Origin of the sequence: Janthinobacterium sp. SUN026 (assembly GCF_030397625.1) — a bacterium.
In the GTDB taxonomy this organism is placed as follows: Bacteria; Pseudomonadota; Gammaproteobacteria; order Burkholderiales; family Burkholderiaceae_D; genus Janthinobacterium; species Janthinobacterium kumbetense.
Genome location: NZ_JAPQNU010000001.1, coordinates 54,252 through 167,789 on the forward strand (window position 1 = coordinate 54,252; position 113,538 = coordinate 167,789).

At 63.5% G+C, this 113,538-nt stretch carries 107 protein-coding genes (2 of these 107 running past the window's edge); 65 read left to right on the forward strand and 42 right to left on the reverse strand.

From position 1 onward, the window contains the following. The 5 genes from OX459_RS00310 to OX459_RS00330 all read left to right on the forward strand — a co-directional run. Positions 1-914, forward strand: the 3' portion of a protein-coding gene (locus OX459_RS00310; RefSeq protein ID WP_289903275.1) for an ABC transporter permease. It extends 1,507 nt beyond the left edge of the window; the window shows 914 of its 2,421 coding nt (coding positions 1,508-2,421); its start codon lies beyond the left edge, outside the window; it ends in the stop codon at positions 912-914. A gap of 248 nt (positions 915-1,162) precedes the next feature. Next, entirely contained in the window at positions 1,163-1,813 is a 651-nt protein-coding gene (locus tag OX459_RS00315) for a TetR/AcrR family transcriptional regulator (RefSeq protein ID WP_077408726.1), read from the forward strand. A gap of 169 nt (positions 1,814-1,982) precedes the next feature. Beyond that, complete coding sequence (locus tag OX459_RS00320; RefSeq protein ID WP_034788761.1) at positions 1,983-2,633, forward strand: protein-L-isoaspartate O-methyltransferase; 651 nt, start codon at positions 1,983-1,985, stop codon at positions 2,631-2,633. 13 nt (positions 2,634-2,646) lie between these two features. Beyond that, positions 2,647-2,970 carry a rhodanese-like domain-containing protein gene (locus OX459_RS00325; protein WP_034745954.1) on the forward strand — a complete coding sequence of 108 codons (324 nt, stop codon included), beginning with the start codon at positions 2,647-2,649 and terminating at the stop codon, positions 2,968-2,970. A 141-nt stretch (positions 2,971-3,111) separates the two neighbouring features. Further along, positions 3,112-4,452, forward strand: coding sequence for a TolC family outer membrane protein (locus tag OX459_RS00330; protein ID WP_099666320.1), 1,341 nt, complete (start codon positions 3,112-3,114; stop codon positions 4,450-4,452). Positions 4,453-4,521: 69 nt separating this feature from the next. Here the strand turns inward: OX459_RS00330 and OX459_RS00335 are convergent, their stop codons facing one another. After that, positions 4,522-4,989: a DMT family transporter gene (locus tag OX459_RS00335; protein WP_289903279.1), complete on the reverse strand. Its 468-nt coding sequence runs from the start codon at positions 4,987-4,989 to the stop codon at positions 4,522-4,524. A gap of 93 nt (positions 4,990-5,082) precedes the next feature. Here OX459_RS00335 and OX459_RS00340 point away from each other — a divergent pair, with 93 nt between their 5' ends. Beyond that, positions 5,083-5,988, forward strand: coding sequence for a LysR substrate-binding domain-containing protein (locus OX459_RS00340; protein ID WP_289903280.1), 906 nt, complete (start codon positions 5,083-5,085; stop codon positions 5,986-5,988). A gap of 4 nt (positions 5,989-5,992) precedes the next feature. Here OX459_RS00340 and gloA read toward each other — a convergent pair whose 3' ends face one another. The 3 genes from gloA to OX459_RS00355 all read right to left on the reverse strand — a co-directional run bounded on the left by gloA (position 5,993) and on the right by OX459_RS00355 (position 7,310). Next, positions 5,993-6,400 (reverse strand): lactoylglutathione lyase, encoded by a 408-nt coding sequence (gene gloA, locus OX459_RS00345; RefSeq protein ID WP_010401713.1) that lies wholly within the window; start codon positions 6,398-6,400, stop codon positions 5,993-5,995. Positions 6,401-6,514: 114 nt separating this feature from the next. Beyond that, a complete protein-coding gene (locus OX459_RS00350; RefSeq protein ID WP_035828320.1) occupies positions 6,515-6,937 on the reverse strand; it encodes an OsmC family protein in 423 nt (140 codons plus the stop codon). 106 nt (positions 6,938-7,043) lie between these two features. Beyond that, a complete protein-coding gene (locus OX459_RS00355; RefSeq protein WP_289903281.1) occupies positions 7,044-7,310 on the reverse strand; it encodes a hypothetical protein in 267 nt (88 codons plus the stop codon). A gap of 262 nt (positions 7,311-7,572) precedes the next feature. On the opposite strand from OX459_RS00355, the gene OX459_RS00360 reads away from it, so the two are divergent. From OX459_RS00360 to can, 7 genes are all read left to right on the forward strand, one after another. Next, positions 7,573-8,532, forward strand: a complete 960-nt coding sequence (locus OX459_RS00360) for an NAD kinase (protein ID WP_289903282.1) — start codon at positions 7,573-7,575, stop codon at positions 8,530-8,532. Between the two features lie 47 nt (positions 8,533-8,579). Beyond that, entirely contained in the window at positions 8,580-10,247 is a 1,668-nt protein-coding gene (gene recN, locus OX459_RS00365) for a DNA repair protein RecN (protein ID WP_289903283.1), read from the forward strand. Positions 10,248-10,519: 272 nt separating this feature from the next. Next, the gene (gene hemH, locus OX459_RS00370; RefSeq protein WP_251350096.1) at positions 10,520-11,629 is read left to right on the forward strand and encodes a ferrochelatase; all 1,110 of its coding nucleotides are present in this window, start codon (positions 10,520-10,522) and stop codon (positions 11,627-11,629) included. Between the two features lie 344 nt (positions 11,630-11,973). Further along, positions 11,974-12,510: a nucleotide exchange factor GrpE gene (gene grpE, locus OX459_RS00375; protein ID WP_251350097.1), complete on the forward strand. Its 537-nt coding sequence runs from the start codon at positions 11,974-11,976 to the stop codon at positions 12,508-12,510. A 91-nt stretch (positions 12,511-12,601) separates the two neighbouring features. Next, on the forward strand, positions 12,602-14,545 hold the full coding sequence (gene dnaK / locus OX459_RS00380) for a molecular chaperone DnaK (protein ID WP_070290878.1): 1,944 nt from the start codon (positions 12,602-12,604) through the stop codon (positions 14,543-14,545). Positions 14,546-14,708: 163 nt separating this feature from the next. Beyond that, on the forward strand, positions 14,709-15,842 hold the full coding sequence (dnaJ, locus tag OX459_RS00385) for a molecular chaperone DnaJ (protein ID WP_086147258.1): 1,134 nt from the start codon (positions 14,709-14,711) through the stop codon (positions 15,840-15,842). A gap of 136 nt (positions 15,843-15,978) precedes the next feature. Next, positions 15,979-16,650: a carbonate dehydratase gene (gene can, locus OX459_RS00390; RefSeq protein WP_099666328.1), complete on the forward strand. Its 672-nt coding sequence runs from the start codon at positions 15,979-15,981 to the stop codon at positions 16,648-16,650. A 21-nt stretch (positions 16,651-16,671) separates the two neighbouring features. On the opposite strand, the gene OX459_RS00395 is transcribed toward can, so the two are convergent. Beyond that, positions 16,672-17,157, reverse strand: a complete 486-nt coding sequence (locus OX459_RS00395) for a sel1 repeat family protein (RefSeq protein WP_289903285.1) — start codon at positions 17,155-17,157, stop codon at positions 16,672-16,674. A 212-nt stretch (positions 17,158-17,369) separates the two neighbouring features. Between OX459_RS00395 and OX459_RS00400 the strand changes: the two genes are divergently transcribed. The 4 genes from OX459_RS00400 to OX459_RS00415 are packed head-to-tail and all read left to right on the forward strand — an operon-like array spanning position 17,370 to position 21,019. Then, entirely contained in the window at positions 17,370-18,254 is an 885-nt protein-coding gene (locus OX459_RS00400) for a TauD/TfdA family dioxygenase (protein ID WP_289903286.1), read from the forward strand. A 35-nt stretch (positions 18,255-18,289) separates the two neighbouring features. Beyond that, positions 18,290-19,303: an ABC transporter substrate-binding protein gene (locus OX459_RS00405; RefSeq protein ID WP_289903287.1), complete on the forward strand. Its 1,014-nt coding sequence runs from the start codon at positions 18,290-18,292 to the stop codon at positions 19,301-19,303. Position 19,304: 1 nt separating this feature from the next. Continuing rightward, positions 19,305-20,150: an ABC transporter ATP-binding protein gene (locus tag OX459_RS00410; protein WP_289903288.1), complete on the forward strand. Its 846-nt coding sequence runs from the start codon at positions 19,305-19,307 to the stop codon at positions 20,148-20,150. Further along, the gene (locus OX459_RS00415) at positions 20,147-21,019 is read left to right on the forward strand and encodes an ABC transporter permease (RefSeq protein WP_289903289.1); all 873 of its coding nucleotides are present in this window, start codon (positions 20,147-20,149) and stop codon (positions 21,017-21,019) included. Before OX459_RS00410 ends, OX459_RS00415 begins: the two co-directional genes overlap by 4 nt. Here the strand turns inward: OX459_RS00415 and OX459_RS00420 are convergent, their stop codons facing one another. Beyond that, positions 21,020-21,907, reverse strand: coding sequence for an HTH-type transcriptional regulator ArgP (locus tag OX459_RS00420; protein ID WP_289903290.1), 888 nt, complete (start codon positions 21,905-21,907; stop codon positions 21,020-21,022). A 144-nt stretch (positions 21,908-22,051) separates the two neighbouring features. Here OX459_RS00420 and OX459_RS00425 point away from each other — a divergent pair, with 144 nt between their 5' ends. The 5 genes from OX459_RS00425 (at position 22,052) to OX459_RS00445 (ending at position 28,493) form a co-directional block, all read left to right on the forward strand. Next, positions 22,052-24,514 carry a PBP1A family penicillin-binding protein gene (locus tag OX459_RS00425; protein WP_289903291.1) on the forward strand — a complete coding sequence of 821 codons (2,463 nt, stop codon included), beginning with the start codon at positions 22,052-22,054 and terminating at the stop codon, positions 24,512-24,514. 4 nt (positions 24,515-24,518) lie between these two features. After that, entirely contained in the window at positions 24,519-25,142 is a 624-nt protein-coding gene (locus OX459_RS00430) for a trimeric intracellular cation channel family protein (protein WP_099376350.1), read from the forward strand. 96 nt (positions 25,143-25,238) lie between these two features. Further along, positions 25,239-27,128 carry a beta-propeller domain-containing protein gene (locus OX459_RS00435; protein ID WP_289903292.1) on the forward strand — a complete coding sequence of 630 codons (1,890 nt, stop codon included), beginning with the start codon at positions 25,239-25,241 and terminating at the stop codon, positions 27,126-27,128. A 49-nt stretch (positions 27,129-27,177) separates the two neighbouring features. Beyond that, positions 27,178-27,738, forward strand: coding sequence for a sigma-70 family RNA polymerase sigma factor (locus tag OX459_RS00440; RefSeq protein WP_289903293.1), 561 nt, complete (start codon positions 27,178-27,180; stop codon positions 27,736-27,738). Between the two features lie 2 nt (positions 27,739-27,740). Further along, positions 27,741-28,493 carry a hypothetical protein gene (locus tag OX459_RS00445; protein WP_289903294.1) on the forward strand — a complete coding sequence of 251 codons (753 nt, stop codon included), beginning with the start codon at positions 27,741-27,743 and terminating at the stop codon, positions 28,491-28,493. Between the two features lie 6 nt (positions 28,494-28,499). Here OX459_RS00445 and OX459_RS00450 read toward each other — a convergent pair whose 3' ends face one another. Continuing rightward, positions 28,500-29,645: an MFS transporter gene (locus tag OX459_RS00450; RefSeq protein WP_099666339.1), complete on the reverse strand. Its 1,146-nt coding sequence runs from the start codon at positions 29,643-29,645 to the stop codon at positions 28,500-28,502. Between the two features lie 284 nt (positions 29,646-29,929). On the opposite strand from OX459_RS00450, the gene OX459_RS00455 reads away from it, so the two are divergent. The 7 genes from OX459_RS00455 to OX459_RS00485 all read left to right on the forward strand — a co-directional run bounded on the left by OX459_RS00455 (position 29,930) and on the right by OX459_RS00485 (position 38,209). Next, positions 29,930-30,697, forward strand: coding sequence for a gamma-glutamyl-gamma-aminobutyrate hydrolase family protein (locus OX459_RS00455; RefSeq protein WP_289903295.1), 768 nt, complete (start codon positions 29,930-29,932; stop codon positions 30,695-30,697). Positions 30,698-30,764: 67 nt separating this feature from the next. Next, on the forward strand, positions 30,765-32,135 hold the full coding sequence (locus OX459_RS00460) for a glutamine synthetase family protein (protein ID WP_152284186.1): 1,371 nt from the start codon (positions 30,765-30,767) through the stop codon (positions 32,133-32,135). A gap of 12 nt (positions 32,136-32,147) precedes the next feature. After that, positions 32,148-33,608 (forward strand): aspartate aminotransferase family protein, encoded by a 1,461-nt coding sequence (locus tag OX459_RS00465; RefSeq protein ID WP_289903296.1) that lies wholly within the window; start codon positions 32,148-32,150, stop codon positions 33,606-33,608. Positions 33,609-33,745: 137 nt separating this feature from the next. Then, on the forward strand, positions 33,746-34,894 hold the full coding sequence (potA, locus tag OX459_RS00470) for a polyamine ABC transporter ATP-binding protein (protein WP_289903297.1): 1,149 nt from the start codon (positions 33,746-33,748) through the stop codon (positions 34,892-34,894). Positions 34,895-34,901: 7 nt separating this feature from the next. Further along, positions 34,902-35,843 (forward strand): ABC transporter permease subunit, encoded by a 942-nt coding sequence (locus OX459_RS00475; protein ID WP_289903298.1) that lies wholly within the window; start codon positions 34,902-34,904, stop codon positions 35,841-35,843. Beyond that, positions 35,840-36,685 (forward strand): ABC transporter permease subunit, encoded by an 846-nt coding sequence (locus OX459_RS00480; RefSeq protein WP_289903299.1) that lies wholly within the window; start codon positions 35,840-35,842, stop codon positions 36,683-36,685. The genes OX459_RS00475 and OX459_RS00480 overlap by 4 nt, the downstream gene beginning before the upstream one ends. Before the next feature lie 36 nt (positions 36,686-36,721). Further along, entirely contained in the window at positions 36,722-38,209 is a 1,488-nt protein-coding gene (locus OX459_RS00485) for an aldehyde dehydrogenase (protein ID WP_289903300.1), read from the forward strand. Positions 38,210-38,263: 54 nt separating this feature from the next. Here the strand turns inward: OX459_RS00485 and panB are convergent, their stop codons facing one another. The 6 genes from panB to OX459_RS00515 form a co-directional block, all read right to left on the reverse strand. Continuing rightward, on the reverse strand, positions 38,264-39,139 hold the full coding sequence (panB, locus tag OX459_RS00490; RefSeq protein WP_289903301.1) for a 3-methyl-2-oxobutanoate hydroxymethyltransferase: 876 nt from the start codon (positions 39,137-39,139) through the stop codon (positions 38,264-38,266). Between the two features lie 120 nt (positions 39,140-39,259). Beyond that, positions 39,260-39,748, reverse strand: coding sequence for a 2-amino-4-hydroxy-6-hydroxymethyldihydropteridine diphosphokinase (gene folK / locus OX459_RS00495; protein WP_289903302.1), 489 nt, complete (start codon positions 39,746-39,748; stop codon positions 39,260-39,262). 8 nt (positions 39,749-39,756) lie between these two features. Beyond that, positions 39,757-41,130, reverse strand: a complete 1,374-nt coding sequence (gene pcnB / locus OX459_RS00500; protein ID WP_099666347.1) for a polynucleotide adenylyltransferase PcnB — start codon at positions 41,128-41,130, stop codon at positions 39,757-39,759. After that, the gene (locus OX459_RS00505; RefSeq protein ID WP_099668341.1) at positions 41,123-41,794 is read right to left on the reverse strand and encodes an HAD family hydrolase; all 672 of its coding nucleotides are present in this window, start codon (positions 41,792-41,794) and stop codon (positions 41,123-41,125) included. Before OX459_RS00505 ends, pcnB begins: the two co-directional genes overlap by 8 nt. Beyond that, positions 41,794-42,462, reverse strand: a complete 669-nt coding sequence (hda, locus tag OX459_RS00510) for a DnaA regulatory inactivator Hda (RefSeq protein ID WP_058048421.1) — start codon at positions 42,460-42,462, stop codon at positions 41,794-41,796. Before hda ends, OX459_RS00505 begins: the two co-directional genes overlap by 1 nt. Before the next feature lie 77 nt (positions 42,463-42,539). After that, positions 42,540-43,622, reverse strand: coding sequence for an AI-2E family transporter (locus OX459_RS00515; RefSeq protein WP_099666348.1), 1,083 nt, complete (start codon positions 43,620-43,622; stop codon positions 42,540-42,542). A 188-nt stretch (positions 43,623-43,810) separates the two neighbouring features. Between OX459_RS00515 and purM the strand changes: the two genes are divergently transcribed. Then, positions 43,811-44,854 carry a phosphoribosylformylglycinamidine cyclo-ligase gene (purM, locus tag OX459_RS00520; RefSeq protein WP_077408694.1) on the forward strand — a complete coding sequence of 348 codons (1,044 nt, stop codon included), beginning with the start codon at positions 43,811-43,813 and terminating at the stop codon, positions 44,852-44,854. Positions 44,855-44,921: 67 nt separating this feature from the next. Here the strand turns inward: purM and OX459_RS00525 are convergent, their stop codons facing one another. After that, positions 44,922-46,253, reverse strand: coding sequence for an MFS transporter (locus OX459_RS00525; RefSeq protein WP_289903303.1), 1,332 nt, complete (start codon positions 46,251-46,253; stop codon positions 44,922-44,924). Between the two features lie 121 nt (positions 46,254-46,374). Beyond that, entirely contained in the window at positions 46,375-47,991 is a 1,617-nt protein-coding gene (locus OX459_RS00530) for a choline dehydrogenase (protein WP_289903304.1), read from the reverse strand. A 162-nt stretch (positions 47,992-48,153) separates the two neighbouring features. Between OX459_RS00530 and OX459_RS00535 the strand changes: the two genes are divergently transcribed. Then, the gene (locus OX459_RS00535) at positions 48,154-48,990 is read left to right on the forward strand and encodes an IclR family transcriptional regulator (protein ID WP_289903305.1); all 837 of its coding nucleotides are present in this window, start codon (positions 48,154-48,156) and stop codon (positions 48,988-48,990) included. On the opposite strand, the gene OX459_RS00540 is transcribed toward OX459_RS00535, so the two are convergent. From OX459_RS00540 to OX459_RS00565, 6 genes are all read right to left on the reverse strand, one after another. Next, positions 48,987-50,213: a 6-phosphofructokinase gene (locus OX459_RS00540; protein ID WP_289903306.1), complete on the reverse strand. Its 1,227-nt coding sequence runs from the start codon at positions 50,211-50,213 to the stop codon at positions 48,987-48,989. The two genes, OX459_RS00535 and OX459_RS00540, sit on opposite strands and share 4 nt — an antisense overlap. Positions 50,214-50,246: 33 nt before the next feature. Next, a complete protein-coding gene (locus OX459_RS00545; RefSeq protein WP_289903307.1) occupies positions 50,247-52,334 on the reverse strand; it encodes a prolyl oligopeptidase family serine peptidase in 2,088 nt (695 codons plus the stop codon). Positions 52,335-52,422: 88 nt separating this feature from the next. After that, a complete protein-coding gene (locus OX459_RS00550) occupies positions 52,423-54,471 on the reverse strand; it encodes a sodium:solute symporter family protein (protein ID WP_289903308.1) in 2,049 nt (682 codons plus the stop codon). Beyond that, positions 54,468-54,782 carry a DUF4212 domain-containing protein gene (locus OX459_RS00555; RefSeq protein ID WP_289903309.1) on the reverse strand — a complete coding sequence of 105 codons (315 nt, stop codon included), beginning with the start codon at positions 54,780-54,782 and terminating at the stop codon, positions 54,468-54,470. The genes OX459_RS00550 and OX459_RS00555 overlap by 4 nt, the downstream gene beginning before the upstream one ends. After that, positions 54,775-56,307 carry a sensor histidine kinase gene (locus OX459_RS00560; protein ID WP_289903310.1) on the reverse strand — a complete coding sequence of 511 codons (1,533 nt, stop codon included), beginning with the start codon at positions 56,305-56,307 and terminating at the stop codon, positions 54,775-54,777. Before OX459_RS00560 ends, OX459_RS00555 begins: the two co-directional genes overlap by 8 nt. Then, on the reverse strand, positions 56,304-57,038 hold the full coding sequence (locus OX459_RS00565; RefSeq protein ID WP_034746066.1) for a response regulator transcription factor: 735 nt from the start codon (positions 57,036-57,038) through the stop codon (positions 56,304-56,306). Before OX459_RS00565 ends, OX459_RS00560 begins: the two co-directional genes overlap by 4 nt. A 240-nt stretch (positions 57,039-57,278) precedes the next feature. Here OX459_RS00565 and recA point away from each other — a divergent pair, with 240 nt between their 5' ends. The 6 genes from recA (at position 57,279) to OX459_RS00595 (ending at position 62,878) form a co-directional block, all read left to right on the forward strand. Next, a complete protein-coding gene (recA, locus tag OX459_RS00570) occupies positions 57,279-58,385 on the forward strand; it encodes a recombinase RecA (protein WP_071321836.1) in 1,107 nt (368 codons plus the stop codon). A 138-nt stretch (positions 58,386-58,523) separates the two neighbouring features. Beyond that, positions 58,524-58,979, forward strand: coding sequence for a recombination regulator RecX (recX, locus tag OX459_RS00575; RefSeq protein ID WP_251350122.1), 456 nt, complete (start codon positions 58,524-58,526; stop codon positions 58,977-58,979). Positions 58,980-59,495: 516 nt separating this feature from the next. Continuing rightward, on the forward strand, positions 59,496-60,056 hold the full coding sequence (locus OX459_RS00580; RefSeq protein ID WP_077408684.1) for a DUF2889 domain-containing protein: 561 nt from the start codon (positions 59,496-59,498) through the stop codon (positions 60,054-60,056). A 78-nt stretch (positions 60,057-60,134) separates the two neighbouring features. After that, complete coding sequence (sucC, locus tag OX459_RS00585; RefSeq protein ID WP_034788653.1) at positions 60,135-61,304, forward strand: ADP-forming succinate--CoA ligase subunit beta; 1,170 nt, start codon at positions 60,135-60,137, stop codon at positions 61,302-61,304. Between the two features lie 13 nt (positions 61,305-61,317). Beyond that, positions 61,318-62,199: a succinate--CoA ligase subunit alpha gene (gene sucD, locus OX459_RS00590; protein ID WP_034746085.1), complete on the forward strand. Its 882-nt coding sequence runs from the start codon at positions 61,318-61,320 to the stop codon at positions 62,197-62,199. Between the two features lie 214 nt (positions 62,200-62,413). Next, positions 62,414-62,878, forward strand: coding sequence for a pilin (locus tag OX459_RS00595; RefSeq protein WP_289903312.1), 465 nt, complete (start codon positions 62,414-62,416; stop codon positions 62,876-62,878). A gap of 21 nt (positions 62,879-62,899) precedes the next feature. Here OX459_RS00595 and OX459_RS00600 read toward each other — a convergent pair whose 3' ends face one another. After that, entirely contained in the window at positions 62,900-63,622 is a 723-nt protein-coding gene (locus tag OX459_RS00600; RefSeq protein WP_251350124.1) for a flagellar brake protein, read from the reverse strand. A gap of 163 nt (positions 63,623-63,785) precedes the next feature. Here OX459_RS00600 and OX459_RS00605 point away from each other — a divergent pair, with 163 nt between their 5' ends. Further along, complete coding sequence (locus OX459_RS00605; protein ID WP_354004616.1) at positions 63,786-64,163, forward strand: DUF6713 family protein; 378 nt, start codon at positions 63,786-63,788, stop codon at positions 64,161-64,163. Between the two features lie 12 nt (positions 64,164-64,175). Here the strand turns inward: OX459_RS00605 and moaC are convergent, their stop codons facing one another. Further along, on the reverse strand, positions 64,176-64,682 hold the full coding sequence (moaC, locus tag OX459_RS00610) for a cyclic pyranopterin monophosphate synthase MoaC (protein ID WP_289903313.1): 507 nt from the start codon (positions 64,680-64,682) through the stop codon (positions 64,176-64,178). Positions 64,683-64,959: 277 nt separating this feature from the next. Between moaC and OX459_RS00615 the strand changes: the two genes are divergently transcribed. Beyond that, positions 64,960-66,468 carry a M48 family metalloprotease gene (locus OX459_RS00615; protein ID WP_289904800.1) on the forward strand — a complete coding sequence of 503 codons (1,509 nt, stop codon included), beginning with the start codon at positions 64,960-64,962 and terminating at the stop codon, positions 66,466-66,468. Positions 66,469-66,471: 3 nt separating this feature from the next. Here OX459_RS00615 and OX459_RS00620 read toward each other — a convergent pair whose 3' ends face one another. The 4 genes from OX459_RS00620 to OX459_RS00635 all read right to left on the reverse strand — a co-directional run bounded on the left by OX459_RS00620 (position 66,472) and on the right by OX459_RS00635 (position 68,774). Continuing rightward, the gene (locus OX459_RS00620; protein ID WP_289903315.1) at positions 66,472-67,062 is read right to left on the reverse strand and encodes a DUF2946 family protein; all 591 of its coding nucleotides are present in this window, start codon (positions 67,060-67,062) and stop codon (positions 66,472-66,474) included. Continuing rightward, entirely contained in the window at positions 67,055-68,080 is a 1,026-nt protein-coding gene (locus tag OX459_RS00625) for an alpha/beta fold hydrolase (protein WP_289903316.1), read from the reverse strand. Before OX459_RS00625 ends, OX459_RS00620 begins: the two co-directional genes overlap by 8 nt. Next, positions 68,080-68,505, reverse strand: a complete 426-nt coding sequence (locus OX459_RS00630; protein ID WP_034780622.1) for a nuclear transport factor 2 family protein — start codon at positions 68,503-68,505, stop codon at positions 68,080-68,082. Before OX459_RS00630 ends, OX459_RS00625 begins: the two co-directional genes overlap by 1 nt. Before the next feature lie 74 nt (positions 68,506-68,579). Beyond that, the gene (locus OX459_RS00635; protein ID WP_034780619.1) at positions 68,580-68,774 is read right to left on the reverse strand and encodes a zinc-finger domain-containing protein; all 195 of its coding nucleotides are present in this window, start codon (positions 68,772-68,774) and stop codon (positions 68,580-68,582) included. Positions 68,775-69,032: 258 nt separating this feature from the next. Between OX459_RS00635 and OX459_RS00640 the strand changes: the two genes are divergently transcribed. The 11 genes from OX459_RS00640 to OX459_RS00690 all read left to right on the forward strand — a co-directional run bounded on the left by OX459_RS00640 (position 69,033) and on the right by OX459_RS00690 (position 80,341). Further along, entirely contained in the window at positions 69,033-69,767 is a 735-nt protein-coding gene (locus OX459_RS00640; protein ID WP_289900146.1) for an AzlC family ABC transporter permease, read from the forward strand. Next, positions 69,760-70,110: an AzlD domain-containing protein gene (locus OX459_RS00645; RefSeq protein WP_099666364.1), complete on the forward strand. Its 351-nt coding sequence runs from the start codon at positions 69,760-69,762 to the stop codon at positions 70,108-70,110. The genes OX459_RS00640 and OX459_RS00645 overlap by 8 nt, the downstream gene beginning before the upstream one ends. Positions 70,111-70,187: 77 nt before the next feature. Next, positions 70,188-71,399: a phosphoglycerate kinase gene (locus OX459_RS00650; RefSeq protein ID WP_099666365.1), complete on the forward strand. Its 1,212-nt coding sequence runs from the start codon at positions 70,188-70,190 to the stop codon at positions 71,397-71,399. Positions 71,400-71,512: 113 nt separating this feature from the next. Next, on the forward strand, positions 71,513-72,961 hold the full coding sequence (gene pyk / locus OX459_RS00655; RefSeq protein WP_099666366.1) for a pyruvate kinase: 1,449 nt from the start codon (positions 71,513-71,515) through the stop codon (positions 72,959-72,961). Between the two features lie 180 nt (positions 72,962-73,141). After that, positions 73,142-74,206: a class II fructose-bisphosphate aldolase gene (fba, locus tag OX459_RS00660; RefSeq protein WP_289903317.1), complete on the forward strand. Its 1,065-nt coding sequence runs from the start codon at positions 73,142-73,144 to the stop codon at positions 74,204-74,206. Between the two features lie 104 nt (positions 74,207-74,310). After that, positions 74,311-75,204: a phosphoribosylaminoimidazolesuccinocarboxamide synthase gene (locus OX459_RS00665; protein WP_099666367.1), complete on the forward strand. Its 894-nt coding sequence runs from the start codon at positions 74,311-74,313 to the stop codon at positions 75,202-75,204. Between the two features lies 1 nt (position 75,205). Further along, complete coding sequence (gene purE, locus OX459_RS00670; protein ID WP_289903318.1) at positions 75,206-75,703, forward strand: 5-(carboxyamino)imidazole ribonucleotide mutase; 498 nt, start codon at positions 75,206-75,208, stop codon at positions 75,701-75,703. A 15-nt stretch (positions 75,704-75,718) separates the two neighbouring features. Then, positions 75,719-76,915, forward strand: a complete 1,197-nt coding sequence (locus tag OX459_RS00675; RefSeq protein ID WP_289903319.1) for a 5-(carboxyamino)imidazole ribonucleotide synthase — start codon at positions 75,719-75,721, stop codon at positions 76,913-76,915. Next, positions 76,912-77,931, forward strand: coding sequence for an L-threonylcarbamoyladenylate synthase (locus OX459_RS00680; protein ID WP_289903320.1), 1,020 nt, complete (start codon positions 76,912-76,914; stop codon positions 77,929-77,931). The genes OX459_RS00675 and OX459_RS00680 overlap by 4 nt, the downstream gene beginning before the upstream one ends. 241 nt (positions 77,932-78,172) lie before the next feature. After that, positions 78,173-79,555 (forward strand): SGNH/GDSL hydrolase family protein, encoded by a 1,383-nt coding sequence (locus OX459_RS00685; protein ID WP_289903321.1) that lies wholly within the window; start codon positions 78,173-78,175, stop codon positions 79,553-79,555. 99 nt (positions 79,556-79,654) lie between these two features. Continuing rightward, entirely contained in the window at positions 79,655-80,341 is a 687-nt protein-coding gene (locus OX459_RS00690; protein WP_289903322.1) for an OmpW family outer membrane protein, read from the forward strand. A gap of 39 nt (positions 80,342-80,380) precedes the next feature. Here OX459_RS00690 and OX459_RS00695 read toward each other — a convergent pair whose 3' ends face one another. After that, complete coding sequence (locus tag OX459_RS00695) at positions 80,381-80,887, reverse strand: flavin reductase family protein (RefSeq protein ID WP_077408668.1); 507 nt, start codon at positions 80,885-80,887, stop codon at positions 80,381-80,383. Between the two features lie 176 nt (positions 80,888-81,063). On the opposite strand from OX459_RS00695, the gene msrA reads away from it, so the two are divergent. Further along, positions 81,064-81,597, forward strand: coding sequence for a peptide-methionine (S)-S-oxide reductase MsrA (msrA, locus tag OX459_RS00700; RefSeq protein ID WP_289903323.1), 534 nt, complete (start codon positions 81,064-81,066; stop codon positions 81,595-81,597). Between the two features lie 18 nt (positions 81,598-81,615). On the opposite strand, the gene OX459_RS00705 is transcribed toward msrA, so the two are convergent. Both OX459_RS00705 and pdxH read right to left on the reverse strand, forming a co-directional pair. Next, positions 81,616-82,863: a cyclopropane-fatty-acyl-phospholipid synthase family protein gene (locus OX459_RS00705; protein ID WP_099668346.1), complete on the reverse strand. Its 1,248-nt coding sequence runs from the start codon at positions 82,861-82,863 to the stop codon at positions 81,616-81,618. 127 nt (positions 82,864-82,990) lie between these two features. Next, positions 82,991-84,199: a pyridoxamine 5'-phosphate oxidase gene (pdxH, locus tag OX459_RS00710; protein ID WP_289903324.1), complete on the reverse strand. Its 1,209-nt coding sequence runs from the start codon at positions 84,197-84,199 to the stop codon at positions 82,991-82,993. Between the two features lie 112 nt (positions 84,200-84,311). On the opposite strand from pdxH, the gene tcdA reads away from it, so the two are divergent. Continuing rightward, the gene (gene tcdA, locus OX459_RS00715) at positions 84,312-85,172 is read left to right on the forward strand and encodes a tRNA cyclic N6-threonylcarbamoyladenosine(37) synthase TcdA (protein ID WP_289903325.1); all 861 of its coding nucleotides are present in this window, start codon (positions 84,312-84,314) and stop codon (positions 85,170-85,172) included. 10 nt (positions 85,173-85,182) lie between these two features. Here the strand turns inward: tcdA and thpR are convergent, their stop codons facing one another. After that, positions 85,183-85,701 carry an RNA 2',3'-cyclic phosphodiesterase gene (thpR, locus tag OX459_RS00720; protein WP_289903326.1) on the reverse strand — a complete coding sequence of 173 codons (519 nt, stop codon included), beginning with the start codon at positions 85,699-85,701 and terminating at the stop codon, positions 85,183-85,185. A 95-nt stretch (positions 85,702-85,796) separates the two neighbouring features. Here thpR and OX459_RS00725 point away from each other — a divergent pair, with 95 nt between their 5' ends. Further along, the gene (locus OX459_RS00725) at positions 85,797-86,261 is read left to right on the forward strand and encodes an FKBP-type peptidyl-prolyl cis-trans isomerase (protein WP_077408663.1); all 465 of its coding nucleotides are present in this window, start codon (positions 85,797-85,799) and stop codon (positions 86,259-86,261) included. A gap of 189 nt (positions 86,262-86,450) precedes the next feature. After that, entirely contained in the window at positions 86,451-87,383 is a 933-nt protein-coding gene (cysK, locus tag OX459_RS00730) for a cysteine synthase A (RefSeq protein WP_251350139.1), read from the forward strand. Here cysK and OX459_RS00735 read toward each other — a convergent pair. Further along, a complete protein-coding gene (locus OX459_RS00735; RefSeq protein WP_289903327.1) occupies positions 87,344-88,633 on the reverse strand; it encodes an SGNH/GDSL hydrolase family protein in 1,290 nt (429 codons plus the stop codon). The two genes, cysK and OX459_RS00735, sit on opposite strands and share 40 nt — an antisense overlap. Before the next feature lie 99 nt (positions 88,634-88,732). On the opposite strand from OX459_RS00735, the gene OX459_RS00740 reads away from it, so the two are divergent. Together OX459_RS00740 and OX459_RS00745 are read left to right on the forward strand one after the other, a co-directional pair. Then, complete coding sequence (locus OX459_RS00740; RefSeq protein WP_289903328.1) at positions 88,733-89,638, forward strand: LysR family transcriptional regulator; 906 nt, start codon at positions 88,733-88,735, stop codon at positions 89,636-89,638. Positions 89,639-89,738: 100 nt separating this feature from the next. Further along, complete coding sequence (locus tag OX459_RS00745) at positions 89,739-90,140, forward strand: DUF2809 domain-containing protein (protein ID WP_289903329.1); 402 nt, start codon at positions 89,739-89,741, stop codon at positions 90,138-90,140. Between the two features lie 2 nt (positions 90,141-90,142). Here OX459_RS00745 and OX459_RS00750 read toward each other — a convergent pair whose 3' ends face one another. The 3 genes from OX459_RS00750 to OX459_RS00760 form a co-directional block, all read right to left on the reverse strand. Then, complete coding sequence (locus OX459_RS00750) at positions 90,143-92,977, reverse strand: pitrilysin family protein (RefSeq protein ID WP_289903330.1); 2,835 nt, start codon at positions 92,975-92,977, stop codon at positions 90,143-90,145. Between the two features lie 78 nt (positions 92,978-93,055). Further along, complete coding sequence (locus OX459_RS00755) at positions 93,056-93,412, reverse strand: hypothetical protein (RefSeq protein WP_289903331.1); 357 nt, start codon at positions 93,410-93,412, stop codon at positions 93,056-93,058. Further along, positions 93,413-94,141 carry a hypothetical protein gene (locus tag OX459_RS00760; RefSeq protein ID WP_077408658.1) on the reverse strand — a complete coding sequence of 243 codons (729 nt, stop codon included), beginning with the start codon at positions 94,139-94,141 and terminating at the stop codon, positions 93,413-93,415. A 212-nt stretch (positions 94,142-94,353) separates the two neighbouring features. On the opposite strand from OX459_RS00760, the gene OX459_RS00765 reads away from it, so the two are divergent. Next, entirely contained in the window at positions 94,354-96,126 is a 1,773-nt protein-coding gene (locus OX459_RS00765) for a GGDEF domain-containing protein (protein ID WP_289903334.1), read from the forward strand. Here the strand turns inward: OX459_RS00765 and OX459_RS00770 are convergent. After that, positions 96,116-96,598, reverse strand: coding sequence for a nicotinamide-nucleotide amidohydrolase family protein (locus tag OX459_RS00770; protein ID WP_289903335.1), 483 nt, complete (start codon positions 96,596-96,598; stop codon positions 96,116-96,118). The genes OX459_RS00765 and OX459_RS00770 overlap by 11 nt on opposite strands. A 223-nt stretch (positions 96,599-96,821) precedes the next feature. Here OX459_RS00770 and OX459_RS00775 point away from each other — a divergent pair, with 223 nt between their 5' ends. From OX459_RS00775 to OX459_RS00785, 3 genes are read left to right on the forward strand one after another with little or no spacing between them, the layout of a single operon-like run. Next, entirely contained in the window at positions 96,822-97,439 is a 618-nt protein-coding gene (locus tag OX459_RS00775) for a YfiR family protein (protein WP_180278680.1), read from the forward strand. Further along, positions 97,440-99,470, forward strand: coding sequence for an ATP-binding protein (locus tag OX459_RS00780; RefSeq protein WP_289900163.1), 2,031 nt, complete (start codon positions 97,440-97,442; stop codon positions 99,468-99,470). Beyond that, positions 99,467-102,043, forward strand: a complete 2,577-nt coding sequence (locus OX459_RS00785; RefSeq protein WP_289903336.1) for an EAL domain-containing protein — start codon at positions 99,467-99,469, stop codon at positions 102,041-102,043. The genes OX459_RS00780 and OX459_RS00785 overlap by 4 nt, the downstream gene beginning before the upstream one ends. 3 nt (positions 102,044-102,046) lie before the next feature. On the opposite strand, the gene thiL is transcribed toward OX459_RS00785, so the two are convergent. Beyond that, positions 102,047-103,027, reverse strand: a complete 981-nt coding sequence (gene thiL, locus OX459_RS00790; RefSeq protein WP_289903337.1) for a thiamine-phosphate kinase — start codon at positions 103,025-103,027, stop codon at positions 102,047-102,049. 88 nt (positions 103,028-103,115) lie between these two features. Here thiL and OX459_RS00795 point away from each other — a divergent pair, with 88 nt between their 5' ends. After that, positions 103,116-103,709, forward strand: coding sequence for a hypothetical protein (locus OX459_RS00795; RefSeq protein ID WP_099666385.1), 594 nt, complete (start codon positions 103,116-103,118; stop codon positions 103,707-103,709). A gap of 2 nt (positions 103,710-103,711) precedes the next feature. On the opposite strand, the gene OX459_RS00800 is transcribed toward OX459_RS00795, so the two are convergent. Further along, the gene (locus tag OX459_RS00800) at positions 103,712-104,233 is read right to left on the reverse strand and encodes a MarR family transcriptional regulator (RefSeq protein WP_289903338.1); all 522 of its coding nucleotides are present in this window, start codon (positions 104,231-104,233) and stop codon (positions 103,712-103,714) included. A gap of 125 nt (positions 104,234-104,358) precedes the next feature. On the opposite strand from OX459_RS00800, the gene OX459_RS00805 reads away from it, so the two are divergent. The 4 genes from OX459_RS00805 to OX459_RS00820 all read left to right on the forward strand — a co-directional run bounded on the left by OX459_RS00805 (position 104,359) and on the right by OX459_RS00820 (position 109,049). Then, positions 104,359-105,552: an MFS transporter gene (locus tag OX459_RS00805; RefSeq protein ID WP_289903339.1), complete on the forward strand. Its 1,194-nt coding sequence runs from the start codon at positions 104,359-104,361 to the stop codon at positions 105,550-105,552. A 40-nt stretch (positions 105,553-105,592) separates the two neighbouring features. Next, complete coding sequence (locus OX459_RS00810; protein WP_289903340.1) at positions 105,593-106,186, forward strand: SMI1/KNR4 family protein; 594 nt, start codon at positions 105,593-105,595, stop codon at positions 106,184-106,186. Continuing rightward, positions 106,170-106,538: a hypothetical protein gene (locus OX459_RS00815; protein ID WP_289903341.1), complete on the forward strand. Its 369-nt coding sequence runs from the start codon at positions 106,170-106,172 to the stop codon at positions 106,536-106,538. Before OX459_RS00810 ends, OX459_RS00815 begins: the two co-directional genes overlap by 17 nt. Before the next feature lie 192 nt (positions 106,539-106,730). Further along, positions 106,731-109,049, forward strand: a complete 2,319-nt coding sequence (locus OX459_RS00820) for an NADP-dependent malic enzyme (protein ID WP_099666388.1) — start codon at positions 106,731-106,733, stop codon at positions 109,047-109,049. Between the two features lie 53 nt (positions 109,050-109,102). Here OX459_RS00820 and OX459_RS00825 read toward each other — a convergent pair whose 3' ends face one another. The 4 genes from OX459_RS00825 to OX459_RS00840 all read right to left on the reverse strand — a co-directional run. Then, positions 109,103-109,972 carry a hypothetical protein gene (locus tag OX459_RS00825; RefSeq protein WP_289903343.1) on the reverse strand — a complete coding sequence of 290 codons (870 nt, stop codon included), beginning with the start codon at positions 109,970-109,972 and terminating at the stop codon, positions 109,103-109,105. A 69-nt stretch (positions 109,973-110,041) separates the two neighbouring features. Then, positions 110,042-110,878, reverse strand: coding sequence for a universal stress protein (locus OX459_RS00830; protein WP_099666390.1), 837 nt, complete (start codon positions 110,876-110,878; stop codon positions 110,042-110,044). Between the two features lie 312 nt (positions 110,879-111,190). Beyond that, positions 111,191-112,204 (reverse strand): HD domain-containing phosphohydrolase, encoded by a 1,014-nt coding sequence (locus OX459_RS00835; protein ID WP_289903344.1) that lies wholly within the window; start codon positions 112,202-112,204, stop codon positions 111,191-111,193. After that, a protein-coding gene (locus OX459_RS00840; protein WP_289903346.1) for an MHYT domain-containing protein crosses the window boundary here: on the reverse strand, positions 112,201-113,538 show its 3' end. 2,031 nt of this gene lie beyond the right edge of the window; 1,338 of the gene's 3,369 nt are visible here — the last part of the coding sequence; its start codon lies off the right edge, out of view; it ends in the stop codon at positions 112,201-112,203. The genes OX459_RS00835 and OX459_RS00840 overlap by 4 nt, the downstream gene beginning before the upstream one ends.

Below are 113,538 nucleotides of genomic sequence, written 5' to 3' on the forward strand. Positions count from 1 at the left end.
CGGCGGTGGCGGACAGCCGCGACGTGCCTGGCCGCGACGGGGTTGGCGGCACGCGTTCCAGCGATATCGTGCAGCGCGGCGACGGCGGCAGCATCTCGCTGGAGATCCGTGAAGTCAGCGCCAGCTTTTTCGACGCGTACGGGGTGGCCGCGCTGGCGGGACGCGCGTTCGATCCCGCCATCGAGCGTGCGCCGGAGGCGAGCACCATCGTCATCAACATGGCGGCCGTGCGCGCGCTGGGCATGGCCACGGCGCAGCAGGCGCCGGGACGCTGGCTCAATGGACAGGCCTTGCAGATCGTCGGCGTCGTGCCGGACATCCGCTGGCAAAGCTTGCGCGAGCCGCTGCTGCCCGTGATGTACCGACTCGACCCTGCCAATGCGATGCTGACCGTGCGCCTGGCGGCGGGCGCGGACGGCGCCAGCGTGACGGAAGCCGTCGCCCCTCTGTGGCAGCGCTATTTTCCGGGACAAGTGTATGCGCCCAAGCCGCTGACGGCATATGCCGCCAGCGCCTATGCCGACGATCGCCGCATGGCCAGCCTGCTGGCCTGGGCCAGCGCCGCCATCTTCGTGCTGGCGGCCTTTGGCGTGTATGTGCTGGTGGCGCACAATGTGCAGCGGCGCGCGCGCGAGATCGTGTTGCGCAAGCTGCATGGCGCCGGGCGCCTGGCAATCGGGACGCTGGTGGTGCGCGAGTTCCTGTGGCTGCTCGCCATCGCCGGCGTGGCGGCTTTGCCGCCGGCCGCGTTGGCGATCGCGCGCTACCTGGCGGCCTTCAGCGCGCATCCGCCCATCGGTGCCTGGCCCCTGGCGCTGGCGCTGCTGGCGGCCGCGTTCGTGGTGGCCCTGGCGACTGCGCGCCACACCTGGCTGGCCATGCGCATGGCGCCGGCGCAAGCCTTGCGCGATTGAGATGGGCTTGCCGCATGGCGTCAGCGTCGGACACTCCCAGCCGATGGGCGCCATGCCACAGCGACGCGTTACAATGGCGAGCGTGCGGATCGGCCAGCCGGCGAGGTGCGGCTGCCTATATGTATACGCATCAGTGTACTTCTGCGCCCTTTTCGTGCGATCAGGATGGGTCTGGCAACCGGCGCTTGACCTTGGCGGTAGACCGGTCTACCATTAATGACTCAAAAGTAAGTTACTTGGAAAGACACATGCAAGCCCCGATTGATACCAAGCCCCGCTGGGAGCGGCGCAAGGATGCCCGCCCGCAGGAATTGCTCGCCGCCGCCCTCGACCTGTTTGTCGAACGGGGCTTCGCATCGACGCGCCTGGAGGATGTGGCCAAGCGGGCCGGCGTGTCGAAAGGCACCCTGTACCTGTACTTTGAGAACAAGCAAGAGCTGTTCAAGGCCGTGGTGCGCGACAATATCGTGCATTCCATCGGCGAGGCGGAGGACAGCATGGCCGCCTCGGACAGCAGCAGCGCCGAGTTGTTGCGTAGCATGATGATGCAATGGTGGGAAGAATTCGGCGCCACCAAGCTGGCCGGTTTGACCAAGCTGATGCTGGCCGAAGCGAACAATTTCCCGGAACTGGCGCAGTTTTACAACGAAGAGGTGGTCACGCGCGGCAATGCGCTGATCGCCACCTTGCTGGAACGGGGCATGCAGCGCGGCGAATTCCGCCAGGTCGATCCCGTGCTGGTCAGCACCATCCTCAGCGCGCCCGTCACCATGCTGATGATGTGGACGCACTCCTTCCTGCCGTGCGAGGTCAAGAACATCGATCCCGTCGCCTACATGGATGCCTTTATCGACATGAGCTTGCGCAGCTTGCAGGTGGAGGCGCCCGGGAAAAGTTGATATGTAGAGCTTGCCTCTACCGTTCAGTTGCCCCTTTTCCAAGGTTCGCCCCCCCAAATCTGCAGATCGTCGCAAATTTCCTCCATTCCCCGCCTTTATGGTTAACATGTGCTTTCAGCCAGTTCAACGATAAAATGGCGGATTATTACTTCACTTACCGAGTCCAAAGATGAATATCGAACAAGCCCGCTTCAATATGATCGAACAGCAGATCCGTCCATGGGACGTACTGGATATCGACGTATTGGAGCTGTTGAACGTGGTCAAGCGTGAAGATTTCGTGCCGGCCGCCTATAAAAACCTGGCCTTCGTCGATACCGAAATTCCACTGGGCGGTGGCGAATGCATGTTGACGCCGAAGCTGGAAGCGCGCATTTTGCAAGACGTAGCCGTCAAGAAGCATGAAAATGTGCTGGAAATCGGCACCGGCAGCGGTTACATGGCCGCGTTGCTGGCGCACAAGGCACGTCATGTGACGAGCGTGGAAATCGTTCCCCAATTGAAAACCCTGGCCGAGCAGACCCTGGCCGCCAACGGCGTGACGAATGTCACCGTGGAACTGGGCGACGGCGCCCAGGGCTGGAGCAAGGGCGCACCGTATGATGTGATCGTCGTGTCCGGCGCCCTGGCCGTGTTGCCGGAAGCACTGTTGCAACAAGTGAAAGTCGGCGGCCGCATCCTGGCCATCATCGGCGAAGCGCCGATCATGTCGGCGCACCTGATCACGCGCAGCTCGGACAAGGCTTACGACACGCGCAAGCTGTTTGAAACCAATGTCACGCCGCTGCAAGCCGTGGCACCGTCGCATTTCCAGTTCTGAGGCGACCGATTCGATGGAGCATTTGAGTGCACCGCAGCTGGCCGCCTGGCTGGCTGACCCTTCCCGCCCGCGCCCCTTGTTGCTGGACGTGCGGGAACAGTGGGAGTTCGACCTGTGTCACCTCGACGGTGCCACCCTGATGCAGATGAATTCGATTCCTGCGCGCATCGATGACCTCGATGAAGACGCCGAAATCGTCTGCATCTGCCATCACGGCATGCGCAGCATGCAAGTGGCAGCCTTCCTGGAGCGCAATGGTTTTGGCAAGATCAGTAATTTGACGGGCGGCGTGCATGCCTGGGCGCTGCAAGTCGACAGCGCGATGCCTAAATACTAAGTTATTTTGCAGTAGATGCACCCAGGCATGTTTTCCTGCATGCCTGCGGAGGCCTGTACCCCGCTCACCCGGCGGGCGCAAGGCAAGCGGTAGCAGATTTTTGATTCCATCAACTTTTGACGACTCCAACGGAGAAATGCAATGCGGAAACCCCTTATCGCCGTGCTGATGACCAGCGCCTTTGTCTCGATGACATACTCGCTGCAAGCGCAGGCGGCCGATCTCATCCAGGTGTACCAGCAGGCGCTGGCCAATGACGCGCAGTACGCCAGCGCGCGCGCGGCCCTGTCGGCCGGGATGGAGCGGGTTCCGCAGGGATTGGCAGGCTTGCTGCCGCAAATCTCCGCGTCTGGCAGCAATACGCGTGGCAATCAGGAACAGATCGCCCAGAACAATGGCGGCAACAAGATCACCTCGCCGTCCGTGAATGTGCGCACGAATGCCTACAATTTGACACTGGCGCAACCGCTGTTCCGCTGGGATCGCTGGGAAACCTATCAGCAAAGCAAGCTGGCGCAGGCGATTGCCGAAGCGCAATTTGCACAAGTGCAGCAAGACCTGATCACCCGCGTGGCGCAGGCGTATTTCGATGTGCTGAGCGCGCAGGACAACCTGGGCGCCACGCAGGCGCAAAAGGTCGCCACGACGGAGCAACTGGCATCGGCCAAGCGCAACTTCGAAGTCGGCACGCAAACGATTACCGATACGCACGAAGCGCAAGCGGCTTACGACCTGGTGGTGGCGCAGGAATTTGCCGCCATCAATGACCTGGCCAACAAGCGCAGCGCCTTGCAAACCATCATCGGCGAAGCGCCGACCACCCTGGCGCCGATGCGCACGGGCGTCGTCATCAGCGCGCCCGAACCGGCTGCCGTCGAGCCGTGGGTGTCGTCCGCGGAAGAGCAGAACTACGGCGTCGTCACGGCCCAGTTCAATGTGGAATCGGCCAAGCGCGACATCGGCCGCAACCGCGCCGGCCACTACCCGACCGTGGACCTGATCGCCAACGCTGGCCATACCTATTCTTCGGGTGGCGGCAATGGCAACGGCAATAACAATAATGCCATCGGCGTGCAGTGGAGCATTCCGATCTTCAGCGGCTTTGCCGTCACCAGCAAGGTGCGCGAATCGATCGCGCTGGAAAACAAGGCCCGCAACGACCTGGAAACGGCACGTCGCACGGCCTCGCAAGGCGCGCGTCAGGCTTTCCTGGGCGTCAATAGCGGCCTGGCGCAAGTCAAGGCGCTGGAAGCGGCGGAAGTGTCGAGCAAATCGGCGCTGGAGTCGAACCAGCTCGGCTATCAAGTAGGCGTGCGCATCAATATCGACGTGTTGAATGCGCAGAAACAATTGTTCTCGACGCAGAAAGACCTGTCGAAAGCCCGCTACGACACCATCATGAACGGCTTGCGCCTGAAGGCGGCGGCCGGCACCCTGAAGGAAACGGATTTGATGCCCGTCAATGCCTTGCTGGACAAGTAAGCGCGATCTTGCTTTGAATGAAAACCAGCCCCGGCGACGGCGCTGGTTTTTTTTCGTCTTGCGGTGTTATCACACGGCGCGGCTGTTGGCCACTTGCGTCAGGATCACGCCCGCCACCACCAGCCCCGCACCGGCCCAGTGCAGCGGAGAAATATGCTTCACGGCAAAGCCCAGAAAGCCGTAGCGGTCGATGGCCAGTGCGGCCAGCATTTGCCCGCCGATGACGGCCGCCATGAAGGGGCCGGACCCCATGCGCGGCGCCAGCATCAGCGCGGCGGTAATATAGAACACGCCGGCCGCGCCGCCCAGCCAGGACCAGCCCGGCCCGCGCATGGCGAGCTGGACATCGGGCGCCGGCACCCGCCAGAGCAGCATCACGAGCGACGCGAGCACGGCGCTGACGGCCAGCGAGGCGAGGGTGGCCCACAGCGGGTGGCCCAGGTTGCGGCCCAGCGCGGCATTCGCGCCCGCCTGGAAGGGAACGACGGCGCCGGCCAGCATGGCCAGCGGGGCAAATACGGTGATCCATCCATACATGTGCGACTCCATCTTTGTTGAGTTGATGCGATCATCGTATTATGCTGTCATGATTAAATCCAATTCGTAGTTTGTCATCCAACTATGCATGAAATGAATAATCTACGCGCCGTCGATTTGAACTTGCTGGTGATCCTGGATGCGCTGCTCAGCGAGCGCCATTTGTCGCGCGCGGCCGAACGGTTACATATGAGCCAGCCTGCCGTCAGCCATGCGCTGGCCCGCTTGCGCCACTTGCTCGGCGACCCGCTGCTATTGCGCGGCAAGGGCGGCTTCCAGCCGACGGCGCGCGCACTGGAATTGGCGCGGCCCTTGGCCGAAGCCCTGCAAAGCGTGCGTTCCGTGCTGGGCGGCGCCGTCTTCGAGGCGGCCACGGCGCAGCGCGTGTTTCGCCTGGCCATGTCGGATTACGGCGCGGCCTTGCTCTTGCCTGCTTTGCTGCGGCGTTTGCGCGCGGACGCGCCCGGCATCGACCTGGCTGTCAGCTACGCCAGCCGTCCGGCCGTGATCGCTGGCGTGCAGGATGGCGAGATCGACCTGGCGCTTGGTGTATTCCCGCAACTGCCCGAGCAGTTACACAGAGAAACTTTATTTGAGGAAACGTTCGCGTGCGCGCTCGATCCGGCCAGCCTGGCGGCCGGTGAAATGCTGAGTTTGGACACCTATCTGGCGCGTCCCCATGTGCTGGTGGCGTCCAGCGAGGGCGGCATGGCGGCCGAAGTCGACGCGGCCCTGGCCCAGCTGGGACAGACGCGCCGCATCGCCGTGCGCGTGCCGTACTGGACGGTCGCTCCGGATGTTGTGAGGGGGACGGACTTGGTCCTGACGGTGGCGCGGCGCGCCTTGCAGGGCAGCGCGGCGCAAGGGCTGGCACAGTACGCTGTGCCGTTTGCCATCGCGCCGTTTGCGTTTGAAGTGATACGGCACCGCCGCACGGACGGCGATGCAGGCATCGCCTGGCTGCGCGCGGCCATTGCACAGGCCGCCGAGCCAGGCTGAGGTATTACAGGCCGCCGCCCTGGCCGTCGAACTTGCGCTCGATCAATTCGATCTTGTAGCCGTCCGGGTCGGTGATGAAGGCGATGACCGTGTTGCCGCCTTTCACGGGGCCCGGTTCGCGCGTGACGTTGCCGCCATTCGCGCGTGCCGCGTCGCAAGCGGCGACGATGTCGTCGGCCGAGATGGCGATGTGGCCATACGCCGTGCCCAGCTCGTAGCTGGTGGTGCCATAGTTATACGTCAGTTCCAGTTCCGCATGGTCGGGATTCGATCCATAGCCGACGAAGGCCAGCGTGTACTGGTATTCCGGGTTGTCGCTGGTGCGCAGCAATTTCATGCCCAGGACCTTGGTGTAAAAATCGATGGAGCGCTGCAGGTCGCCGACCCGTAACATGGTGTGCAAAATACGCATCGTAAATCCTTGAGGGTGATAGGGGAATGGCAGGATTTTATGCGTTTTACGGCTTTCTTGCCGAGGCCGCCCCTGCCGTCCGGTGAGGGGACGGCAGCGGACGGCATGCCGGCATTACTCCAGATGGGCGTCCAGGGTGATTTCCGTGGCCAGCAATTTGGACACGGGGCAGCCGAGCTTGGCGCGCAGGGCCGCGTCCTGGAACGCTTCGTCGGTGGCGCCGGGGATGGTGGCCACGAGGGTCAGGTGCACGGCCGTGATGGCATAGCTGCCATCGATTTTTTCCAGGCTGACGTCGGCCGTGGTTTTCAGGGCCGTGGCGCGCAAGCCCGCCTCGCCCAGCTGGCCGGACAGGGCCATGGTGAAGCAGGCCGCATGGGCGGCGCCAATGAGTTCTTCCGGATTGCTGCCGGGACCGTCTTCGAAGCGTGTGTTGAAGCCATAGGCTACGTTGTCGAGCGCGCCGCTTTGGGTGGAAATAAACCCTTTGCCATCTTTAAGGCCGCCACTCCAGACGGCTGATCCTGTTTTTTTCATGATGTACTCCTTGCGTGGTTCGAGCGTCCATCATGCGCGCCGGGGCTTGCCGCTTCCGTTCGTTGCGTCACACTGTGGGAGCATGCGCGGCCCATGACGGTTCGACTCAGCGCGCCTTCTTTGGTTCCAGTTCTGCGTCGGGGCGCGCCTGTTTCGGTTCGGCCGGCTTGACCTTTTCCACGCCGGGTTGGGCATGCCGGTCCGTATCCACCAGGCCTTGCTCCAGGTCGCTGGCTGCCTGCTGCATGATCTTGCGCGGGCGCGCGTTTTGCGCATCGGGCGACTCGTCGCGCTCGTGCGGCAGGCGGTCGACGCCGTCATTGCTGACTTTTTCATCGGTATTGATCTTGCGCTCGCTTGGCTGGGTAGCCATATGGCCTCCTGACAGTAAAAATGATGTGCCATCAGTGTCCTGCCGCGCCGTGCTGCCCGCAAGCGGATTTGTCAGGGCAGGGAGCGCTGGCGCACGCATGGACGATTCTTTTTCTGCGCTACACTGCGTGCAACACCAAGAACGCCCCTTGCAGGCACGCGGCAGCCGCACTATACTGTGCATATATACAGTATTATGCGATGCCGGCGTGCGATGCGACAGCCTGGGGCGGTTTGCCACCGAATTCACTACCGAGACTCTTATGCCCGTCGATACACACGCCGAACAGCCAGCCGCGACCTTGCCAGCCCCGGGCGAGCGCTTCAACCTGGGCGCCAAGACCATCGCCCTGGTCGTGCGCCAGAATACGGATGGCATTGCCGAGCCCGTGAAAAGCATCGTCGATTTCCTGCAAGTGCTGGGCCACACGGTGGTGTTTGAGGCGGAGACGGCCGCGCACCTGAACCTGGCGTTTCCCGGCGTGCGCGCCATGTCGCCGGCCGAGATCGGCGCCGCCGCCGATTGCGCCATCGTCATGGGCGGCGACGGCACCATGCTGGGCATTGCGCGCCAGCTGGCGCCATTCGACGTACCTTTGATCGGTATCAATCAGGGGCGTTTGGGTTTCATGACGGATATTCCGCTCGAGCGCATGCTGCCCGTGCTGGCGCAAATTCTCGGCGGCCGCTTCAAGGCCGAACGCCGTACCTTGCTCGAAGGCAGCGTGCTGCGTGACGGCGTGTCGATACACGTGGGCATGGCCGTCAACGATGTCGTCGTCTCGCGCGGCGGCGGCGCCGGCATGGCCGAATTGCGCGTCGAGGTCGATGGCCACTTCATGTACAACCAGCGCTCGGATGGCTTGATCATTTCCACGCCCACGGGCTCGACCGCGTACTCGCTGTCGGCCGGCGGCCCCTTGCTGCATCCGACCCTGGGCGGCATCGTGCTCGTGCCGATCGCCCCGCATGCGCTGTCGAACCGTCCCATCGTCCTGCCCGACTCCAGCCAGATCGTCGTGGAAATCGTGCGCGGGCGCGATATCAGCGTCAATTTCGATATGCAGACCTTTGCCAGCCTGGTGCAGCAAGACCGCATCCTCATCCGCCGTTCGCCACATGCGATTACCTTCCTGCATCCGGAAGGGTGGAGTTACTACAACACCCTGCGTGAAAAATTGCACTGGAATGAGTACCCGTCGGGCGAGGGTAAGCTCAGCTAACATTTTCTCCACGTCAACCCGCGGTGCGCCGCCCAACCACAGAAGCCATGCTCCATACACTGTCCATTCGCGATTTTGTCATTGTCGATACCATTGAACTGGAATTTTCCGCCGGCTTCAGCGTGCTGACGGGGGAGACGGGCGCCGGCAAGTCCATCCTCATCGATGCGCTGACCCTGGCGCTGGGCGGGCGCGGCGACGCCAGCGTGGTGCGCGAAGGCGCGGCCAAGGCCGACATCACGGCCGATTTTTCCGTCAGCGAGGTGGCGCAAGCGTGGCTGGTCGCCAATGAGTTCGCCAACGACGAGGGCGGTGCCCTGTTGCGCCGCGTAATCGACAACGCGGGTCGCTCGAAGGCGTATATCAACGGCATCCCCGCCACGGCCGCGCAGCTGCGCGAGCTGGGCGACATGCTGGTCGACATCCACGGCCAGCATGCGCACCAGTCCTTGCTGAAAAGCGAAGCGCAGCGCGCCTTGCTCGACGGCCAGGCGACGGCGCGCGAAGCGGGCGCGGAACAGGATGCGCGGCAAGTTGCCGCCCTGCACAAGCGCTGGCGCGCCCTCGTGCGCCAGCGCGAGGAATTCGAAACCAACGCCGCCAATGTGCTGTACGAGCGCGAACGCCTGGAATGGCAAGTGGGAGAACTGGAAAAACTGGCTGCCAAGCCCGGCGAATGGACGGAGATCACGAACGAGCACAGCCGCCTGTCGCACGCGGCCAGCCTGCTGGAAGGGGCGCAGGAAGCCTTGTCCATCATTTCTGAGCAGGAAGACCATCCGATCGTGTCGCAACTGTCGGGCCTGAACCAGAAGCTGGGCAAGCTGGTGTCCGTCGATGCGGAATTGCAACCGATTGTCGACCTGATCGAATCGTCGCGCATTCAATTACAGGAATCCGTGTACGCGCTGAACAATTACCTGGACCGGGTCGAACTGGACCCGGAGCGCTTGCACCAGCTCGACGCGCGCATGGAAGCCATGCACAGCACGGCGCGCAAATTCCGCGTCACGCCGGAAGAGTTGCCTGAGGAACACGCGAAGCTGTCGGAAAAGCTGCAGCACTTGGCCGACGCCTCCGACATCGAGGGCTTGCTGCGCCAGGAAGCGAAGATCGAGGCGGAATACCGCGGCGTGGCCGAACGGTTATCAAACACGCGGCGCGCCGCCGCCCTGGAACTGGGGCATGCCGTCACGCGCGCCATGCAGGAACTGAGCATGACGGGCGGCAGCTTTGAAATCGCCCTGCACCCGTGCGAACCGGCCGCCCACGGGCTCGAACAAGTGGAATTTCTCGTCGCCGGCCATGCGGGCACGGCGCCCCGCTCGCTGGCAAAAGTCGCGTCCGGCGGCGAACTGGCGCGCATCGCGCTGGCCATCTCCGTCATCACCTCGCACGCCACCACCACGCCGACCCTGATCTTCGACGAGGTCGACAGCGGCATCGGCGGCGCCGTCGCGGAAGTGGTGGGGCGGCTGTTGAAACGCCTGGGGCAGGGACGGCAAGTGCTGTGCGTGACCCACTTGCCGCAAGTGGCCAGCCAGGCAAATCAGCATTTCCAGGTGGCAAAAAGCACCCTGGACAATGGCAAGACGGCGTCGCGCATCGACATGCTCGACGCCAAGGCCAGGGTGGAAGAAGTGGCGCGCATGCTGGGCGGCCTGGAAATCACGGCCACCACGCGCAAGCATGCACGCGAATTGCTGGCTATCTAGTACACCTAACCAAACCTACTGCGCGTCGCGGGTCGCGGCCTGCGATGCTCACTGCCTCGGCGGCCCCATGCTTCGCACAGCTGCGCTGCTCGGGCCAACGGGGGCGCCGAGCCTCGCTGCCGCTCGCTACGGTTTTGTTAGGTGTTGTTAGCGTAAACCGGTCTGGTGAGAATGGCAGTTAGCCTTATGCCGTTCCTTTCCATCTTTCCCGATGTTGACGCAATGTAACTATAATGGTCGGCTAATCCATCCAACGCCTTCGAAGAGCCTTCATGTCATTTCAAACAGAACCGCCGTACACGCATGGCAGTATCGACCGCAGCGCCGTGGTGCTGGTCAACCTGGGCACGCCCGATGCGCCGACTTCGTCGGCCGTGCGGCGCTACCTGAAGCAATTTTTGTCCGACCCGCGCGTGGTGGAGATTCCCCGTCTCGTCTGGTGGTTCATTTTGAACCTGATCATTTTGCCTTTCCGCTCCGGCCAGTCGGCCAAGAAATACGCGTCGATCTGGACGCGCGACGGTTCGCCCCTGAAAGTGCACACGCAAAAGCAGGCGAAATTGCTGGCCGGCGCCCTGGCCGAGCGGGGGCACGATGGCGTCACTGTGGCCATGGCCATGCGCTACGGTTCGCCTTCCCTGCCGGAGGTGCTGGCCAGGCTGAAAAGCGAAGGCTGTGAGCGCATCGCCATCCTGCCGGCCTATCCGCAATACTCGGGCACGACGACGGGTTCCATCTACGACGCCGTGTTTGCCCATTACGCCACGGTGCGCAATGTGCCGGAATTGCGCTTTATCAAGCAGTATCACGAGCACGACACGTATATCGACGCCTTGCGCGATTCCGTGCTGAACCACTGGGAAGCGCATGGCCGTCCCGAAAAACTGGTGATGAGCTTTCATGGCGTGCCCAAGCGCACCTTGCTGCTGGGCGATCCCTACCACTGCCAATGCCTGAAAACGGCGCGCTTGCTGGCGGAAAAGTTGAAATTAAGCAAAGATCAATACGTGGTGACCTTCCAGTCGCGCTTTGGCAAGGCCGAATGGCTGCAGCCGTACACGGCGCCCACCCTCGTGGCGCTGGCGCAACAGGGTGTCAAGCGCGTCGACCTGCTGTGTCCGGGCTTTACCAGCGATTGCCTGGAAACCTTGGAAGAGATCGCCATGGAGGCCAAGCATGACTTCGAAGCGGCCGGCGGCCAGCAGTTTCATTACATCGCTTGCCTGAACGAAACGCCAGCCTGGATCGCGGGCCTGGCGGAAATTGCCGAACAGCACATGATTGGCTGGCCGACGATGAAGACGGCGGCGCAGCGCGAAGCGGACAAGAAGGCGGGCGAGCAGGCGCGCACGGCGGCCCTGGCCCTGGGCGCGCCGAATTAAAGGAAATTATTTTTTGATAATAAAAAGCCGCGCTTGCGCGGCTTTGTCATGTCTGGCGCAGCCAAGGGGTTTTCCGAATAGCAACATCGCCAGTGGCGATGGCTGCGGCGGGGCTGGTAGAATGCCCGCTTTGCCGTGGGAAGCCTGGAAAATCAAGGGGGGCGCGCACGGATCGCTGCCCGAAATGGGAAGTGCTTTGTAATAAGCTGTAACATGGATCGCTGTAATTCCGGTTTTGCCATGCATACCCCTTGAAACAATAGGATATAGCCCCATCTGCCCGTTAGTGTTGTAAAGATAGTTAGACTAACTCATTTAAGTCATTGATTGTAGGAGCTTTTCAGATGCAAGATCAGGAAAACCAAGCTGTACCTAATCCGCAAGCGGACGCCGCGGCGACTGCCCCATCGACTCCCGCAGAGCCTACTTTGGAAGAGCAGCTGGCGAGTACCGAAGCGCGTCTTGCAGAGATGCACGATGCCTTCATGCGTGCCAAGGCCGATGGCGAAAATATCCGCCGCCGCGCGCAGGAAGATGTTGCTAAAGCGCATAAATTCGCAGTGGAAAGCTTTGCCGAAGCCATGGTGCCGGTGAAGGACAGCCTGGAAACGGCGCTGACGGTGGAAACACCGACCATCGACTCGCTGAAAGAAGGCGTCGAGATGACCCTGAAGCAACTGAACGCCGCGTTCGAGCGCAACCGCCTGGTGGAAGTGTTGCCGGTGCAGGGCGAGAAGCTCGATCCGATGAAGCACCAGGCTGTTGCCGTGGTGCCAGCGGACCAGGAAGCCAATACCATCGTGTCAGTCCTGCAAAAGGGCTATATGATTGCGGACCGCCTGCTGCGTCCAGCCATTGTAACGACCGCGCAAGCAAAATAATCAGAGGGCGGCATCAAGCAAGCCTTGAAACCATGCCGCTTTGCCACATATAAGAACCATCTGAAATCTAGCAAATAAAAGGAAAAAAATCATGGGTAGAATTATCGGTATCGATCTGGGAACCACGAATTCCTGCGTTTCCATCATGGAAAACGGTCAACCAAAGGTAATCGAAAACGCTGAAGGCGCACGCACGACGCCGTCGATTATTGCTTATCAAGAAGATGGCGAAATTCTCGTCGGCGCGCCGGCGAAACGCCAGGCCGTGACCAATCCGAAAAACACGCTGTACGCAGTCAAGCGTTTGATCGGTCGCAAGTTCGACGAAAAAGAAGTGCAAAAAGACATCGCGCTGATGCCGTACCAAATCATGAAAGCCGACAACGGCGATGCATGGATCGGCGTACGCGACAAAAAACTGGCGCCGCCGCAAATTTCGGCTGAAGTCCTGCGCAAGATGAAGAAAACGGCAGAAGACTACCTCGGTGAAGAAGTCACCGAAGCCGTCATCACCGTGCCTGCGTACTTCAACGACTCGCAGCGTCAAGCCACCAAGGATGCCGGCCGTATCGCTGGCCTGGACGTCAAGCGCATCATCAACGAGCCAACCGCGGCAGCGCTGGCGTTCGGCCTGGACAAGACCGAAAAAGGCGACCGTAAAATCGCCGTGTATGACTTGGGTGGCGGTACGTTCGACGTGTCGATCATCGAAATCGCGGATGTTGATGGCGAGAAACAATTTGAAGTGCTGTCGACCAACGGCGACACCTTCCTGGGCGGCGAAGACTTCGACCAGCGCGTCATCGATTACATCATCGACGAGTTCAAGAAGATCAACGGCATCGACCTGAAAAAAGATCCGATCGCCCTGCAGCGCATCAAGGCTTCGGCCGAGCGCGCGAAGATCGAATTGTCGTCGTCGCAACAAACCGAGATCAACGAGCCGTACATCGCCATGGCGAACGGCGCACCGGTCCACTTGAACCTGAAGATGACCCGCGCCAAGCTGGAGTCCTTGGTGGAAGAGCTGATCACGGCCACGATGGAACCATGCCGTACCGCTATCAAAGATGCTGGCGTGAAAGTGTCGGACATCGATGACATCATCCTGGTCGGCGGTATGACGCGTATGCCGAAGGTACAGGAAAAAGTGAAGGAATTCTTCGGCAAGGATCCACGCAAGGACGTGAACCCGGACGAAGCCGTCGCCGTGGGCGCAGCGATTCAAGGTTCGGTCCTGTCGGGCGAACGCAAGGACTTGCTGTTGCTGGACGTCACCCCTCTGTCCCTGGGTATCGAAACCCTGGGCGGCGTGATGACCAAGATGATCCACAAAAACACGACGATTCCGACCAAGTTCAGCCAAGTGTTCTCGACGGCCGACGACAACCAGCCTGCGGTGACCATCAAGGTCTTCCAGGGTGAGCGCGAAATCGCCGCCGGCAACAAGGGTCTGGGCGAATTCAATCTGGAAGGCATCCCGCCAGCATCGCGCGGCACGCCACAGATCGAAGTGACCTTCGACATCGACGCCAACGGCATCTTGCATGTCGGCGCGAAAGACAAGGCCACCGGCAAGGAAAACAAGATCACGATCAAGGCCAATTCCGGCTTGACCGAGGCTGAAATCCAGAAGATGGTGAAAGACGCCGAGTTGAACGCGGAAGAAGACAAGAAGGTCAAAGAATTGGCCGAGTCGCGCAACCAAGCCGATGCTCTGGTACACTCGACCCGGAAATCCTTGACCGAATACGGCGACAAGCTGGATGCGGGCGAGAAAGAGAAGATCGAAGCGGCGATCACCGACCTGGAAGCAAGCATCAAGGCGGGCGACAAGGCTGAGATCGACGCCAAGGTGGAAGCACTGTCGAGCGCATCGCAGAAACTGGGCGAAAAAATGTATGCCGACATGCAAGCGCAGCAAGCTGCCGGCGGCGCGGAAGGTGCACAGCAAGCTGCTGGCGCATCGGACGCAGGCGCCAAGCAAGACGACGTTGTTGACGCTGACTTCAAAGAAGTCAAAGACAGCAAGTAATTGTCTTGCGCTCCCATGAACTGGGGGTAGCCGGGCTGAACGCTACATCGCGGGATTAGCCGCGAAGACCGGCCGAGCCGAGTCGCTGCGCCTAGCGCAGCACTCGACTCGGCTTTTTCGTGTAATTTTTACATCAGTAGATAGACTGCAAGGTGCCGACAACATGGCAAAGCGTGATTTTTACGAGACACTCGGTGTCGCAAAAAATGCTTCGGAAGAAGAGATCAAAAAGTCTTACCGTAAACTGGCGATGAAATACCATCCGGACCGCAATCCGGATAGCAAGGAATCGGAAGAAAAGTTTAAGGAAGTCAAAGAAGCCTACGAGATGCTGACCAATCCGGAAAAGCGCGATGCGTATGACCGTTACGGTCACGCTGGCGTGGACCCGAACATGGGCGGCGGTGGCGGCTTCGGCGGCGGTGCTGGCGGCTTTGCCGACAGCTTCGGCGATATCTTCGGCGACATCTTTGGCGGTGGCGGTGGACGCAGCCGCAATGCGGGTCCACAGGTGTACCGTGGCGCCGACTTGCGCTACAACCTGGAAATTACACTGGAGCAAGCTGCTCACGGCTTCGACACGACCATCCGCGTGCCGAGCTGGGACAAGTGCGACACGTGCCACGGCAGCGGCGCCAAGCCGGGCACTTCGCCCACCACCTGCGGTACGTGCGGTGGTCACGGCCAGGTGCGCATGCAGCAAGGTTTCTTCAGCATTCAGCAAACCTGCCCGAAATGCCATGGCAGCGGCAAGGTCATCACTGACCCGTGCACGCCATGCGGCGGTGCCGGTCGCATCAAGCGCAACAAGACCCTGGAAGTGAAAATTCCAGTCGGTATCGACAACGGCATGCGTATCCGTTCGTCCGGCAACGGCGAACCGGGCACGAATGGCGGCCCGTCGGGCGACCTGTATGTGGAAATCCACATCAAACCGCACGCCGTGTTCCAGCGCGAAGGCGACGACCTGCATTGCGAAATGCCGATCTCGTTCGCCAAGGCGGCCCTGGGCGGCGAAATCGAGGTGCCGACCCTGAACGGCAAAGTGTCGTTCACGATTCCCGAAGGCACCCAGTCAGGTAAAACCTTCCGCCTGAAAGGCAAGGGCATCAAGGGCGTGCGCTCCGGTTACGCGGGCGACCTGTTCTGCCACGTGGCCATCGAAACGCCGGTGAAACTGACGGAAAAACAGAAAGACCTGCTGCGCGACTTTGAAAAGTCGACGACCGAGGGCGGTGCCAAGCACAGTCCGCAAAGCAAGACCTGGAAAGACAAGGTCAAGGATTTTTTTGAGTAAGCACACGTAATACCATGCGCCGGGATGCTGAAACATCCCGGCGTTTTTTTCACCACGACTGAGAAATATGCACGCATCGCCGGCCTATGGGCGCGATCTGCCGCCAACTCAGTCGTACGCACACAATGGGAGCGATATGACCGAACCGAAAAATGGCCTGGCCCTGGCGGAACTGCTGCAGCGTAACCGCCGCTGGGCCGACTCGATGGTGGCGAAAGACCCGAACTTCTTCAAGAATCTGGAAGCGCAAACGTCGCCCGAATACCTGTGGATCGGCTGCTCCGACAGCCGCGTGCCCGCCAACGAACTGCTGGGTATGGCGCCTGGCGACGTGTTTGTGCACCGTAATATTGCCAATGTGGTTGTGCATTCCGACCTCAATTGCCTGTCCGTCCTGCAATTTGCCGTGGACGTGCTGAAAGTCAAACATGTCATCATCGTCGGCCATTACGGCTGCAAGGGCGTGCATGCGGCCATGACGGGCACGCGCATCGGCCTGGTCGACAACTGGCTGCGCCACGTGCAGGATGTGGGCCAGAAGCATGAGCGCTACCTGGGCGACGTGCTGACCAGCCGCCAGCGGGGCGACCGCCTGTGCGAACTGAACGTCGTGGAACAAGTCTTGAACGTGTGCCAGACCACCATCGTGCAAGATGCGTGGGAACGCGGCCAGGAACTCAGCGTCCATGGCTGGGTCTATGGCTTGAAGGATGGCTTGCTGAACGACCTGGAAGTGACCGTCAAGGCCGGCCACGAACTGGCGCCGCGCATGGCGGCCCGCCTGGCCCGCTACGAAGCGACGGCGTAAGCCAGCAATGCTGGCGCGGCGCTAAGGTGCCGCGCCTTCCAGGCGGCCCAGGTAGTCGGCCGCCTCCCGCACGCCCTCTTGCGCCGCCTGGCGCAGCCAGGTCTTGGCCTGGGGAATGTCCTGCGGCGTGCCCCGGCCTTCGGCCAGCGCCACGCCATAGTGGTAGCGCGCCAGCCGCGCATAGCCGGCGTCATCATTCGTATGCGCGCCGCGCCGCATCAGCGCCGTCGCCTGCGCCAGGTCCTTGGTCACGCCGATGCCCGTTTCATACAGCTGGGCCAGCCAAATCATCGAATACACATCGTTCCAGCGCCGGATGCAATCTTCAAAGATGGCGACGGCGGCCGCATGGTCGCCCGTCTTGTCGGCCGCATAGCCGTACAAGCACTTGATGCGCTTGTCGCTGTGCACATAGGCTTTGTAGCTGAGATCACTTTCACCCTGGCTATCCTGGGCATGGACGGGAACAGTCAACAGCAAGGCGAGCAGCAGGGCGTAGGTGGGCATGGCTTTCCCGGGGCTAGGGTTAAAGCTTGGTAGATAAGCAAGTTGCGTGCTAGCGCAATTCCCGGGCAACGCCGGTACTGCTGTGCCAATTCGTGACAGCCGCTGTGGCAGCGTGGCGCAACGCGCCGCGCATATCCATATAGTAAATGCTTCGTTTGCAAGCATGGCTGGCCGGCATACAGTGGACTTCCCCTGACTCTTGGCGAATTCCCATGTCGGCCGTCCTGAAACCCGCGTTTTCTTCCAGCCCGTTCCGTATCGAGACTTTCGATGCGCCGCTCGGCGCGCAAGTGCTGGGGCTGGACCTGGCGCAGCCGCTGTCGCTGGGCGACTTCCAGCGCCTGCACCACGCCCACCTCGACCATCACGTGCTGGTGTTCCGCGACCAGCGCATCACGCCGCAGCAGCAAGTCGATTTCAGCCGCCGCTTCGGCCCCCTGCAAATCCACGTGCTGCGCCAGTTCCAGCTGCCCACGCAGCCGGAAGTGCTGATCATCTCGAACATCGTCGAGGATGGCCAGCCCATCGGCCTGGGCGACGCGGGCCATTTCTGGCATTCCGACCTGTCATACAAGGAAGTACCCAGCCTCGGTTCCATGCTGCACGCGCAAGAGTTGCCGCAGGACGGAGGCGATACCGTGTTTGCGAATATGCACCTGGCGTGGGAAAGCTTGCCGGCCGCGCTGCGCCACGCCGTGCGCGGCGCCCGTGCCGAGCATAGCTACCTGAGCCAGTACGAGGAATTGCGCCGCCGCAACCCATGGCGGCCCGCGCTGACGCAGGCGCAGGTCGATGAAGTCAAACCCGTGACGCACCCCGTCGTGTGCGTGCACCCGGAAACGGGCCGCCGCGCCCTGTTTGTCAGCGAACACTTCACCACGCGCATCGTCGGCTTGCCCGACGATGAAAGCCGCGCCCTGCTCGATGAACTGTTTGCCCACAGCGTGCGCCCGGAGCATTTATATTTGCACCGCTGGCAGCCGCACGACCTGGTGTTCTGGGACAACCGCTCGCTGATGCACCTGGCGACGGGCTGCCCGCCCGACCAGCGCCGCAAGTTGTATCGCACCACCATCGAAGGCGATGCGCCGTATTGATTTTTTTGACTGTTGATCTGACCCAAGGAGTGTCCATGTTGCCGATCTTTAGCTTTGCCCGCCGCCTGCTCGCCGCCATCGCTCTGCTGTGCATGGCCATGTCCATGGCACGGGCCGAAGGGCAGATCCGCATCGCGGGCCAGCATGGCATCACCTTCTTGCTGCTCAATATTGCGCAGGAACAAAAGCTGATCGAAAAGCATGGCAAGCAGCAGGGCGTCGATGTCAAGGTCGAGTGGATCACCCTGTCCGGCGGGCCGGCCATCAATGACGCTTTGTTGTCGGGCAACATCGATATCGCGGGGGCCGGGCTGGGGCCGCTGCTGACCATCTGGGACCGCACCAAGGGAAGGCAGAACGTGCGCGGCGTGGCTTCGCTGGGCAATTTTCCCTACTATTTGATCAGCAACAACCCCAAGGTAAAAACCTTGGCGGACTTGACGGACAAGGACCGCATCGCCCTGCCCGCCGTGTCCGTTTCCGTGCAGGCGCGCATCCTGCAAATGGCGGTGGCGAAGCAGTGGGGCGACAAGGAATTCGCCCGCCTCGATAAGATCACGCAAACCCTGCCGCACCCGGACGCGGCGGCCGCCATCATCGCCGGCGGCACGGAGCTGACCGGCCACTTCGGCAATTCGCCGTTCCAGGAACAGGAACTGGCGCAAAACCCGAACGCCCACATCATCCTGAACTCGTACGACGTGCAAGGCGGGCCCAGTTCGTCGACCCTGCTGTATGCGACGGAAAAGTACCGCAAGGACAATCCGAAGACTTACCGCGCCTTCATCGCCGCCTTGGCGGAAGCGGCGCAGTATGCGAGCAGCAATCCGCAAGGCGCGGCCGACATCTATATCAAGGTCAACAAGAGCAAGGTGGACCGCAACCTGCTGCTGAAAATCTTTGCGAATCCGCAAGTGCAATTCAAGATCTCGCCGCAAAACACCCATGGCCTGGCGCAATTTTTGCACCGCGTGAACGCCATCCGCAACCTGCCTGACAGCTGGCGCGACTACTTCTTTGACGACCCTGCCATTACGCAAGGAGGCTGACATGAACGCACCCGCTTTTCACCTGGTACGTCCGCCAGTCGCCTTACAGCCTTTGCTCAGCGTCAAGAATGTCAGCCTGGAATATCGGACCGAACAGCGCACCGTGCGCGCCACGCATGACGTCAGTTTCGACGTGTTCCGCGGCGACCGTTTTGTGCTGCTGGGGCCATCCGGCTGCGGCAAATCGTCATTGCTGAAAGCCGTGGCCGGCTTCATCGCGCCGCGCGCGGGCAGCATCGCCATGCAGGGCCAGGCCATCCAGAAACCGGGGCCGGACCGTGTCGTCGTATTCCAGGAATTCGACCAGTTGCCGCCATGGAAAACGGTGCTGGAAAACGTCATGTTCCCCTTGCTTGCCAGCAAGCGGCTGGACAAGGTGGCGGCCCGGGAGCGCGCCCATCACTGGATCGCCAAGGTGGGCCTGGCCGGTTTCGAGGATGCCCATCCGCATACCTTGTCGGGCGGCATGAAACAGCGGGTAGCCATCGCCCGCGCCCTGGCCATGCAGCCGGAAGTGCTGCTGATGGACGAGCCGTTTGCCGCCCTCGACGCCTTGACGCGGCGCAAGATGCAGGAAGAGCTGAGCCGCTTGTGGGAAGAGCTGCGTTTTACGCTCGTGTTCGTCACGCATTCGATCGAGGAAGCCTTGGTCGTGGGCAACCGCATCCTGCTGCTGTCGCCTCATCCGGGCCGGGTACGCGCCGAACTCAACAGCCATCAGTTCGGTCTGCACAGCGCCGGCAGCGCGGAATTCCAGGCTGCCAGCAGCCGCATCCATGGTTTGCTGTTCGATGAGGACGTTGCTCCCGCCCAGCAAGCTGACGCGGCACGCAGGGAGGCCGTATGAGCGCGCTGCTGGAACCGCCGATCCGCCAGGAATTCGTCTACGCGGCACCGCCGCCGGCCGGCGTCACCGTCGAGCGGCCGCTGTCGCGCTGGCAGCGCCTGGGCCAGCATGCGCTATGGCGCAAGGCCTTGATTTTGCTCAGCCTGGCCCTGCTGTGGGAAGGCGCGGCGCGCTGGACGCACAACGATTTATTGTTGCCCAGTTTTTTGCAGACGGCGCAGGCATTCATCGGCGGCATCGCCAGCGGCGAATTGCTCACGCGTACGGCCGCATCCCTGGTCGTCTTGCTGCAGGGCTATGCCATGGGCGTGCTGGCCGCCTTCGTGCTGACCTTGCTGGCCGTGTCCAGCCGCATCGGGCGCGACGTGCTGGAAACCCTGACGGCCATGCTGAACCCGCTGCCCGCCATTGCCCTGTTGCCGCTGGCTTTATTATGGTTTGGCCTGGGGCGCGCCAGTTTGATCTTTGTCATTGTCCATTCCGTGATGTGGCCGCTGGCCTTGAACACGTATGCGGGCTTCCAGGGCGTGCCCGACACCCTGCGCATGGCGGGCCGCAATTACGGCTTGAACGGCTTGCGCCTGGTGCTGCACATCCTCGTGCCGGGCGCCTTGCCTTCTATCGTCTCGGGCCTCAAGATCGGCTGGGCGTTTGCCTGGCGCACCCTGATCGCGGCCGAGCTGGTATTTGGCACCACGTCGGGCCAGGGCGGCCTGGGCTGGTACATTTTCCAGAACCGCAACGAGCTGTACACGGACAAGGTGTTCGCGGGACTGGCAGCCGTCATCGTCATCGGCTTGCTGGTGGAAAACATCGGCTTTCGCAGCCTGGAACGCGTGACTCTCAAGCGCTGGGGCATGCAGCGATAGCTATTTCAGCATGCTGCGTGCCGCCCCGACGATTTGCCGCGACAGCTGCTCCAGGCGCGGCGACTGCACCTTCCACGTATGCCAGTACAGGGCCACGTCGGCCGGGGTCTTGGGCGTGAGCATTTCGACCAGCTCGCCATCCGTATTCGCTTTCAGCAGCAGCTCGGGCACCATGCCGTAGCCGAGGCCGTAGCGGATGGCGTTGAAGTGCGAGGTGGCGCCCGGCACGTAATGGCAGGGATAGGCCCCTTCGGGCAGCCCCAGCGCCTCTTGCAGGAACGACGATTGCAGCGTGTCCTTGCGCGTGTAGGCGACGACGGGCGCCGTGCGCGCCGCCTTGCGCGTCAGCCCGTGCGCGAACCACTGCTGGCGGAACGCGGGCGTGGCCACTAGCCAGTAGCGCATCACGCCCAGCGGCTCGGCCGTGCAGCCGCGCATGGGCTTGGGCTCCGTGCTGATGCAGCCGATCGCCATGCCCGTTTCCAGCAAGGTGTAGGTGTGGTCCTGGTCTTCCACGGTCAGGTCCAGCAGCACGCGCTCGCGTATCAGCACCTCGGACAGGGCCGGGAAGAACCAGGTGCCCATCGAGTCCGCGTTCAGCGCCAGCACCAGGGTCAGCGGGGCATCCTGCTGCACCGCCAGTTCCGCCTGCAAGTCCGCTTCCAGCAGCTTGGCCCGCTTCAGATACTGCATCAGCCGCTGGCCCATGCGCGTGGCGCGCGCAGGACGGCTGCGCACGATCAGGGCGTTGCCCAGCTGGCTTTCCAGTGCCCGCACCCGCTGCGAAATGGCGGGCGACGTCAGATGCAGCCGCAGCGCCGCCTGCTCGAAGCTGCCCGTTTCGACGACGGCGCGGAACGCTTCCGTGTGCTTGGGATTGAGGTCCATGGTGCGCGCCTAACATAAGAAAAATTTATCAATACTAAATAATACTTACTTTTCATAAGGATAGGTGCGTTGCAGTGCACAATACCTCTTTGATGGAGTGCCGCGCGCCTGCGCGGGGCCTCCTGGCAGCAAAGGAATGACAATATGGAAACGCAAGATACGGCGCAAGATAGCTCGCAAGACAGCGGCAAAGACGGCGCCACGGCGCGCAAGCCGCCATCCAAGCTGGCGCGCAAGCTGAAATTCGGCCTGGGACTGACTCTGGGCCTGGGCTTGTCCGCAGCCCTGGCGGGCGGCTGGTGGCTGCGCCAGGCGTGGCAGGATTTGCCCGCCGTCGAGCACCTGGCCCAGTACAAGCCCGCGCTGCCGCTGCGCATTTTCTCCAGCGAAGGCGAGCTGCTGGCCGAATACGGCGAAGAGCGCCGCGAATTTCTGCCCTTGAAGGAGATCCCCCTGCGCATGCGCCAGGCCTTGCTGGCCATCGAGGATGCGCGCTTCTACGAACACGGCGCCGTCGATTTCTATGGCCTCACGCGCGCGACGCTCGCCAATGTCGTCACCGGCCACCACGCGCAGGGCGCCAGCACCATCACCATGCAGGTGGCGCGCGACTTCTTCCTGTCGCGCGAAAAGACCGTGCAGCGCAAGCTGACGGAGATGCTGCTCGCCTACAAGCTGGAACAGCACTACGGCAAGGACAAGCTGCTGGAGCTGTACATGAACCAGATTTACCTGGGCGAGCGCTCCTACGGCTTTTCCGCCGCCTCGAACATTTATTTCGACAAGCCGCTGGCCGACGTCAGCATCGCCGAAGCAGCCATGCTGGCCGGCTTGCCGAAGGCTCCATCGGCCTACAACCCTGTCGCCAATCCGCAGCGCGCGACCGTGCGCCAGCACTACATCCTGCAGCGCATGCGCGAACTCGGTTACATCACGCCAGCCGAATACGATGCGGCGGTGGCGGAAAAACTGGCCCTGAACAAGGACCGCAACAGCCCCGTGCACGCGGCCGCGTATGCGGTCGAGGAAGCGCGCCAATTGATCCTGCAAAGCTATCCCGAGGGTGCCTACAGCATGGGCCTGGACGTGACGACGACCATCCGCATGGCGCCACAGCGGGCGGCCGACAAGTCGCTGCGCGATGGTTTATTGAATGCGCAGGCACGGCGGGGCTACCGTGGCCCGGAAGCGCGCCTGGCCGCCTCCGAAGACAGCGTGGCGCGCCAGTTGGCCGCCTATCCGGACAGCGGCGAATTGCGCGCCGCGCTGGTGCGCAAGGTGGAGACGAGCGGCACGCGCCAGGTCAAGGCGCAGCTGCGCAATGGCGACGAGATCGTGCTGACGGCATCGGACGCGCGCCTGGGCGGCAAGCTGCAGTGGGATGGCAAGCGCGCCATCGTCGAGGGCAGCGTGATCCGCGTGGTGTACGACGCGGCAAAAAACCGCTGGCTGGTGAGCCAGTTGCCCGAGATGGAAGGCGCGCTCATTTCCGTCGAGGCGCACAGCGGCGAAATCGTCGCCATGGCGGGCGGCTTCGATTTCTACCGCAACCACTACAACCACGCCATGCAAGCCTACCGCCAGCCCGGTTCCAGCTTCAAGCCCTTCGTGTATTCGGCGGCGCTGGAAAAGGGATATTTCCCCGGTACGGCCGTGGACGATACGCAGCGCCTGCTGCTGCCGCAGGAAACGGGCGCGCAGCCCTGGCGTCCGCGCAATTACGGCAATAACTATGAAGGCTTCATCAGCGTGCGGCGGGGCCTCGTGCGCTCGAAAAACCTGGTGGCCGTCAGCCTGATGCAGGCGGCCGGTCCAGACTATGTGCAGCACTACGCCACGCGCTTCGGTTTCGAGAGCGCGCGCAATCCCGTTTCCTTGCCGCTGGCGCTAGGCGCGGGCGCCGTCACGCCGCTGCAGCTGGCGCAATCGTATGCCGTGTTTGCCAATGGCGGCGTGCAGATGCCGCCGAAATTGATCAAGGAAGTGCGCAGCCGCAGCGGAGAAGTGCTGTTCAGCGATGCGGCGCCACGCGCGAAAGGCGAACCGGCACCGGGCAGGCAAGTCATCTCCACGCGCAATGCCTACGTCATGGACAGCATGCTGCGCGACGTCGTCAAGAGCGGCACGGGCCGCGGCGCGCTGGCGCTGGGGCGCGGCGACGCGGCCGGCAAGACGGGCACCTCGAACAACGCCTACGACGCCTGGTTCGCCGGCTATTCCTCGGGCCTCGTCTCCGTCGTCTGGCTCGGCTACGACCAGCCTAAGAGCCTGGGCAATGCCACCGGCGGCACCCTGGCGCTGCCCGTCTGGCGCGATTACATGCAGGTGGCCGTGCAGGGCCGCCGCGAGCAGGTGCTGGCCGAACCGGCAGGTCTGTCCCTGCTCGACGGTGACTACGTGTATGCCGAATACCTGGCCGGCGACTGCCTGAAGGATAACTTTGCCTTTATCCACAGCAGCGTCAGCTGCGGCAGCCTGGGGGCGGATACACGCATGGCGCACGGCGATGCTGGCAACGGCGGCTCCAGCACGGGCACGAACGAGGCGCGCGCCCTGAGCGAAGCGCGCGAACGCGAACAAATTCTCAAATCATTTTCGGAAGAGTAAGAGCATGCTGTTATATACGATTTACCTGGTGGCGATTGTCGCCGAAGCGATGTCCGGCGCCATCATGGGCATGCGGCGCGGCATGGATTTGTTCGGCATCTGCATGATCGGCACCGTCACGGCGCTCGGCGGCGGCACGGTGCGCGACGTGCTGCTGGGGCACTATCCGCTGGGCTGGATCGCGCATCCCGAGTACCTGCTGTTTACCATCGGCGCGGCCGTCGTTACGGCCTTTGTCGCGCGCTACCTGCACCATCTGCGCGCCGTCTTCCTGCTGGTCGATGGCTTGGGCCTGGTGGCGTTTTGCGTGATCGGCTGCGACATCGCCATGTCGGCCAAGATGCATCCGGCCATCGTCGTGCTGGCGGGGATGATCACGGGCGTTTTCGGCGGCCTGCTGCGCGATATCTTGTGCAACCAGATTCCCCTCGTGCTGCAGCGTGAAGTGTATGCCACCGTGGCCCTGTTTACGGGCAGCCTGTATGTCGGTCTGCTGTACTTCAAGGTCGACAGCTCGGTGGCGCAGCTGGCATCCATCGGCGCCGGTTTCCTGTTCCGCTTCCTGGCGTTGCACTTCGAGTGGCGCCTGCCGAATTTCAATGGCGACCGGATTCGCGGATTTGAATAGGGCGCTAGCCTCCTGAATATTTTTACGCGCATTTAACCCCTTTTTCTCCGCCGCTGCGTTTCATGTTGGACACCCCAGCCAACCGGAGAAGAAGCGATGTCCAACGCCCTCAAGATCACATTGATACTGTCCCTGCTGCTGTCGGCGGGCTGCCACGCCGCCGGCATGGCGCCGCGCAAGACCCTGGCGCCGTTTGCCAGCGAGCAGGCCTTGAGCAGCTACCTGCAGCAGTTGCAGGCGCGCCAGGCGGCACAGCAAAGGGAACAGCAGAAACTGCAGGGCGCCACGGCGCAGTACATGGCGGTACCAGCGCCGGCTCCTCCCGCGCCGATGGCGGCGAAAGCCGCGCCGGCAGCGTCGGCAGAAGCGGCGGAATCCGTCACCAATGTGCAGACGGCGGGCGTGGACGAAGGCGGCATCGTCAAGCTGCATGGCAAGCACCTGGTGATGCTCCGGCGCGGCAAGCTGTTCACCGTGCAGGTGGGTGGCAAGGCCCTGCAGCCCGTCGCCTCGCTCGACGCGTTCGTGCCGGGCAGCGACCCTTCCGGCAGCTGGTATGACGAGATGCTGATCGACGGCGACACGGTGGTGGTGATCGGCTACAGCTACAGCCGGGGCGGCACGGAGATCGGCCTGTTCGACATCGATGGGGACGGCAAGCTGGCCTACCGCGCCACCTACCACTTGCGCTCCAACGATTATTACTCGTCGCGCAATTACGCGAGCCGCTTGATCGGCAGCAAGCTGGTGTTTTACTCGCCCTTGTCGCTGAACTTGCGCCGTGGCGACCCGTTCGGCGGCTTTCCCGCGCTGCGACGCTGGCGTCCCGACGCCGTACCATCGGACTTCAAACGCATCGCCCCAGCCACGCGCATCTACCGCACCGACGAAGAACCCGAGATGGGCGCCGGCCTGACCCTGCACACGGTCACCGTGTGCGACCTGGCGCAGCGCGACATGCGCTGTGAAGCGACCGCCGTGATGGGACCGCAGGGCCGCGTATTTTATGTGTCGGGCGAATCCGTCTTTGTGTGGACGACGCGCCGGGGCAGCGATTCTGGCCTGTTCCGCATCCCCCTCGATGGCAGCGCACCCAGCGCACTGAAGGTGGCCGGCGCACCCGTCGACCAGTTCTCGTTCCTGGAAAGCGCGGATGGCCACCTGAACGTCCTGCTGCGCGCCGAAGGCCAGGGCGACGCCATGTGGGATGGCACGCGTGGCCGGGGTGACATGGCGCTGCTGCGCGTGCCATTGGCGTCGTTTTCCGATGGCCGCGACAGTGCGCCCGCCAGCAGCTACAAGGCGCTGCCCGGTGGTGGCGGCTACGGGCTGCAAAACCGCTATGTGGGACCGTATCTGTTGTACGGCAATCCGGGCAATCCCGGACGCCGCAAGGCCGACCAGGCCTGGCCGCGCCAGCCCCTGTATGCCGTGCGCTGGGCCGATGGGGGCAGCGTGCAAGCCCTGTCCCTGCCGCACGGCGTGGAACGCATCGAAGCGCTGGGCGATGACGCCGTGGTGATCGGCGCGCAGGGACGGGATCTGCATTTCAGCAGCATCCGCCTGGGGGCGCAGGCGGCGATTGCCGCGCGCTATATCCGCGCCGATGCGGCGCAGGGCGAATCGCGCAGCCACGGCTTTTTCTACAAGCCGCAAGCGGCGGGGGAGGGCATGATCGGCCTGCCCATCCTGGGCGCGGACGAGCGGCCAGGCTTGAACAAGTCATCGGCTTCCGTGCTATACCTGCGCAACAGCGGCTTGCAATTGACGGAACTGGGCGCGCTGGCGGCCCGGCCCGGTCAGCCCCCGGACGACGGCTGCCGCGCGTCCTGCGTGGACTGGTATGGCAATGCGCGTCCCCTGTTCCTGCAGGGGCGGGTTTTCGCCCTGCTCGGCTATGAATTGGTGGAAGGAGCGCTCAAGGAAGGACAGATCCGCGAAGTGCGCCGCATCAGCTATGCGCCCATTGCGTCCACTTTACGCTGAAGGAGCAGGGAAATTGCCGCTGCCGCGCAGTTCGGCTACACTGTTTCGCATGCCCGACACCCTCATTACCGCGACGGATGAAGACCTGATGCTGCGCTATAGCGCCGGCGACCTGCCGTCGTTTCGCGAATTGTACCGGCGCCATAGCCAGGGACTGTACCGCTTCGTGGCCTGGCGCGCGCCGCGCCGCGCGTGGGTGGACGAGATCGTGCAGGATGCGTGGGCCAGCCTGCATGCGGCGCGCGCCGGCTACCAGCCGCAGGCCGCGTTTCGCACCTATCTGTACCAGATCGCGCGCAACCGCCTGATCGACCTGCTGCGCCAGCGGGAAGGACAGGAACACGACGACGTGGGCGAACTGGCGGACGAGGGGGCATCGCCGCCGCAATCGCTGGAGCAGAAACAGCAGCACGCGTTGCTGCATGCGGCCATCGCGGCGCTGCCGGCCGAACAAAAGGAAGCGCTGGTGCTGCAGCAGTTCAGCGGCATGAGCATCCTCGAGATCGCCGTGGTGACGGGGGCGGAAGCGGAAACCGTCAAGAGCCGGCTGCGCTACGCCATGCAGAAATTGCGCGCGGGCTTGGACAGCGCCGCTGGCGCGGGAGGATAGGCATGAATACGCACAATCAAGATAACGACGAACGGCACGACGAGGAATTGAACGCGCTGCTGGCCAGCCTGCCGCAGCCCGCGCCTTCCAGCGCGCTCGATGCGGCCATTCTGGCGGACGCGGAAAAAGCCTTGCAGCAGTCGGCGGCCGCGAACGACAGCGCCGATGGCGTGCTGCGCACCTCGCCCGCCAAGCAAGCACCGGACTACCTGCAGCGCTGGCGCGTTCCGCTGGGACTGGCCGCGGCCGTGCTGTTGACGGTGAACCTGATCGGAGTGGACTGGTTCGGCTCGAAGCCGGCGCAATTTCCCGTGGTCGGGGAGCCGGTCACGCAGGAGGTGATGCCTGCCGCGGCGCCGGTGCCGCAGGCTGTCGTCTCCAGTGCACCCGTGCAGGCACCGGCGTCAGCGCCGCGCGCCATGGCAGCAGCCAAGTCAGCGCCGACGGCTGAACTGGCAGCATCGCCGCCACCGCCGCCACCCACGGACATGCATCAGGCGATGGAGCCGCAAGCTGCCATGCAGGCCGAGGCCAGCATGCAGCGCGCGCTTGCCAAGCCCGCGCCCGTCGCGGCCCGTTCCGCGCCGATGCCGCCGCCCGCAAAGCTCGACGCTTCCGTGTGGTTGGTGAAGATCGACGCCCTTTTGAAGGCCGGCGAAGGCGTATTGGCGCACGAGGAGTGGACGGCGTTCCAGCAGGCGTATCCCGACTATCCGGTAGCCGAGGAGCTGCGGCAGCGGCTGGAAACGAAGTAAAAAACGCTAGACGATTCCCTTTCGGCGTTCCCACACGGCGCTGCCCACGAAAATGGCGGCGCATACCCACATCACGGCCGGCAGGGCATTCACGCCCACCGATTGCATCAGGACGCCCGTCAGCAGCGGTCCGCCGCCGCTGGTCACGCCCCAGGTGGCGTTGACGATGGCGCTGGCGCTGGTCAGCGACAGGCCCGTAAAACGCTCGCCGCACGCCACCAGCGCCAGCATGTAGATGCCGCCCGCCGCCGCGCCCAGCAACAGCAGCAAGGTCCACCACAGCCACGGCGTGCCGACGGCGAACGGCAGCAGCGGCAGCAGCAGGCATACGGCCACGCCGCAGCCCGCGTGGACCCTGGCGCGGCCGAAGCGGTCGGCCATCCATCCGAGTGCGAATTGCAGGCCCGTGTCGCCCACCAGCACCACGGTGGCAGACAGCAGGGCCAGGTCCGTGCCGATGCCGTGCTCCATCGCGTACAGGGGCAGCAAGCTCAATGCCAGCGTGTCGAACAGGGCGAAGAAGGCGGCGCCCAGCACGATCATCGGCATGCGCGGCAGGATCAGGGTCCACTTCACGCCATGTTCTTCCGGTTCGCGTTCCGGGCCGCTGTTCGAGATCAGCATCAATCCCGGCACGGCCAGCAAAAACAGCAGGCCGCAGGCGGCGAAGCTCCAGCTGATCTTGTCGTTGAACAGGGCCACGAGGGCGGGGCCGATCAGCTGGAAGAAGGTAAAACTGGTGGTGTACATGGCCACCACGCGTCCCCGCGAATTGTCGGGCGCCAGGCGGTTCACCCACGCTTCGCCGATGGTAAACAGCACGCCCATGGCGCCGCCGAACAGGAAGCGCAACACGCTCCACGCCAGCAGGTGGTCGGTGAACTGCATGGCGATCGTCGCCAGCGATGCCACCCACACGGCGCCCAGCATGGTGGCGCGCGCGCCGAAGCGTCCCACCCAGCGCGAGACGAACGGCGAGGCGGCCAGGATGCCGAGGGCGCTGACGGCCGTGATCATGCCGATGATGTCCGTGCCCACGCCGCGCTGGTGCAGTGTCAGCGCGGTGAGCGGCATGGTGGCGCCCAGGCCCAGGCCCACCACGCCGATGCTCACCACGAGGGCGAAGAAGTCGCGCCACGGCATGTGCTTCATGGTTGCTCCCATAGGGTGGAATAGGTATTTGGAAAGGCTGGAAAACGGTGTGGATGCATGGGAAAGTAAGAAGACTTTGCCGGTGGCGCTGGTATTTGGCGCCGGACGGGCATATGATGATTTTAACAAAGACAATATTGCAAAGCCGTAGTGTAGGCGATGTGTGCCGCCGCTGGCCACGGCCATCGGTGTGGTCGCCCCTGCCGGCTCTGCTGTACAGTGAAGCGAGCGGCAGCGCCGTCATGGGCTGTCATTGGATCGTCACGCCAGCGAGGTAGCACTCTATGCGCCGTCCCATCGTTCTTGTCCCCGCCTGCCAGCGCCAGCTTGGCAGCCACATCTGGCACATGGCGCAGGACAAATACCTGCACGCCGTGCTGCGCGGCGCCGGCTGCATGCCGCTGCTGCTGCCCGCCCTGGGTGCGGATGCGGACCTGGAAGCGGCGCTGCACATCGCCGACGGCGTCATGCTGACCGGTTCCGCCTCGAACGTCGACGCGCGCCTGTATGGCGAAGACATCCTGCATCCCGACCTGCCGCAAGATCCAGCGCGCGACGCCACCACCTTGCCCCTGATTCGCGCCGCGCTGGCGCGCCAGCTGCCCCTGCTGGCCATCTGCCGCGGCTTCCAGGAAGTCAACGTGGCCCTTGGCGGCAGCCTGCACCAGGCCGTGCACGTCGTGCCGGGCATGCAGGACCACAGGGAGAATGTGCTCGATCCCCTGGCGCGCCAGTACATGCCCGCGCACCGCATCAAGCTGATGCCCGAAGGCCTGCTGTCACGCCTGCTGGGCGGCGAGAGCGAGATGATGGTCAATTCCTTGCATGGCCAGGGCGTCGCCCGGCTGGCCGATGGCTTGCTGGTGGAAGCACTGGCCGACGACGGCCTGGTGGAAGCGTATAGCGTGGCCAGTGCCGCCGGTTTTACGCTGGCCGTGCAATGGCACCCGGAATGGCAGGTGGAAGACAACCCGCAGTCGATGCGGCTATTCGGCGCCTTTGGCCAGGCGTGCCGCGATTTCCAGGAACAGCAGCACAGGAATAAAGAATGACAGGCGCGCCGCACCGGCACCATGCGGCGCTTAATCAGGAAAAGCGCAAGACCAACGAGAGGGAAACATGGCAATACGCGAAAATTTCACCTATACGGATATGGATTTGTGGCTCAATGAAAAGCGCGTCACGGAAATCGAATGCCTGGTGCCCGATTTGACGGGCGTGGCGCGGGGGAAGATCCTGCCGCGCGGGAAATTTACCCAGGAGCGCGGCATGCGCATCCCGGAAGCGGTACTGGGCATGACGGTGACGGGCAATTACCCGGTCGATGATGGCGGCTATGACCGTGCCATTTCCAGCACCGACCGCGACATGATCTTGAAGGCCGATCCCACCACCATCACCATGGTACCGTGGGCCACGGATCCCACCGCGCAAGTCATCCACGACTGCTATTTTGCCGACGGCATGCTGGTCGATTTCGCGCCGCGCTCCGTGCTGCGCCGCGTGCTGAAGCTGTATGCGGACAAGGGCTGGAAACCCGTGGTGGCGCCGGAACTGGAGTTCTACCTGACGGCGAAAAACACGGACCCGGACCTGCCCTTGAAGCCGCCCATCGGGCGCAGCGGGCGGGCCGAGACGAGCCGCCAGGTGTACAGCATCGACGCTGTCAACGAGTTCGATCCCCTGTTCGAGGATATCTACGATTACTGCGAATTGATGAACCTCGACGTCGATACCCTGATCCACGAGATCGGCGCAGGGCAGATGGAAATCAACTTCCTGCACGGCGATCCGCTGGGCCTGGCCGACAAGGTGTTTTTCTTCAAGCGCACCTTGCGCGAAGCTGCCCTGAAACACGATATGTACGCCACCTTCATGGCCAAGCCCATGGCGGGCGAACCGGGTTCCGCCATGCACGTGCACCAGAGCGTTGTCGATGCGAAGACTGGCCTGAACATTTTCAGCAACGAGGACGGTTCGGCTGCGCCCATCTTCAAGCATTACATCGCGGGCCTGCAGCGCTACATGCCATCGGCCATGGCCATCGTCGCGCCCTACGTGAATTCCTACCGCCGCATCGTGCGCCACACGGCCGCGCCCATCAACATCCAGTGGGGCCTGGATAACCGCACGGTGGGCTTCCGCGTGCCCGAATCGGGCGTGCAGGACCGGCGCGTGGAAAACCGCATCATCGGCGCCGACGCGAATCCCTACCTGGCGCTGGCCGTGACCCTGGCCTGCGGCTACCTGGGCATGACGGAACAGCTGGAAGCGACGCCGATGATGGTGGGCAGCGCGTATGACCTGAAATTCGAACTGCCGCAAGGCTTGCCGGAAGCGTTGCAGCTGCTGCGCGCGGAAGACAAGCTGCGCACGGTACTGGGCGAGCGCTTCATCGACGTGTATGCGGCCATCAAGGACCTCGAGCATCAGGAATTCATGACCGTCATCAGTCCGTGGGAGCGCGAACATCTGCTGCTGCACGTATAGGAAAGGATCGCAATGAGCACAACACACAATCCGCTGGCGCCCAGCGCCGCCCTGGTCGCCTCCGTGGCGCAGAAAAACGCGGCGCCGCAGGTGTACGACACGGCCGCCATCCAGCAGATGGACTCGGCCCACTACCTGCACCCGTTCACCGATTTCCAGGACCTCGCCAGCAAGGGGGCGCGCGTGATCGTGCGCGGCGACGGTGTCTACCTGTGGGATAGCCAGGGCAAGAAAATCGTCGATGGCATGTCGGGCCTGTGGTGCGTCAACGTGGGCTACGGCCGCACGTCGATCTCGCAAGCCGTGTACCGGCAAATGGAGACGCTGCCCTTCTATAACAGCTTCTTCGGCACGACCAATGTGCCGGCCGCGCAGCTGGCGGCCAAGCTGGCGCAGATATCGCCGCCGCAGTTCGGCCACGTGTTCTTCACCAGCTCCGGCTCCGAGGGCAACGACACGAATTTGCGCATGGTGCGCCGCTACTGGGATATCCTCGGTTGCATGGAGCGCCACACTATCATCAGCCGCCATAACGCGTATCACGGCAGCACGGTGGCGGGAGCGTCGCTGGGCGGCATGGATGGCATGCATGCGCAGGGCGGTATGCCGATACCCGGCATCGCGCATATTGGCCAGCCCAATTACCTGGAGTCGGGCCACAGCTTGAGTCCCGAGGAATTCGGTATCAAGGCAGCCGGTTGGCTGGAAGACAAAATCCTGGAAATCGGCGCGGACAAGGTAGCTGCCTTCATCGGTGAGCCGGTGCAGGGCGCCGGTGGCGTCATCATCCCGCCATCGACCTACTGGCCCGAGATCCAGCGCATCTGCGACAAGTACGGCATCCTCCTGATCGCCGATGAAGTCATCTGCGGATTCGGCCGGCTGGGGCGCTGGTTCGGTTCCGAACTGTTCGGCATCAGGCCGGACCTGATCACGTTTGCCAAGGGCGTCACCTCGGGCTACGTGCCGCTGGGCGGCGTGCTGGTGGGGGACAGGGTGGCCAAGGTGCTGATCGAGCAGGGCGGCGAATTCACGCACGGTTTCACGTATTCAGGCCACCCCGTGGCCTGCGCTGCCGCGCTGGAAAACATCCGCATCATCGAGGAGGAGCAACTGGTGGCGAAGGTGGCCGAGGATACGGGGCCGTACCTGAAACAGTGCTTCGCCAGCCTGGGCGAACACCCGCTGGTTGGCTATGCGGACAGCTGCGGCCTCGTCGCGGGCCTGAACCTGGTGCGTAAAAAGGGCGCCACCGTGCACGACAACGAGCTGTTCGACGAGGGCCAGGGCGTGGGCATGATCTGCCGCGGCCACATGTTCGACAACGGCGTCATCATGCGCGCCGTGGGCGAGCGCATGATCGTCGCGCCGCCGCTGGTCATGACGCGTGCGCAGATCGACGAAATGGTGGGCTTGATACGGGTATGCCTGGACAAGACCCATGCGGACGTGCAGGCGAAGGGCTGGGTGTAGGTTTTTGCCCCATTTTGCCGCCATCTGCGCATTTTTTGGACCGCAATGGCGGCAGTTCCGCTAAACTTCCATCCTGGCCGCTCTTTGTAGCGGCCAGTTTTTCATTTTGACACCCTCTTACCCAGAAGCTACCCACAATGACGATAGCAACACCAGCCGCGTCGGCCAGCGACGCCCCAGCGCCTTTTTTGCTGATTGATCAACTGGTCAAGGAATTCGATGGCGTGCGCGCCGTCAATGACATTTCCGTGACGATCAACAAGGGCGAGATCTTCGCCCTGCTGGGCAGTTCAGGTTGCGGCAAGTCGACCCTGCTGCGCATGCTGGCCGGTTTCGAGACGCCGACGTCGGGCCGCATCGCCCTGGCGGGCAGCAGCATCGTCGATGTGCCGCCGCACCAGCGCCCCATCAACATGATGTTCCAATCGTATGCGCTGTTCCCTCATTTGTCCGTGTGGGACAACATCGCCTTCGGCCTGCGCCGCGACGGCTTGCCGAAAGCGGAAGTGACGGCGCGCGTCGAGCAGATGCTGGCGCTGGTGCAGCTGGGCCAGTACGCGAAGCGCAAGCCGCACCAGCTGTCTGGCGGCCAGCAGCAGCGCGTGGCGCTGGCGCGCAGCCTGGCCAAGCGGCCGCAATTGCTGCTGCTCGACGAGCCGTTGGGCGCGCTGGATAAAAAACTGCGCGAACGCACGCAGATGGAACTGGTGAACATCATCGAGCAGGTGGGCGTCACCTGCGTGATGGTCACGCACGACCAGGACGAGGCCATGAGCATGGCCACGCGCATCGCCGTCATGAGCGAAGGGCGCATCCTGCAGGTGGGTGCGCCAGGTGAAATCTATGAAACGCCGAACTGCCGTTTCGTGGCCGACTTTATCGGCAGCGTGAACCTGTTCGATGGCCGCATCACGGAAGACGAACCCGATCACGTGATCATCGATACGCCCGACGGCCGCCAGTATGTCGCGCATGGCATCACGGGCAACCTGGGCATGGATGTCTCGGTGGCCGTGCGCCCCGAAAAAATCGGCATCCAGATCGATCCTCCCGCCCTGGAGGAGCGCGCGTCGCCGGCGGAACATGGCTACAACTGTGCCCAGGGCGTGATCGTCGCCATGGCGTATTTTGGCAATGAAACCAGTTACCACGTGCGCCTCGACAGCGGCACGGTGGTGAAAGTCTCGCGCACCAACGCGGCCCGCCACGATGTCTCGCGCCTCGAGCGCGAGCAGCGCGTGTGGGTATGGTGGGATGGCGCCGACATCGTCGTGCTGACCAGCTGAGGCCATCATGACGCCTATTTTGCAATTGCTGCGCAATCTCGTCACCCTGCGCTGGATAACGGGGAAAAATGCGGGCCGCAACGTCGTCATCGCCGTGCCGTCGCTGTTCCTGGCCGCCGCCTTTCTGGTGCCTTTCCTGATCGTGCTGCGTATCAGCCTGTCCGACATGGACACGGCGGGCAGCCCGTTCGGCGGCTTGCTGTCGTATGTCGACGGCATCGTCGTGCTGAAGGTGAAAATCGCCAACTACCTGTTCATCGCCGCCGATGAACTGTATCTGCTTACCTACCTCAGCTCCATCAAGTACGCGGCCATCACCACCGCCATCTGCCTGTGCATAGGCTACCCGTTCGCCTACTTCATGGCGCGCGCCAAACCGTCGATCCGCCCCGTGCTGATGATGCTGGTGATGCTGCCGTTCTGGACCTCGTTCCTGCTGCGCGTGTATGCGTGGAAGGGCATCCTGGCCAATCACGGCTTGCTCAACGACCTGCTGATCGCGCTGGGCGTGGTGAGCGAACCGCTGCACATGATGAATACCTCGTTCTCGCTGGTGGTCGGCATGGTGTACGCCTACCTGCCCTTCATGATCCTGCCTCTGTACGCCAACCTGGTCAAAATGGACATGCGCTACCTGGAAGCAGCGGCCGACCTGGGCGCCACGCCATTGCAGGCGTTCTGGCGCATCACGGTGCCCCTGTCGAAGTCGGGCATCATCGCCGGCGCCATGCTGGTGTTCATTCCGTCCGTGGGCGAATACGTGATTCCCGAGCTGCTGGGCGGCCCGGAAACCCTGATGATCGGCCGCGTGCTGTGGGATGAATACTTCACCAATAACGACTGGGCAATGGCTTCGTCGGTAACTGTGCTGGTGATCCTGCTGATCCTCGTGCCGATGGCCATTTTTAACAAATACAAGACAGACCAGGACGCGGAGGAGCGCACATGAACGGACGTAATTTCCTGCAGCGCTGGTTCGGGCGCGGCTGGCTCTCGCTGGGCTATCTGTTCCTGTACCTTCCCATCATCGTGCTGATCGTCTTTTCGTTCAACAGCTCGCGCCAGGACATGGTGTGGAGCGGCTTCTCGCTGCGCTGGTACCAGGAGCTGATGAGCGACACGGAAATCATCGCGGGTTTCGGTTTGTCCTTGAAGATCGCCTTCATGTCGGCGACATCTTCCGTCATCCTCGGCACGTTCGCCGCCTTCGCCTTGACCAGCTATCAGCGCTTCCGTGGCCGCACCGTGTTTTCCGCCATGGTCAGCGCGCCGCTGGTGATGCCGGAAGTGATCATCGGCTTATCCCTGCTGCTGATGCTGGTGTCCATGCAAAAGGTCTTCGGTTTCCCCGAGCGGGGCGTGCTGACCATCTGGCTGGGCCACACCCTGCTGGGCATGGCGTATGCTGCCGTGGTGGTGCAGTCGCGCCTGCAGGAAATGAGCAAGTCGCTGGCCGAGGCGGCCATGGACCTGGGCTGCCGCGCGCACCAGGTGTTCTTCCTCGTGACCCTGCCGAACATCACGCAAGCCCTGGCATCGGCCTGGCTGCTAACGTTTACCCTGTCGCTCGATGACGTGGTGCTGTCGGCCTTTTTGTCCGGCCCCGGTTCGACGACGATGCCGCTGGTGATCTTCTCGCGCGCGCGCCTGGGGCTCGATCCGCGCGTCAACGCCATCGCCGCGTTGACCATCCTCGTCGTGACGCTCGCCGTGATCGCGTATGCCGTGATGCTGGCGCGCGCCGACCGCAGACGCCGCAAGCAATTGTCTGCGGCGTATTCGGCGGACTAGGAGTAAGCTGGCGTTTTCATCTTGCAGGAGACGACCATGACGGAAAACACCAGCTGGCACGCACGTGCCGCAGAGATCAAGATCGATGGCCGCGCCGTCATCAATGGCGAGCGGGTCGCGGCTAGGTCCGGCCAGACCTTCGACAATCTGTCGCCCATCGATGGGCGCTCGCTGGGGCAGGTGGCCCGCTGCGATGGCGCGGACGTGGATGCGGCCGTGCAGGCCGCCCGTGCCGCCTTTGACGACCGCCGCTGGGCAGGAAAATCGCCCGCGCAGCGCAAGCGCGTGCTGATCAAGTTCGCCGACCTGGTGCAGAAATACGGTCCCGAACTGGCCCTGCTGGAAACCCTGGACATGGGGAAACCGATCAAATACAGCCAGAGCGTGGACGTGGGCGCCACGGCCAACTGCCTGCGCTGGTATGGCGAGGCGATCGACAAGGTCTACGATGAAATCGCCCCCACCCCTGCCAACAGCCTGGCCCTGATCACGCGTGAACCGGTGGGTGTCGTCGCCGCCATCGTGCCGTGGAATTACCCGATGATCATGGCCGCCTGGAAGATCGCGCCGGCCCTCGCCGCCGGCAACAGCGTGATCTTGAAACCATCCGAAAAATCGCCGCTGACGGCCCTGCGCCTGGCCGACATCGCGCTGGAAGCGGGCGTGCCTGTGGGAGTGTTCAACGTGCTGCCCGGCTACGGCCACGAGGCGGGCGCCGCGCTGGCCCTGCACATGGATGTCGATTGCATCGGCTTTACGGGTTCCACTCGCACGGGCAAGCTGATCGTGCAGATGGCGGGCCAGTCGAATCTGAAACGGGCGTGGACGGAATTGGGCGGCAAGTCCGCCAACATCGTTTGCGCCGATTGCCCGGACCTGGACAAGGCCGTGGCGGCGGCCGTCGGTTCCATCTTTTTCAACCAGGGCGAAAGCTGCAATGCGCCCTCGCGTTTGTTCGTGGAAGAATCGATCAAGGACGAATTCCTGGCCAAGGCATTGGCTATGCTGCCCCGCTTTCAGCCGGGCGACCCGCTCGACGAAGCCACCGTCATGGGGGCCATCGTCGACGCCACGCAGATGAAGACCGTGATGGACTATATCGATTCCGGCAAGCAGGAAGGGGCGCAGCTGCTGGGCGGCGGCGAGGCCGTGCTTCTTGATACGGGTGGCTATTACGTGCAACCCACCATCTTCGGCGTGGACGCCGGCATGACGATCGCGCGCGAAGAGATATTCGGGCCCGTCTTGTCCGTGCTGGGCTTTACGGATATTGCCGAGGCGGTGAAACAGGCCAACGCCACGCCGTACGGCTTGCAGGCGGCCGTGTGGACATCCGACATCACCAAGGCCATCCAGACGGCGCGCGCCCTGCGCGCGGGCACCGTGCACGTCAATCAGTACGATGGCGACGACATCACCGTGCCGTTCGGCGGCTACAAGCAGTCAGGCAACGGGCGCGACAAATCGCTGCACGCGCTGGACAAGTACACGGAGTTGAAGACGACGTGGATACAGGTGGGGTAAAGCGAAGCGCTGTCGGCCTGGCGCGCAGCGCGCAGGCCGACAGGCGGAATGACATCAGAAGCAGTGTTCCAGCGCCGGGAAGCTGCCATCCTTGACGGCTTTCACGTAACCGATGACGGCGTCGTCGATGCTGGCCGCGCCTTCCATGAAGTTGCGCACGAAGCGCGCCTTGCGGCCTGGGAAGACGCCCAGCATGTCGTGCATGACGAGCACCTGGCCCGAGCAATCGGGACCGGCGCCGATGCCGATCGTCGGAATCGTCAGCATCTCGGTCACTTCCTTGCCCAGCTGCGACGGCATCGCTTCCATCAGCACGATGGCGGCGCCCGCGTTTTGCAGCGTCAGCGCGTCGTTCTTCAGCTCCGTGGCGCTTTCTGTGCTCTTGCCTTGCACTTTATAGCCGCCCAGCTGGTGCACGAATTGCGGCGTCAGGCCGATGTGGGCGCAGATGGGGATGCCGCGCTCGGTGAGGAAGCGGACGATCTCGGCCAGCCAGGCGCCGCCTTCGATCTTGATCATGTGTGCGCCAGCCTGCATCAGGATGACGGCGTTGGCATAGGCTGTCTCGGGCGTGCCATAGGCGCCGAACGGCAGGTCGGCAACGATCATGGCCGACTTGCTGCCACGCGCCACGGAAGCCGTGTGATAGGCCAGTTCGGCCACGGTGACGGGCAGGGTGGAGTTGTGGCCGTTGCAGACCATGCCGAGCGAATCGCCGATCAGCAGGATTTCCACGCCGCAGCGGTCCATCAGCGACGCGAAGCTGGCGTCATAGCAGGTCAGCATGGTGATCTTCTCGCCGGCGGCGCGCAGCGTGGCCAGCGTATGGATGGTCACGGCCTTGTTGGCGACAGGCTTGGATGGCGCCGGCGCCGGTGTGGCGGCCTTGTCTTTGGCGGCCAGATCTGTTCCTTGCAAATAAGCGGACATAGGTATTCTCTAGAGTGAAAGGGGGTGATGCGATTGCGACGCCGCTAGTGTAGTACTTTATGCGGCGAGCTGCAGGAGCGGCATTGTAGAGGATGGGAGCGAGATGGGGCAGAGCCGGGGTCAGAGCTGGCTGATGGCCTGGTCGGCCACGCTTGCCAGGTAGTCCTGCGCCGGGCCCAGGCCGGGCACGACGATGGCCGGCGCCAGGGCCAGCAGCGGCACCAGCACGAAGGCGCGTTCGGTGATGCGCGGATGCGGCACCGTCAGGGTGGCGCTGGCGATCCGTGCATCGCCATACAGCAGCAGGTCCAAGTCCAGGGTGCGTGGAGCGTTGCGGTAGGGCCGTTCGCGCCCGTGCGCCGCTTCGATGGCGTGCAGGGCTTGCAGCAGTTCCTCTGCCGGCACGGTGGTGCTGATGCGCGCCACGGCATTGATGTAGTCGTCGCCGCTCGAATCGATGGGCGCCGTGCGGTAGCTGGCCGAGGCGTCCAGCAAGCTGGCGCCGGGCAGGCGCGCCAGGCGCGCCAGCGCATCCTGCACGTTGGCGCGCGCGTCGCCCAGGTTCGCCCCGATGCCGATGTAAGCGATAACTTCCGTTGCTGTCTGCATGGCTGCGTTTACTCGCCGCTGGTGCTGCCGCTGGTCGAGCCGCCCGTGCCCGTCTTGCTGCGCGTGCTGCGGCGTGGCGGACGCTTCTTCTTGACGGCGCCCGGCGCGGCATTGGCGCTGACGAGCAGCGCTTCGCGCGTTTCCTCGTCGCCTTCGTAGAAGGCCGTCCACCATTCGCCGATGTCCATGTCGATCTCGCCCGAGGCGCAGCGCAGCAGCAGGAAGTCGTAGCCGGCGCGGAAGCGCAGGTGCTCGAGCAGCTTGTATGGCGCCTTGCCGACCCGGCGCTCGAAGCGCGGCTGCATCGACCAGATGTCGCGCATGTCGGAACCGATCTTGCGCTGCAAGGCCAGTTTTTCCGTTTGCGAATCGAGCACGTCGTCGGCCGCCAGGTGCAGCGCGGGGATGGTTGACTCGCCGGCGGCGCGGTAGGCCGTCCATTTTTCCAGCACCTGGTGCCACAGCAGCGAGGCAAACAGGAAGCCCGGAGAGACGGTCTTGCCGGCGGCGATGCGGGCGTCCGTGGCGTCCAGCGCCAGGGTGACGAATTTCGCGCCCAGCGGCTGCTCCAGCACCACGTCGAGCAGGGGCAGCAGGCCGTGATGCAAGCCTTCCTTGCGCAGTTGCTGCAGGCAGGCCAGCGCGTGGCCGCTCATCAGCAGTTTCAGCATCTCGTCGAACACGCGCGGCGCGGGCACATTGTTGATCAGCGGCGCCATGATGGGAATCGGCGCGGCCGTGTGCGGCTCGATGGTGAATTTCAGCTTGGCGGCGAAGCGCACCACGCGCAGCATGCGCACGGGGTCTTCGCGGTAGCGCTCTTCCGGCTTGCCGATCATGCGCAAGGTCTTGGCGCGGATGTCTTCCACGCCGCCGTGGTAATCGAGCACTTCCTGCGTGGCCGGGTTGTAGTACATGGCGTTGATGGTGAAGTCGCGGCGCAGCGCGTCTTCGTGCTGCAAACCGAAGGTATTGTCGCGCAGGACGCGGCCGTGTTCATCCTTGGGCGCGGAATCGGCGCCGGCGCCGCGGAAGGTCGTCACTTCCAGCAAATCCTGGCCGAACATCACGTGCACGATCTGGAAGCGCTTGCCGATGATGAAGGCGCGGCGGAACAATCGCTTGACCTGTTCCGGCGTGGCGTTGGTGGCGATGTCGAAGTCTTTCGGTTTGACGCCCAGCAGCAGGTCGCGTACGGCGCCGCCGACGACAAAGGCCTCAAAACCCGCTTCCTGCAGGCTGCTGGTGACGCGGATGGCATTCGACGACACCAGTTTCGGGTCGATTCCGTGTTGCGCAGGACCGAGCACGATGGGTGCCGTGGTGTCGCGCGCTGCCTCTTTTTTAACGCCGAGGATCTTGCGGATGAATTTTTTAATCATTGAATAAGTGGAGTGATGGCCAGCCGTGGAGGGATGCGTGTGCGCTCAAAGCGGTATTGGGATTGGTCGCGACCGGGTGGGTCACGACCGACAGCAAGGGAATGTCGTTGTGCGAATCGCTGTAAAAATAGCTGCGCTCGAACTGCCCCAGTTCCTTGCCCATTTTTTCCAGCCAGGCATGGGTGTGGGTCAGCTTGCCCGCGCCCAGGGTCGGTGTGCCCACCAGTTTGCCAGTGACATTGCCTTTGTCGTCATACTCGGGCATGGCGGCCAAGAGGTGTTCGACGCCCAGCGCATCGGCGATGGGTTTGGTGATGAAATGGTTGGTGGCCGTGACGATGGCCAGCAGGTCGCCCGCGTCCTGGTGCTGTTTCAGCAAGGCCACGACTTCGGGGCGGATGGCCGGCATGACCACTTCGGCCATGAATTGCTTGTGCAGCGCTTCCAGGCGTTCGCGCGGAAATTGCGCCAGGGTGCCGAGCGAAAATTCCAGGTATTCCACCGGATCGAGCGTGCCGGCCTGGTATTGCGCGAAAAATTCGTCGTTGCGGCGGGTGAATTCGGCGGCGTCCACGGCACCGATGCGTACCAGGAATTCGCCCCACTCGTGATCCGAGTCGATGGGCAGCAGGGTGTGGTCGAGGTCAAACAGGGCCAGATTCATCATTCTTTCGCTTCCGCCTGCAGCAACTCGCGCAATAATGGCAAGGTGATCGGGCGTTGGGTTTCAAGGGAGTAGAGGTCGAGAGAGTCCAGCATCGTCGACAGCGAACGCATGTCGCGCCGGAAATGGGACAGCAGATAGGGTAACACGCCGGGCGACAAGGTCAAGCCGCGGGTGGTGGCCGCCTGGGTCAGGGCGGCGATTTTTTCATCGTCGGTCAAGCCGTGGATTTGATAGATCAGGCCCCAGCCCATGCGTGTGCGCAAGTCTTCGCGCACGGGCAGCACGGCCGGCGGCACGGCGCCGCTGCATACCATGAACGCCTTGTTGGCGCGGATTTCATTGAACAGGGCAAAGGCATCGATCTGCGCCAGCGGCGACAGCTTTTCGCAGTCGTCGAGCAGGTACAGGTCGACGTCGGGCGAATACACGAACTCGGACTCGATCGAGAATGGCGAAATGTAGCGCGCGCGCTCGGTGCTGGCCAGGGCCTTGAGCAGGTGGCTCTTGCCGGCGGCCAGTTCGCCCCACAGGTAGGCAAAATGTTCGCGCGAAGTGCGCGCGGCGAACTGGCGCATCAGCTGCGCCACTTCGGCATTCTGTCCCACCTCGAAGGTATCGAGGCTGTGCGCCTGGTCTGTGCCTAAATCGAGCACCAGTTGTTTCATGGCGTACGCCTTGTCCTATTTTTCATTACTGCTTGTGCATCATTGGTATTGCCAGGTTGATATGATATCCGCTTTTATTATGCATTATAGAAGGTGCTGGACAGGTAGTGGCGTCTTAGATGCTTAAAAGCGACCATCAACACGGCAGAAGCGGGTAAAGCGAGCAGTACGCCGACGAAACCAAACAGTTGCCCGAAAGCCAATAAGGCGAAGATCACGGCCAGCGGGTTCAGGCCGATGCGTTCGCCCACCAGGCGCGGCGTGAGGAAAAAGCCTTCGATGACCTGGCCGCAGCCGTAGATGACGGCCACGGCGATCACGCCGCTCCAGTCGGCGAACTGCAGCAGGGCGGCGATCAGCGCCAGCATCAGCCCCAGGCCGAAGCCCAGGTAGGGGATGAACACCAGCAAGCCCGTGATGATGCCCACAGGCAATGCCACCTCAAAACCGGCGATGGCCAGCGCGGCCGAGTAATACGTTGCCAGCACCAGCATGACGAGCAGCTGGCCGCGCAGGTATTGCGCCAGCAGGGTATCGACTTCCTGCGCCATGCCCACCGTGCGGCCGACCCAGCGGCGTGGCACGGCGGCGGCGATGCGCGCCAGCATGGGATGCCAGTCCAGCAATAGGTAGAACAGCACGACGGGAATCAGCACCACGGTGGCCAGCCAGCCCAGCACGGCCGTGCCGCCGATACGGGCCGAGGCCAGCACTGTGCTCCAGATTTCATCGCCGCTGGTGGCCATCTGCTGGCTCAGCATGCGCTTGATGCCTGTGCCATCCAGGCGCACGCGGATGCCCAGGTCGCGCAGTTTCGGCGCCAGAAACTCGTTCGCCTTGCTGAGAAACTGGGGAATCTGCGCCTGCAGCAAGGGAATTTCCTTCTGCAGCACGGGCACGACGATCAGTACCAGCGCTGTAATGGCGAGGAAAAACAACACTACGACGACCAGCACGGCCAGCGGACGGGGCAGGTAAAAGCGCTTGTAGTGCAGGCGTTGCAATCGGTCCACGCCGGGATTGAGCACGTAGGCGAGGATGGCGGCGGCCAGGAAGGGCGTCAGGATGGGTCCCAGGCTGACGAGCAGCAGCAGGAATGCCAGCCAGACCGCGATCCAAAATGCTGTTTGCTTCTGTTCGGCGGTGATGGCGAATGGCATGGAGTTTGTGCTGTTGCGTTAAAAAAAGGCAGTTAATTACGAAATGGCGGGGCAGTTTGATAAAATAGCGACTTGATCGACCGAATTCACCCGCTGGCGCCCTGCCGCACGATGTTGAAAAACATGCTTGCGCGCGCGTGCCGGCGGGTATCCGCCTTCTATTTTACCGCCTCCGCTGCCACCACACCATGAACCAGACTTCTAATGTTTCCCTTTCCTACCGTGACGCTGGCGTCGATATCGACGCAGGCGACGCTTTAGTCGAAGCAATCAAGCCGTTTGCCAAGCGCACCCTGCGCGAAGGCGTGATGGGCGGCCTGGGCGGTTTTGGCGCCATGTTTGAAATCAGCAAGAAGTACAAGGAACCGGTGCTCGTCTCGGGCACCGACGGCGTGGGTACGAAATTGCGCCTGGCGTTCGAACTGAACCGTCATGACACGGTCGGCATCGACCTGGTCGCCATGAGCGTCAACGACATCCTGGTGCAAGGCGCCGAACCGCTGTTCTTCCTCGATTACTTCGCTTGCGGCAAGCTGGACGTGGCCATCGCCACCGACGTCATCAAGGGCATCGCCCAGGGTTGCGAACAAGCGGGCTGCGCACTGATCGGCGGCGAAACGGCGGAAATGCCGAGCATGTACCCGGCCGGCGAATACGACCTGGCGGGTTTTGCCGTCGGCGCCGTGGAAAAATCGAAAATCATCGACGGCACCAAGATCGCCCCGGGCGACGTGGTGCTGGGCCTGGCCTCGTCGGGCGTGCACTCGAATGGCTATTCGCTGGTGCGCAAGATTATCGAAGTGGCAAAGCCGGACCTGGAAGGTGACTTCCACGGCCGCAAGCTGGCCGACGTGCTGATGCAGCCGACGCGCATCTACGTCAAGCCATTGCTGGCGCTGATGGACGCCATGGAAGTCAAGGGCATGGTGCACATCACCGGTGGCGGCCTGGTGGAAAACATCCCGCGCGTGCTGCAGCCTGGCCTGGTGGCGGAGCTGGACTCGAAATCGTGGACCATGCCACCGCTGTTCACGTGGCTGCAACAGCACGGCGGCGTGGCTGACGCCGAAATGCACCGCGTCTTCAACTGCGGCATCGGCATGACCGTCATCGTTTCGCAGGAAAACGCGGACGCCGCGATCGCCCAGCTGCAAGCGGCCGGCGAAACCGTCTCTCGCATCGGCACCATCCGTGCCCGCGTGGGCGACGAGCATCAAACGATTGTCATCTAAGTCTTAGTCGACATAAAAAAGGCAGGCACTCGCGAGAGGACTGCCTTTTTTTACGTTCCGATGGCGCTTACCTTGCGTGCGCCGGCTTCATGCGCCCATCCGGCTGCGAGCCGCCCCTGCCGATCATGGCCACGCTGACGGCTGAGACGAGGGAGGCGAACAGGATGTAGCCGACGATGTGCCACGGTTCACCATTGCCCGTCTTCAGCAGGTAGGTAGCGATGATGGGCGTCAGGCCGCTGGCGAAGATGCCGGAGAACTGGTAGACGAAGGAGATGCCCGTGTAGCGTACCTTGGCGTCGAACAGGTCACAGAACAGGGCCGCTTCCGGGCCGTACACGGCCGAATACAGCACGCCCAGCGGGATGATCACGGAACACCACAGCAGCAGCGGATTGTCGGCGTGGTTGAGCATGATCCAGAAGGCGGGGATGGCTGACACGCCCGTGATCAGCGAACCCCAGAAAAATACCTTGGTGCGGCCGATGCGGTCCGACAATCGGCCGAAGAACGGGATGCAGAAGCACATCACGACGGCCGACGCCATCACACCCATCAGCGCTTCCGTGCGGGCGATCTTGATGGTATTGGTCAGATAGGTGATGGAAAACACCCCGAAGATATTGAAGAACACGCCATCGATATAGCGCGCACCCATACCCTTCAAGACATTGCCCGGGTAGCGTTTCAGCAGGTCGAAAAACGGAATCTGCGTCTCCGCGTTCTTTTCCTTGACGGCCTGGAATTCCGGCGTTTCCATCACGTTCAGGCGTATCCACATGCCGATGAAGACGAGGGCGGCCGACAGGATGAAGGCCACGCGCCAGCCCCAGGACAGGAATTGCGCATCCGTCAGGCTGTACGACAGAACCGCCACCACGCCGGAAGCGAGGCACAGGCCGATGGCCAGGCCGATCTGCGGCAGGCTGGCATAGAAGCCGCGCTCCTTCTGCGGCGCATATTCATACGCCATCAGCACGGCGCCGCCCCACTCGCCGCCGAGGCCGATGCCTTGCAGCACGCGCAGGAACAGCAGCAGGCCGGGCGCCCAGTAGCCGATGTGGTCATACGTGGGCAGTACGCCGATCAGGAAGGTGGAGATTCCCATGATCATCAGGGTCATCACCAGCATGCTCTTGCGGCCGATCTTGTCGCCGAAGTGGCCGAAGATCACGCCGCCGATGGGGCGCGACAGAAAGCCCACGGCGAAGGTGCCGTAGGCCAGCATGGTCGAAACAAGCGGATCGTCGCCCGGGAAATACAGCTTGCTGAACACGATGCCGGCGACGACGCCGTATAAAAAGAAGTCGTACCACTCGATGGTGGCGCCGATCACGCTGGCCATCACGACTTTCCGTAGCTCTTTGGCTTTTTTCGGATTGTTGGGATTGTTGTCCATATCTAGTCTCCAATCGATATCGATTATGTATTTTTTGATGCTGGGCTGCTTGCCGAGTCATTGGGGGCGGGCCGGTCTGTCCGCCGTTGGCATCCTCCTTGCTGGGAATGGAACGGGTGGGTCAGGCCGCCTGCGGCAGCCGCACGGCGTCCGCCAGGATCATGTCGGCGGCTTTTTCGGCGATCATGATGGTGGGCGCGTTCGTGTTGCCCGAGACGATTTCCGGCATGATCGACGCATCGACCACGCGCAAGCCCTGCAAGCCGTGCACGCGCAGGCGGTCGTCGACGACGGCCATCGCGTCATGGCCCATCTTGCAGGTACCGCTGGGGTGGTAGATGGACTGGCTGAAGCGCCGCGCCGCATCCAGCAGTTCTTCATCCGTCTCGAATTGCGGGCCGGGCACGAACTCGGAAATGATGTGCGGCGCCAGCGATGGCGCGGCGGCGATGCGGCGCGCCACGCGCAGGGCGGCAATCGCCGTCTGCTGGTCGCGCGGGTCGGACAGGTAGTTCGGGTAGATGCCCGGATAGGCGAGCGGGTCGGCGGACTTGATCGACACGTGGCCACGGCTGTGCGGGCGCAGCTGGCACACGGACGACGTAAAGGCGGAAAACGGATGCGCGCCTTCGCCCGGCTTGTCGGCGCTCAGCGGCTGCATGTGGAACTGGATGTCGGGCCGCTCCACCTCGGGCGAGGATTTGGTAAATACCGTCACCTGGCTGGCCGCCAGGGTCAAAGGACCGGAGCGCGAAAACACATATTGCATGCCCACCCACAGCTTGCCCCACAGGCTGTTGACTTCATCGTTCAGGGTTTTCAAGCGCGTCTTGAAGACCAGGCGGATTTGCAGGTGGTCTTGCAGGTTCTGCCCCACGCCGGGCAAGTCGTGCACGAGAGGCACGCCCACGTCCGCCAGCAGGGCGCGCGGCCCTACGCCCGAGCATTGCAGGATTTGCGGCGAGCCGATGGCGCCCGCACATAAAATCACTTCGCCGCTGGCGCGCGCCTGGCGCAGCTGGCCATCCTGGCGGAATTCGATGCCGACGGCGCGCTTGCCCTCGAACAGCACGCGCGTGATCTGCGCGCGCACTTCCACGCGCAGGTTGGCGCGCTTGCGGGCCGGCCGCAAGAAGGCTTTCGCCGTGCTCCAGCGCAAGCCCTTGCTGGCCGTCTGCTGGAAGTAGCCCACGCCTTCCTGCGTGGCGCCGTTGTAATCGGCATTGAAGGGGATGCCGCTTTCCGTGGCGCCGGCAATAAAGTGTTCCGCGATGGGGCGGCGCAGGCGCAGGTCCGATACTTTCAAGGGACCGCCCACGCCGTGGTAATCGCTGGCGCCCCGTTCCTGGTCTTCCGATTTTTTAAAGTAGGGCAGTACCTCGGCATAGCTCCAGCCAGCGTTGCCCAGCTCGGCCCAGCGGTCGTAGTCCTCTTTCTGGCCCCGCACATACAGCAGACCGTTGAGCGAGCTGGAGCCGCCCAAGACCTTGCCGCGCGGCCATTGCAGCTGGCGCCCGGCGATGCCGGCGTCCGCTTCCGTGCGGTAGCACCAGTCCAGATTCGGGTCGTGCATGGTCTTGAAATAGCCGACTGGCACGTGGATCCAGGGATTGTTGTCCTTGCCGCCCGCTTCCAGCAGCAATACCTGATTGTTGCTGTCGTGCGACAGGCGGTTGGCCAGCACGCAGCCGGCGGAACCGGCGCCGACGACGATGTAATCATAGTGTGTTTGCAACATTGCTCTTGTCTCCTGCGTTGCGGTAACGCTTGCCTCGGCGGGCGTTTTTTGCGATACACTGGTCTTTATTGATTATTTTTGGAACGTCTTGTTCCATTTATAAAAGACGTGCAGCACCGGGACAAGCGGAAACAGCCGCATACGCGAGAGGTGAAACAGAACATGCATGATGCGTTTCAAAAACGGCCGGCCGAGGCCGAAGAAGGTAGCCAGAAGGCGTCCAGCACGGCGGCCAGCCATGGCGACGAGGCGCGGGGCTTGCGCGTGCTGCGCCTGATCGAGCACCTGGCCAGCGCCAGCCAGCCCTTGACCCTGTCGCAACTGGCCGCACGCATGCAGGTGCCCAAGGCCAGCATGATGCGCCTGCTCGATACCCTGGAGCAACACGGCTATGTGCTGCGCACGCCGGTGGGACGCGGCTACGTGCCGGGCGCCGCTTCCACCAACCTGGCGCTGGCGACCCTGCGCAACAATGCCCTGATCCGCGTGAGCCGCAGCATCCTGGGCAGCCTGGTGGCGGCCACGGGCGAGACGTGCAATCTGGCGATTCCCGAGGGGAATGCGATCGTGTATGTGGACCGCGTGGAAACGCAGGAACCGCTGCGCCTGCATCTGGTGCTGGGCACGCGCGCGCCCATGCATTGTACGGCGAGCGGAAAATTATTCCTGGCGCACATGAATTTGCTGGAGCGGCGCGAGTTGCTGGCCATGCTGACCCTGCAGGCGCGCACGCCGAAGAGCATCACGGACCCCGTGCTGCTCGAGCGCGAGATCGTGCGCATCGCCCGCCTGGGCATCGGCATCGACGACGAGGAATTCGTGCATGGCATGGTCGCCGTGGCCGTGCCCATCTGCGCGGCCGACGGGCGCATCGTGGCGGCCGTCGCCTGCCACGCGCCCGTGGCGCGCAAGTCCGTGGAGCAGCTGCTGCAGCACGTGCCGCAACTGAAGGACGCGGCCGTCAAGCTGCGGCCGCTGCTGCTTGCGGAAAACAGCTAGGGTTTCAAGACCTTTGCCACCTTCGCCGCGCGCAGGCGGAAGGCGTCCGGCATGCCAGAACCGAGCAGCGGGCGCAGATACAGTCGGAAAGCATCCGTCACGTCCGTGCCGCTGGCGCTGATGAATTCGTCTTCCATGGTGCGCGTCTTGCCCGCCACGTCCGTCAGGGGCAGCAACTCGTAATCGACGGAATAAAAACCCGTGCGCTTGATGGCGACGGAGCCGTCGCGCTCGCCCCACATGGCGAATTGCACGGCCTTTTCACCCACTTCGCGGGCTTCGCGTTGATCTACATCAGAGACGCAGCCGATGAAGGAGCGCTGCAGATAGCCGAAGGTATCGCCGCGCACGCGCTTGATGCCCAGTTTCGCCTTAATTTCGTCGCACAGCAGGTCGGCCAGCGCGCCCGTGCCCGACAATTGCACATTGCCGTGTGCATCGCGCTCGACCGCATTGCCCGCCTGTGTGGCCAGCAGGCTGGCGATCGGCTCGCCTGAGGCATCGTGGATGCCTTCCGAGACGGCAATCACGCAGCGGCCATGCTTTTCATACATGGCCTTCACGTCGGAGAGGAATTGATCCAGCGCAAAGACACGCTCGGGCAGGTAGATCAGGTGCGGGCCATCGTCGGGGAACTTCTTGCCCAGCGCCGAGGCGGCCGTCAAAAAGCCCGCGTGGCGGCCCATCACCACGCCCACGTAGACGCCGGGCAAGGCCGCGTTGTCCAGGTTGGCGCCGGCGAACGCCTGCGCGACGAAACGCGCGGCGGACGGAAAGCCGGGCGTGTGGTCGCTGCCCACCAGGTCGTTGTCGATGGTTTTCGGGATGTGGATGCAGCGCAGCGGATAACCGGCCTTGTGCGCTTCCTCGCTGACGATGCGCACCGTGTCGGACGAGTCATTGCCGCCGATGTAAAAGAAATGCTCGATTTCATGCGCGCGCAGCACTTCGAAGATTTGCTGGCAGTAGGCAATATCGGGCTTGTCGCGCGTGGAACCGAGGGCCGAGGATGGCGTGGCGGCCACCAGTTCCAGGTTATGGCTGGTCTCCTGCGTCAGATCGACGAACTCTTCATTGATGATGCCGCGCACGCCGTGCAGCGCGCCATACACGCGCGTGACGTGTTGAAAGCGCCGCGATTCGAGCACCACGCCCACCAGCGACTGGTTGATGACGGCGGTGGGGCCGCCCCCTTGGGCGACAAGAATTTTTCCAGACGGCATGGGATTTCCTCGTAAATGGAACGGCCCTCCAGCCTACTCCTTTTTTGCCGGGGGGCTGTCTTTTCCGATATTCCTGTCGAGGAATTGTTCCACGCGCTGCCAGAAATCCACGCGCGTGGCCGCCAAGCCCCAGCGGCCGCTTTCCTCTGCGTACAACTGCCAGTCGACGCGCGGATTGCTCTGCTTGAGCTTGTCGCGCAATTGCGTGCCCTGATAGACGGGAACGTTGCTGTCGGCTCCCCCGTAGGCCAGCAGCAGGGGCTGCGTCAACTTTTCGGCCTGATGCATGGGGGAGTTGGCCTTGAGCAGGGCGGCATCGTGCACGGGATCGCCGATGCGCTGCGGCATGGTGTATTGTCTTGCTTCCTCTCCCATCCGGTGATCGACGCTCCAGTGCTGCGTAAACATTTTCGGCAAGTCGGTGATGCCGCCCCAGCTCACGCCGCAACGGAACAGATCGCCATCCTTGATCAAGCCCATCAGGGCGGCATACCCGCCATAGGCGCCGCCGCCGATGATGCAGATGCGTTGCGGATCGGCAATGCCTTGCGCGATGGCCCAGCGCGCGCCGTCGGCAAGGTCATCCTGCATGGCCAGGCCCCATTGTTTCCATCCTGCTCGCCAATACTGGTCGCCGCGGCGGCCGCTGCCGCGAAATTCGACTTGCAGCACGGCATAGCCGCGCGAAGCGAGAAATTGCCGCTCGCTCTTCCATTGCCACGGGCTGCTACTCCCGCCTGGCGCACCGCGCACAAACAGCACCATCGGCAGTTTCTTGCCACTGCCCTTTGGCAAGGTCAGCCAGGCGGGAATCTCCATGCCGTCGCGCGCGCGGTATGTCATCAAGTCGGTTTGCGCCATGTGCCGCGCCTCGATGGCGGGACGGGCGTCACCGATCTTTTGTAATTGACGGGTTTGCTTGTTGTAGAGCAGGAAGATGCTGGGTTGGCGGTCCGAATATGCCGTCACGATGAGCTGCAGGCTGTCCGCCCTGGCGTTCATCGAGATCAGGTTGATGGTTGCCGGCAGTTGCGCGTCGATGTCTTGCTGCACCGCCTTCCAGTCGGCGCTGAACCATTCGGTGGTGGTGGCATCATTGGTGTAGTAGACACCCAGCAATCGTTGCTGGTCCGTGAGGATGCCGCCGTCGAAATCATAGCCTGCCAGCGTCACCAGCGGCTTGCCCGTGACGCGGCCAGCCGCCAGGTCATAGGCGTACAGGGCGCGCGTGTCGGCGCCGTTGCGGCTGCTGACATACAAGGTGCCATCGGGACCGAATTCCAGCGGCGTAATGGCGTGAGGTTCGTTGTCGTAGACATCCTGGCTGGCGATGGCACGCCAGCGCTGCTCGTCCTGTTCAAGGTAGTAGAACGTCTTGCGCCGGCCCTCGACAGCCGTAGCCAGGCGCGGTTTGCCGTGCTGGTCGAGCAGCCAGTGAAGCACGCCTTTGGCGGGGGGCGCCACCTTTTCCCATTGCTGGGTAGTGGTATCGAGGCGCAGCAAGTCGAATTGTCCGACCCTCGCCGTATTCTCATTGCGCTCCTTGAGCACGACGGCTTTCTGGACATAAATGGCATCGGAATCCTGGGTACCGAACTGGTCCAGCAGATACACGGAGGACGGCAACTTCCTGGACGCGAAGCGCGGATCATCCGGGATATCATCCATGGAAGCCAATTGGCGGTAATTGCTGCCATCGCGGTCGACGGCGAACATGCCCGGCGCATATTTGCGCTGGCCATCGGCCACCTGCGAGTCCCTGGTATCGAATACCAGCCGCTTGGCATTGACCCATTCCACATTGGCAATGTCGAGATCGCTGAAGCTGGCAACGACCTTGGCCGACTGGCTCGCCACATCGAGCACGGCCAGACGCCGGCGCCGGGTGTCGCCCATCAGCAAGATGGCGACCGCGTTGCCGTCGGGCGACAGCGTGACACTGCTGATCTGATCTTCGTCAAAGAAGGCGGCGGCGCTGATGCTTGACGGGACGGCAGCCGAGGTGCTGGCGGCTGCCGTTTGGGCGGCTGCCGGCGTCGATGCGACGGCCAGCAACAGGCAGGCCATCGCGGCGCGGATGAGTGCCGTACGACGGGCCAAAGTGATGTTGCTGGGTGTCATTCCGCCTCCAGGAAATAGTAAATAAGCTATCTATTTATGCACTATTTCTTGAAGGTATCATTGTTTGGACGTTTCAACCAGCAAGGTGTTATTCCGGTGCCCGGATATGCTCGACCAGCCCCGTGCTGCGGCGTCCCGGTGCCGGTGTCAGCCAGCTGACCAGGATGGCGGCAGTCAGGCCGGCCGGCACGCCGAAGATGCCGGCGGAAATGGGCGCGATATGAAACCATTGACCGCTGGCATTACCGCCCAGCATGGTGCTCGTGTGCAGCATGTAATACAGGCACACGCCAAAGCCCGCCAGCATGCCGGCCAGCGCGCCCTGGTGGTTGGCGCGTTTCCAGAACACGCCCAGCACCAGCGGCGGAAACAGGGTGGAGGCGGCCAGGGAAAAGGCCACGCCCACGAGCGACAAAATGTCCGCCGGCTTTTGCGAGGCCGCATAGGCGGCGATGAAGGCCACGGCCAGCAGCAGCAATTTCGAGATCGTCACGCGCTTTTGCGTCGAGGCGGTGGGATCGACCACCTTGTAATAAATGTCGTGCGACAGGGCGTTGGAGATGGCCAGCAGCAAGCCATCGGCCGTCGACAGGGCGGCAGCCAGCCCGCCGGCCGCCACCAGGCCGGAAATCACGTAGGGCAGGCCGGCGATCTCGGGCGTGGCCAGTACCAGCACGTCGGCGTCGATGGAAATTTCCGCCAGCTGCACGATGCCGTCGCGGTTGACGTCGACGATGCTGATCAGGGGGCTGAGCTTGTCCACGTTGGCCCAGTAGGATACCCAGGTGGGCAGGTTCGTGTATTGCGTGCCCACCAGCGCCGAGTAAATATCGTACTTGACCAGCACGGCCAGTGCGGGAATCGTGAGGTAGATCAACAAGATGAAGAACAGGGTCCAGAAGACGGAGACGCGTGTTTCGTGCACGGACGGCGTGGTGTAGGATCGCATCAGGATGTGGGGCAGGGCGGCCGTGCCCAGCATCATGCAGAACACGAGGGCCAGGAAATTGTTGCGCTTGATGTCGGATTGTTCCCGGTCGGCGGCGGGGAATGGCTGCGCGTGCGGAATGATCGGTTCGGCGCGTTTCTGGTTCTGCGCCTGTGCCGCCTGCCACAGCACGCGTGCCTCGTCCGGACTTTTTGGATAGGCGATCAGGTAGCGCTCCGCGTTGCGGATGTCGAACAGCGAGGCATTGCGCTGGCGCAAACTATCGAGCTGGCGCTGGGCCGTCAGATGGCCTTGTTCCCAGGAAGCGGGCAAGCCGTCGATGCGCGCCTGGTAGCTTTGCGCGCGCTGGCGGAAGATGGCGCGCACTTCGTTTTCTTTTGGGTCCGTTTCCAGCACGTGTTCGCGCGCGCTCAGTTGCGGCAGCACCTTGCCGTAGGCGATCTGCGGCACGGGATTGTCCGCATGCTTGACCGACAGCCACATGGCGGGAATCAGAAAGGCGACGAGGATGATGATGTACTGCGCCACCTGCGTCCAGGTGATGGCGCGCATGCCGCCTAGAAAGGAGCAGACGAGGATGCTGGCCAGGCCCAGGAAGATGCCGACGGAAAAATCCACGCCCGTGAAGCGCGAGGCGATCAGTCCGACGGCATAGATCTGCGCCACCACATACGTAAACGACACGATGATGGTGGCGGCCACGGCCACCACGCGCACGCTGGCGCCCCGTTTGTCGGTGCCGCTGCCGTAGCGGGCAGCGAGGAAATCGGGAATCGTGTACTGGCTGAACTTGCGCAGGTAGGGCGCGATCAATAGCGCCACCAGGCAATAGCCGCCCGTCCAGCCCATGATGAAGGCCAGGCCGTCGAAGCCGTTCAGGTACAGGCCGCCGGCCAGGCTGATGAAGCTGGCCGCCGAAATCCAGTCGGCGGCCGTGGCCATGCCGTTGAACATGGCCGGCACCCGGCGCCCCGCCACATAGTATTCGGTGACGTTCGAGGTGCGGCTGATGACGCCGATGGTGGCGTACAGGGTGATGGTGACGAGCATGAACAGGTAGCCGATCCACGCGCGCGGCATGCCTTCCTGTTCCAGTACCGACAGGGCCAGCAGGAAGGCGGCGAAACCGGCGGTAAACAGCAGGTAGTAGCGGCACAGGCGCGCAAAGAAGCTGCGCTGGCCGCTCATGCTTGCTCCTCGGCATGAAAAGCCCGGTCGAGGCGCCGCATGCGCCAGGCATACAAGGCGATGATGGCCAGGTACACGAGCGAGGCGCCCTGGGCCGCCATATAGAAGGGCAGCGGCCAGCCGAACAGATTCAAATGCAACAGTTCGCGCGCATAGAACACGGTCAGGAAGCCCGTCAGCAGCCAGACCAGCAGCAGGATGGCCGTCAGGCTCCGCGTCTTGCGCCAGTGCACATCGAGGCGCGCCTGCAGCTCGGGGCTGGGCGTGCGCGCCGGCCGCGCGGGAGGAGCGGGTGGGCTCGGCTTATCCATACGTGATGTCATCCTCTTCTGGCGCATCCGGCAACAGCAGGGCGATGCTCAGGCGCAGCAGGGTGCCCGGCAGCTTCGGCGACTGCGCGCGCGGATTGTTAAAAATATCGACTTCGGCGCCATGCTGCTGAGCAATTTCGCGCACGATGGCCAGGCCCAGTCCGCTACCGTCGACATTGCTGCCGAGAATGCGGTAAAAGCGTTCGAAGACGTGGGCCCGCTCCGCTTGCGGTATGCCGGGGCCCGTATCTTCCACTTCCAGGATGGCCAGTTCCAGGGTGCTGCGCACGCGCACCGTGACGCTGCCGCCAGCCGGCGTGTAGCGCAAGGCATTGTCGATCAGGTTGCTCAGCAGCTCGCGCAGCATCATGGCATTGCCGGAAATCAAGATCGAATACGCGGGCTGCTCGAAGCCCAGGTCGATATGCTGGGCAAACGAGGCTTGCACCCAGTCTTGCACCACGCCACGCGCCAGTTCGCTCAGCTCGATCGGCTCGAACGCCGTGCCTGCCTGCGGCTGGTTTTCCGCGCGCGCCAGGGCCAGCAACTGGTTGACCAGGCGCGTGGCCGCTTCCGAACTTTTCGCCAGTTGCAGCAGCGAGCGGTGGATTTCGTCGTGGTCGGTCTGGCGCAGGGCCAGCTCGGATTGCATGCGCATGCCGGCCAGCGGCGTTTTCATCTGGTGCGCGGCATCGGCGATGAAACGTTTCTGCATGTCGATCGACAGCGACAGCCGCGCCAGCATCTCGTTGAGCGAACCGACCAGCGGCGTGATTTCTTCGGGCACCTGGCCCGATTCGATGGGCGATAGATCGTCGGGCGGGCGGGCGCGTATGCGTTCCTGCAATTGCGCCAGCGGCGACAGGCCGCGCGCCAGGGCAAACCAGACCAGGGCCAGGATCACGGGCAGGATGATGAACTGCGGCAAAATCACGCCCTTGATGATTTCATTGGCCAGCTGGGCGCGCTTTTCCAGGGTTTCCGCCACTTGCACCAGCGCGCGGCTGGGTTCATCATCGTTGCCGGAAGGAATGTCGAGATAGCTGAACGCCACGCGCACGGGCGTGCCGTGGATGGTGTCGTTGCGAAACAGCACCATGCCGCTGCGGTATTTGTCGGGGTCTTGCGGCGGCGGCAGATCGCGGTCGCCGTTCAGGTATTCGCCGCGCGGGCCCACCACCAGGTAATACAGGGTGTCGACATCGTCGCCGCGCAGGAAGTCGCGGCCCTTGCCGTTTTTGTCCGGCACGTGGCGCAGCATCGCGCCATCGGCTTGCTTGACCTGTTGCGTCAGCACCGTCACGCTGTCTTCCAGCGCATGGTCGAACGGTTGATTGGCGATGCTCTTGGCCACCAGATAGGTGATGGCGATGCTCATCGGCCACAGCAGCAGCAAGGGCGCCAGCATCCAGTCGAGGATTTCGCCGAACAGCGAATGCTCGATGGTGTCATCCTGCTCCGTGGTGGGCGGCTCGAACCAGTCGTCGTCGTCCGCCTCGTCCGCTGGCGCCTCGCGCACCTTCACTTGCTGGCGGGTCCGCTGGCCGGGCTTGCCGATTCGCCCGCTTCGGCGTTCAGGCGCGCCGCTTCCGAGTATTTTTCCAGGCAGTATCCGAGGCCGCGCACGGTGGCGATGCGCACGCCGCCCACTTCGATCTTCTTGCGCAAGCGGTGGACATACACTTCGATGGCGTTGTTCGACACTTCTTCGCCCCATTCGCACAGGTGGTCGACCAGTTGCTCTTTTGAAACGAGGCGGCCCGTGCGGCCCAGCAGGATTTCCAGCAAGCCCAGTTCGCGCGCCGACAGGTCCAGCATCTGGTCGTTGATGTAGGCGCTGCGCCCCACCTGGTCGTAGCTGAGGGGGCCGTGCTTGATGATGGTGGCGCCGCCGCCGGCGCCGCGGCGCGTCAGGGCGCGCACTCTTGCCTCCAGTTCCGACAAGGCGAACGGCTTGGCCATATAATCATCGGCGCCGAGGTCGAGGCCATTCACGCGTTGCTCGATGGAATCGGCGGCCGTCAGGATCAGCACGGGAAGCAGCGAGGCGCGCGCGCGCAGGCGGCGCAGCACTTCCAGCCCGGACATCTTGGGCAAGCCCAGGTCGAGGATCAGCAAGTCGAATTCCTGGGTGGACAGGGCCGTATCGGCCTCTTGCCCGGTCTTGACGTAATCGATCGCATAACCGGACTGGCGCAGCGAGCGGGTCAGGCCATCGGCCAGCACGCTGTCATCTTCGGCAAGTAAAATACGCATGGTGCACTTCCTATGCTTGCGACGGTAGAAGCTTGTATTGTGTTTCATTTTCCGCAAGGTGGCGAATTTTTGTGAAAAACAGGGTTGTATTGATCTGTTTCAAAACAAATCCACGTTCCGCTTGCATTGATCACTGTTTTTTTATACAGTACTGTCTGTGTAAAGAATTTAACCCACTGGCGCTATCGCAGGCCGACCGATTCACGTGAATCGTCGACTGTAGAACGGCTGAAAGAACATATGGACGATAAAAAAGCTGTAGTACCCGCATCGGAAAAAGCCAAGGCGCTCGCCGCCGCACTGGCGCAGATCGAGAAGCAGTTTGGCAAAGGTTCGGTCATGCGCATGGATGCCAGCGCACCGATCGAAGAAGTGCAAGTCGTGTCGACCGGTTCGCTCGGCCTCGATATCGCGCTGGGCGTGGGCGGCTTGCCGCGCGGCCGCGTGGTGGAGATCTACGGTCCGGAATCGTCGGGTAAAACCACCCTGACCCTGCAAACCATTGCTGAAATGCAAAAACTGGGCGGCACCTGCGCCTTTATCGATGCCGAGCACGCGCTCGACGTCGGTTACGCGCAAAAGCTGGGCGTGAACCTGCATGAACTGCTGATCTCGCAACCGGATACGGGCGAGCAGGCGCTGGAAATCTGCGACGCCCTCGTGCGTTCGGGCAGCGTCGACCTCGTCGTCATCGACTCCGTGGCCGCACTGACGCCACGCGCCGAGATCGAAGGCGACATGGGCGATTCCCTGCCAGGCTTGCAAGCCCGTTTGATGTCGCAAGCCCTGCGCAAGCTGACCGGCTCCATCAACCGCACGAATACCCTGGTCATCTTCATCAACCAGATCCGCATGAAGATCGGCGTGATGTTCGGCAGCCCGGAAACGACCACTGGCGGCAATGCACTGAAATTCTACGCCTCCGTGCGCCTGGATATCCGCCGTACCGGCTCGATCAAGTCCGGCGATGAAGTGATCGGCAACGAAACCAAGGTCAAGGTCGTCAAGAACAAGATCGCGCCGCCGTTCAAGGAAGCGCACTTCGACATCCTGTACGGCGCCGGCACCTCGCGCGAAGGCGAAATCCTGGACCTGGGCTCGGATGCCAAGATCGTGGAAAAATCCGGTTCGTGGTACAGCTACAACGGCGAACGCATCGGCCAGGGCAAGGACAACGCCCGCGCCTTCCTGCAAGAGCGTCCGGCGCTGGCCCGCGAGATCGAAAACAAGGTCCGCGCTTCGCTGGGCGTGCGCGAACTGCCGCCGCTGGCTGCTGAAAAGCCGGAAAAAGCGGATAAAGCTGCCGACAAGGCTGCCAAGGCTGCGGAAGCCAAGGCCGCCGAGTAAGCGACAGTGGCGGGGCCAGCCTGGCCCGCCGGCGGCAGCTTGCCGCATAAAAAAGTTCTACAATGATTGCCGCCCTGCGCCTGTGCGCCTGGCGGCAATTGTGTTTTCAGTCCGGTGTGGTAAAGATGGGATACAGGTATGGCAGGGGTACAACTAAGCCTGAAGGGCAGGGCGCTACGCTTTCTGTCGATGCGCGAACACAGCCGCATGGAATTGCGGCGCAAGCTGCAGCGCCATGCGCAGGAAGGCGATGATGTGGAAGCCTTGCTCGACAGCCTGGAGCAAGCCAACTGGCTGTCGCAGGAGCGTTTTTCCGAGTCGTTGATCCACCGCCGTTCGGCCCGCTTTGGCAATAGCCGCATCATGGCGGAATTGCAAAGCCATGGCATTGGGGGCGAGGCGCTGCAGGAACTCAAGGCGGGCCTGGCCGAAGGGGAAGTGGCGCGCGCCTGCGAAGTGTGGCGCCGCAAATTTGGTGCAGTGGCGCAAGATGCCGAGCAGCGCAACAAGCAGATGCGCTTTCTGATGCAGCGCGGCTTTTCGCAGCGCGCCGTGCAAGCGGCCTTGAAGGGGCGGGAGCCCGAGGACGACTAGGCGGCTGGCGCGCTTCTGCGTGCTTTCGTGCCGTGCCGGCCGGCCCGCTCTGGCCGCGCTGTGTTCCATCTACAACAGTCCGCACGATGCCTTGCTTGCGTGCGCGGGCCAGTCGGCCTTGCTGTTTGTCCATGTTTTCTTTGCAGGATTCTGCTTCTGTCATCGCCCTGTCAAGCCAGCGGCGTATTGTTGCGCTGCACGTCGTGAGCGCTGCCTGCGCCGTGCGATCTCGGCGCGGTGGCGGCAACTGGATACGGCTCGCGGCCCCAGGTGCACATATCTATCATCACTGAATGTGATAACAGCGTAAATTTCCATGTGCTTTCTTTATACTTTGAAATGTTTTTATCGAGGCAATGAAAAATTATGTTGCGGCGCAACCAGCGCCCAGTGTGCTACACTTTTAGGGTTTTTGCGGCGCCGCAGGTGCGGTTGCTGTTCGTAGAAGCTGCGAACAGAGTGCTTTAGGCACATGGCTGCTTACTAAATTATGGCCGCGCAAGCGGCATCGGTCTTATGCCCCTGTCAACTCCCGTATCCCGGCGCGCCCTCCGGCACTCTCGCGTTATCGACGTCCAAGCGTATGTGCGCGACGACGGCCTGTGGGATATTGACGCCCGTATCACCGATATCAAAAGCTATGACGCGACCCTGGCCTCCGGCCCCCGTCCCGCCGGCTCCCCTCTGCATGACCTCCACTTACGCATTACCGTCGATCGCGAACTGACCATCGTCGAGGCCGAAGCCGCCTCCGATGCCGTGCCCTATCCCGGTTTTTGCGATACCATCGGCCCCGCTTACAGAGCGCTGATCGGTCTGAATTTATTGAAGAATTTCCGCCGCGACTTGAAACAGCGCCTGGCGGGAATCGCCGGCTGTACCCATTTGACCGAACTGGCGCAAGTCTTGCCGACTGCGACGGTTCAGGCATTTGCCGGCGATGTCTGGTCGACCCGTGACGGTGCGAATGCTGACTTGTCGCATGAAAAGCCGTTTCAACTCGACAAATGCCACGCCCTGCGCACCGATGGCGGGGCAGTTGCACAGTATTACCCGCGCTGGGTAGCCAAAGCGTGACCCCGGCGCTCTGTTTTTCCTGTTTTTTTTGCACCACTAACCGTATTTTTACACATCAGTATCAGAAGGGAAGCCAGCATGAAAATCCATGAGTATCAAGCCAAAGAAATCCTCCGGCAATTCGGAGTGACGGTACCACGCGGTATTCCGTGCATGTCCGTCGAAGAGGCCGTCAAGGCTGCGGAAACCCTGGGCGGCCCGGTGTGGGTTGTCAAGGCGCAGATCCACGCAGGTGGCCGCGGCAAGGGCGGCGGCGTGAAAGTGGCAAAATCGATGGAACAGGTCAAGGAATACGCTGACCAGATCATGGGCATGCAGCTGATCACGCATCAGACCAGCGCCGAAGGCCAGAAAGTCAACCGCCTGCTGGTGGAAGAAGGCGCCGACATCAAGCAAGAACTGTACGTTTCGCTGGTCACCGACCGCGTCACCCAGAAAATCGTCCTGATGGCGTCGTCCGAAGGCGGCATGGACATCGAAGAAGTGGCCGAGAGCCACCCAGAGAAGATCCACCACGTCACCATCGAGCCAAGCGTTGGCCTGACCGATGCCCAGGCAGACGACATCGCGACCAAAATCGGCGTGCCTGCCGGTTCCATCGTCGACGCCCGCGTCAACCTGCAAGGCCTGTACAAAGCATACTGGGAAACCGATTGCTCGCTGGCCGAAATCAATCCGCTGATCGTCACCGGCAGCGGCAAAGTCATCGCCCTGGACGCCAAGTTCAACTTTGACCCGAACGCCCTGTTCCGTCACCCGGAAATCATCGCCCTGCGCGACCTGGACGAAGAAGATCCAGCTGAAATCGAAGCGTCGAAATTCGACCTGGCCTACATCTCGCTCGACGGCAACATCGGTTGCCTGGTGAACGGCGCCGGCCTGGCCATGGCCACCATGGACACGATCAAACTGTTCGGCGGCGAGCCAGCCAACTTCCTGGACGTCGGCGGCGGCGCCACGGCAGAAAAAGTGACCGAAGCGTTCAAGATCATGCTGAAAAACCCAGGCCTGAAAGCCATCCTGGTGAACATTTTCGGCGGCATCATGCGTTGCGACGTGATCGCCGAAGGCGTTATCGCCGCGGTAAAAGCCGTTTCGCTGAACGTACCGCTGGTGGTGCGCATGAAGGGCACCAACGAAGATCTGGGCAAAAAGATGCTGGCCGATTCCGGTCTGCCTATCATCGCAGCCGACACCATGGAAGATGCAGCCAAGAGCGTCGTTGCCGCCGCTGCCGGTCAAGCTTAATTAAGGAATCAACATGTCCATTCTGATCAATAAAGATACCAAAGTTGTTACCCAAGGGATCACCGGCAAGACCGGCCAGTTCCACACCCGCGGTTGCCGCGACTACGCGAACGGCAAAGCTGCCTTCGTGGCAGGCGTGAACCCGAAGAAAGCCGGCGAAGATTTCGAAGGCATTCCTATTTTCGCTAACGTCACCGAAGCGAAAAAAGAAACCGGCGCCAACGTTTCCGTCATCTACGTGCCGCCAGCAGGCGCGGCAGCGGCGATCTGGGAAGCTGTCGAAGCTGAAATGGATCTGGCCATTTGCATCACCGAAGGCATTCCTGTCCGCGACATGATGGCTTTGAAAGACCGCATGGCCAAAGCCAACAGCAAAACCCTGCTGCTGGGCCCTAACTGCCCAGGCTTGATCACGCCAGACGAAATCAAGATCGGCATCATGCCAGGTCACATCCACAAGAAGGGCCGTATCGGCGTGGTTTCGCGTTCGGGCACCCTGACCTATGAAGCAGTGGGTCAGCTGACCGCACTGGGCCTGGGCCAATCGTCGGCAGTCGGCATCGGCGGCGACCCGATCAACGGTCTGAAGCACATCGACATCATGAAGATGTTCAATGACGATCCAGATACCGACGCGGTCATCATGATCGGCGAAATCGGCGGTCCGGACGAAGCCAACGCGGCTTATTGGATCAAAGACAACATGAAAAAACCGGTCGTCGGCTTCATCGCTGGCGTAACGGCTCCTCCAGGCAAGCGCATGGGCCACGCCGGCGCGCTGATCTCGGGCGGTGCCGATACGGCACAAGCCAAGCTGGAAATCATGGAAGCTTGCGGCATCACTGTCACCAAAAACCCGTCGGAAATGGCGCGTCTGCTGAAAGCCATGCTGTAATCTCAGCCGGCTTACCGCAGTACAAGAAAGGAGCTTCGGCTCCTTTTTTTTTGTCCGCAAGACAGGCCGCATCCCGGCCCGGGACGACGGCGCTGGTCCGAACCGGCCCAAATGTGTCGCTTTTCTTTCCACGTGCATCGCCGCTGCCCGGGCGCGCCGCTGGCATGGCGCTTGCACCATGCACGGCGTGAGCAATGCACAATGGGAGGATACGATGCGCGCGCAAAGCGGATTTACCCTGATAGAACTGATGATCGTGGTGGCCATCGCCGGCATACTGGCGGCCGTGGCCATTCCCCAGTATGGCGACTACACGATGCGGGCCAAGGTCAGTAATGTACTGGCGGCCGCCGCCCCGTTGAAAACGGCCGTGGCTCTGTGCGTGCAGGAAAACGGCGGGCTGGCTACCGCCTGCAGCACGCCCACCCAGGCCGTGCCCAGTGCTATCCCCTTGTTCAGCCCGACGCGCGAAGTGGCGAGCGGAAAGGTCGACAAGGGTAATATCGAGCTGACCCTGGCGGCCGACCTGGGCACGGGTATCGGTGGACAAACCGTGACGATGACCATGAAGCCGGGCACGAGCAGCCTGACCTGGTTCAATAGCACCACCGTCACGAATGCGGCAGCGAAGGAAGCGATTACCAAAAACAACATTCCCGACGTGACGCCGACCCTGTAAGCAAGGCTTGCCGGCAGGGTGTCAGACGATTTTTTGCCGGTCCGCGATCAGCGCTTCATAGGTGAGGTTTTGCAGCAAGGTGTAGTGGGTCGGTTCCAGGTCGATGAATTGCACGCCATACGTATAGATTTCCGCCACCTCGGCGGCGTGGCCATTCGATGGCTTGCCCACGCTGACATTCTGGATGCGCGCGCGCGTGTTGACGCGCATCTGATGCTTGTTCGGCTGCACCAGCAGGGTAAAGCTGAGGGCCACGCCGTCGTCGTCCGGCGTGAGCATGCTGGGCGCCTCGATCAGCGCGCCCGAAACGCTGAGGTTGACGATGAACACGGGCACGGCCGCCACATCGCGGTAGCTGAGCTGCGCCGGGATGTCCACTTTGACGCGCATGGCCGTGCGCAGGCTGGTGCCCTGGATGGCGTCGGGAAAGCTCAGGTGGACATAATTGAGCGGACGGCCAAAGATGCGCAGCACGCTGCAGGAAAACGAACACACGGTGACGCCGGAAAACACGCGGATGGTCAGCTTGTCGCCCTCGTTGAGCATGATGGCGGCGCCGTTTTCCATGGGAATCTTGACGATCAGGTACTCATCTTTCACATAGCCGATCAGAGTCGAGAAATGCTGGATGGGTTTGATGGTGCGGTGCGTGATGAACTGGATGCGTCCACCCACCTGCAGATTCATGGCCTCGAATTCGAAGTCCTGGAGCTTGCTTTCCGCGGCGGGCTTGTTGCTAGTCATGCGATGCTCATCTGGATATGGTCGACTCGCAGTATGCATGATTTCTTGATGAAAAAGCATTTATATCAATGAAATTCATATTGGCATCGAAAAATGCCATGCGCGCGTGCCGGTGCAGGATTCAGGCTTTACAATTGCATCAATATTAACGAATGTAAATCTTATGCCGCGAAGCTACTTCTGGACCATGTTGTTCTTGATCTTGCATCAAATCGACGCTGCCTACTGGAAAGAGTGGGAGATGTTTCATGTGCCGGGCGGCGTGCAGGGTTTTCTGGTGTTTAACCTGGCGGCGATTGCCCTGGTGCTTGCCGGTTACCGGCACGTGCTGCTGGCCACCCCGCAGGCGACCCTGTATGCGGGCATCTGCGCCGCGCTGGGCGTGGGAACGTGTTTGATCCACGCCGGCTTCGCGCTGGCAGGGCAGGAACAGTTCCACTTGCCCCTATCCGTGGCTATTATCGTGCTGTGCCTGGCATGCGCCGTGTGGCTGTTGCGCGATTTGCGCCGCGTCAAGGTGACGCGGCCAGTGCCCGCCTGAAGCGGTGGCGTCTTACACCTCGGCGTGCCAGTCGCCCGACTTGCCGCCATGTTTTTCCAGCACGCGCACGTTCGTCATGACCATGCCCCGGTCGACGGCCTTGCACATGTCGTAGATCGTCAGCAAGCCGATTTGCACGGAAGTGAGCGCTTCCATTTCCACGCCCGTCTTGCCCGTCGTGTCAACCTGGGCGCGGCAGTGCACGCTGTTGGCCGCCTCGTCCACTTCAAAATCGACGGTGACGCGCGTGAGGGCCAGCGGGTGGCACAGGGGAATCAGGTCGCTGGTGCGCTTGGCGCCCATGATGGCGGCGATGCGGGCGATGCCCAGTACGTCGCCCTTCTTGGCGTTGCCCGAAATAATCAAGGCCAGGGTGGCGGGCTGCATGCGGATGGTGCCGGCGGCCACGGCGCTGCGGCGCATGTCTTCCTTGCTGCCCACGTCGACCATATGGGCCTGGCCCGTGGCGTCGAAATGGGTCAGTTCCCCGGCGGGGGCTTGCTTGTCTGCTGTTGTCATGGCGTCAAAATAGGTGAGGAGTGGGGGCGCGGCACGCCTGGCCACCACGCCATGCCACTGGCATGGCGCATGCTTGTTGCGTGGGAATGGGCGCCGCGAACAAGGTATGATAGCACCCGTGAATTCAAAAACTCTTCTTCCGATCGTCCTTGAAAACGCCGGCGCGGCATGGCTGCGCAGCTCCCGGCGCGCGTCGGTGCTGGCTGCATTGTGGCTGGCGGCACCCTGTACGCTGGCGCAAACCTATACCTCCGCGCCCGCGGCGCCGGTTGCCGGCGTGGCGGCCAAGCCGGCCGGCAGCTGGACGCCGCTGGCCGTGCCGCCGGCGCCGAATCTGCCGAACCTGGGCGATACGTCGCGCGAAGACCTGTCGCCGGCGATGGAGCGCAAGATTGGCGAGGAAATCATGCGCGGCATCCGCGGCGACCGAGACTACCTCGACGATGCGCCCTTGCTGGAATACCTGAATACCTTCGGCAACGCCCTCGTGGCGGCGCGCCCCAGCGTGCGCGGCGAAACGAATTACGACTATTTTTTCTTTGCCGTGCGCGATCCCCAGTTGAACGCGTTTGCCTTGCCGGGCGGCTTCATCGGCGTGCACTCGGCCCTGGTGCTGGCGGCGCAAACGGAGGCGGAACTGGCTTCCGTGCTGTCGCACGAGATCGGCCATGTGGCGCAGCGCCATATCGCGCGCATGCTGGGCCAGCAGCGCCAGGATGCCCTGATGCCGCTGGCCGCCATGTTGTTGGCTGCGCTCGCTTCGCGTGCGGGCGGCGACGTGGCCATGGGCGTGTTTGCTGCCGGCCAGGGCCTGGCCATCCAGCGCCAGCTCAATTTCGGTCGGGACGCCGAACGCGAGGCGGACCGCATCGGTTTCCAGATCATGGGCGAAGCCGGTTTCGACACCACCGGCATGGTGGCCTTTTTCGGCCGCATGCAGGCGGCCAACCGTTCGTACAGCGACCTGATGCCCGCCTATCTGCAGACCCACCCGCTGACGACCGAACGCATCGCCGACATCCAGGCGCGCATTCGCGAGCAGCCGTACAAGCAGCGTGCCGACAGCCTGAGTTTCCACCTGGCCCGGGCCCGCGCCCGCGTGCTGCAGGATGAGAGCGTGCAAGGCTTGTTGAACGCCAAGGCCCTCTTCAAGACGCAGCTGGAACAGCAAAGCCGTTTCCAGGTGACGGCCGCCCATTACGGCCTGTCTTTCGTCGCCGTCAAGCAGGGCAAGCCTGCGGAAGCGCAAAAGGAACTCGATGCGGCCAATGCCGCCCTGCACCAGCCGGCCGGGCCGAATGTACTGACGTCGGGCGGCACGCAGGGCCCCAATTCGCTGCTGGCGGCGATGGGGCTGGAAGTGCTGTTGATGCCGGCGCAAAAGAAGGAAGTGGCGCAGCAGGCCCTGAAGGCGGCGGACGCTGCGCGCCAGCAGTTTCCCCTGTCGCGCGGCATTGCCCACCAGTATGCGGAAGCGCTGATGGCTGCCGGCAAGCTGGAGCAATCCACGCTGTATTTGCGCGAGCAGGTGCAGCTCTACAAGGAAGAGCCGGAACTGTATGATTTACTGGCGAAAGCCTATGCGGACCAGGGCAAGATGACCTTGCAGCACATGGCGCTGGCCGAATCCTACGTGCTGCAGGGTGCCACCATGGCCGCGCTGGACCAGCTGACGATCGCCCGCAAATCGACGGACGCGACCTTTTATGACCAGGCCGTGATCGATGCGCGCGAGCGCGAGTTGCAGGAGAAACGCCGCGAACAGATCAAGGACCAGAAGGGTTAGCGCTTACCCGGCTTGCGGCGCCTGCTGGAAGCCGAAGGTTTGCGCTACGCCGGCATAGGCCAGCGGCTGCACGGCAATCTCCTTGCCGGCATGCAATAGAGTCAGCTTGCCCCGCTGTTCTTCCAGCCATGCCAGCAGGGCGTCGTCGCTGGCTTGCCGGCCGTCGATGCGCAGCGCGGGCAGCACCTGGGCCATGTCGCGGTCATCCACCTGCGCGACGATGTCGCCGTGGCGCAGGATCAGCGCGCCGTTGTCGCACAGCCAGGCGGCATCGATGGCCGCCAGCGGCGCACCCGTCTGCAAGACAAAACCGTGCTGCGGGTCGCTGCGGGCGATGTAGGGCGTCGCTTCCAGATTCACGTACACGCGCTGCGGGCCATTCTGGAAAAACCAGCAACCGCGTTCGTCCTGGGCGTAATTGCGGTTGATAAAGCTCAACAGGGCGGCGTGGGCGATCTTGTCGCCCGGCAGTTGTTGCTGTTGCGCCTGCTGGTCGCGCATGCGCCAGTGGCCGCGCGCGTCCAGGCCCAGCCAGCCGTAGCAGTGGGGCACGTTCGGCCATTTGGCCAGGGCCTGTTTGACGAGTTCATCCATGTGTAGCGTTTTCCGTGTGAGTGCGCGCATCGCCAGCGTGACAGGTTTGCGGCGCCGATGGCGCCGTGTTGCCGCCTTCAAAAAAGTGGATCAGGCGCTGCGGCAGCCAGCGTGTGCTTCCCGGCAACTTGCCTGCCGCAAAGCCGACGTGGCCGCCGTGGCGCGGATACTCGAGTGTGACCGTCGGCGCGGCGTTGCGCGGCAAGAAGCGTCCGGGCAGGAAAGGATCATTTTGCGCATTCAGTACCAGGGTCGGCACGGTGATGTCCGGCAAGACGTGCTTGGCGCTGGCGCGGTGCCAGTAATCGTCGGCGTCGCGGTAGCCGTGCAGGGGCGCCGTGACGACGTCGTCGAAGGCGTGCAAGTCGCGCGCGGCCAGCATGGCGTCGCGCGCAAACAGGCCGGGAAACTGTTCCAGCTTGGCCAGGCATTTCGGTTTCAAGGTGTTCAGGAACATGCGCGTGTAGAGCCGGTTGGCGCCGGAAGACAGGGCCTTGCCCCCTTGCGCCAGATCAAGGGGGGCGGACACGGCCGCCGCCGCATCGACGAAATCGGCCTGGTGCTGCGACTGGCCCAGCCAGCACAGCAGGGCATTGCCGCCCAGCGAGACGCCGGCCGCGTAAAACTTGCCGGTGGCGCGCGGGCGCAGTGTGCGCACGACCCAGTCCACTTCCTGCGCATCGCCCGAGTGGTAGAAGCGCGGCGCCAGGTTGGCTTCGCCCGAGCAGCCGCGGAAATGCGGCACGGCGCCCGACCAGCCGCGCGCGGCCACCTCGGCCATCAGGGCGCGCGCGTAATGGCTGTTCGACGAGCCTTCCAGGCCGTGGAACAGCACCACGAAGGGCTGGCCCGGCTGACCGTCGACCAGGTCGACGTCGACGAAGTCGCCATCGGGCGCTTGCCAGCGTTCGCGGCGGAAGGCCACGGCCGGCTTGGCGAGGCACACGGCCGGATAAATCGTCTGCGCGTGGCCGCCAGGCAGCCAGAGCGGGGCAGTATAGGAAAGAGACAAAGACATCAGTGCAGGATCTGCGCCCCCGTGGCGTCGGCCGGCGCGCCGCCCGGCGCGATCGAGGCATGGTGCAGCACGATGCGCCAGCCGCGCGGCGTTTTCACGTACACATTCGTCGCCAGCAGATGCGCTGGACCGCCTTCTTCCTGGGTGACGCCTTCGATCACCGTGTGCACCGAACTCATCAGGTTGTGCGTTTCATGCAGCTGCGCCGGCACGATGTGCAGGCCGCCGCCCGCCAGGATGGTTTCCCACGAGGCGCGGATGGCGGCATGGCCGATCAGGCGCGCGCCGCCCGGATGGATGCAGACGATCTCTTCATCGTCGGCCCACAGCGCCATCAGCGCTTCGAGGTCGGCGCGGTGCAAGGCATCGTAGAACGCCGCTTCGACTTCCGCGGCGCTGCCATTGAGTTCTTTCAGACGTTTCATGACGACTCCGGCTTGAGCGGTACAGCTAGCTGTGTAAATGAAAACGGCGCGCTGGGGGCGCGCCGCTGGGCAGTTTAATGATGGCCGGCGCTGGCGCCTTCCTTCAGGGTATAGGCCGTGCCGCAGTACGGGCACTTGGCGATACCGTCCTTGTTGAATTCCAGGAACACACGCGGATGCGACGACCACAGCGGCATGGCCGGGTTAGGGCAGTGGGCTGGCAAGTCTTTACTGTCGAGTTCGACCGCTGGCTGGGTGGTTTTTGTCATCTTGTCATGCTCCGTGAGGCTGTATGGAAGGAAGTCGGCTGCTGCCAAAACCACGATTTTAACGGATTCAGGCAGACAGCAAAAATCATGGCTAAAATGGCGGCTCGATCATCTTCGGCTGCGGCGCGGGTTTTTACGGAAATATGGCAGCTGCAGCGCCACACTGACTGGATTTGCCTTGCCGGTATCGCCGTTGTCACCCTTGTCGCCACGCACCATTGTTGTGCAGTTACCACAGTACGTCTGCCGGAGCGCCGCGTGAACGCCGTCCTGGCCGCCAAGGACGACGCCCTGCTGAAAGATGCCTGGCGCGCCGGCCTGAACCTGGGTGCGCCCACCCTGCTGGGCATCGCCGCCTGGGGCATGGTGGTGGGCGTGGCCATGGTGAAAAGCGGCTTGACTGTAGCGCAGGCGGGGGCCATGACCCTGTTTGTCTTTGCCGGCTCGGCCCAGCTCGCATCCTTGCCGCTGCTGGCCGCGCATGCGCCCGTGTGGGTGATCTTCGCCACGGCCCTCGTCGTCAATTTGCGTTTTGTCATCTTTTCCGTGCTGCTGGCGCCCCATTTTTCCCATCTGCCGTGGCGCCAGCGCTTTGGGCTCGGCTATGTGGCGGGCGACATCACGGTGGGCCTGTTCCTGCAGCGCTATCCGCACGAAACGCCGGACCCGGCCAAGCTGCCTTTCCTGAAAGGCTTGATCTATCCCAACTGGCTGGCCTGGCAAATCGGTTCCTTCATCGGCATCGTGCTGGGCGCCGTCGTGCCGGCCGAATGGGGCTTGGGTTTTGCGGGCACCCTGGCGATCCTGTGCGTGACGGTGCCGCTGATCCTCAGCCGCGCGGCCCTGTGCGGCGTGCTGGTGGCGGGTGCGGTGGCCGTGCTGGCCTATGGCCTGCCATATAAACTGGGCTTGCTGGTGGCCGTGCTGGTGGGCATGGTCAGCGCCATGGCCGTGGAAGAATTGACAGAGAAATGGACAAAACGCCATGTTTGACGGCATAGACTGGGGCAGGGCCGACGTGTGGATCGCCATCGCCGTGCTGGTGGTGGCGACAGCGGCCACGCGCAGCACCTTTTGGCTGATCGGCCATCACATCACCATTCCGCGCCGCGTGGGCGAGATGCTGCGCTATGCGCCGGCCTGCGCGCTGGCCGCCATCATCGCGCCCGACATGCTGATGGAGGGGCAGCAGGTGCACTTCGAATTGTCGAATTTGAAACTCTTGTCCGGTATTGCCGCCACGCTCTTTTTTGTGATTCGCCGCAATATGCTGCAAACCATCGTGTTTGGCATGCTGGTTTTCACGGGCTTGCGACTGTTGCACGTTTTTCAGTAAAGCAGGACAAATCGGGGATTTGCTCTGGTCATTGCGGTAAAATAGCGCACTTCCTTCCACTCGTCATCTGGATCGCCATGTCAGCTGTTCTCAACTTCATCCGTCTGCAAGATTTGATCGCCCAAAATGCACTGCAAGGCAAGCGCGTGTTTATCCGCGCCGACCTGAATGTCCCGCAAGATGACAGTGGCAAGATCACCGAAGATACGCGCATCCGCGCCTCGGTGCCGGCCATCCGCGCCGCGCTGGACGCTGGCGCCGCCGTCATGGTGACGTCGCACCTGGGCCGCCCGACGGAAGGCGAGTTCAAGCCGGCCGACAGCCTGGCGCCCGTGGCGGCACGCCTGTCCGAGCTGCTGGGCCAGGAAGTTGCATTGAAACAAAACTGGGTCGATGGCGCCGGCCTGGAAAACCTGGCTGCCGGCCAGGTCGTCCTGCTGGAAAACGTGCGCGTCAACAAGGGCGAAAAGAAAAACAGCGATGAGCTGGCGCAAAAAATGGCCAAATTGTGCGATATCTACGTCAATGACGCGTTCGGTACGGCGCACCGCGCCGAAGCGTCCACGCACGGCATCGCCAAGTTCGCGCCCGTCGCCTGCGCCGGCCCGCTGCTGGCCGCCGAACTCGATGCATTGGGCAAGGCGCTGCACGCGCCAGCCCGTCCGCTGCTGGCCATTGTTGCTGGTTCGAAAGTATCGAGCAAGCTGACCATCCTGAAAGCCCTGTCCGACAAGGTCGATAACCTGATCGTCGGCGGCGGCATCGCCAACACCTTCATGAAAGCTGTCGGCTTGAATGTCGGCAAGTCGCTGGTGGAAGCGGAACTTGTCGAGGAAGCGAAAGCCATCATCGACATCATGGCCAAGCGCGGCGCGCAAGTGCCGATTCCCGTCGATGTCGTGTGCGCCAAGGAATTCTCGCCCACGGCCGTTGCCACCGTCAAGGACGTGGCCGACGTGGCGGACGACGACATGATCCTCGATATCGGCCCGAAAACGGCGGCCTTGCTGGCGCAGCAAATCGGCGCCGCCGGCACCATCGTGTGGAACGGCCCCGTCGGCGTGTTCGAATTCGACCAGTTCGGCAACGGCACCAAGACCCTGGCCCTGGCCATTGCCGATTCGAAAGCTTTCTCGATCGCTGGCGGTGGCGACACCCTGGCGGCGATTGCCAAATACGACATTACCGATAAAATCAGCTATATCTCGACGGGCGGCGGCGCTTTCCTGGAGTTCCTGGAAGGCAAGACTTTGCCCGCCGTTGAAATCCTGATGCAACGCGCCGCTTAAGGCGCTACCGTCAGCAATTCAGTACCAAGCGCAGCCTGATCGCTGCGCTTTTACCTTGCCGGGCGGTTCAGCCGCCAGGTCTTGCTCACCTTCGCTCGCGCACAAGGACTCCTATGCCACGCGGTACAAAAATCGTAGCAACAATCGGCCCCGCTTCCACCGACTTCGATATCCTGGTGAAGATGATACGCGCGGGCGTCGACGTGGTGCGCTTGAATTTTTCCCACGGCAAGGCGCAAGACCATATCGACCGCGCGGCGCTGGTGCGCCTGGCGGCGGCCGAGTGCGGCCGCGAAGTGGCCATCATGGCCGACATGCAAGGGCCGAAGATTCGCGTCGGCAAGTTTGAAAATTCCCGCATCCAGTTGGAAGCGGGCGACAAGTTCATCCTCGACGCCAAGTGGGGCGAAAACGGCGAACTGGGCAACCAGGAGCGTGTCGGTCTCGACTACAAGGCCCTGCCGCGCGACTTGCACAAGGGTGACGTGCTGCTGCTGAACGACGGCCTCATCGTGCTGATCGTCGAACGCATCCACGGCAGCGAAATCCACACCACCGTCAAGATTGGCGGCGAGTTGTCGAACAACAAGGGTATCAACCGCCAGGGCGGCGGCCTGTCCGCGCCCGCGCTGACGGCCAAGGATATGGAAGATATCAAGACGGCCATGAGTTTCCAGGCCGACTATCTGGCTATTTCCTTCCCGAAATGTGCGACCGACATGGAAATGGCGCGCCAGCTGGCCAATATCGCCGGCGAACCGTACCACCACAAGCCGATGATGATCGCCAAGATCGAGCGCGCGGAAGCCATTCCTGCCCTGCAAGAGATTCTCGACGCGTCCGACGGCATCATGGTGGCGCGCGGCGACCTGGCGGTCGAGGTGGGCAATGCGGCCGTGCCGGCCTTGCAGAAACGCATGATCAAGATGGCGCGCGCGTCGAACAAGATTGCCATTACGGCAACTCAGATGATGGAATCGATGATCGTCAACGCCGTGCCGACCCGCGCGGAAGTGTCCGACGTGGCCAATGCCGTGCTCGATGGCACGGACGCCGTCATGACGTCGGCCGAAACGGCCTCGGGCAAGTACCCGATCGAGACGGTGGAAATGATGGCCGCCATCTGCGTGGAAGCGGAACAGTCCGAATACAACAAGCTCGATGCCGATTTCCTCAACGTCACGTTTACCCGCATCGACCAGTCGATCGCGTATGGCGCGCTGTTCACGGCCCATCACCTGCGCGTCAAAGCCATCGTGGCGCTGACGGAATCCGGTTCCACCGCCTTGTGGATGAGCCGCCACAGTATCGACACGCCGATCTATGCGCTCACGCCCAGTGTCACCACTTTGCGCAAAGCCGCGCTGTACCGCAATGTTCGGGCGTATCATCTGATGCAGAACGCCCCCAGCGCGCAAGTGCTGAAGCAGGCGGAAGAGCTGCTGGTGGCGCAGGGCATCGTCCGCAAGGGCGACATGATCGTCGTCACCTGGGGCGAGCCGATGGGGCAGGTGGGCGGCACGAATGCCTTGAAGATTGTGAAGGTAGGCGAATTCGAGTAAAAACTGCCCAGGGCGTTGTTGCATTGCCTAGTCGTACTAGTTGTACTGCCTTCGGCAACGCGCCTAGCCCTGAGCAGTTTGTTGGACGTTCTAATTTAGTTGAAAGAATTCAGGCGCCGCCGCGGTTATTGACCACCGCGAAGCGCCGCAACGGTTTCTATTGTTATCTGGAGTATTACCATGTCTCTCGTATCCATGCGTCAACTGCTGGACCATGCCGCCGAAAACGGTTATGGCATTCCTGCTTTCAACGTCAACAACCTGGAGCAAGTGCAAGCCATCATGGCTGCCGCCGATGCGCTGAACAGCCCGGTGATCATGCAAGCGTCCGCTGGCGCGCGCAAGTACGCCGGTGAAGCGTTCCTGCGCCACCTGATCGACGCGGCCGTCGAAGCGTATCCGCACATTCCCGTCGTCATGCACCAGGATCACGGCCAGTCGCCGGCCGTCTGCATGGCCGCCATCCGCTCGGGTTTTACTTCCGTGATGATGGACGGTTCGCTGGAAGCGGACGGCAAGTCGGTCGCTTCCTACGAATACAACGTGGAAGTGTCGCGTGAAGTGGTGAAATTCTCGCACGCCATCGGCGTGACGGTGGAAGCGGAACTGGGCGTGCTCGGTTCGCTGGAAACCATGAAGGGCGACAAGGAAGACGGCCACGGCGCCGACGGCACCATGACCCGCGAGCAACTGCTGACGGACGTGGCGCAAGCGGCCGACTTCGTGCAGCGCACCCAGTGCGACGCCCTGGCGATCGCCATCGGCACCTCGCACGGCGCGTACAAGTTTACCCGCAAGCCGACGGGCGACATCCTGGCCATCGACCGCATCAAGGAAATCCACGCGCGCATCCCGAACACCCACCTGGTGATGCACGGTTCGTCGTCGGTGCCGCAGGAATTGCTGGCCATCATCCGCGAATTCGGCGGCGACATGAAGGAAACCTACGGCGTGCCAGTCGAGGAAATCCAGGAAGGCATCCGTCACGGCGTGCGCAAGATCAACATCGACACCGACATCCGCCTGGCGATGACGGCTGCCGTGCGCAAGTATCTGTTCGAGAACCCGTCGAAATTCGACCCGCGCGACTTCCTGAAGCCAGCCCGTGCCGCCGCCGAGCAAATCGTGCGTGCGCGCATGCAGGCGTTCGGCTGCGAAGGCCAGGCGTCGAAAATCAAGGTCATCACGATGGAAAAAATGGCCGAGCGCTACAAGGCCGGCGAGCTGTCGCAAATTGTGAAGTAAAATTCTGTCTGGAACGGGCCGGAAGCAATGCTCCGTGCCCGATTTTCTCGACCAGCGGGCACCCCCTGCCTGCCGGTTTCGTTTCATCCAACTATTCCCCCGCTATGAACAGCCTCTATCAGACTTCCATCCACTCCCTGCCATTGCTGGGCCACGGCAAGGTCCGCGACAACTACGCCGTTGGCGACGACAAGATCCTGATCGTCACCACGGACCGCCTGTCGGCCTTCGATGTCGTCATGAACGAGCCTATCCCCGGCAAAGGCAAGGTCCTCAACCAGATGAGCGATTTCTGGTTCGAGAAACTGGGCCACATCGTGCCGAACCACCTGACCGGCGTGGCGCCGGAATCCGTGGTGGCGCCAGAGGAAGTGGAGCAAGTGCAAGGCCGCGCCGTGGTGGCCAAGCGTTTGAAACCGATCATGGTCGAGGCGGTCGTGCGCGGCTACATCATCGGTTCGGGCTGGAAGGACTATCAGGACACGGGCAGCATCTGCGGCATCGCCTTGCCAGCGGGCTTGCAACAGGCGGAAAAACTGCCGGAGCCGATCTTCACCCCGGCAGCCAAGGCCGAGCTGGGCGAGCATGACGAAAACATCAGCTTTGCTGAAATGGAAGAGCGCATCGGCGCCGAGCTGGCCGCCAAAATGCGCGACGTCGCCATTGCCCTGTACAAGACGGCTGCCGAATATGCGGCCACGCGCGGCATCATCATCGCCGACACCAAGTTCGAATTCGGCCTGGACGACAACGGCGTCATGCATCTGATGGATGAAGTGCTGACGGCCGACTCGTCGCGCTTCTGGCCTGCCGATTCCTACCAGCCAGGCATTTCGCCGCCGTCGTTCGACAAGCAATTCGTGCGCGACTATCTGGAAACGTTGACCTGGGGCAAGACCGCGCCGGCGCCGGCGCTGCCGGCCGACGTCATCGAAAAAACCCAGGCCAAGTACTTCGAAGCCATCGAACGCCTGACGGGCGAGAAGCTGAAGGCCTGAGATGAGCGAGCAGAATAAGCCGCTGGTCGGCGTCATCATGGGGTCGTCCTCTGACTGGGACGTGATGCAGAATGCGGTTGCCATCCTGAAACAGTTTGGCGTGCCGTACGAAGCGCAAGTCATTTCCGCGCACCGCATGCCCGACGAGATGTATGCGTACGCGAAAAGCGCGCGCGCGCGCGGCTTGCGCGCCATTATCGCCGGCGCCGGCGGCGCCGCCCACCTGCCTGGCATGGTGGCGGCGATGACCATCGTGCCCGTGCTGGGCGTGCCCGTGCCATCGAAATACTTGCGTGGCGAAGACTCCATGCTGTCCATCCTGCAAATGCCCAAGGGCGTGCCGGTCGCCACTTTCGCCATCGGCGAAGCGGGCGCGGCGAATGCGGCGCTGACGGCCGTGGCGATGCTGGCCGCCAACGACGATGCCCTGGCCGAAAAGCTGGAAGCGTTCCGTACCACGCAAACGGCCGCCGCCAAGGCCATGGTCTTGCCTGATTAACATGTTTGAAAAATAATGAATAGTAAATCGACTTCCCCATTGCTGCCTGCCGCCCATCCACCGGCGTGGCTGGGCGTGATGGGCGGCGGCCAGCTCGGCCGCATGTTTGCCCAGGCCGCACAAGGCATGGGTTATCAGGTGGCCGTGCTGGAACCATCCGACGCCTGCCCTGCGGGGCAGGTGGCGCAGCGCCTGGTCCATGCCGCATATGATGATGTGGCCGGTCTCGACACCCTGGCGGCACAATGCCTGGCCGTCACCACCGAGTTCGAGAACGTGCCGGCCGACAGCCTGTCGCGCCTGGCCGAACGGGTATTCGTGGCGCCGGATGCGCACGGCGTGTCGGTGGCGCAAGACCGCATCGCGGAAAAACGTTTCTTTGTCGACTGCGCCGCCAAGTCCGGCGTGCTGCCGGCGCCGCATAGGGTCATCGCCACGCAGGACGATATCGATGCCATCGGCGACGACTTGCTGCCGGGCATACTGAAAACCGTGCGCATGGGCTATGACGGCAAGGGCCAGTTCCGCGTGCGCACGCGTGACGACGTGCGCGCCGCCTTTGCGGAAATGGGCGAGGTAACTTGCCTGTTGGAAAAAATGTTGCCGCTGGCGTATGAAGTGTCCGTGCTGACGGCGCGCGGCGTGGATGGCGAATCGGTCGTGTATCCGATCGCCGAAAACGTGCACCGCGACGGCGTCCTGTTTACCACTACCGTGCCTGGCCCGAACGTGTCGGATGACTGCGCCGCCAGGGCGCAGCGGGCGGCGCAAGCCATGGTCGCCGAACTCGGCTATGTCGGCGTGCTGTGCATCGAATTTTTCGTGCTGGACGACGGCAGCCTGGTGGTCAATGAAATGGCGCCGCGTCCGCACAACAGCGGCCACTACACGATGGACGCCTGCGTCACCAGCCAGTTCGCGCAGCAGGTGCGGGCCATGGCGCGTCTGCCGCTGGGCGACGTGCGCCAGCATTCGCCGGCCGTGATGCTCAACATCCTGGGCGACGCCTGGTTTGCCGACGACAGCGATGTTGCCTGCGAACCGGCGTGGGACCAGGTGCTGGCGCTGCCGGGCGCGTGCCTGCACCTGTATGGCAAGGACGACCCGCGCCGTGGCCGCAAGATGGGCCACCTGACCTTCATCGCGGCCACCTTGCAAGAGGCGCAGCAGCGCCTGCGCGACGCTTGCCTGATCCTGGGAATCGCGCCGTGAGCGTGCCTGCACACGATCTGGCAGCGGCCGCTGCCGTGCTGGAATCGGGCGGCCTCGTCGCTTTCCCGACGGAAACGGTGTATGGCCTGGGCGCCGATGCGGAAAACCCGGCCGCCGTGGCGCGCATCTACGAAGCCAAGGGCCGGCCCTCGGACCATCCCGTGATCGTGCACGTGGCGCCTGGCGCCGACTTGGCGCACTGGTCCGACGATCTCCCGCCCGAAGCGCAGCAACTGGTGGCTGCTTTCTGGCCCGGTCCGCTGACCCTGATCGTCAAGCGCGCCGCGCATATTCCCGACGCCGTGTCCGGCGGCCAGGATACGGTGGGCTTGCGCTGCCCGTCGCACCCGGTGGCTATCGCATTGCTACGCACCTTCAAGGGCGGCAAGGGCGGCCTGGCGGCGCCGTCGGCGAACAAATTCGGCAATGTCAGCCCCACCACGGCGCAGCACGTGCGCGATGAATTCGCGGCGGAACTCGCCAGCGGCTTGCTGGGCCAGGTTCTCGACGGCGGACAGAGCGATGTCGGCATCGAATCGACCATCGTCGACCTGTCGCGCCTGGCCACGCACGGTCCCGTGCTGTTGCGTCCCGGCCATATCAGCAGCGAGCAGATCGCTGCCGTCATCGGTCGCGCACCGGCTGTGGCGGACGCGGCCGCGCCGCGCGCCTCGGGCACCCTGGAATCGCACTACGCACCGCACACGCCTGTTGCGATGCAGCATAGCGACGACGTGCGCGCCACCTTGAACCGTCTGCTCAATGACGGGCGCCGCGTGGCCCTGATCCACTACTCGGATCTGCCGCCGGCCAGCGCCAGCGTGCGCCTGGCAGCGACCCCGGAAAATTACGCACATGCGCTGTATGCCTCGCTGCGCACGATGGACCAGGTCGGCGCCGAGCTGATACTCGTCGAAGCACCGCCTACCGGTCCCGCGTGGCTGGGCGTGAATGACCGTCTGCGGCGTGCCGCCTTCGGCTCAAGTGGTATCTTGCAGCAATTTCTGTCCGCATAATAAAAGCCCCGCAAGGGGCTTTTTCTTGATGCAGCGCAATAGAGATGCTTGCCACGAAACATCTTATATCCTCCATAATTCAGCGGATCGCCCGGTCGTGACGGGGCGCTGGCAGTGTTGTTATTTCGTTGATTTTTAAAACATATTTTCTATACAAGCCTGAGGAACGATGGCATATTAGTTGGGTAGCGAATAGCACGCCCGTTCGTTTAGAAACCAGAAAAAAGACCGAGGAGACAAAATGCATCAAACAAAATTCGCGCTGGCCGTGCTGGCTGCGGCTGTCCTGGCAGGTTGCGGCGGCGCCAGTGGCGGTGATCAAGCCTTGAAAGTCAAATACACGGCGCAGGTGTCGTTCGGCGACAGCCTGTCCGATGTCGGTTCGTATGCCGTCGCCGGCGTGGCGGCGAGCGGTGGCGGCAAATTCACCATCAATGGCGACAATACCAAGATCAATCCTGAACTGACGGGCAAGAACTGGACCGAGCACCTGGCCGCGCAATTCGGCTTGCCGGCGCCATGCGCCGCCGAAACGGGCCTGGAAGGCAGCATTCCCTCCCTGCAGGCTCCGCGCGTCAAGCATGCGGGCTGCTTCGGCTACGCCATGGGCGGTTCGCGCGTCACCAACCCGGTCGGCCCGAACAACAAGTTGGCGGGCGGTGCGCTGGGCGCCCTGACCGTGCCCGTGGTGACGCAGATTGCGAACCACCTGGCCGTTTCCGGCGGCAAGTTCAGCGGCACGGAAGCCGTCTTCGTGATGGCGGGCGGTAACGACGTGCTGTATCTGCTGGGTGCATTGCAAACGGGGGCGACCGCCGCTGGCCAGGCTGCTGGCGCGACCGCTGGCGCCCAGGCTTTCGCCACCAACCTGGCGATGGCCCTGGCGGCCGGCGCCACCAATCCAAACACGGCAGTGGTTGCCATTGGCACCGCCATCAAGACGGCCAGTGCGGCGCCTGGCGCCACGTCGGCAACCATCGTCGGTGCCGCCGTGCAAGCTGCCATGATTGCGGGCAATGCGAATGCCCAGACGCTGGCCCCAGCCCTGGCCGCCAAGGCACAAGCCGACGCGACGGTGACGGGCAACGCCGCCGGCGCCAAGGCCGGTGCCGATTACGCTGCGGCACAGGGGCCGTTGCTGGTTGCCGCCATGGGACAGGCCGGCAAGGAGCTGGTGGTGCTGGTCAAGGACCAGATCATCGCCAAGGGCGCCAACTATGTCATCGTCAACAACCTGCCGGACGTGGCCGGCACGCCATCGGGCTTGAGCAAGGATGCCAACACCAAGGCGCTGATCAATGCCATGGTCAACACCTTCAACGGCGAGCTGAGCGCGGGCTTGAACGGCAATGCGAAAGTCTTGCTGGTCGACGTGTTTGCCGTCAGCCATGACCAGGGCGTCAATCCTGGCCCGTATGGCTTGACCAACGTCAGCGAGACGGCCTGCGACCTGAGCACGGCGAAGAATTTCCTGGGCAGCTCGCTTGTGTGCAATGGCACGAACCTGAAAGCGGGCGACGTCAGCCATTACTCGTATGCCGACGAAGTGCACCCTACGCCGTTCAACAACCTGTTGCTGGCCCGTTATGTGGCCAAGGACATGGTCGTGCGGGGCTGGCTGTAAGGGATGGCCGTACCGGCTGTGCCTGAGAGGCGCGGCCGGTGCCGGCAGCGACAAGACTCGAAAGCGGAACACTCCGCACATACTGAATCAGGAGACAAGATGAAGAATCGTTTGAATACCGCCGTACGCGTGCTGGCCGCGGCTGCCGCGATGGCCATGGCGACGGGCGCTTCGGCGCAAAGCGCAGGCACCTGGATGGCCAAGGCTGGCCTCAACAAGATCACGCCGCACGTGGACAGTGGCGACATTTCCGCGCCGGCATTGCCGGGCACCAAGGCCGACGTCAAGTCGGATACCAAGCCCATCCTGACCTTTGCCTACATGATCACGGACAATGTTTCCGCTGAAATGATTTTGGGTGTGCCGTACAAGCATGACCTGATCGGCGACGGTTCCATCAAGGGCACGGGCAAGCTGGGGACGGCGGAAGCCTTGCCCCCGACAGCCTTCATCCAGTACCGTTTCTTCCAGCCCAATGCCATGATCCGCCCCTACGTGGGCGCGGGCTTGACGTATGCCTATTTCCAGAAGGAAAAAGGTTCGGGCCAGATGACGGCCTTGCTGGATCCGGGTGGAAAACCAGTGACGTACCGTATGGACAACAAGCTGACAGGCAGTCTGGTGGTCGGCAGCACCCTGGCCTTCAACGAGCGCTGGTTTGCCGATGTGGCGGTGGTCAAGACCTACCTGAAAACCAAGGCGAAATTCTCCACGGGGCAAACGCAGGACATCAAGCTCGACCCGGTCGCCGTGAGTATCAGCATCGGGTATAACTTTACCCTGTAAAACAAAAAATCCGCCTCGGCGGATTTTTTTTTGTCCCGCTTAGGCTGGCGGTGTATTGAACTTACCATTGTGGAAGATCAAGGGCGGCTGCGCGGCAAACGCGCATTGTTCCACTTCGCCCACGAAAATGACGTGGTCGCCTTCCGGATAGCGGCTGCGGTTGTGGCATTCGAACCAGGCCGATGCGCCTTTCAGGATGGGCTGGCCCGTGCGCGACAGTTCGTACTCCACGTCGTCGAAGGGATTCGGCGTGCGTCGTGAAAAGCGCGTGGCCAGTTCCGCCTGGTCGGCGCCCAGCACATTGATGACGTAATGCGAGTTGCCGCTGAAAATGGGCATGCTGTTCGCCACGGAACCGAGGCTCCACAGCACCAGGGGCGGCGACAGCGAGACGGAATTGAAGGAACTGGCCGTCAAGCCACGGAAACTGCCGTCGGCCAGGCGCGTCGTAATGACCGTTACGCCGGTGGCAAACTGCGACAGTGCCTGGCGGAAATGTGTCGTATCGAATTCTTGCGCGGGCGCGCGGGGAGAGCGTGTGTTCATGGGTGACCTGTCTATTTGCTGACATTATGCCAAAAATCGGCCATGCCAGCGCAATCGTGGCCGGCATGCCCGTATGTGCGGTGTCCCACGCGCCGTTTCAAGCGGCGCTGCAAGCCATGGCGCTTTGCGTTACAGTGGTGAAATGATAAGTCGCAGCAGCGTTGCGGGAGGACATCATGAATCAACAGACGGAAGTGGCGGTATTCGGCGGTGGCTGTTTCTGGTGCCTCGCCGCCGTGTATGGGGAAGTGCGCGGCGTGACGCGCGTCGAGTCCGGCTACACGGGCGGCGGCGTGCCCCATCCCAGCTACGAACAGGTTTGCAAGGGCGACACTGGCCACGCGGAAGTGGTGCGCCTGGAATTCGATCCTGCCATCATCGCTTACCACGACTTGCTGGAAATCTTTTTCACGCTGCACGACCCCACCACCTTGAATCGCCAGGGAAATGATGTCGGTACGCAATTTCGCTCCGTCATCTATTACCAGTCGGCCGCGCAGGAAAGCGTGGCGCGCAAGGTGCTCGCCGAAATGGCCGGCGTGTGGGATGCGCCCATCGTCACGCAGCTGGCGCCGGCCGCCACCTTTTATCCGGCCGAGGATTACCACCAGAATTATGTCGAGCAGCATCCCTTGCAGGGCTATTGCGCCCTCGTCGTCGCGCCCAAGGTGGAGAAATTCCGCGCCATGTACGCGGGCCGCCTGAAGTAAGACGGCCCCGCGCGCCTGTCAGGGCGCGAGCACGGGCGCCGGCCTTGTTTCCTGCGTATTCTCTTGCGCATACATGTAGTTGCGCGACCAGGGCAGGGTGGACGAGCGCCGGCCTGCCTTCACGCAGACGATCTGGTACAGGCTGATCAGGTCTTGCTCGAAGGCATAGGCGCAGCCGGCCAGGTAGACGTGCCAGATGCGGAAGCGCCGTTCGCCCGCCAGCGGACGGATCTGCTCGGCATGGGCTTCGAAATTCTCCGTCCACAGGGCGCAGGTGCGCGCATAGTGGCGGCGCAGGTTTTCCACGTCCAGCACTTCCAGTCCCCCCTGCTGCATGGTTTTCAGGACATTGCCGATGTGCGCCAGCTCGCCGTGCGGAAATACATACTTTTCGATGAACTCGCCGCCGCCATACGGCGTTTCGCCATTGTCCGGGTCGGTCGAGGTGATGCCGTGGTTCATCGCCATGCCATCGGGCGCGAGCAGCTTGTGGATGATGGAAAAGTAGTCGGGCAAGTGTTTCAGGCCCACGTGCTCGAACATGCCCACGCTGGTGATGCGGTCGAACTGGCCCGTGACGTCGCGGTAGTCTTGCAGGCGGATATCGATCAAGTGGGCCAGGCCGGCCGCCGCCACGCGTTCGCGCGCCAGCGCGTACTGGTTTTCCGACAGGGTCACGCCCACGCAGCGGGCGCCATATTGCTGCGCGGCACGAATCACGAGCGCGCCCCAGCCGCAGCCGATGTCGAGCAGGGTCTGGCCCGGCTGCAGCTGAATTTTCTTCAGGATATGGTCGATCTTCTTGACTTGCGCCTGCGCCAGGGTTTCATCGCCGTGTTCGAAATACGCGCAGGAATACACGAGGGCGGGGTCGAGAAATTGTTCATAGAACGCGTTCGACACGTCGTAGTGGTAGCGGATGGCTTCGGCATCCTTGCTCTTGTCGTGCGTAAAGCTGCGCACGATGCGGGCCAGTTTGCCTTCCGGCTTCAAGGTCGTGCGCGCCAGGGCATTGCAGATGGAAATCATGTCCATCGCCGTACCCTTGACCTCGATATTGCCTTCCACATAGGCCGAGCCCAGGTTGGCCAGCGACGGGTTCAGCAGGTAGCGGGCCGAGGCGACGGTCGGCAGGCGGATGGTGACTCTGGGCGCTTCGCTGGACAGGTCGACATGCTGGCCGTTCCACAATTCTATGCGTAGCGGCAAGGCGGTCTTGCTGCGGATGCTGGCAATCCAGGACTTGAGTTGGTTTTGTACAAACAAAATGGCCTCCAATGAAGCGGCCGCCATGGCAACCGCAAATTGAGAAACAATGTCATTTAGTAACTTCTACCCTCATAGCCTACACCTATATTGACCAGCTTGCTTTGCGCCGCCTTGCTTATCCTGTTCAGGGTTGCAGGCGCTGCATGCTCCATTGCCCGTCAGCATCGCGGGTAAACACGATGCGGTCGTGGAAGCGCGAGCGGCGCCCCTGCCAGAATTCGATGCGTTCCGGCTGCAAGCGGTAGCCGCCCCAGTGGGCGGGGCGCGGCGGCTGCGCATCGCCGACGGCGGCGGCCACGGCCTCGTAATGGCTTTCCAGCTCGGCGCGGTTGGCGATGGGGGCGCTTTGTTGCGAGGCAATCGCCGACAGCCGGCTTTGCAGGGGGCGCACATTGAAATACTCGTCGCTCTCGGCCGCCGTGGTTTTCACCACCGTGCCCTCGATGCGCACTTGCCGCTCCAGCTCGCGCCAGAAGAACAGCAGGGCCGCGTGCGGATTGTGTTCGAGCTGCTGGCCCTTGTCGCTGTTGTAATTCGTGTACCAAGTGAAACCCCGTTCGTCGAACTGCTTGATCAGCACGATGCGCGAGCTGGGCTTGCCGTCGGGACTGACGGTGGACAAATCCATGGCATTCGGCTCCATCACCTGCGCGTGGACAGCCTCGGCAAACCATTTCTGGAACTGGGCGATGGGATCGGCCAGCACGTCCGTCTCGCTCAGGCTCGATTGCACGTAATCGGTGCGCATGGCCGCCAGCACGGCGGTCGCGTCCGGCGCTGCGGGGGCTTCCGGCGCATCGGGTGCGATGCCGCGGCGGCGCTGCATGGCCGTGCCCAGCTGCTCCATCTGTTGCGCGCTGAACAGGCGCTTGGCCATGGGCGCCAGATGGCCTTCTTCCTTGGCCATGTGGGCCTGGTAAGCGGCAACATAGTCGCGCACCCCGTCGGCGGATAGCTGCGTGCCCGTGCCGGCCGCGATGGCGTCCAGTGCCGGGCGCAGGGTCAGCCAGGCCTGGTCCATGCGCTGGTGGTCGGCGAGGATTTCCGGCACCAGCGTGATCAGCAGGGCTGCATCGTCGCCCGTGGCCGTCGCCTGCAGCATGGGCATCAAGTCCTGCTCTTCATCGTCATGGTGCAGATGGGCCGCTTTATTGAAATATTGCAACACCGCCTTGGCCGCCTGCTGCGCGTCCGCCGTGTTGCCGTGCTGCGCCAGATGGCCCAGCAGGTTTTGCAGGGTCGTCAGCTGCTTGCGGATCTTGTCGTGGCAATGCTTGAGCACGGCGATGGGCTGGTCAAAGCCGGGAACGGAGTCGAACAGGGGAGAGGTCATGGCGAGTTCTCGTGGTGAGCGGTGTGGGGGCGCGGCGACAATTGCTCTTGTCGCTGTGTCAATTCGGCTATTTTAGAATATCCGCCAGCGCAGTGTCCGTTAAAATGGCGCCATGCATACCTCCACCAATGAACAAATTTCCATGGACTTGACCGAGATCGATTTTGAGCGGCGTTTCGGCGGCATTGCCCGCCTGTACGGCGCGCCCGCTTTGGCGCGCTTCCGCGCCGCGCATGTGTGTGTGATCGGCGTGGGCGGCGTCGGTTCCTGGATCGTCGAAGCGCTGGCGCGCAGCGCCGTTGGCCGCCTGACCCTGATCGACCTGGATAATGTGGCCGAATCGAACATCAACCGCCAGATCCAGGCCATGAGCGACACCATCGGCAAGGCCAAGATCACGGCCCTGGCCGAACGCATTGAATTGATCAACCCGTTTTGCCAAGTCACGCAGATCGAGGATTTCATTACCCCCGATAATCTGGAGCAGTTGCTGGGCGGGCGCGATTTCGACTACCTGGTGGACGCCATCGACAATGCCAAGGCGAAAGCGGCCGTGATCGCGTATTGCCGCGCGCGCAACATTCCCATGCTGACCATCGGCAGCGCGGGCGGGCAGACGGACCCGACATTGATCGCCGTGCGCGACTTGTCGAAGACGGAACAGGAACCGCTGCTCAAGCGCGTGCGCAAATTGTTGCGCACCGAATATGGTTTCCCCCGTGGCGTGAAAAACAAATTCAATGTCGACGCCGTGTTTTCCATGGAGCCGTTGAGCACGCCCGAGAGCGCGGAAGCGTGCGCCATCGATGGCACGCCCGCCGGCGTCACCGGCCTGAACTGTGCCGGCTTCGGTTCCAGCGTGGTGGTGACGGCCAGCTTCGGCATGGTGGCGGCCGCCCATGCGCTGAAAAGCTTGCGCCAGGACAAAGTTGCTGAAGTGCCAGCGTCAATGCCAGTGCCGGACGCCGCCTGAGTCACGCTGCTTAGATCAGCTTCCTGCTGGCCAGGATGCGGTAATCGCCGCTGCTTTTCAGCGATTCCACCAGCACCAGTTCGTCCGCCTGCCAGGCGATGGGCGCGAAGTCCTCGATGGCCGGCGGCGGCGCCTGGCGCGCCAGGGTCACGTGCGGCGTGAAGCGGTCGTGCTCGAAGTGCGGCGCCAGCCCTTGTTCCGCCAGACGCTGCATGCAGGCCGCGCGCAAGTCGAGCAAGGCGGGCGAGGGCCGCGCCAGGGCGGCCCAGGCCAGCGCCAGCTGCGTAAAATGGCTGGCGTGATCGAACAGCAGGGGCATGGCATGCGCCGGCATGTCTTCCAGAATACCCAGCAGGGCGGGCAGCTCGCTGGCCGGGCGCTGGCCCAGGAAGGCCAGGGTCAGGTGCAGCTTGTCCGCGCGCACGGGCTTGCCTTCCAGACGCGCCTGCCAGGCGGCCAGGGCCGCGCGCGTGGCCGCATTGGGCCATAGCGCGTAAAACAGGCGGGGGCAATGGGCATCGGGCGACAAGTTTTTCCTATCGTTGCGGCGGTTTGCTATTATTGGCGTTCCCTGCCGGTTCGCTGGCGCAGGGACCTCACCGAAACTCACTGAAAGAATACATCATGACGCGTAGCTCCGTTTTGTTTGCCCTGATCTGCTCCGTCGCCGCGTCGCTGGCGCAGGCACAGGCGCCAGCGCCTGTTCCCGCCTCCGCCGTCTCGCTGAGCCCCGGCCCTGTCGCCGATAAATTGATCTTGATCGACAACAAGGTCGGCACGGGCAAGGAAGCGTCCGCAGGCAACAACGTCACCGTGCATTACACGGGCTGGCTGTACCGTCCGCTGGCGAAAGATTCGCGCGGCAAGAAGTTCGACAGCTCCGTGGGCCGTGGCCCGTTCGACTTTCCGCTCGGCAAGGGCATGGTCATCAAGGGCTGGGACCAGGGCGTGGCCGGCATGAAAGTGGGCGGCAAGCGCACCCTGATCATTCCAGGCGAACTGGCCTACGGCCCGCGTGGCGCCGGCAATGGCGACATTCCGCCGAACTCGGCACTGATCTTCGACGTGGAATTGCTGGACGTGAAGTAATTGTTCAGTTTGGCGGCGGCGCATGCTCGCGCCGCCGCCATCGGCACGTAACAAAATGTTCAGGGCTAGGCGCATTGCCGAAGACAGTACGAAAGTACGGCAAGTCATTGCAACAACGCCATGAACTTTTTGTTCAGTGTCTTGAAACGCGGTAGACTGGGGTTTCTTGAAATAGCGGAGCTTCCTTCCATGAACATCGCCAACGACGTCACTGAACTGATCGGCAACACCCCCCTGGTGCGCATCAACCGCATCGCCGCCGGCAGTGTGGCCACCATCCTGGCCAAACTCGAATTCTATAATCCCGCGCACAGCGTCAAGGACCGCATCGGCCTGTCCATGATCGTTGCGGCCGAAGCCGCCGGCAAGATCCATGCCGACACCGTCATCGTCGAGCCCACCAGCGGCAACACGGGCATCGCGCTGGCCATGGTGTGCGCCGCGCGCGGCTACCGCTGCACCCTCGTCATGCCCGACACCATGAGCCGCGAGCGGCGCATCCTGCTGCGCGCCTACGGCGCCGAGCTGGTGCTCACGCCCGGCAGCGAAGGCATGCTGGGCGCCATCCGCAAGGCCGAGGAACTGGTGGCGGCCGACCCCCGCTACCTGATGTTGCAGCAATTCAATAACCCCGCCAATCCCGCCATCCACCGCGCCACGACGGCCGAGGAAATCTGGCGCGATACGGATGGACAAGTGGACATCGTCGTCGCCGGCGTGGGCACGGGCGGCACGATCACGGGCATCGGCGAAGTGTTGAAGGAACGCAAGCCTGGCCTGCAAATGATCGCCGTGGAACCGGAAGCGTCGCCGATGCTGTCGAAGGGGACGAAGGGACCGCACCCGATCCAGGGCATCGGCGCCGGCTTCGTGCCGCAGATTTTGAATACGGCCATCTACGACGAAATCATTTGCGTCAAGAACGACGACGCGTTCGCCACGGCGCGCCTGGCCGCCAGCGATGAAGGCTTGCTGGTCGGCATCTCTTCGGGCGCCGCCCTGTGGGCCGCCCTGCAAGTGGCGCGCCGTCCGGAAAACGCGGGCAAGACCATCGTCACCATCATCCCGTCGTTTGGCGAGCGCTACTTGAGCACTGCTCTGTACGCAGGCCTGGGCGACTGATTCAATAGCAGCGGCAGGGCTATCCCTTCCGCCAGCGCCCGGTTGCCCGCGTCGCCCGGGTGCAGGTGGTCGCCCGAGTCGTAGGCGGGCAGCAGGCGCAGCGGGTGCGCGGGGTCGCGCGCCCACGCATCGAAGTCGAGCACGGCGTCAAAATGGCCGCTGGCGCGTATCCACGCATTGAGTTGTTGCCGCAGCGCATCTTTGTCAATCTGATAATAGTCGCTCAGCGGCGTGCCGGGCAGGGCGCCTGCGAACGGCGTCAGGGTGGCGCCGACCACGCGCACGCCGCGGCTGCGGGCCTGGGCCACCAGCTGGGCGTAGCCGCTGGTCAGTTCCTCCAATGTCGGCCGCTGCTCCCGTGGCGCAAACGCCGTGCCGGGCCAGCTGATGTCATTGATCCCCAGCAAGACGACGACCGTGCGCACGCCCGGCTGCGCCAGCACGTCGCGCTCGAAGCGCGCCAGCGCATTGGTTCCCATGCCGTCGGACAACAGCCGCGCACCGGAAATGCCCGCATTGATCACGGCCACGCCCCGCGGCGCCAGGCGTTCGGCCAGGAAATCGGGCCAGCGCGCATCCATCCCCAGGCTGGCGCTGGCGCTATCGGTGATCGAATCTCCCAGGATGGCCACGGCTTGCGCGGCTGGCGCCGCTTCCACCTGGATGGCACTGAGTAAAAGACGCGCCGTGGTGGTGTGCACGCCGGGAGAGTCATCGATGCGCGCGGCCTGCGTCTGGTCCTGCGGGGCGATCCACGCCGTCTCGCGGCCATCCCAGTGAAACGTGGAAGTCGGGCTGGCTTGCGGCAGGTGGATGCTCACCGTCAGCCGGGCCAGGTCCGGCACGGGCAGGTCGACGGGGTCGCTGACGAGCGGCGCGCCCGGCGCCACGCTGGCCGAGGGCTGGCCGGAAAACGTGAGCGTGCGCAGGCTGCCCGCTTCGATGGCCGAACCGGAAGCGGCCAGGGCCACGGTGGCCACGCCGATGCGCAGCGGCACCTTGCCATACGCATTCGACAGCACGATGCGCACGCGGGGGCCGCCCACGCTGAGGCGCGCTACCTGGCGCACGGTGTGCCCGTGCAGCACGGCGGGCACATTGCTGGGGAAAAGGAAATCGGTGCTCCACACGGCTTGCGGGCTGGCCGTCCAGCTGGCCAGCCAGGTGGTGTCCGCATTGGCGGCCTGGGCAGGGCTTGTGCCGAGTGCCAGGCTCAGCAGGGCGGCGGGGAGGATGGGAAATCGTTGCATGGCGGCTCGCTTCATCAAAGGGAATGTCCGCATGATGCGAGCAACGCCATTTATGCACTAGACTATCTTATCGAAGAACATTTATGAGTTGAATTCACAATGGCCAGACTGGAAGTGAATCGTTCGGGCGAGCTGGAAGTGTTTGTGCGCGTGGTCGAACTGGGCGGCTTTTCCGCCGCCGCGCGCGTTTGCGGCATGACGCCGTCGGCCGTCAGCAAGCTCGTCTCGCGGCTGGAAGAGCGCCTGGGCGCGCGCCTGCTGAACCGCTCCACGCGCCAGCTGCAGCTGACGGCCGAGGGCTGCGGCCTGTACGAACGGGGCATGCAGGTGCTGGCGGCCCTGGACGAAGCCGAGCGCTGCGCCGGCGTGCAGGATGTGCCGCGCGGCAAAATACGCGTGAATGCGAACGTGCCGTTCGGCCAGCATTTTTTGTTGCCGCTGGCGCCGCTGTTTCTGGAACGCTATCCGCAGGTGACGCTCGACATCGTGCTCACGGATGCTGTGGTCGATATCCTCGAGCAGCGCACGGACATGGCCGTGCGGGCCGGTCCCCTGAAAAGTTCCAGCTTGCTGGCGCGCAAGCTGGGCCAGACGCGCATGGTCATCGTGGCATCGCCAGGCTACCTGGCGCGGCGCGGCACGCCGCTGCTGGCGGCCGACCTGGCGTCGCACAACCTGCTCGACGCCAATTACGCGCGCGCCCGCTCGGGCTGGCCGCTGCGCTTGCCCGAGGGCGACGTCGTCGTGCCGGTCACCGGCAATGCGCAGGCCAGCGATGGCGAAGCCTTGCGGCAACTGGCGCTGGCGGGACTGGGATTGGCGCGCTTGGCCGCCTTCCAGGTGCGCGGCGATATCGCGGCGGGCCGTTTGCAGGCCGTGCTGGAAGCGTTCAACCCGGGCGACAGCGAGGACGTGCATGCCGTCTTCGTGGGGCAAGGCGGGCATGTGCCGCTGCGCGTGCGCGCTTTGCTCGATTTCCTGGCGGAGAACGTCGACCTGGACTGAGGGTATCCAGGCGCATTAGGCTACAGCCGGACACGGCCGCGCAGTACAATATCGGACGGGCCGCAATGGTTCGGCCCGTATCGTGCCTTTGAATGGAAATATGTTCCTGGTAAAACCTGAACGCCGCCGCCTGCTGCAGGTGGGCGCAACCGTGGCTGTCATCGCGCTGGGCCTGGCCTCGCGCGCCTATCCCCAATTCCTTCCCGCTGCATTGGGAAAATATCCGGGCGACGCCCTGTGGGCCATGATGATCGTCTTTGCGCTGGGCGTCCTCGCCACGCGCATGCGCACGTGGCAACTGGCCTTGTGGTCTTTGCTGATCTGCTTTGCCGTGGAATTCGGCCAGCTGTACCAGGCGCCGTGGATCGTCGAGCTGCGCGCGCATCCGCTGGGACACCTGGCGCTGGGTTCCACCTTCGGCTGGGGTGATTTGATCGCCTACACGGCCGGCGTGGCCGTGGCGGCGATCATCGACAAGCTGGCGCTGTTCAAGCGCCGCTAGTCTTATTTCACGTTACCCTCAGCATCGCGCAGTTCCACGGGTGCCAGTTTGAGCTTGCTCAATTGCGGGGCGATCTTCGCCTTGTCGCCCACGCCGATGACGATCAGCTTTTCCGGCTGCAGGTATTTTTTCGCCACCTGCTGCACCTGCTTGTCCGTCACGCTGGTAAAGCGCTGCGGCAAGGTCGTGTAATAGTCGAGTCCCAGGCCGTAGATGTACGCGTTCGCCATGCTGGCGCTGATGCTGGCGTTCGTGTCGAACTGGCCCGGCAGCGACAGCACTTGCGAGTTGCGCGCATTCGCCAATTCCTTGCTGCTCAGGGGCTTGGCGATCATGGCGCGCAATTCCTTGACGGTTTCCGACACGGCCGGGCCCGTCACATCGGTGCGCACGCTGGCGGCAATCGAGAACGGCCCGGGCTGATTGCGGTACTGGAATTGCGAGCGCACGCCATACGTGTAGCCCTTTTCTTCGCGCAAGTTGGTGTTCAGGCGGCTGGTAAACAAGCCGCCCAGCGCCGCGTTCATCACTTGCAGCGGCGCGTAATCGGGCGTGGCGCGCGGCACGGCGATGGCGGACAGGCGCACGGCCGTTTGCGGTGCGCCCGGCTTGTCGACCAAGATCAATTTTGCCTTCGTCGTCTGCGGCGTGGCGGCCACGGACTGCGCCACGGTGCCTGCCTTCCAGCTGCCGAACTTCGCTTCGGCCAGCACCTTCAATTCCGCTTCGCCGATATCGCCCGAAACGATCAGCGCCGCATTGTTGGGCAGGTAATGCTGCTGCCAGAACGCTTGCAGGTCGGCGCGGCTGGCCGCCTTCAGCGCCGCTTCCGTGCCCAGCTGGATGTAGCCGTACGGATGTTGCGGGCCATACAGGGCCGCCGCTTCCACGCGGGCCGCCACGGCACCCGCGTTTTCGCGCTGCTGCGCCAGCTGTCCGATGCGGCTGGCGCGCTGGCGTTCCACCTCTTCTTGCGGGAATTGCGGGTGCAGCACCACGTCGGCCAGCACGTCGAGCGCTTGCGGGAACGTGGCTTTGAGCGATGTCAACTGGGCAAACGAGGCATCCGTGCCGGAACCGGTGCTCAGCAGGGCGCCCAGCTGCGCCACATCGTCGGCGATCTGCGGCGCGCTGCGCGTGGCAGTGCCTTCCTGCAGCAATTGCGCCGTAAAGCTCGACAAGCCCGGCTGCGCCAGCGGATTGGCGCCCGAGCCGCTCTTGATCACCAGCTGGCTGGAAACGAGCGGCACGGCCGGATTGTAGTGGTGGATCACGGTCAGGCCGTTCGCCAGGGTGAACGACTTGCCTTGCGGTAGCACAATCTTCGGTGCGGGACCGGCCTTCGGCACGGCATTGCGCCATGGCTCGTCCGCATTGATGGCCGTGCCTGGCGCAGGCTTGACCTTGCCCGGCGCCGGCGTCGGCACTTCCGCGCCAAGGTCCGGCTTGCCCGGCACGCCGTAGACGACGACGCGCGACTGGTTTTTCAGGTAGGTATCCACGGCGCGCTGCACGCCGGCCGCCGTCACCTGGCGGTAGCGCTCGATATCCTTGGCCAGGTAGCCGGGGTCGCCCAGGTACTGGTTGTATTCGTTGAGCAAGTTGGCCACGCCGCGCCCGCCCATTTTTTCCACCTGGCTCAGCATGGTGGTCTCGATGCTGTTGCGCGCCCGTTCCAGCTCCTTCTCGGTGGGGCCCTTGGCGCGCAATTGCTCCAGCTCCACTTGCAGGGCTTGCTCGATTTCCTCGGGCTGGTGGCCGGGGCGCGCCGTCGCGTCGATGGTGAAGATGGACGTGAGGGCGTTCGAGCCCTGGCTGGCGCCCACGTCCTGGGCGATCTGCTTGTCGTACACGAGCGATTTGTACAGGCGGCTGGACTTGCCGCCGGCCAGGATGTGCGCGGCCATCGACAGTTCCGCGTCATCCTTGGTGTAGGCGGACGGCGTCAGCCAGGCCATGAAGACGCGCGGCAATTCGACCCGGTCCTGCACCACGATGCGGCGTTCCTGCGTGATGGGCGGCGTCACGACATCGGGTTTCGGCACGGCCGGGCCGCTCTTGAAGCTGCCGAAGTATTTGTTGACCAGTTCCTTGGTCTTTGCCTTGTCGATATCGCCGGCGATCACCAGGCTGGCGTTGTTGGGGCCATAGTATTTGGTGAAGAAATCCTTGATGTCGGCCAGTTTCGCGTTCTGGATGTCCGCGTGCGAACCGATGACGCTGGCGTAATACGGATGGGTCTTGGGAAACAGCTGGTGGTACAGGGCTTCCTGCACGATGCCGTACGGCGCATTTTCCACGCTCTGGCGGCGCTCGTTGCGTACCACGTCCTGCTGGTTCGTCAGGGCCGTCTGGTCGAGCACGTCCAGCAGGTAGCCCATGCGGTCGGAATGCGTCCACAGGGCCAGTTCCAGCTGGTTCGACGGCACCGTGTCGAAATAATTGGTGCGGTCGAAATCCGTGCTGCCGTTCGAATCCGTGGCGCCCGCGCCTTCCAGCAACTGGTCGGCCATGCCGCGCGGCACGTGCTTGGTGGCGGCAAACATCATGTGCTCGAACAAATGCGCAAAGCCCGTCAAGCCCGGCGCTTCATTGGCCGGTCCCACGTGGTACCAGATATTGACGGCCGTGACGGGCAATTTATGGTCTTCCACGAGAATGACGTCCAGGCCGTTCGGCAAGGTGTATTTTTCGTAGGCGATATGCGGCACGGCCGTCGCGCCCAGGGGCGCCGTCGTGGCGGCCTTGGCGGCATCGGCGGCGTGGGTCAGGCTCAGGGGAGCGCCGTACAGCGACAGCAGCAGGGCGGGGAGGGCCAGCAATTTGATCGGTTTCATGCATGCTTCCAGGGATAGGTGGAGAAGACGCTGCGGCTCGCTCGTGGCTGGCGCAGCGCGACGGTGCTACGGTCGGTGCTACGGTTTATACAACAGGGCCGCGCCGCCCAGCACCAGCAGCGCGCTGGCGATGGAGACGATGGCCGCGGCGCCCAGCAAACGCCATTCGCGCGGCGTGAAGCCGGTCGGCGCTGGCGCGGGTACTGCCGGCACGGGCTGGGGCATGGCTGCCGCCGGCAAGGGCGGCAAGCCGCCCGCCGCGCGCGCCTGGGCCGCCAGCGCCTGCGTGGCGGCGTCCAGCAAGGCCAGCTGGCGCTCGACGGTTTCCGCCAGCACGGCTTCGTTCAGCGCCACCAGGGCGAATATCGGGTCATCGACGTCGATCTTGATGCCCGTCTTGTCGAATACGTGGCTGCGCAGTTTGTGCTGGTCCATCTACCACTGCACCTTGTCGAGCTGTTCGAAGATGTCGCGGTAGACGACCTTGATGCGCTGCTTTTCCATGATGTTGAACTTGTCGTTCTGCAACACTTCCTGCATCGTCAGGCGCGCCGTGTTCATTTTCTTGACGTCCGCGCCAAAGGTGTCGGGATTGCGCTGGCTCAAGGTGATGCTGCCTTTGACGCGCGCGCGGTTGTCGCTGTACGACTGCGATTCGACGAATTGCTTGCCGGACGCCGATTGCAGCAGGCCGAAGTGTTCGTTTTGCCACAGCACCAGCGGCACGGTCGTCGCTTGGGCGGTGGCGACAAAACCCGTGGCCGTATCGTGCAGGGTGTCGCCGCCGCCGACGATGGTGTGGATGTACACCTTGCGGCCCGATTCCTGCAGCAGCGAAAAACAGTCGTTTTCCAGCAGGTAGCCCATCAGCGGCGAAAACGTGTTCGCGCCATTGTCGACCACGCAGTTGCCGTCTTCTTCGAGGATATCGATCATCAGCGCGTCGAAGCGTTTCGGGTCGATGTTGCGCGCATCCGTCATCACGGGCACATGCTTGACGTTCATCGCCTTGTAGCGCGAAAAGGTGGCGTTTTCCTGATCGGTGTCATAGCAGCGCAAAGGCGTGCCGTCCTTGCCGCCTATCCACTGGGCCAGCAGGGTCGAGACGAGGGTCTTGCCAATGCCGCCCTTGCCCTGCAGGATGAAATGTACCGTGTTTTGCATTGCGACTACTCCAAGTTGTTGCGTCAGTGACAATCAAAGATCCGTGACAGCGGCGCAGGCGCCCGGCCAGGCCACGACTGGCATTTTTACCACAATCCTTTGCAAATATGCCATGCGGAACAGCGAATCTGGTTATGATGTTAATCAGGATACCATTGATACAGAGCAAGTTTTGTGTGAAAAATCCACCCCAGAGTGTGAACGAGGACGCAGTGCCGATCTCCAGTCTCGATAAAGCCGACATTGACCGTCTGAATCAGCAAGCCCTGTCTTGCCTGGTCGGCAACCGCCGCCAGGCGCGCCGGCTGGCGCAGATGGCGCTGGCGGCGGCGCAACGGCAACAGTATGCGCGCGGCGGCGCGTATGCGGAACTCAATCATTGCTGGCTGGCGTATTACGCGGGCGAGGCCGAACCGTCGTGCGAGCGCCTGGACGCGTATTTCCAGCACAGCGGCGACCTGGAAGGGGGCATGGAAGTGGCCGCCCTGCAGGGCGCGTATGCGAGCCGGCGCGGCGATTTTTCCGATGCCGAGCAGCATTTCCTGCAGGCGCGCAGCCAGGCCGCGCAGATACCCGACTCGCTGCACAAGTTCATGCTGTACGCGCGCCTGGGCGTCGATGCCTTGAACCGTGGCGATACGCAGGACGGTCCGCGCAATTTCCTGCTGGCGCTGGACATCGCCGAGCGTTTCGGCAGCCCCGCGCACCGGGTCAACAGCCTGTCGAACCTGGCCTCGTCGCAGCATGACCTCGGCAACGATGAAGACGCCATTCCCCTGCTGGTCGAGGCGCTCGAGATCATCGGCGCGCAAAAACTCAAATACCAGCAAACCATCGTTTCGGCCAACCTGGCCATGTGTTTATTAGCCACGGGCAAGCCGGCCGAGGCGCTGGCGCTGGTGGAACCGTTTTACGAGTGGCCGGAAGAAGACCTGGCCGTGCGCGCCTTTTTGTTTTGTATCGCCGCCCATGCCGCCATCCTGCTGCAACAGCCCGCCAGCGCCCTGCAATTGCTGTTGCGGGCGGAAGAATATGCGCGCCGCGGCCAGGACCTGGAAGAGCAGATGCATGCGTGGCTGGTGCGCGGCAAGCTGGACTTGCACGCGGGCCAGACGGCGCAGGCGCTGGCGTCGCTGACGCAGGCGCACAGCCTGCTGAGCTGGACGCGCAACCCGTTTCACCAGCAGCAGATCTTGCGCGGTTTGTCCGATATCAATGCCCAGCTGGGCGAATGGCAAGCCGCGTATGGTTTCCTGCAGCAATACCAGGCCGCGTACGAGGCCAGCAGCAAGTCGGCGCGCGCTTCGCGCAGCCTGATGCGCAACCTGGAAAAGGAAATGCACAGCCTGAAAGCGGAGCGCGACAAGGCGCTGGAGCTGCAGGCGGCGCGCGAGACGGAAAACGCCAAGCTCGAGCACCTGAACCGCGAACTGGCGCACCAGATCCTGCACGTCAATTCCCTGCAGGACAGCCTGAAGGAGCAGGCCATGCGCGACCACCTGACGGGCCTGTACAACCGCCGCCATTTTGAAACTTGCCTCAATGCCATTCTGCACGAAGCCGATGCGGATGCGCCCGTGGCCATCGCCATCATCGACCTGGATTTTTTCAAGCGCGTCAACGATACCTACGGGCATAACTTTGGCGATGAAGTGCTGATCCAGTTCGCGCGCCTGGTGGAAGGCCAGTTGCGCGGCAGCGACATGCTGTGCCGCTATGGCGGCGAGGAATTCTGCCTGCTGTTGCGCGAAGCCGACAGCCTCATCGCGGCGCACAAGATCGACGATATCGCCGCGCGCTACCGCCAGCTGTTGATCCAGCAAGCGCCGCACAGCTTGTCCGGCTGCACCTTTTCGGCCGGCATCGCCGAGTATCCGCGCCACGGCGCCGGCCGCCACGAATTGCTGATGCGCGCCGACAGCGCCCTGTACGCGGCCAAGCAGGCGGGCCGCGACCGCGCCTGCATCGCCGATGCTACTGGATAAAGCGCAGCAGTTCCCGCAGGGCGTGCGCCACGGCCTGCTCGCGCACGGCCTGGCGGTCGCCGGCGAAGACCCGGCGCTCTGTCTGCACGCGCCCGGCCATGGCCCAGCCGAAGCAGACGGTACCGACGGGCTTGCCCGGTACGCCGCCCGTGGGGCCGGCGATGCCCGTGGTCGAGACGGCCACCTGGGCTTCGCTGTGGCGCAGGGCGCCTTGCGCCATGGCGGCGGCCACTTCTTCGCTGACGGCGCCGTGTGCGGCGATCAGCGCGGCGGGCACGCCCAGCATGCCGGTCTTGGCCCCGTTGGAATAGGTGACGAAACCCCGTTCGAACCAGGCGCTCGAGCCGGAGATATCGGTGACGGCTTGCGCCACGCCGCCGCCCGTGCACGATTCGGCCGTGGCCAGCAGCAAGCCCCTCGCTTGCAAGGCCAGGCCGAGCGCGGTGGAGAGGGGGACGAGTTCGTTGCTCATGGATGACTCCTGCAGGCGGTGAAAATGGTGGCAAGACTGTAGCATGGCCAACGGTAAAAGAAACTTTCCCCGGTCACAGCGAAAATGCGTACACTCTTTTATACATTTGCTACCACTTCGGGCCGGCAGGCGCTCTGTCGCTGCGCCACCCTGGTGCGCATTGCTCGAACAGGCCAGCGGCATGGTGCCGCGCCTTCGTATGCATTATCTTTACTCGGTTGTCATGGCAATTCTGAACTGGACCTGGTGGCGTCATCCTGGCCCCCTGCGCCACCCCGCGCGCGGCGCCGGCCGCCGCGCTCACCGCTGGGGCTGGCTATTGCTGCTGTTGGGCGTGCTGTGCGCCGAGACGCGGGCACAGGTGCCGGGGGAGCTGGAGCGCCAGGTCAAGGCCGCGTATCTGTACAAGTTTGCCGGCTTTGTCGAATGGCCCGACGGCAGCTTTGCCCGGCCCGACGCGCCGCTGGTGATCGGCGTGGCGGGCGCCGATGCGCTGGCCGAGCAGCTCGAACAGAGCGTGGCCGGGCACAGCGTCAACGGCCGCGCCGTGCAGGTGAAAAAAGTGCGCCGCGGCGAAACGCTGGCCGGGCTGCACGTGCTGTACCTGGGCGCGCTGGAGAAGGCGGCGCTGCAGGAGATGCTGGCCGCCAGCCGTGGCCTGGCGTTGTTGACGGTGTCCGATTCGGATGAGGTCTACGCGATGGGCAGCATGATCAATTTTGTGATGGCCGAGGACAAGGTGCGCTTCGACGTGGCCCTGAAACCCGTGGCGCAGGCGCATATCCGCATCAGCGCGCGCATGCTGCTGGCCGCCTACCGCGTGCAGACGGGAGGCGCCTAGATGATACGACTGCGCTCCATCCGCCACAAGCTGATGTCGGTGGTCTTGCTGACCACCCTGGTGGCCCTCGTCATTTCGCTGGGCACCATCGTCGTCTACGACTTGCGCGCCTACCACCGCAACCTGGTGGCCGATATCAGTACCCAGGCCGAGCTGCTGGGGCACATGAGCTCGGCTGCGCTGGCCTTCGACGACGAACGCCTGGCGCTGGAAAACCTCAACCTGATGCGCATCCGCCCGCGCGTGACGGCCGGCGCCCTGTACAAGGCCGACGGCAGCCTGTTCGCCAGCTATCGCGCGAACCAGAATGTGGGCGAGCTGCCGGCGAAGGTGGGCAAGGAAGGCGAAAGCATCCAGGGCACCTCGGTGGAGCTGTTCAAGCCCATCGTCGACAATGGCGAACTGCTGGGCACCGTGTATTTGCGCGCCGATTACGAGCTGGCCGGCCGCACGGCCGATTACCTGGCCATCGCGCTGGGCGTGACGGTGCTGGCGCTGCTGGTGGCCTTGCTGCTGCTGCGCCGCCTCGATTTCGTCATCACGCAACCGATCCTCGATATCGCCGACGTGGCGCGCGAAGTGATCGAGACGGGCGACTATTCGCGCCGCGCGCGCAAGCTCAGCGTCGACGAAGTGGCGCAGCTGGTCGATTCCTTCAACAAGATGCTGGCCGAGATCGAGCTGCGCACGCAGGCGCTGGAGCGCTCGAACGGCGAGCTGGCGCGCGAAGGCGAGCAGCGCACCCAGGCGCAGCAGGAAGTCATGCGCCTGAACCAGGAGCTCGAAGTGCGCGTGCACGAGCGCACGGTGCAGCTGGAAATGACGAATGGCGAACTGGCCATGGCGATGGAAGAGGCGCGCAGCGCCAACTATGCCAAATCGGCGTTTTTGTCGTCGATGAGCCATGAATTGCGCACGCCGCTCAACGCCATCCTGGGCTTTGCGCAAATCCTCAGTTCCGACCGCCTGCCGTCGACCCTGGAGCAAAAGAAGGAGTTCGCCGGCCATATCCTGAAATCGGGGCGCCACCTGTTGACCTTGATCAATGAAATCCTCGACCTGGCGAAGGTGGAATCGGGCACGGTCAGCCTGTCGCTCGAACCGGTGGGCCTGGACGCCATCTTGCAGGAATGCCGCGACATGATCGCGCCGCTGGCCAGCCAGCGCGGCATCGGCATGGCCTTCCCCGACGCCTGCCCCCTGAACGTGCTGGCCGACCGCACGCGCCTCAAGCAGATCTTGTTGAACCTGCTGTCGAATGCGCTCAAGTACAACCGCGAGCATGGCGAAGTGAGCATCGCTTGCGCGCCGCAGGCGGGCGGGCGGGTGCGCATCAGCGTGCGCGACACGGGCGTGGGCCTCGACGGCGAACAGGTGGCGCTGCTGTTCCAGCCCTTCAACCGGCTGGGGCAGGAGGGTGGCACGGAAGAGGGCAGCGGCATCGGCCTGGTGGTCACCAAGCGCCTGGTGGAGCTGATGGATGGCAGCATCGGCGTGACCAGCGCGCCCGGCGAGGGCAGCACGTTCTGGATCGAGCTGCGCGTGGTCGATGCCTTGCCCGCGCCCGCCACCCTGGCCTTGCCGCGGCCGGACCTGGCCGGCGCGCTGCTCGAGCACAGCGCCCCCGTGACCTTGCTGTACGTGGAAGACAATCCCGCCAACCTGACCCTGGTCGAGGAAATCGTGCGCTATTGCCCGCAATTGCAGCTGCTGACGGCCACGGATGGCCGCCTGGGCGTGGAAATGGCGCGCACGCACCTGCCGCAGCTGATTTTGATGGATATCAACCTGCCGCACGTGAACGGCACGGACGCGCTGAAACTGCTGCGCGCGGATCCCCGCACGGCGCACATTCCCGTCATCGCCCTGACGGCCAACGCCATGCCGGGCGACGTGGAGCGCAGCCTGGCGCTGGGCTTTTACCGCTATCTGACCAAGCCGATCAACCTCGATGAATTTACCGAGGCGATCAACAGCACCCTGGCTTACGTGGCGCAGCAGCGCCGGCAGAAGGGAACAGGCGCGCCATGATCAGCCAGGCCGATATCTACGCGGCGAAAATTCTCATCGTCGACGACCAGGAAGTCAATTTGCGCCTGCTCGAGCATTTGCTGCAAAGCGGCGGCTACACGGCCGTCACCAGCACCCTCGACGCGCGCGCCGTGGCCGGCCTGCACCAGCGCCAGCAGTTCGACCTGATCATCCTCGACCTGGCGATGCCCGGCATGAGCGGCTACGAGGTGATGGATGCCTTGCGCCCGCTGGAACTGGAAGGCTATCTGCCCGTGCTGGTGATCGCCGCCGACCCGGACGCCAAGCTGGCGGCGCTGGAAGCGGGGGCGCGCGACTTCATCAGCAAGCCGTTCGACGCGCTCGAGGTGCTCACGCGCATCCGCAACATGCTCGAAGTGCGGCTGCTGCACCGCGCCGCGCGCCACTACAACACCTTGCTCGAACGCACGGTGGGCCAGCGCACGGCCGAACTGCAGCGCTTTCGCGGCGCCATGGACGCCACCACCGACGCCATCTTCCTCGTCGACGTGCTGGGCATGACCCTGGTCGACGTCAACGATGGCGCGTGCCGCCTGCTCGGCTATGCGCGCGCCGAACTGCTGGCGCTGGCGCCCGGCACCTTGCTGCCGTCGCCGCCGGCCCCGCCCCTTGCCGGGCTGCCGGGCGGCCCGGCGCACCTGGCCACGGAAGTGACGGAGTGCGAACTGGTGCGGCGCGACCTGAGCCTGATACCCGTGGAACTGGGCTGGCACTGGTATGCGCAGGCGCCCGTGGCGGGCGGGCAGGGCGCGGGCGGCCTGCTGCTGATCGCCGTGGCGCGGGACATCAGCGAACGGCGCCAGGCGCAGGAGCGCCTGAAGCACCTGGCCCATTACGATGGCTTGACGGGGCTGCCGAACCGCAGCCTGTTTTACCAGACCCTGGCCCAGGCCGTCGAACTGGCGCAGGAAAAAAGCTGGCGCATCGTGGTGCTGTTCATCGCGCTCGACCGCTTCAAAAGCATCAACGACACCCTGGGCGCGGCGCTGGGCGACGAATTGCTGCGCCAGTTCAGCAACCGCCTGGTCGAATGCGTGCGCCTGCGCGACACGGTGGGACGCCTGGGCAACGACGAATTCGCGCTCATATTGACCATGAGCCGCAACCAGCAGGAAGCCGTGGCCGTGGCGAACCAGGTGCGCGAAGCCTTGCGCGCGCCATTCGACTTGCGCGGCCATGCGGCCACCCTGACGGCCAGCATCGGCATCGCCATGTATCCGGACGACGCCACCGACCCGGAAACCCTGATCAAATACGCGAATACGGCCATGGGCGGCGCCAAGCAGGCGGGCCGCGACGGCTACCGCTTTTTCACGGCCGGCATGAACGTGCAGGTGCTGGCGCGCCTGGACCTGGAACTGGCGCTGCGCCATGCGCTCGAACACGAGCAATTCATCCTGTACTACCAGCCCAAGGTGGATTTGCGCACGGGCCGCATCAGCGGCGTGGAAGCGCTGCTGCGCTGGCGCCGTCCCGGCTACGGCCTGGTGGCGCCGGCCGAATTCGTGCCGGTGCTGGAAGACACGGGCCTGATCGTGCGCGTGGGCACCTGGGTGATCCAGGCCGCCTGCCGCCAGATCGCCGAGTGGCGCGACAGCGAGGTGGGGCCCGTGCACGTGGCCGTGAACGTGTCGAGCCGCCAGTTTGCCGAAGGCGACCTGGAAGGCGAAGTGACGCGGGCGCTGGCGCTGCACGGCGTGGCGCCGGAATTGCTGGAGCTGGAATTGACGGAAACGGCGCTGATGTCGAACGCCGAGCGCACCATCGTCGTGCTGGGCAAACTGAAGAAAATCGGCGTGAAGGTGGCCATCGACGATTTCGGCACCGGTTACTCGAGCCTAGCGTATCTGCAGCGCTTCCCCATCGACAAGCTGAAAATCGACATCGCCTTCGTGCGCAACATCACCAGCAACCCGAACGACGCGGCCATCGCGCTGGCCATCGTCAGCATGGCGCACAGCCTGAAACTGAGCGTGGTGGCCGAAGGCGTGGAATCGCGCCCGCAGCTGGAATACCTGCGGCGCAACCGCTGCGACGAAATCCAGGGCTTCTATTTCAGCCGCGCCTTGCCGGCGCTGGAACTGGGGCAGATGATCGTCGCCGGCGCCGGCCTGCCGCCCGGCCACGATCCGGCCGCGCAGCCCGCGCAAACCCTGCTCATCGTCGACGACGACGTCAACGTGCTGTCATCGCTGCACCGCCTGTTCCGTCCCGAGGGCTATCACATCCTCACGGCCAGCACGCCGGCCGAAGGTTTCGAGATGCTGGCCCTGCACCGCGTGCACGTCATCGTCTGCGACCAGCGCATGCCCAGCATGAGCGGCACGGAATTCCTCAGTAAGGTCAAGGAGCTGTACCCGGAAACCATCCGCATCATCCTGTCCGGTTACACGGGCCTGGAAGCCGTGCTCGATTCGATCAACCGCGGCGCCATCTATCGTTTTTATACGAAGCCGTGGGACGACACCCAGCTGCGCGACAACATCCGCCTGGCCTTCCAGCACTACTGGATGGTGAACCAGCCGGGGCTGGCGCGGGTGGCGGTGCGGTAGAACTTAGTCGCTGAAGTGGTCGAAAGACGATAAGCGCAGGTCGAGCGGCTGCCCCGTTGCATCCACCAGCCGCAGGCCCGCCTGCGCCTCGATGCTGCCCACGCGCGTGACGGGCGTGCCGCAGCTTGCCGCCAGGGCGGCGATGGCGTCGCGCGACGATGTCGGCGCCGTGAAGCACAGTTCATAGTCGTCGCCGCCGGCGGCCGTGTAGCGGCGGCGCACGCTGGCCGCTTGCCGCGCCAGCACGGGGCCGGCGGGCAGGGCGTCGACGTCGAGAGTGGCGCCCACTTGCGACGCTTTCAAGATATGGCCCAGGTCTCCCACCAGGCCGTCCGAGATGTCGATGGCCGCATGCGCCAGGCCCGCCTCGGCCAGGGCGCAGCCCAGCGCCACGCGCGGCGTGGGCGTGTGCATGCGCGCGGCCGCAGTCAGCAGGTCGGCGGGCGCCAGCTCCTGTTCCATGCGGTAGCCGGCCAGCGCCAGGCGCGCGTCGCCGATCGTGCCGCTGACCCAGATATCGTCGCCCGCCACGGCCGCGCTGCGGCGCAGGGCCTGGCCCGGCGTCAGTTCGCCAAACACGGTGATGCAGATATTTAAGGGGCCCTTGGTGGTGTCGCCGCCGATGAGTTCGCAATCAAAGGCGTCGGCCAGCGCGAACAGACCGTCGGCAAAGCCGGCCAGCCAGGCCCGTTCCGCCTGCGGCAGGGCCAGGGCCAAAGTAAATGCGACGGGACGCGCGCCCATGGCGGCCAGGTCGGACAAATTCACGGCCAGGCTTTTGTGACCGAGCATGCGGGCGTCGGCGCCGGCAAAGAAGTGCCGGTCCTCGACCAGCATGTCCGAGGAGATGGCGATCTGCTTGCCCGCGCCGGGCGTGAGCAGCGCGCAATCGTCGCCGATGCCCAGGGTGGCGCGGCCGGGGCGCTGGCGCACGAAATATTGTTTGATCAGGTCGAATTCGGAAAGCGCGTCGTGTGGGGCCATGGTTCGTCTGCAGGTTGAGTAAGGGTGTGGCGCCACTATTATAGGCTGGCCTACAATGCCCGTCTTTGCCAGCCTTGTTCATTTTTCTATGCCCCTACACGATATCCACACCGTGCTGCAGTCGTACCTTGACGATGGCTGGCTGCGCGAACCGCAGGCCGTCGGCCTGGACACGTTTACGGCGCCGGAACTGCTGGCGCGCGGCTTTGATGAACTGTGCGACGGCGGCCAGCTGTGCCTGTATGAGGATGAGCGCTGGTTCCGCCGTGCCGGCCGGGCCGTGCAGGCCTCTTTCAAGGTGTATCTGCAGCAGGGCCGCTTGCACGCGAACGGGCTGGAGCTCGGCTATCAAGTGCGCCTGGCCAGCGTGCTGCGCGCGGCGCGGCGCCCCCTGCCGCCGTTCCGGCTGCTGCTGGAAAGTGGCGCCCACAGCGGGGCGCTGCTGTTCGACAGCGGCCTGGTGCTGCAGTTCGCGACCAACCTGCATGGCGCGCCCCGCCATTATTTCCTGACCCTGGTCGAGGGGCAGTTGCCCGATCCCGGTGCGGGCGAACTCGACCTGCGCGCCGCCAGCGAGGGCCACGTCCAGGCCCTGTATGGACACTGCGCGCCGGAAGAATTGCAGCGCCAAGCCCGGCGCGGCCATGCGGCCCTGCGCGAGCTGGCGCGTCTGCTTTCCTAAACTTAAACTTTCTTCGCCTGCGCCATGCCGTGCAGCAGCTTGGCCAGCAACTGGTCGAGCTGGCGCTGCTCGTCCGAATTCAAAGCCGAGAGCATCGCGCGCTCGTTGTCCACGTGCAACAGCACCAGCCTTTCAATCAATTCCAATCCCCTTTGCGTCAGGGCCACCAGCACGCCGCGCCGGTCCGTCGGATGCTTTTGGCGTTCGATCAGGCCGGCCGCTTCCAGGCGGTCGATGCGGTTGGTCATGCCGCCCGAGGACAGCATGGCCGCCTCGTACAGGGCCGTCGGCGTCAGCGCATATGGCGCGCCCGAGCGGCGCAGGGTGGCCAGCACGTCGAATTCGCCCGGCTGCAAGCCGTGTTCCGCAAACAGGGGGTTGAGCCAGTCGCGCGCCATCAGCTGGGCCACCGTGCCCAGCTGGCCCACCAGCTGCATGGCGTTCGTATCCATCTGCGGCAGTTCGCGCTGCCATTGTGCGGCGGCAAATTGCGCGCGCGTGTGTTCTTGCGGGGTATCAGTCATGGTGCCATCCATTTATCTCGACATCAAGATACATTTCTATCTTTATGTTAAGATACTTTTCATCGAGTTATTTTATATGACGCATTAAACCATGTGCCTCCCAGCGAGGCAAGGACTACTCTCCCATGCCATCCGAACGCCCCGTCTCTTCCCCGCTTTCCTCGTCCGCCCTGGTGGTGGCCGCCATCATCCTGCTGGGCCTGAACCTGCGCCCCATCCTGGCCGCCATCGGCCCCTTGCTGGACAGCATCCAGGCCGGCACGGGCCTCAGCAATGCCGACGCGGGCTTGCTCACCACCGTGCCCGTGTTCGCCATGGGCGTGTGCGCCTTGCTGGGCGCGCAGCTGCAGCGCCGCCTGGGCGTGGCGCGCGGCATCGGCATCGGCATCGCCATCATCGCTTGTGCCTGCGCGCTGCGCTGGCCCCTGCACGGCAGCGGCGGCCTGATAGCCACGGCGGCCCTGGGCGGCCTGGGCATCGCGCTGGTGCAGGCGCTGCTGCCCGCCTTCATCAAGCGCCATTTCCCCGCGCGGGCAGGGCAGCTGATGGGGTTTTATACGACGGGCATCATGGGCGGCGCGGCCATTGCCGCCGCCTCCGCTTCACCGCTGGCGCAGTCGCTGGGTTGGCAGGCGCTGCTGGCCCTGTGGGCGCTGCCCGCCGTGGCGGCCGCGCTGCTGTGGCGCCGCGTGTCGGCCTCGCGCGTGGACGTGGACGTGGCCGGCGGCGCCGGCGCCAGCCTGCCCGTGGGCAGTGGCCGCGCCTGGCTGCTGATGGTGTTTTTCGGCATCGGCACGGGCGCCTACACCCTGGTGCTGGCCTGGCTGCCGCCGTTTTATACGGAACTGGGCTGGAGCGCGGCCGACAGCGGCTTGCTGCTGGGCGGCCTGACCCTGGTGGAAGTGCTGGCGGGATTGGTGATTTCCAGCGTCATCCACCGCTTTCCCGACCGCCGCATCCTGCTGCTGTCCGTCCTGCTGGCCGTGCTGGCCGGCCTGGCTTGCCTGATCGTGGCGCCCGCGCAACTGGCGCTGCCCGCCGTAATATTACTGGGCTGCGGCATCGGCGCCCTGTTTCCCCTGTCGCTGATCGTCAGCATGGACCATGTGACGGACCCGGCCGGCGCCGGCGCGCTGCTGGGTTTTGTGCAGGGCGGCGGCTACATCATCGCCAGCAGCATGCCCTTCATTGCCGGCCTGATCCGCCAGCATTCGTCCAGCCTGGCCCAGGCGTGGATGGTGATGGCCGCCGGCGTCGTGGTCTTGCTGCTGATCGCCGTGCGCTTCGCGCCCGGTGCTCATCTGGCCCCGTCGCGTTAGCGTGCGCTTGCCGGGTGCCGGCAGCTGCTATATTTCGCCCATGAACATCGTCGACCATTATTTGGCAGGCTTGCGCCAGGCCATGCCGCCCGAGCCGCTGGCGGAGCTGGCGCTGGCCAGCGGCGCCAGCGCGGCGCAACTGGCCAGCCTGCGCGAAACGTATCCGCTGTGCCCGGACAGCCTGCTGCGCTTGCTGGGCCAGTACAACGGCACCTATTATCAGGAGTATCCCGGCGGCACGGTGCTGGTATACATGCTGGGCTCGGACGTGTTCGAGTATCCGTATTACCTGAGCTCCGTCGAGCAGATCCTCAAGGATGGGCAGGCGAACCAGCGCAGCATCGCCGACATCTACGGCCATTACCTGGACGACGACCCCGGCATTGTCGACGCCCGTATCGACGCCGGCATCAAGCAGGGCCAGCGCGTGTGTTTTTCGCATTGCATGAACAATGGCGGCTCGTCGCGGCTGTATATCGATTTCACGCCCACGGCGTCGGGCAAGGTGGGGCAGGTGGTGCGCTTCCTGCACGATCCCGACAGCTACCTGGTCATCGCCGACAGCTTCGACTCGTATTTGCAGATGCTGATCGATGACGGCTATGCCTTCCTGACCGATGAAAATTTTGAATAACCGGGCCGCTCCGCCCTCCCTGCTGCCCGCCAACCGCCGCATCGTGCTGTCCGGCGAGGATGCGCTGCGCATCCTGCGCGAGATCGAATTCCTGCTGCAGTCGCTGCAGCACATCGGCCGCCATTATTATCCCGACGGCGACGATGACGGCGCCGATGCCCTGCGCCGCGCGCAGTATTGCGCGGAGACGACGCGCTTCATCGACGCGCAGCAAGCGACGACGCGCCTGGCGCTGATGCGCCGCATTTTGTCCGCGCCGTTCGACGGCACCCTGGGCGCGGACGACATGGACGATATCGAGCGCGCCGTCGCCGCGCTGCCGCTGTGGCGCGCCGCCGATATTCCATCATAAAAACTAATTGAAATCTAAAATTTGATAGTTTTTCCTGTTCAGGACGTTTGTGCCGCCGCACGGCCTTACAATGCTAGGTTATGCGTTTTCGTGATATCAGACTGTGGCTAGCGGAAAATACCTAGCTAATTGAAAGAATCGGTCTGATAAAATCCGGAACACCCGATCGACCAAACAGGAAGGCAGCACAGCATGGATTCGTCATCTGATAAAAAAGAAGAATTGCGTCAACAATTGCGCTTGGCCGCACTCGAGTATCACGAGTGCCCGCGCCCCGGCAAAATCAGCGTGACGCCGACCAAACAACTGACCAACCAGCGCGACCTGGCGCTGGCCTACTCGCCAGGCGTGGCCGCTCCCTGCGAAGAAATCGTCATCGATCCGGCGAATGCCTATAAATATACGGCGCGCGGCAACCTGGTGGCCGTCATCACCAACGGCACGGCCGTGCTGGGACTGGGCAATATCGGCCCGCTGGCCGCCAAGCCGGTGATGGAAGGCAAGGGCGTGCTGTTCAAGAAGTTCGCCGGCATCGACGTCTTCGACATCGAAATCAACGAGATGGACCCGGACAAGCTGGTCGACATCATCGCTTCGCTGGAACCGACCTTCGGCGGCGTGAACCTGGAAGACATCAAGGCGCCCGAGTGCTTCTACATCGAGCGCCAGCTGCGCGACCGCATGAAGATTCCCGTCTTCCATGACGACCAGCACGGCACCGCCATCATCGTCGGCGCGGCCATCCTGAACGGCCTGAAAGCCGTCGGCAAGAAGATCGAGGATTGCAAGCTGGTCGTGTCGGGCGCGGGCGCCGCGGCGCTGGCCTGCCTGGACCTGATCGTCGACCTGGGCTTCCCCCTGAAAAACATTTACGTCACCGACCTGGCCGGCGTCGTCTACAAGGGCCGCACGGAACTGATGGACCCGGACAAGGAACGCTTCGCGCAAGACACGCCGCTGCGCACCCTGGCCGAGATCATCCCGGACGCGGACATCTTCCTTGGCGTGTCCGCCGGCGGCGTGCTGAAGCAAGACATGGTGCGCAAGATGGCGCCGAACCCGCTGATCCTGGCGCTGGCCAACCCGAATCCGGAAATCCTGCCGGAAGAAGTCAAGGCCGTGCGCAGCGACGCCATCATCGCCACGGGCCGTTCGGACTATCCGAACCAGGTCAACAACGTGCTGTGCTTCCCATACATCTTCCGCGGCGCCCTCGATTGCGGCGCCACCACCATCACGCGCGAGATGGAAATCGCCGTCGTGCACGCGATCGCCGACCTGGCACATGCCGAGCAGTCGGACATCGTGGCCACCACCTACGGCATCAGCAACCTGTCGTTCGGTCCCGAATACCTGATCCCGATGCCGTTCGATCCCCGTTTGCTGATCAAGATCGCGCCGGCGGTCGCCAAGGCGGCCGAGGATTCGGGCGTCGCCACGCGTCCGATCAAGGACTTGCAAGCGTACGCGGACAGCCTGCAGCAATTCGTCTACCGCAGCGGCACCTTCATGAAGCCGCTTTTCCTGATGGCCAAATCCACGCCGGCCGAACTCAAACGCATCGTCTACGCCGAAGGCGAAGAAGAGCGCGTGCTGCGCGCCGTGCAAGTGGTGGTCGATGAAAAACTGGCGCGCCCCATCCTGGTCGGCCGTCCACCGGTGCTCGAAGCGCGCATCCAGAAGTTCGGCCTGCGCCTCAAGCAAGGCGTCGATTTCGACGTCATCAACCCGGACTTCGACGAGCGCTATCGCGATTACTGGAATACGTACTACGCCATGACGAGCCGCAAAGGCGTTACCGAGGAATACGCTAAACTGGAAATGCGCCGCCGTCACACCCTGATCGGTTCGATGATGATCCACAAGGGCGACGCCGACGGCATGATCTGCGGCACCTTCGGCACCACCCAACTGCACCTGAAATACATCGACCAGGTGCTGGGCAAGCGCGCCGGCAGCAATGTCTACGCCGCCATGAACGTGCTGATCATGCCGGAACGCCAGCTGGTGATGGTCGACACGCACGTCAATGAAAACCCGGACGCCGACCAGTTGGCCGAGATCACCATCATGGCCGCCGAAGAGATGACCCGTTTCGGCCTGTCGCCGCGCGCGGCCCTGCTGTCGCACTCGAACTTCGGTTCCAGCGACAGCGCCTCGGCGCAAAAGATGCGCGCCGCGCTGGCCATCATCAAGGAACGCGCGCCGGACCTGGAAATCGACGGCGAAATGCACGGCGATACGGCCCTCGACAGCAAGCTGCGCCAGAAAATCATGCCGAATTCGGCACTGAAGAACGACGCCAACCTGCTCGTCATGCCGAACATCGAATCGGCCAACATCGCCTACAACCTGGTGAAGACGGCGGCCGGCAACGGCATCGCCGTCGGTCCGATCCTGCTCGGTTGCGCCAAGCCCGTGCACATCCTGACGCCATCGGCCACCGTGCGCCGCATCGTCAACATGACGGCCCTGTGCGTCGTCGACGCCGTGGCACAGCGCAAAGCCTAAGCTGTTAGCTGCCGCCTGATAGCCGCGCCATCCGCAAGGAGGCGCGGCTTTTTTTACATGGGCGACACGGGCAGGGCCGCGGCGGGCGGATGGCGGCGCAGGTAGTAATGGCGGTACAGCATGATCTCGCCCCATACCAGCAGCAGCGCCGCCAGCGCGAACAGGCCCAGCGTGATCTTGAGCGAATTGAAATAGGCGCCGGCTTGCCGTTTGATGGCGTCAATGAAGATCATCGGCACTGACTTGTCGAGTTTGCTGAAGTCGGCATGGCGCGCCACGTCGGTGGTTAGGCGCACGGCCAGGTCGGTGCCCAGCGCGGCCAGCTCGCCCGTCGCCTGGCCACGGAAGTTGGCGCCCTTGAGCGCTTCGCCGAGCAGGCCGACCCTGGCGATCAGCTGTTCCTGCAGCACCTGCGTCAGCAGCACGCTGCCGCGGCGCAGAATGAATTCATTGATCCAGCGCGCCTTGCTGCGTTCCCAGTAGCTGCTGGACGTGGGCTGGTAATACATGCCTTGCACGAACGGTTCGAGCAGGCTGCGCACGCTGATGGGCTGGCCCGGGGCGATCAGCTTGACCTGCTGTTCCAGGTAGACGCGCAGCGCCGGCATCTGCGCTTCGACCACGGGCTGCAAGTCGCGCTCGAGGGCCTGGTTGACCACGCGGTGCACGCTGTGCACGGCGCCAAATCCGGCACCGAGGAGCGGCAGCGCGAGCAGGATCAGCACATAGCTGAGCTTGGCGGCCACATGCCAGGCGCGGGGACGGCGCACCAGCAGGCATTTTCTGGCCAGCTGGTAGCAGATGCCGAGCGCCAGCACGAAGCCGGCCGCGCTGCACAGCAGCATCCACGGCAGGGCGGACCACAGCAGTTCGCCGCCGAACGGCACCAGGCTATTGCCCCAATTGAGGAGTTGTTGGTTCATGTACATTGCTTTGATATGGATAAACAGGCAAGTATACCCATTGTGCAACGACATGGAGCGCGCTTGGTGTCAGTGCGCCATCAGCACCGGCAAGGTCATCTGGCGCAGCACGGTTTCCGTCACGCCGCCCAGCAGGATTTCGCGGAAGCGCGCGTGGCCGTAGCCGCCCATCACCAGCAAGTCCGCATGCACTTCGGCGGCCATGGCCAGCAGCGCCGCGCCGATGTCGCCCGTGGCGACGGCCGGGCGCACTTCGACGGGCACGCCATGGCGGCTCAGGTAGGCGGCGATGTCGGCGCCTGGATGGCGCGCCGGCTGCGCGTGGCCGACCGGCGGATGCAGCAGGGCCAGCACCACCAGGCGCGCCGCGCGCAAGAGGGGCAAGGCGTGGCCGATGGCGCGCGTCGCTTCCATGCTGCCATCCCAGGCCACCACCACCGTGTTGTCCACTTGTGCGAACTGGCCGCTGCGCGGCACGATCAGCACGGGACGGGCCGCGTTCAGCATCACGTAGGGCACCAGGTCGCTCATGGCGCCGGGCAAGGCTTCGCTGTCGTCGTGCTGGCTCAGCACCGTCAGATCGCTGTAGCGGGCGCTGACGGCCATGCCGCCATCCTCGTCGTCTTCGATCAGGCGGCGCTCGAGCGAGGCGGCGCCGGCCTGGCGCGCCAGCGTCTCGAACTGGTCGAGCGCCTGTTCCGCTTGCCCGTGCAAGGCTGAAATCTGCGCCGCCACGGCGCCGCCGCGCATGCCGCGGTTGTTTTCCAGGGTAAAGCGCGACATGCCCGTCATGGCGGCGCCGATCAGGTGCGCCTGGTGCGCGTGCGCCAGCCGCGCCGCGATGGCGATGCGCTGCGGCGCATGGCGCGACAGGTCGGCGTGGACGAGGATGGATTTGTAAGCCATGTTGTCACTCGGTAGTCAGGATGGCAACAAGGCTAGAACGGCAACACGGGCAAGTCCAGCATTGCCGTGCTGGCCGGGGCTTTTCTTATGCTGGGCTTGATGTAAGTCAAAAAAAGAGAGGTCAGGGCCATCTGCAAGTGCGCAGCCAGGAATTTGCAAGCTGTTTGATGTGCATCAAAATGCCCGCCCCAGCGCCAGCCATAATGGCATTGAACTCCTGGCCCCTCCAGTGGTCTGCATCGGCGCCGGCGCCATCTGTCCGGCACTTGCTTGTGTGACGCAACAACGCTGGCCGTGGCGGGAGTTCACTCTTCAAGCGGGCGCGTGGTGTTCCGCTTTCTCTGCCCAGCGCAGCCGGATGGCGTCGATGGCGGGCAGTTCCCCGACAAACAGGTCGACCAGCCGCGCATCGAAATGGCTGCCTTGTTGCGCCTGCAGATAGCCCACGGCGTCCGACACCGACCATGCGCGCTTGTACGGGCGCACCGAGGTCAGCGCGTCGAACACGTCGGCCACGGCGACGATGCGCCCCGCCAGCGGGATCGCTTCACCCGCCAAGCCGTTCGGGTAACCGCTGCCATCCCATTTTTCATGGTGCGACACGGCGATGGCGCGCGCCAGCGCCAGCATGCCGCCTTCCGCATGTTCGCCGATGATGTCGCCGCCGATGCGCGCGTGCGTCTGCATGATGGTCCATTCGTCCGCGTCGAGCTTGCCCGGCTTTTGCAGGATGCGGTCGGGGATGCCGATCTTGCCCACGTCGTGCATGGGCGCCGCGTGCAGCAGGTCGTCCGCGGCGGCCTCGTCCATGCCGGCGGCCACGCCCAGCAGGCGCGCGTAATGGCTCATGCGGATCACGTGCAAGCCTGTTTCATTGTCCTTGTATTCGGCCGCCAGGCCCAGGCGCTGGACGATCTGCAGCCGCGTTTCCTTCAATTCATCGATGCGTACCAGCGACAGGTGCGTGCGCACGCGGGCGCGCACGATGGCGGGGCTGAGCGGCTTGGTGATGTAATCGACGGCGCCCGCTTCAAAACCGCTCAGTTCGTCGCGCATGTCGTTCAGGGCCGTGACGAAAATGACGGGAATGGCGGCCGTCAGCGGCGCGGCCTTCAACTGGCGGCAGGCGTCGTGGCCGCTCATGCCGGGCATCATCACGTCGAGCAGGATCAGGGCCGGGCGCTCCTGCTGCGCCAGTGCCAGCGCCCGCGCGCCATCCTTGGCGAACAGCAGCGCATAGTCGTTCTGCAAGATCTGGCGCAGCAATTGCAAATTGGCCGCCTCATCGTCGACGATGAGAATCACGGGCCTGGCTGGTGCATTCATGGGGACTCCGGGGCGTAGGTGTGCAGCAAGTCGTGCAGCAGCGACTGTGCCAGGGGGAAATCAAAGTCGTCGATGGCATGCAGCAGCGGCGCTAGCTCGTCCGCTTGCGCGCCCATGGCGTGCTGCAACTGTGCTTGCGCCGCGTCGTCGAGTTCGCCGCGCCGCAAGGCGCTTAACAGGGCATTGGCCGCTTGCCGGACGGCGGGCGCGTCGATGGCCGCCGCCGTAGCCGCCGGCAAGGCAGGCGGCGCCAGCCGGGCGATGGCGGCCGTTGCCGCCGGCCATTGCGTCAGCAGGGCGCCCAGGATCTCGTCGAGCTGCAGTGCCGTGGCGGGAGCGGTACCGGGACCGGGACCGGGACCGGCGCAGCATTGCTCCAGCGCCGCCAGGCTGGCGGCCAGTTGCTCCAGTCCCAGGTTGGCGGCCACGCCACGCAGTTGGTGGCTGTGCGACAAGAGCGCCGCGTGGTCGCGCGCTTCGATGGCGGCCAGCAGGGCGGGAGGCAGGCGCGGATGCTCGCGTCCGAAACGGGCCAGCGCCGCGCGGTAGGCGCTGTCGTTGCCGGCCCAGCGCTGCAGGGCGCCCGCATGGTGCAGCACCCGTCCGCCAGCGGGGGGCGGTGCGAGGCTATCGTCGGCCGGGTCCGCCGCCAGGCCCAGCACGCGCGCGATTTCCAGTGCCAGCGCCTGCCATTCGACGGGTTTGGTGGCGAAACCGTCCATGCCGGCCGCTCGCGCCGCCTTGCGGTGCGCCTCGAGCACGCTGGCCGTCATGGCGATCACGGGCACGCGCGGGCGTCCGTCGCGCAGGGCGGCGGCACGGATGGCTTGCGTGGCGGCCAGGCCATCCATGTGCGGCATTTGCAAGTCCAGCAGCAGCACGTCGAAGTCATCCTGCTGCGCCAGCTGCAAGGCTTGCGCGCCATCGCCGGCCGTGACCACCGTGTGGCCACGCTTGCCCAGCAGTAAGCTCAGCAGTTCCAGGTTTTGCGGCACGTCGTCGGCGGCCAGCACGCGCAGGGGCGGCAGGCGCACGCTGCGCCGTTCGCTGGCGGGCAGCGCCGCCTGGCGCGCCGGCAGCAAGGGCAGCATGACGTGGAACACGCTGCCGTGCGGCAAGGCGGCATCGGCCCAGATGCGCCCCTGCATCAGGGTCACCAACTGCCGGCTGATGGTGGTGCCCAGGCCCGTGCCGCCGAAGCGCCGCGTGGTCGAGGCGTCCGCTTGCACGAAGGGATCGAAAATGGCGTCGCGCCGTTCCGCGGGGATGCCGATGCCGCTGTCCTGCACCAGCAGGTGCAGCTGGCCATCGTCGCGGCGCGCCGCCAGGCTGAC

Bases quoted from the DNA above. Each gene is read 5' to 3' on its own strand.
- OX459_RS00315 (WP_077408726.1), top strand. From the start codon at position 1,163: ATGCAAGCCCCGATTGATACCAAGCCCCGCTGGGAGCGGCGCAAGGAT.
- OX459_RS00320 (WP_034788761.1), top strand. From the start codon at position 1,983: ATGAATATCGAACAAGCCCGCTTCAATATGATCGAACAGCAGATCCGT.
- OX459_RS00325 (WP_034745954.1), top strand. From the start codon at position 2,647: ATGGAGCATTTGAGTGCACCGCAGCTGGCCGCCTGGCTGGCTGACCCT.
- OX459_RS00330 (WP_099666320.1), top strand. From the start codon at position 3,112: ATGCGGAAACCCCTTATCGCCGTGCTGATGACCAGCGCCTTTGTCTCG.
- OX459_RS00335 (WP_289903279.1), bottom strand. From the start codon at position 4,989: ATGTATGGATGGATCACCGTATTTGCCCCGCTGGCCATGCTGGCCGGC.
- OX459_RS00340 (WP_289903280.1), top strand. From the start codon at position 5,083: ATGAATAATCTACGCGCCGTCGATTTGAACTTGCTGGTGATCCTGGAT.
- gloA (WP_010401713.1), bottom strand. From the start codon at position 6,400: ATGCGTATTTTGCACACCATGTTACGGGTCGGCGACCTGCAGCGCTCC.
- OX459_RS00350 (WP_035828320.1), bottom strand. From the start codon at position 6,937: ATGAAAAAAACAGGATCAGCCGTCTGGAGTGGCGGCCTTAAAGATGGC.
- OX459_RS00355 (WP_289903281.1), bottom strand. From the start codon at position 7,310: ATGGCTACCCAGCCAAGCGAGCGCAAGATCAATACCGATGAAAAAGTC.
- OX459_RS00360 (WP_289903282.1), top strand. From the start codon at position 7,573: ATGCCCGTCGATACACACGCCGAACAGCCAGCCGCGACCTTGCCAGCC.
- recN (WP_289903283.1), top strand. From the start codon at position 8,580: ATGCTCCATACACTGTCCATTCGCGATTTTGTCATTGTCGATACCATT.
- hemH (WP_251350096.1), top strand. From the start codon at position 10,520: ATGTCATTTCAAACAGAACCGCCGTACACGCATGGCAGTATCGACCGC.
- grpE (WP_251350097.1), top strand. From the start codon at position 11,974: ATGCAAGATCAGGAAAACCAAGCTGTACCTAATCCGCAAGCGGACGCC.
- dnaK (WP_070290878.1), top strand. From the start codon at position 12,602: ATGGGTAGAATTATCGGTATCGATCTGGGAACCACGAATTCCTGCGTT.
- dnaJ (WP_086147258.1), top strand. From the start codon at position 14,709: ATGGCAAAGCGTGATTTTTACGAGACACTCGGTGTCGCAAAAAATGCT.
- can (WP_099666328.1), top strand. From the start codon at position 15,979: ATGACCGAACCGAAAAATGGCCTGGCCCTGGCGGAACTGCTGCAGCGT.
- OX459_RS00395 (WP_289903285.1), bottom strand. From the start codon at position 17,157: ATGCCCACCTACGCCCTGCTGCTCGCCTTGCTGTTGACTGTTCCCGTC.
- OX459_RS00400 (WP_289903286.1), top strand. From the start codon at position 17,370: ATGTCGGCCGTCCTGAAACCCGCGTTTTCTTCCAGCCCGTTCCGTATC.
- OX459_RS00405 (WP_289903287.1), top strand. From the start codon at position 18,290: ATGTTGCCGATCTTTAGCTTTGCCCGCCGCCTGCTCGCCGCCATCGCT.
- OX459_RS00410 (WP_289903288.1), top strand. From the start codon at position 19,305: ATGAACGCACCCGCTTTTCACCTGGTACGTCCGCCAGTCGCCTTACAG.
- OX459_RS00415 (WP_289903289.1), top strand. From the start codon at position 20,147: ATGAGCGCGCTGCTGGAACCGCCGATCCGCCAGGAATTCGTCTACGCG.
- OX459_RS00420 (WP_289903290.1), bottom strand. From the start codon at position 21,907: ATGGACCTCAATCCCAAGCACACGGAAGCGTTCCGCGCCGTCGTCGAA.
- OX459_RS00425 (WP_289903291.1), top strand. From the start codon at position 22,052: ATGGAAACGCAAGATACGGCGCAAGATAGCTCGCAAGACAGCGGCAAA.
- OX459_RS00430 (WP_099376350.1), top strand. From the start codon at position 24,519: ATGCTGTTATATACGATTTACCTGGTGGCGATTGTCGCCGAAGCGATG.
- OX459_RS00435 (WP_289903292.1), top strand. From the start codon at position 25,239: ATGTCCAACGCCCTCAAGATCACATTGATACTGTCCCTGCTGCTGTCG.
- OX459_RS00440 (WP_289903293.1), top strand. From the start codon at position 27,178: ATGCCCGACACCCTCATTACCGCGACGGATGAAGACCTGATGCTGCGC.
- OX459_RS00445 (WP_289903294.1), top strand. From the start codon at position 27,741: ATGAATACGCACAATCAAGATAACGACGAACGGCACGACGAGGAATTG.
- OX459_RS00450 (WP_099666339.1), bottom strand. From the start codon at position 29,645: ATGAAGCACATGCCGTGGCGCGACTTCTTCGCCCTCGTGGTGAGCATC.
- OX459_RS00455 (WP_289903295.1), top strand. From the start codon at position 29,930: ATGCGCCGTCCCATCGTTCTTGTCCCCGCCTGCCAGCGCCAGCTTGGC.
- OX459_RS00460 (WP_152284186.1), top strand. From the start codon at position 30,765: ATGGCAATACGCGAAAATTTCACCTATACGGATATGGATTTGTGGCTC.
- OX459_RS00465 (WP_289903296.1), top strand. From the start codon at position 32,148: ATGAGCACAACACACAATCCGCTGGCGCCCAGCGCCGCCCTGGTCGCC.
- potA (WP_289903297.1), top strand. From the start codon at position 33,746: ATGACGATAGCAACACCAGCCGCGTCGGCCAGCGACGCCCCAGCGCCT.
- OX459_RS00475 (WP_289903298.1), top strand. From the start codon at position 34,902: ATGACGCCTATTTTGCAATTGCTGCGCAATCTCGTCACCCTGCGCTGG.
- OX459_RS00480 (WP_289903299.1), top strand. From the start codon at position 35,840: ATGAACGGACGTAATTTCCTGCAGCGCTGGTTCGGGCGCGGCTGGCTC.
- OX459_RS00485 (WP_289903300.1), top strand. From the start codon at position 36,722: ATGACGGAAAACACCAGCTGGCACGCACGTGCCGCAGAGATCAAGATC.
- panB (WP_289903301.1), bottom strand. From the start codon at position 39,139: ATGTCCGCTTATTTGCAAGGAACAGATCTGGCCGCCAAAGACAAGGCC.
- folK (WP_289903302.1), bottom strand. From the start codon at position 39,748: ATGCAGACAGCAACGGAAGTTATCGCTTACATCGGCATCGGGGCGAAC.
- pcnB (WP_099666347.1), bottom strand. From the start codon at position 41,130: ATGATTAAAAAATTCATCCGCAAGATCCTCGGCGTTAAAAAAGAGGCA.
- OX459_RS00505 (WP_099668341.1), bottom strand. From the start codon at position 41,794: ATGAATCTGGCCCTGTTTGACCTCGACCACACCCTGCTGCCCATCGAC.
- hda (WP_058048421.1), bottom strand. From the start codon at position 42,462: ATGAAACAACTGGTGCTCGATTTAGGCACAGACCAGGCGCACAGCCTC.
- OX459_RS00515 (WP_099666348.1), bottom strand. From the start codon at position 43,622: ATGCCATTCGCCATCACCGCCGAACAGAAGCAAACAGCATTTTGGATC.
- purM (WP_077408694.1), top strand. From the start codon at position 43,811: ATGAACCAGACTTCTAATGTTTCCCTTTCCTACCGTGACGCTGGCGTC.
- OX459_RS00525 (WP_289903303.1), bottom strand. From the start codon at position 46,253: ATGGACAACAATCCCAACAATCCGAAAAAAGCCAAAGAGCTACGGAAA.
- OX459_RS00530 (WP_289903304.1), bottom strand. From the start codon at position 47,991: ATGTTGCAAACACACTATGATTACATCGTCGTCGGCGCCGGTTCCGCC.
- OX459_RS00535 (WP_289903305.1), top strand. From the start codon at position 48,154: ATGCATGATGCGTTTCAAAAACGGCCGGCCGAGGCCGAAGAAGGTAGC.
- OX459_RS00540 (WP_289903306.1), bottom strand. From the start codon at position 50,213: ATGCCGTCTGGAAAAATTCTTGTCGCCCAAGGGGGCGGCCCCACCGCC.
- OX459_RS00545 (WP_289903307.1), bottom strand. From the start codon at position 52,334: ATGACACCCAGCAACATCACTTTGGCCCGTCGTACGGCACTCATCCGC.
- OX459_RS00550 (WP_289903308.1), bottom strand. From the start codon at position 54,471: ATGAGCGGCCAGCGCAGCTTCTTTGCGCGCCTGTGCCGCTACTACCTG.
- OX459_RS00555 (WP_289903309.1), bottom strand. From the start codon at position 54,782: ATGGATAAGCCGAGCCCACCCGCTCCTCCCGCGCGGCCGGCGCGCACG.
- OX459_RS00565 (WP_034746066.1), bottom strand. From the start codon at position 57,038: ATGCGTATTTTACTTGCCGAAGATGACAGCGTGCTGGCCGATGGCCTG.
- recA (WP_071321836.1), top strand. From the start codon at position 57,279: ATGGACGATAAAAAAGCTGTAGTACCCGCATCGGAAAAAGCCAAGGCG.
- recX (WP_251350122.1), top strand. From the start codon at position 58,524: ATGGCAGGGGTACAACTAAGCCTGAAGGGCAGGGCGCTACGCTTTCTG.
- OX459_RS00580 (WP_077408684.1), top strand. From the start codon at position 59,496: ATGCCCCTGTCAACTCCCGTATCCCGGCGCGCCCTCCGGCACTCTCGC.
- sucC (WP_034788653.1), top strand. From the start codon at position 60,135: ATGAAAATCCATGAGTATCAAGCCAAAGAAATCCTCCGGCAATTCGGA.
- sucD (WP_034746085.1), top strand. From the start codon at position 61,318: ATGTCCATTCTGATCAATAAAGATACCAAAGTTGTTACCCAAGGGATC.
- OX459_RS00595 (WP_289903312.1), top strand. From the start codon at position 62,414: ATGCGCGCGCAAAGCGGATTTACCCTGATAGAACTGATGATCGTGGTG.
- OX459_RS00600 (WP_251350124.1), bottom strand. From the start codon at position 63,622: ATGACTAGCAACAAGCCCGCCGCGGAAAGCAAGCTCCAGGACTTCGAA.
- OX459_RS00605 (WP_354004616.1), top strand. From the start codon at position 63,786: ATGCCGCGAAGCTACTTCTGGACCATGTTGTTCTTGATCTTGCATCAA.
- moaC (WP_289903313.1), bottom strand. From the start codon at position 64,682: ATGACAACAGCAGACAAGCAAGCCCCCGCCGGGGAACTGACCCATTTC.
- OX459_RS00620 (WP_289903315.1), bottom strand. From the start codon at position 67,062: ATGGATGAACTCGTCAAACAGGCCCTGGCCAAATGGCCGAACGTGCCC.
- OX459_RS00625 (WP_289903316.1), bottom strand. From the start codon at position 68,080: ATGTCTTTGTCTCTTTCCTATACTGCCCCGCTCTGGCTGCCTGGCGGC.
- OX459_RS00630 (WP_034780622.1), bottom strand. From the start codon at position 68,505: ATGAAACGTCTGAAAGAACTCAATGGCAGCGCCGCGGAAGTCGAAGCG.
- OX459_RS00635 (WP_034780619.1), bottom strand. From the start codon at position 68,774: ATGACAAAAACCACCCAGCCAGCGGTCGAACTCGACAGTAAAGACTTG.
- OX459_RS00645 (WP_099666364.1), top strand. From the start codon at position 69,760: ATGTTTGACGGCATAGACTGGGGCAGGGCCGACGTGTGGATCGCCATC.
- OX459_RS00650 (WP_099666365.1), top strand. From the start codon at position 70,188: ATGTCAGCTGTTCTCAACTTCATCCGTCTGCAAGATTTGATCGCCCAA.
- pyk (WP_099666366.1), top strand. From the start codon at position 71,513: ATGCCACGCGGTACAAAAATCGTAGCAACAATCGGCCCCGCTTCCACC.
- fba (WP_289903317.1), top strand. From the start codon at position 73,142: ATGTCTCTCGTATCCATGCGTCAACTGCTGGACCATGCCGCCGAAAAC.
- OX459_RS00665 (WP_099666367.1), top strand. From the start codon at position 74,311: ATGAACAGCCTCTATCAGACTTCCATCCACTCCCTGCCATTGCTGGGC.
- purE (WP_289903318.1), top strand. From the start codon at position 75,206: ATGAGCGAGCAGAATAAGCCGCTGGTCGGCGTCATCATGGGGTCGTCC.
- OX459_RS00675 (WP_289903319.1), top strand. From the start codon at position 75,719: ATGAATAGTAAATCGACTTCCCCATTGCTGCCTGCCGCCCATCCACCG.
- OX459_RS00685 (WP_289903321.1), top strand. From the start codon at position 78,173: ATGCATCAAACAAAATTCGCGCTGGCCGTGCTGGCTGCGGCTGTCCTG.
- OX459_RS00690 (WP_289903322.1), top strand. From the start codon at position 79,655: ATGAAGAATCGTTTGAATACCGCCGTACGCGTGCTGGCCGCGGCTGCC.
- OX459_RS00695 (WP_077408668.1), bottom strand. From the start codon at position 80,887: ATGAACACACGCTCTCCCCGCGCGCCCGCGCAAGAATTCGATACGACA.
- msrA (WP_289903323.1), top strand. From the start codon at position 81,064: ATGAATCAACAGACGGAAGTGGCGGTATTCGGCGGTGGCTGTTTCTGG.
- pdxH (WP_289903324.1), bottom strand. From the start codon at position 84,199: ATGACCTCTCCCCTGTTCGACTCCGTTCCCGGCTTTGACCAGCCCATC.
- tcdA (WP_289903325.1), top strand. From the start codon at position 84,312: ATGCATACCTCCACCAATGAACAAATTTCCATGGACTTGACCGAGATC.
- OX459_RS00725 (WP_077408663.1), top strand. From the start codon at position 85,797: ATGACGCGTAGCTCCGTTTTGTTTGCCCTGATCTGCTCCGTCGCCGCG.
- cysK (WP_251350139.1), top strand. From the start codon at position 86,451: ATGAACATCGCCAACGACGTCACTGAACTGATCGGCAACACCCCCCTG.
- OX459_RS00735 (WP_289903327.1), bottom strand. From the start codon at position 88,633: ATGCAACGATTTCCCATCCTCCCCGCCGCCCTGCTGAGCCTGGCACTC.
- OX459_RS00740 (WP_289903328.1), top strand. From the start codon at position 88,733: ATGGCCAGACTGGAAGTGAATCGTTCGGGCGAGCTGGAAGTGTTTGTG.
- OX459_RS00745 (WP_289903329.1), top strand. From the start codon at position 89,739: ATGTTCCTGGTAAAACCTGAACGCCGCCGCCTGCTGCAGGTGGGCGCA.
- OX459_RS00750 (WP_289903330.1), bottom strand. From the start codon at position 92,977: ATGAAACCGATCAAATTGCTGGCCCTCCCCGCCCTGCTGCTGTCGCTG.
- OX459_RS00755 (WP_289903331.1), bottom strand. From the start codon at position 93,412: ATGGACCAGCACAAACTGCGCAGCCACGTATTCGACAAGACGGGCATC.
- OX459_RS00760 (WP_077408658.1), bottom strand. From the start codon at position 94,141: ATGCAAAACACGGTACATTTCATCCTGCAGGGCAAGGGCGGCATTGGC.
- OX459_RS00770 (WP_289903335.1), bottom strand. From the start codon at position 96,598: ATGAGCAACGAACTCGTCCCCCTCTCCACCGCGCTCGGCCTGGCCTTG.
- OX459_RS00775 (WP_180278680.1), top strand. From the start codon at position 96,822: ATGGCAATTCTGAACTGGACCTGGTGGCGTCATCCTGGCCCCCTGCGC.
- OX459_RS00780 (WP_289900163.1), top strand. From the start codon at position 97,440: ATGATACGACTGCGCTCCATCCGCCACAAGCTGATGTCGGTGGTCTTG.
- OX459_RS00785 (WP_289903336.1), top strand. From the start codon at position 99,467: ATGATCAGCCAGGCCGATATCTACGCGGCGAAAATTCTCATCGTCGAC.
- thiL (WP_289903337.1), bottom strand. From the start codon at position 103,027: ATGGCCCCACACGACGCGCTTTCCGAATTCGACCTGATCAAACAATAT.
- OX459_RS00795 (WP_099666385.1), top strand. From the start codon at position 103,116: ATGCCCCTACACGATATCCACACCGTGCTGCAGTCGTACCTTGACGAT.
- OX459_RS00800 (WP_289903338.1), bottom strand. From the start codon at position 104,233: ATGACTGATACCCCGCAAGAACACACGCGCGCGCAATTTGCCGCCGCA.
- OX459_RS00805 (WP_289903339.1), top strand. From the start codon at position 104,359: ATGCCATCCGAACGCCCCGTCTCTTCCCCGCTTTCCTCGTCCGCCCTG.
- OX459_RS00810 (WP_289903340.1), top strand. From the start codon at position 105,593: ATGAACATCGTCGACCATTATTTGGCAGGCTTGCGCCAGGCCATGCCG.
- OX459_RS00815 (WP_289903341.1), top strand. From the start codon at position 106,170: ATGAAAATTTTGAATAACCGGGCCGCTCCGCCCTCCCTGCTGCCCGCC.
- OX459_RS00820 (WP_099666388.1), top strand. From the start codon at position 106,731: ATGGATTCGTCATCTGATAAAAAAGAAGAATTGCGTCAACAATTGCGC.
- OX459_RS00825 (WP_289903343.1), bottom strand. From the start codon at position 109,972: ATGAACCAACAACTCCTCAATTGGGGCAATAGCCTGGTGCCGTTCGGC.
- OX459_RS00830 (WP_099666390.1), bottom strand. From the start codon at position 110,878: ATGGCTTACAAATCCATCCTCGTCCACGCCGACCTGTCGCGCCATGCG.
- OX459_RS00835 (WP_289903344.1), bottom strand. From the start codon at position 112,204: ATGAATGCACCAGCCAGGCCCGTGATTCTCATCGTCGACGATGAGGCG.